Annotated in this window: 107 protein-coding genes and 2 pseudogenes (2 of these 109 cut by a window edge); 58 read left to right on the top strand and 51 right to left on the bottom strand. The window is 65.5% G+C overall.

The window, feature by feature from the left end; translation table 11 throughout:
* Together ABRP28_RS00530 and ABRP28_RS00535 are read left to right on the top strand one after the other, a co-directional pair.
* A protein-coding gene (locus ABRP28_RS00530) for an alpha/beta hydrolase (protein WP_350003897.1) crosses the window boundary here: on the top strand, positions 1-376 show its end. It extends 410 nt beyond the left edge of the window; 376 of the gene's 786 nt are visible here — the last part of the coding sequence; the start codon falls outside the window, past its left edge; the stop codon is at positions 374-376.
* Between the two features lie 675 nt (positions 377-1,051).
* Positions 1,052-1,918: an AraC family transcriptional regulator gene (locus ABRP28_RS00535; RefSeq protein ID WP_350003896.1), complete on the top strand. Its 867-nt coding sequence runs from the start codon at positions 1,052-1,054 to the stop codon at positions 1,916-1,918.
* A 56-nt stretch (positions 1,919-1,974) separates the two neighbouring features.
* On the opposite strand, the gene ABRP28_RS00540 is transcribed toward ABRP28_RS00535, so the two are convergent.
* Positions 1,975-3,093: a hypothetical protein gene (locus ABRP28_RS00540; RefSeq protein ID WP_350003895.1), complete on the bottom strand. Its 1,119-nt coding sequence runs from the start codon at positions 3,091-3,093 to the stop codon at positions 1,975-1,977.
* Between the two features lie 204 nt (positions 3,094-3,297).
* Here ABRP28_RS00540 and ABRP28_RS00545 point away from each other — a divergent pair, with 204 nt between their 5' ends.
* On the top strand, positions 3,298-3,861 hold the full coding sequence (locus tag ABRP28_RS00545; protein ID WP_350003894.1) for a dihydrofolate reductase family protein: 564 nt from the start codon (positions 3,298-3,300) through the stop codon (positions 3,859-3,861).
* Between the two features lie 118 nt (positions 3,862-3,979).
* Here the strand turns inward: ABRP28_RS00545 and ABRP28_RS00550 are convergent, their stop codons facing one another.
* The gene (locus ABRP28_RS00550; protein WP_350003893.1) at positions 3,980-6,346 is read right to left on the bottom strand and encodes a glycoside hydrolase family 3 N-terminal domain-containing protein; all 2,367 of its coding nucleotides are present in this window, start codon (positions 6,344-6,346) and stop codon (positions 3,980-3,982) included.
* Positions 6,347-6,561: 215 nt separating this feature from the next.
* On the opposite strand from ABRP28_RS00550, the gene ABRP28_RS00555 reads away from it, so the two are divergent.
* The 4 genes from ABRP28_RS00555 to ABRP28_RS00570 are packed head-to-tail and all read left to right on the top strand — an operon-like array spanning position 6,562 to position 10,450.
* Positions 6,562-7,680, top strand: a complete 1,119-nt coding sequence (locus tag ABRP28_RS00555) for a Gfo/Idh/MocA family oxidoreductase (RefSeq protein ID WP_350003892.1) — start codon at positions 6,562-6,564, stop codon at positions 7,678-7,680.
* A gap of 29 nt (positions 7,681-7,709) precedes the next feature.
* Entirely contained in the window at positions 7,710-8,660 is a 951-nt protein-coding gene (locus ABRP28_RS00560) for a PmoA family protein (RefSeq protein ID WP_350003891.1), read from the top strand.
* Positions 8,661-8,662: 2 nt separating this feature from the next.
* The gene (locus tag ABRP28_RS00565) at positions 8,663-9,394 is read left to right on the top strand and encodes a cupin domain-containing protein (RefSeq protein ID WP_350003890.1); all 732 of its coding nucleotides are present in this window, start codon (positions 8,663-8,665) and stop codon (positions 9,392-9,394) included.
* A 30-nt stretch (positions 9,395-9,424) separates the two neighbouring features.
* The gene (locus tag ABRP28_RS00570; RefSeq protein WP_350003889.1) at positions 9,425-10,450 is read left to right on the top strand and encodes a LacI family DNA-binding transcriptional regulator; all 1,026 of its coding nucleotides are present in this window, start codon (positions 9,425-9,427) and stop codon (positions 10,448-10,450) included.
* Here the strand turns inward: ABRP28_RS00570 and ABRP28_RS00575 are convergent.
* Genes ABRP28_RS00575 through ABRP28_RS00595 form a run of 5 tightly spaced genes read right to left on the bottom strand, consistent with a single transcriptional unit; the run spans position 10,447 to position 15,790 of the window.
* On the bottom strand, positions 10,447-11,394 hold the full coding sequence (locus tag ABRP28_RS00575; RefSeq protein ID WP_350003888.1) for a carbohydrate kinase: 948 nt from the start codon (positions 11,392-11,394) through the stop codon (positions 10,447-10,449). The genes ABRP28_RS00570 and ABRP28_RS00575 overlap by 4 nt on opposite strands.
* A 2-nt stretch (positions 11,395-11,396) precedes the next feature.
* Entirely contained in the window at positions 11,397-12,458 is a 1,062-nt protein-coding gene (locus ABRP28_RS00580; RefSeq protein ID WP_350003887.1) for an NAD(P)-dependent alcohol dehydrogenase, read from the bottom strand.
* Between the two features lie 58 nt (positions 12,459-12,516).
* Positions 12,517-13,452, bottom strand: a complete 936-nt coding sequence (locus tag ABRP28_RS00585) for a carbohydrate ABC transporter permease (protein ID WP_350003886.1) — start codon at positions 13,450-13,452, stop codon at positions 12,517-12,519.
* On the bottom strand, positions 13,449-14,417 hold the full coding sequence (locus ABRP28_RS00590; protein ID WP_350003885.1) for a sugar ABC transporter permease: 969 nt from the start codon (positions 14,415-14,417) through the stop codon (positions 13,449-13,451). The genes ABRP28_RS00585 and ABRP28_RS00590 overlap by 4 nt, the downstream gene beginning before the upstream one ends.
* A 20-nt stretch (positions 14,418-14,437) precedes the next feature.
* On the bottom strand, positions 14,438-15,790 hold the full coding sequence (locus ABRP28_RS00595) for a sugar ABC transporter substrate-binding protein (protein ID WP_350003884.1): 1,353 nt from the start codon (positions 15,788-15,790) through the stop codon (positions 14,438-14,440).
* A 276-nt stretch (positions 15,791-16,066) separates the two neighbouring features.
* Here ABRP28_RS00595 and ABRP28_RS00600 point away from each other — a divergent pair, with 276 nt between their 5' ends.
* The 7 genes from ABRP28_RS00600 (at position 16,067) to ABRP28_RS00630 (ending at position 21,480) form a co-directional block, all read left to right on the top strand.
* Complete coding sequence (locus ABRP28_RS00600) at positions 16,067-16,990, top strand: AraC family transcriptional regulator (protein ID WP_231455538.1); 924 nt, start codon at positions 16,067-16,069, stop codon at positions 16,988-16,990.
* A 58-nt stretch (positions 16,991-17,048) separates the two neighbouring features.
* The gene (locus ABRP28_RS00605; RefSeq protein WP_350003883.1) at positions 17,049-17,375 is read left to right on the top strand and encodes a hypothetical protein; all 327 of its coding nucleotides are present in this window, start codon (positions 17,049-17,051) and stop codon (positions 17,373-17,375) included.
* Positions 17,376-17,545: 170 nt separating this feature from the next.
* Complete coding sequence (locus tag ABRP28_RS00610; protein ID WP_350003882.1) at positions 17,546-17,890, top strand: DUF1801 domain-containing protein; 345 nt, start codon at positions 17,546-17,548, stop codon at positions 17,888-17,890.
* A 45-nt stretch (positions 17,891-17,935) separates the two neighbouring features.
* On the top strand, positions 17,936-18,448 hold the full coding sequence (locus ABRP28_RS00615; RefSeq protein WP_350003881.1) for a DinB family protein: 513 nt from the start codon (positions 17,936-17,938) through the stop codon (positions 18,446-18,448).
* Between the two features lie 220 nt (positions 18,449-18,668).
* Positions 18,669-19,046, top strand: a complete 378-nt coding sequence (locus ABRP28_RS00620; protein ID WP_188811287.1) for a VOC family protein — start codon at positions 18,669-18,671, stop codon at positions 19,044-19,046.
* A gap of 261 nt (positions 19,047-19,307) precedes the next feature.
* Positions 19,308-20,501, top strand: a complete 1,194-nt coding sequence (locus tag ABRP28_RS00625; RefSeq protein WP_350003880.1) for a DUF1524 domain-containing protein — start codon at positions 19,308-19,310, stop codon at positions 20,499-20,501.
* 64 nt (positions 20,502-20,565) lie between these two features.
* Entirely contained in the window at positions 20,566-21,480 is a 915-nt protein-coding gene (locus ABRP28_RS00630) for an excalibur calcium-binding domain-containing protein (RefSeq protein ID WP_350003879.1), read from the top strand.
* An 84-nt stretch (positions 21,481-21,564) separates the two neighbouring features.
* Here the strand turns inward: ABRP28_RS00630 and ABRP28_RS00635 are convergent, their stop codons facing one another.
* Complete coding sequence (locus tag ABRP28_RS00635) at positions 21,565-21,999, bottom strand: nuclear transport factor 2 family protein (RefSeq protein ID WP_350003878.1); 435 nt, start codon at positions 21,997-21,999, stop codon at positions 21,565-21,567.
* A 131-nt stretch (positions 22,000-22,130) separates the two neighbouring features.
* Positions 22,131-22,529 carry a DUF1304 family protein gene (locus ABRP28_RS00640; protein ID WP_350003877.1) on the bottom strand — a complete coding sequence of 133 codons (399 nt, stop codon included), beginning with the start codon at positions 22,527-22,529 and terminating at the stop codon, positions 22,131-22,133.
* Positions 22,530-22,649: 120 nt separating this feature from the next.
* Here ABRP28_RS00640 and ABRP28_RS00645 point away from each other — a divergent pair, with 120 nt between their 5' ends.
* The 4 genes from ABRP28_RS00645 (at position 22,650) to ABRP28_RS00660 (ending at position 27,705) form a co-directional block, all read left to right on the top strand.
* Complete coding sequence (locus ABRP28_RS00645; RefSeq protein WP_350003876.1) at positions 22,650-23,699, top strand: LuxR C-terminal-related transcriptional regulator; 1,050 nt, start codon at positions 22,650-22,652, stop codon at positions 23,697-23,699.
* 179 nt (positions 23,700-23,878) lie between these two features.
* Complete coding sequence (locus tag ABRP28_RS00650) at positions 23,879-24,853, top strand: ABC transporter ATP-binding protein (protein WP_350003875.1); 975 nt, start codon at positions 23,879-23,881, stop codon at positions 24,851-24,853.
* Entirely contained in the window at positions 24,853-26,472 is a 1,620-nt protein-coding gene (locus ABRP28_RS00655) for a polyketide antibiotic transporter (RefSeq protein WP_350003874.1), read from the top strand. The genes ABRP28_RS00650 and ABRP28_RS00655 overlap by 1 nt, the downstream gene beginning before the upstream one ends.
* Before the next feature lie 42 nt (positions 26,473-26,514).
* A complete protein-coding gene (locus tag ABRP28_RS00660; protein WP_350003873.1) occupies positions 26,515-27,705 on the top strand; it encodes a glycosyltransferase in 1,191 nt (396 codons plus the stop codon).
* 17 nt (positions 27,706-27,722) lie between these two features.
* Here ABRP28_RS00660 and ABRP28_RS00665 read toward each other — a convergent pair whose 3' ends face one another.
* Positions 27,723-28,460: a hypothetical protein gene (locus ABRP28_RS00665; RefSeq protein WP_350003872.1), complete on the bottom strand. Its 738-nt coding sequence runs from the start codon at positions 28,458-28,460 to the stop codon at positions 27,723-27,725.
* 30 nt (positions 28,461-28,490) lie between these two features.
* A complete protein-coding gene (locus ABRP28_RS00670) occupies positions 28,491-29,792 on the bottom strand; it encodes a hemolysin family protein (protein WP_350003871.1) in 1,302 nt (433 codons plus the stop codon).
* 70 nt (positions 29,793-29,862) lie between these two features.
* Here ABRP28_RS00670 and ABRP28_RS00675 point away from each other — a divergent pair, with 70 nt between their 5' ends.
* On the top strand, positions 29,863-30,438 hold the full coding sequence (locus tag ABRP28_RS00675; RefSeq protein WP_350003870.1) for a heme-binding protein: 576 nt from the start codon (positions 29,863-29,865) through the stop codon (positions 30,436-30,438).
* A 69-nt stretch (positions 30,439-30,507) separates the two neighbouring features.
* On the opposite strand, the gene ABRP28_RS00680 is transcribed toward ABRP28_RS00675, so the two are convergent.
* The 3 genes from ABRP28_RS00680 to ABRP28_RS00690 form a co-directional block, all read right to left on the bottom strand.
* Complete coding sequence (locus tag ABRP28_RS00680) at positions 30,508-30,939, bottom strand: DUF2177 family protein (protein ID WP_231455570.1); 432 nt, start codon at positions 30,937-30,939, stop codon at positions 30,508-30,510.
* Positions 30,936-32,528, bottom strand: coding sequence for an AMP-binding protein (locus ABRP28_RS00685; RefSeq protein ID WP_350003869.1), 1,593 nt, complete (start codon positions 32,526-32,528; stop codon positions 30,936-30,938). Before ABRP28_RS00685 ends, ABRP28_RS00680 begins: the two co-directional genes overlap by 4 nt.
* Before the next feature lie 276 nt (positions 32,529-32,804).
* A complete protein-coding gene (locus ABRP28_RS00690; protein ID WP_350003868.1) occupies positions 32,805-33,266 on the bottom strand; it encodes a MarR family transcriptional regulator in 462 nt (153 codons plus the stop codon).
* Positions 33,267-33,389: 123 nt separating this feature from the next.
* Here ABRP28_RS00690 and ABRP28_RS00695 point away from each other — a divergent pair, with 123 nt between their 5' ends.
* Together ABRP28_RS00695 and ABRP28_RS00700 are read left to right on the top strand one after the other, a co-directional pair.
* Positions 33,390-34,256 carry a DUF1295 domain-containing protein gene (locus tag ABRP28_RS00695; RefSeq protein WP_350003867.1) on the top strand — a complete coding sequence of 289 codons (867 nt, stop codon included), beginning with the start codon at positions 33,390-33,392 and terminating at the stop codon, positions 34,254-34,256.
* Between the two features lie 78 nt (positions 34,257-34,334).
* Positions 34,335-34,670 (top strand): cupin domain-containing protein, encoded by a 336-nt coding sequence (locus tag ABRP28_RS00700; protein WP_350003866.1) that lies wholly within the window; start codon positions 34,335-34,337, stop codon positions 34,668-34,670.
* A gap of 89 nt (positions 34,671-34,759) precedes the next feature.
* Here ABRP28_RS00700 and ABRP28_RS00705 read toward each other — a convergent pair whose 3' ends face one another.
* A complete protein-coding gene (locus tag ABRP28_RS00705) occupies positions 34,760-35,464 on the bottom strand; it encodes a TetR/AcrR family transcriptional regulator (protein ID WP_374152903.1) in 705 nt (234 codons plus the stop codon).
* Between the two features lie 50 nt (positions 35,465-35,514).
* Between ABRP28_RS00705 and ABRP28_RS00710 the strand changes: the two genes are divergently transcribed.
* The 4 genes from ABRP28_RS00710 to ABRP28_RS00725 are packed head-to-tail and all read left to right on the top strand — an operon-like array spanning position 35,515 to position 38,301.
* Positions 35,515-35,952 (top strand): nuclear transport factor 2 family protein, encoded by a 438-nt coding sequence (locus tag ABRP28_RS00710; RefSeq protein WP_350003864.1) that lies wholly within the window; start codon positions 35,515-35,517, stop codon positions 35,950-35,952.
* 8 nt (positions 35,953-35,960) lie between these two features.
* The gene (locus ABRP28_RS00715) at positions 35,961-36,854 is read left to right on the top strand and encodes an NAD(P)H-binding protein (protein ID WP_350003863.1); all 894 of its coding nucleotides are present in this window, start codon (positions 35,961-35,963) and stop codon (positions 36,852-36,854) included.
* Between the two features lie 23 nt (positions 36,855-36,877).
* Complete coding sequence (locus ABRP28_RS00720; protein WP_350003862.1) at positions 36,878-37,408, top strand: GNAT family N-acetyltransferase; 531 nt, start codon at positions 36,878-36,880, stop codon at positions 37,406-37,408.
* Positions 37,405-38,301 carry a class I SAM-dependent methyltransferase gene (locus tag ABRP28_RS00725; RefSeq protein WP_350003861.1) on the top strand — a complete coding sequence of 299 codons (897 nt, stop codon included), beginning with the start codon at positions 37,405-37,407 and terminating at the stop codon, positions 38,299-38,301. The genes ABRP28_RS00720 and ABRP28_RS00725 overlap by 4 nt, the downstream gene beginning before the upstream one ends.
* Here ABRP28_RS00725 and ABRP28_RS00730 read toward each other — a convergent pair.
* Positions 38,291-39,295, bottom strand: a complete 1,005-nt coding sequence (locus ABRP28_RS00730; RefSeq protein ID WP_350003860.1) for a bile acid:sodium symporter family protein — start codon at positions 39,293-39,295, stop codon at positions 38,291-38,293. The genes ABRP28_RS00725 and ABRP28_RS00730 overlap by 11 nt on opposite strands.
* Before the next feature lie 150 nt (positions 39,296-39,445).
* Positions 39,446-40,987 carry an alanine/glycine:cation symporter family protein gene (locus ABRP28_RS00735; protein ID WP_350003859.1) on the bottom strand — a complete coding sequence of 514 codons (1,542 nt, stop codon included), beginning with the start codon at positions 40,985-40,987 and terminating at the stop codon, positions 39,446-39,448.
* A gap of 235 nt (positions 40,988-41,222) precedes the next feature.
* On the opposite strand from ABRP28_RS00735, the gene ABRP28_RS00740 reads away from it, so the two are divergent.
* Together ABRP28_RS00740 and ABRP28_RS00745 are read left to right on the top strand one after the other, a co-directional pair.
* Entirely contained in the window at positions 41,223-41,492 is a 270-nt protein-coding gene (locus ABRP28_RS00740; RefSeq protein ID WP_350003858.1) for a hypothetical protein, read from the top strand.
* 626 nt (positions 41,493-42,118) lie between these two features.
* Complete coding sequence (locus ABRP28_RS00745; RefSeq protein ID WP_350003857.1) at positions 42,119-42,625, top strand: hypothetical protein; 507 nt, start codon at positions 42,119-42,121, stop codon at positions 42,623-42,625.
* 15 nt (positions 42,626-42,640) lie between these two features.
* On the opposite strand, the pseudogene ABRP28_RS00750 reads toward ABRP28_RS00745, so the two are convergent.
* Positions 42,641-44,025 (bottom strand): annotated as a pseudogene (locus ABRP28_RS00750) (MBL fold metallo-hydrolase RNA specificity domain-containing protein).
* Positions 44,022-46,670, bottom strand: coding sequence for a PEP/pyruvate-binding domain-containing protein (locus ABRP28_RS00755; RefSeq protein WP_350003856.1), 2,649 nt, complete (start codon positions 46,668-46,670; stop codon positions 44,022-44,024). The pseudogene ABRP28_RS00750 and the gene ABRP28_RS00755 overlap by 4 nt, the downstream one beginning before the upstream one ends.
* A 323-nt stretch (positions 46,671-46,993) precedes the next feature.
* Between ABRP28_RS00755 and ABRP28_RS00760 the strand changes: the two genes are divergently transcribed.
* Together ABRP28_RS00760 and ABRP28_RS00765 are read left to right on the top strand one after the other, a co-directional pair.
* Positions 46,994-48,388 carry an OFA family MFS transporter gene (locus ABRP28_RS00760; protein WP_350003855.1) on the top strand — a complete coding sequence of 465 codons (1,395 nt, stop codon included), beginning with the start codon at positions 46,994-46,996 and terminating at the stop codon, positions 48,386-48,388.
* Position 48,389: 1 nt separating this feature from the next.
* Positions 48,390-48,533, top strand: coding sequence for a hypothetical protein (locus ABRP28_RS00765; protein ID WP_350003854.1), 144 nt, complete (start codon positions 48,390-48,392; stop codon positions 48,531-48,533).
* 2 nt (positions 48,534-48,535) lie between these two features.
* On the opposite strand, the gene ABRP28_RS00770 is transcribed toward ABRP28_RS00765, so the two are convergent.
* The 9 genes and pseudogenes from ABRP28_RS00770 to ABRP28_RS00810 form a co-directional block, all read right to left on the bottom strand.
* Positions 48,536-48,745 carry a PEP-utilizing enzyme gene (locus ABRP28_RS00770; RefSeq protein WP_350003853.1) on the bottom strand — a complete coding sequence of 70 codons (210 nt, stop codon included), beginning with the start codon at positions 48,743-48,745 and terminating at the stop codon, positions 48,536-48,538.
* Positions 48,729-51,260 (bottom strand): PEP/pyruvate-binding domain-containing protein, encoded by a 2,532-nt coding sequence (locus ABRP28_RS00775; RefSeq protein WP_350003852.1) that lies wholly within the window; start codon positions 51,258-51,260, stop codon positions 48,729-48,731. Before ABRP28_RS00775 ends, ABRP28_RS00770 begins: the two co-directional genes overlap by 17 nt.
* 9 nt (positions 51,261-51,269) lie before the next feature.
* Positions 51,270-51,587: a hypothetical protein gene (locus ABRP28_RS00780; protein WP_350003851.1), complete on the bottom strand. Its 318-nt coding sequence runs from the start codon at positions 51,585-51,587 to the stop codon at positions 51,270-51,272.
* Positions 51,588-51,681: 94 nt separating this feature from the next.
* On the bottom strand, positions 51,682-52,236 hold the full coding sequence (locus ABRP28_RS00785; protein ID WP_350003850.1) for a DM13 domain-containing protein: 555 nt from the start codon (positions 52,234-52,236) through the stop codon (positions 51,682-51,684).
* 42 nt (positions 52,237-52,278) lie between these two features.
* A complete protein-coding gene (locus ABRP28_RS00790) occupies positions 52,279-52,983 on the bottom strand; it encodes a DUF998 domain-containing protein (RefSeq protein ID WP_350003849.1) in 705 nt (234 codons plus the stop codon).
* Positions 52,984-53,117: 134 nt separating this feature from the next.
* Positions 53,118-53,546, bottom strand: a complete 429-nt coding sequence (gene arr, locus ABRP28_RS00795; protein ID WP_350003974.1) for an NAD(+)--rifampin ADP-ribosyltransferase — start codon at positions 53,544-53,546, stop codon at positions 53,118-53,120.
* Positions 53,547-53,576: 30 nt separating this feature from the next.
* Positions 53,577-54,323 (bottom strand): annotated as a pseudogene (locus ABRP28_RS00800) (alpha/beta fold hydrolase); the annotation flags it as partial.
* 86 nt (positions 54,324-54,409) lie between these two features.
* On the bottom strand, positions 54,410-55,594 hold the full coding sequence (locus ABRP28_RS00805) for a metallophosphoesterase family protein (RefSeq protein WP_350003848.1): 1,185 nt from the start codon (positions 55,592-55,594) through the stop codon (positions 54,410-54,412).
* 160 nt (positions 55,595-55,754) lie between these two features.
* A complete protein-coding gene (locus ABRP28_RS00810) occupies positions 55,755-57,449 on the bottom strand; it encodes a SulP family inorganic anion transporter (protein ID WP_350003847.1) in 1,695 nt (564 codons plus the stop codon).
* A gap of 299 nt (positions 57,450-57,748) precedes the next feature.
* Between ABRP28_RS00810 and ABRP28_RS00815 the strand changes: the two genes are divergently transcribed.
* From ABRP28_RS00815 to ABRP28_RS00825, 3 genes are all read left to right on the top strand, one after another.
* Positions 57,749-58,069: a GYD domain-containing protein gene (locus ABRP28_RS00815; RefSeq protein WP_350003846.1), complete on the top strand. Its 321-nt coding sequence runs from the start codon at positions 57,749-57,751 to the stop codon at positions 58,067-58,069.
* Between the two features lie 117 nt (positions 58,070-58,186).
* Positions 58,187-58,423: a BBE domain-containing protein gene (locus ABRP28_RS00820; RefSeq protein WP_350003845.1), complete on the top strand. Its 237-nt coding sequence runs from the start codon at positions 58,187-58,189 to the stop codon at positions 58,421-58,423.
* Positions 58,424-58,619: 196 nt separating this feature from the next.
* Complete coding sequence (locus ABRP28_RS00825; protein WP_350003844.1) at positions 58,620-60,440, top strand: calcineurin-like phosphoesterase family protein; 1,821 nt, start codon at positions 58,620-58,622, stop codon at positions 60,438-60,440.
* 70 nt (positions 60,441-60,510) lie between these two features.
* Here the strand turns inward: ABRP28_RS00825 and ABRP28_RS00830 are convergent, their stop codons facing one another.
* From ABRP28_RS00830 to ABRP28_RS00850, 5 genes are all read right to left on the bottom strand, one after another.
* Entirely contained in the window at positions 60,511-61,407 is an 897-nt protein-coding gene (locus ABRP28_RS00830) for a 2-dehydropantoate 2-reductase (protein ID WP_350003843.1), read from the bottom strand.
* A gap of 150 nt (positions 61,408-61,557) precedes the next feature.
* Positions 61,558-62,301, bottom strand: a complete 744-nt coding sequence (locus ABRP28_RS00835) for an NAD(P)-binding domain-containing protein (RefSeq protein ID WP_350003842.1) — start codon at positions 62,299-62,301, stop codon at positions 61,558-61,560.
* Positions 62,298-62,816, bottom strand: a complete 519-nt coding sequence (locus ABRP28_RS00840) for a flavin reductase family protein (protein WP_350003841.1) — start codon at positions 62,814-62,816, stop codon at positions 62,298-62,300. Before ABRP28_RS00840 ends, ABRP28_RS00835 begins: the two co-directional genes overlap by 4 nt.
* A gap of 17 nt (positions 62,817-62,833) precedes the next feature.
* Entirely contained in the window at positions 62,834-64,339 is a 1,506-nt protein-coding gene (locus ABRP28_RS00845; RefSeq protein ID WP_350003840.1) for a DHA2 family efflux MFS transporter permease subunit, read from the bottom strand.
* 32 nt (positions 64,340-64,371) lie between these two features.
* Positions 64,372-65,706, bottom strand: a complete 1,335-nt coding sequence (locus ABRP28_RS00850) for an NtaA/DmoA family FMN-dependent monooxygenase (protein ID WP_350003839.1) — start codon at positions 65,704-65,706, stop codon at positions 64,372-64,374.
* Between the two features lie 149 nt (positions 65,707-65,855).
* On the opposite strand from ABRP28_RS00850, the gene ABRP28_RS00855 reads away from it, so the two are divergent.
* The 4 genes from ABRP28_RS00855 (at position 65,856) to ABRP28_RS00870 (ending at position 68,366) form a co-directional block, all read left to right on the top strand.
* A complete protein-coding gene (locus ABRP28_RS00855) occupies positions 65,856-66,467 on the top strand; it encodes a TetR family transcriptional regulator (RefSeq protein ID WP_350003838.1) in 612 nt (203 codons plus the stop codon).
* A 52-nt stretch (positions 66,468-66,519) separates the two neighbouring features.
* A complete protein-coding gene (locus ABRP28_RS00860) occupies positions 66,520-67,305 on the top strand; it encodes a hypothetical protein (RefSeq protein WP_350003837.1) in 786 nt (261 codons plus the stop codon).
* Positions 67,306-67,368: 63 nt separating this feature from the next.
* Positions 67,369-68,139: a type 1 glutamine amidotransferase domain-containing protein gene (locus tag ABRP28_RS00865; protein WP_350003836.1), complete on the top strand. Its 771-nt coding sequence runs from the start codon at positions 67,369-67,371 to the stop codon at positions 68,137-68,139.
* A 101-nt stretch (positions 68,140-68,240) separates the two neighbouring features.
* Complete coding sequence (locus ABRP28_RS00870) at positions 68,241-68,366, top strand: hypothetical protein (protein ID WP_350003835.1); 126 nt, start codon at positions 68,241-68,243, stop codon at positions 68,364-68,366.
* Positions 68,367-68,406: 40 nt separating this feature from the next.
* On the opposite strand, the gene ABRP28_RS00875 is transcribed toward ABRP28_RS00870, so the two are convergent.
* Entirely contained in the window at positions 68,407-68,625 is a 219-nt protein-coding gene (locus tag ABRP28_RS00875; RefSeq protein WP_350003834.1) for a hypothetical protein, read from the bottom strand.
* A 110-nt stretch (positions 68,626-68,735) separates the two neighbouring features.
* Between ABRP28_RS00875 and ABRP28_RS00880 the strand changes: the two genes are divergently transcribed.
* A complete protein-coding gene (locus tag ABRP28_RS00880; RefSeq protein WP_350003833.1) occupies positions 68,736-69,395 on the top strand; it encodes a dihydrofolate reductase family protein in 660 nt (219 codons plus the stop codon).
* Between the two features lie 31 nt (positions 69,396-69,426).
* On the opposite strand, the gene ABRP28_RS00885 is transcribed toward ABRP28_RS00880, so the two are convergent.
* Positions 69,427-71,085 carry a thiamine pyrophosphate-binding protein gene (locus ABRP28_RS00885; RefSeq protein ID WP_350003832.1) on the bottom strand — a complete coding sequence of 553 codons (1,659 nt, stop codon included), beginning with the start codon at positions 71,083-71,085 and terminating at the stop codon, positions 69,427-69,429.
* Positions 71,086-71,204: 119 nt separating this feature from the next.
* Positions 71,205-71,708 (bottom strand): Lrp/AsnC family transcriptional regulator, encoded by a 504-nt coding sequence (locus ABRP28_RS00890; RefSeq protein WP_350003831.1) that lies wholly within the window; start codon positions 71,706-71,708, stop codon positions 71,205-71,207.
* A 93-nt stretch (positions 71,709-71,801) separates the two neighbouring features.
* Here ABRP28_RS00890 and hisC point away from each other — a divergent pair, with 93 nt between their 5' ends.
* Positions 71,802-72,899 carry a histidinol-phosphate transaminase gene (gene hisC / locus ABRP28_RS00895; RefSeq protein ID WP_350003830.1) on the top strand — a complete coding sequence of 366 codons (1,098 nt, stop codon included), beginning with the start codon at positions 71,802-71,804 and terminating at the stop codon, positions 72,897-72,899.
* Between the two features lie 55 nt (positions 72,900-72,954).
* Positions 72,955-74,367: an amino acid permease gene (locus tag ABRP28_RS00900; protein WP_350003829.1), complete on the top strand. Its 1,413-nt coding sequence runs from the start codon at positions 72,955-72,957 to the stop codon at positions 74,365-74,367.
* A gap of 343 nt (positions 74,368-74,710) precedes the next feature.
* Here ABRP28_RS00900 and ABRP28_RS00905 read toward each other — a convergent pair whose 3' ends face one another.
* Positions 74,711-75,250, bottom strand: coding sequence for a hypothetical protein (locus ABRP28_RS00905; protein ID WP_350003828.1), 540 nt, complete (start codon positions 75,248-75,250; stop codon positions 74,711-74,713).
* Between the two features lie 204 nt (positions 75,251-75,454).
* Here ABRP28_RS00905 and ABRP28_RS00910 point away from each other — a divergent pair, with 204 nt between their 5' ends.
* A complete protein-coding gene (locus tag ABRP28_RS00910) occupies positions 75,455-76,282 on the top strand; it encodes a hypothetical protein (RefSeq protein ID WP_350003827.1) in 828 nt (275 codons plus the stop codon).
* Between the two features lie 756 nt (positions 76,283-77,038).
* Here the strand turns inward: ABRP28_RS00910 and ABRP28_RS00915 are convergent.
* Positions 77,039-77,809, bottom strand: a complete 771-nt coding sequence (locus ABRP28_RS00915) for an FCD domain-containing protein (RefSeq protein ID WP_350003826.1) — start codon at positions 77,807-77,809, stop codon at positions 77,039-77,041.
* A gap of 95 nt (positions 77,810-77,904) precedes the next feature.
* Between ABRP28_RS00915 and ABRP28_RS00920 the strand changes: the two genes are divergently transcribed.
* From ABRP28_RS00920 to ABRP28_RS00930, 3 genes are read left to right on the top strand one after another with little or no spacing between them, the layout of a single operon-like run.
* The gene (locus ABRP28_RS00920) at positions 77,905-78,783 is read left to right on the top strand and encodes a carbon-nitrogen hydrolase family protein (RefSeq protein WP_350003825.1); all 879 of its coding nucleotides are present in this window, start codon (positions 77,905-77,907) and stop codon (positions 78,781-78,783) included.
* Between the two features lie 9 nt (positions 78,784-78,792).
* Entirely contained in the window at positions 78,793-80,142 is a 1,350-nt protein-coding gene (locus tag ABRP28_RS00925) for an APC family permease (RefSeq protein WP_350003824.1), read from the top strand.
* Positions 80,143-80,184: 42 nt separating this feature from the next.
* The gene (locus ABRP28_RS00930) at positions 80,185-80,970 is read left to right on the top strand and encodes a carbon-nitrogen hydrolase family protein (protein ID WP_350003823.1); all 786 of its coding nucleotides are present in this window, start codon (positions 80,185-80,187) and stop codon (positions 80,968-80,970) included.
* Between the two features lie 355 nt (positions 80,971-81,325).
* Here ABRP28_RS00930 and ABRP28_RS00935 read toward each other — a convergent pair whose 3' ends face one another.
* The 3 genes from ABRP28_RS00935 to ABRP28_RS00945 all read right to left on the bottom strand — a co-directional run bounded on the left by ABRP28_RS00935 (position 81,326) and on the right by ABRP28_RS00945 (position 86,274).
* Positions 81,326-83,278 carry an ATP-binding protein gene (locus tag ABRP28_RS00935; protein ID WP_350003822.1) on the bottom strand — a complete coding sequence of 651 codons (1,953 nt, stop codon included), beginning with the start codon at positions 83,276-83,278 and terminating at the stop codon, positions 81,326-81,328.
* 938 nt (positions 83,279-84,216) lie between these two features.
* On the bottom strand, positions 84,217-85,329 hold the full coding sequence (locus tag ABRP28_RS00940; protein ID WP_350003821.1) for a NaeI family type II restriction endonuclease: 1,113 nt from the start codon (positions 85,327-85,329) through the stop codon (positions 84,217-84,219).
* Between the two features lie 408 nt (positions 85,330-85,737).
* On the bottom strand, positions 85,738-86,274 hold the full coding sequence (locus tag ABRP28_RS00945) for a DUF1998 domain-containing protein (RefSeq protein WP_350003820.1): 537 nt from the start codon (positions 86,272-86,274) through the stop codon (positions 85,738-85,740).
* Positions 86,275-86,416: 142 nt separating this feature from the next.
* Between ABRP28_RS00945 and ABRP28_RS00950 the strand changes: the two genes are divergently transcribed.
* Entirely contained in the window at positions 86,417-88,558 is a 2,142-nt protein-coding gene (locus ABRP28_RS00950; protein ID WP_374152904.1) for an AAA family ATPase, read from the top strand.
* 80 nt (positions 88,559-88,638) lie between these two features.
* Positions 88,639-88,836, top strand: coding sequence for a hypothetical protein (locus ABRP28_RS00955; RefSeq protein ID WP_350003818.1), 198 nt, complete (start codon positions 88,639-88,641; stop codon positions 88,834-88,836).
* A 323-nt stretch (positions 88,837-89,159) separates the two neighbouring features.
* Here ABRP28_RS00955 and istB read toward each other — a convergent pair whose 3' ends face one another.
* The 3 genes from istB to ABRP28_RS00970 all read right to left on the bottom strand — a co-directional run bounded on the left by istB (position 89,160) and on the right by ABRP28_RS00970 (position 91,915).
* On the bottom strand, positions 89,160-89,948 hold the full coding sequence (gene istB / locus ABRP28_RS00960) for an IS21-like element helper ATPase IstB (RefSeq protein WP_071416481.1): 789 nt from the start codon (positions 89,946-89,948) through the stop codon (positions 89,160-89,162).
* Positions 89,948-91,165, bottom strand: a complete 1,218-nt coding sequence (gene istA, locus ABRP28_RS00965) for an IS21 family transposase (protein WP_374152905.1) — start codon at positions 91,163-91,165, stop codon at positions 89,948-89,950. Before istA ends, istB begins: the two co-directional genes overlap by 1 nt.
* 93 nt (positions 91,166-91,258) lie before the next feature.
* Positions 91,259-91,915: a helicase associated domain-containing protein gene (locus tag ABRP28_RS00970; RefSeq protein WP_350006265.1), complete on the bottom strand. Its 657-nt coding sequence runs from the start codon at positions 91,913-91,915 to the stop codon at positions 91,259-91,261.
* 856 nt (positions 91,916-92,771) lie between these two features.
* Here ABRP28_RS00970 and ABRP28_RS00975 point away from each other — a divergent pair.
* Positions 92,772-94,022, top strand: a complete 1,251-nt coding sequence (locus ABRP28_RS00975; protein WP_374152985.1) for an IS256 family transposase — start codon at positions 92,772-92,774, stop codon at positions 94,020-94,022.
* A gap of 182 nt (positions 94,023-94,204) precedes the next feature.
* Complete coding sequence (locus ABRP28_RS00980; RefSeq protein ID WP_350004361.1) at positions 94,205-94,456, top strand: helix-turn-helix domain-containing protein; 252 nt, start codon at positions 94,205-94,207, stop codon at positions 94,454-94,456.
* Between the two features lie 763 nt (positions 94,457-95,219).
* On the opposite strand, the gene ABRP28_RS00985 is transcribed toward ABRP28_RS00980, so the two are convergent.
* From ABRP28_RS00985 to ABRP28_RS01000, 4 genes are all read right to left on the bottom strand, one after another.
* Entirely contained in the window at positions 95,220-96,668 is a 1,449-nt protein-coding gene (locus ABRP28_RS00985) for a hypothetical protein (protein WP_350004360.1), read from the bottom strand.
* A 248-nt stretch (positions 96,669-96,916) separates the two neighbouring features.
* A complete protein-coding gene (locus ABRP28_RS00990; RefSeq protein ID WP_350004359.1) occupies positions 96,917-97,690 on the bottom strand; it encodes a DeoR/GlpR family DNA-binding transcription regulator in 774 nt (257 codons plus the stop codon).
* A gap of 70 nt (positions 97,691-97,760) precedes the next feature.
* Positions 97,761-98,765: a 4-hydroxythreonine-4-phosphate dehydrogenase PdxA gene (gene pdxA, locus ABRP28_RS00995; RefSeq protein WP_350004358.1), complete on the bottom strand. Its 1,005-nt coding sequence runs from the start codon at positions 98,763-98,765 to the stop codon at positions 97,761-97,763.
* A complete protein-coding gene (locus ABRP28_RS01000; RefSeq protein ID WP_350004357.1) occupies positions 98,762-99,976 on the bottom strand; it encodes a four-carbon acid sugar kinase family protein in 1,215 nt (404 codons plus the stop codon). Before ABRP28_RS01000 ends, pdxA begins: the two co-directional genes overlap by 4 nt.
* 161 nt (positions 99,977-100,137) lie before the next feature.
* On the opposite strand from ABRP28_RS01000, the gene ABRP28_RS01005 reads away from it, so the two are divergent.
* The 6 genes from ABRP28_RS01005 to ABRP28_RS01030 all read left to right on the top strand — a co-directional run bounded on the left by ABRP28_RS01005 (position 100,138) and on the right by ABRP28_RS01030 (position 105,783).
* Positions 100,138-101,556: an Nramp family divalent metal transporter gene (locus ABRP28_RS01005; protein WP_202884266.1), complete on the top strand. Its 1,419-nt coding sequence runs from the start codon at positions 100,138-100,140 to the stop codon at positions 101,554-101,556.
* A gap of 33 nt (positions 101,557-101,589) precedes the next feature.
* Positions 101,590-102,540, top strand: coding sequence for a phosphoglycerate dehydrogenase (locus ABRP28_RS01010; protein ID WP_350004356.1), 951 nt, complete (start codon positions 101,590-101,592; stop codon positions 102,538-102,540).
* Positions 102,541-102,609: 69 nt separating this feature from the next.
* Positions 102,610-103,587, top strand: coding sequence for an aldo/keto reductase (locus ABRP28_RS01015; RefSeq protein WP_350004355.1), 978 nt, complete (start codon positions 102,610-102,612; stop codon positions 103,585-103,587).
* A gap of 71 nt (positions 103,588-103,658) precedes the next feature.
* Positions 103,659-104,420 carry an aldolase/citrate lyase family protein gene (locus tag ABRP28_RS01020; RefSeq protein ID WP_350004354.1) on the top strand — a complete coding sequence of 254 codons (762 nt, stop codon included), beginning with the start codon at positions 103,659-103,661 and terminating at the stop codon, positions 104,418-104,420.
* Between the two features lie 110 nt (positions 104,421-104,530).
* Complete coding sequence (locus tag ABRP28_RS01025; protein WP_350004353.1) at positions 104,531-105,262, top strand: DsbA family protein; 732 nt, start codon at positions 104,531-104,533, stop codon at positions 105,260-105,262.
* Positions 105,263-105,282: 20 nt separating this feature from the next.
* Positions 105,283-105,783 carry an SRPBCC family protein gene (locus ABRP28_RS01030; protein WP_350004352.1) on the top strand — a complete coding sequence of 167 codons (501 nt, stop codon included), beginning with the start codon at positions 105,283-105,285 and terminating at the stop codon, positions 105,781-105,783.
* 50 nt (positions 105,784-105,833) lie between these two features.
* Here the strand turns inward: ABRP28_RS01030 and ABRP28_RS01035 are convergent, their stop codons facing one another.
* Positions 105,834-107,105 (bottom strand): right-handed parallel beta-helix repeat-containing protein, encoded by a 1,272-nt coding sequence (locus ABRP28_RS01035; protein ID WP_374152906.1) that lies wholly within the window; start codon positions 107,103-107,105, stop codon positions 105,834-105,836.
* Positions 107,106-107,528: 423 nt separating this feature from the next.
* On the opposite strand from ABRP28_RS01035, the gene ABRP28_RS01040 reads away from it, so the two are divergent.
* The 4 genes from ABRP28_RS01040 (at position 107,529) to ABRP28_RS01055 (ending at position 110,167) form a co-directional block, all read left to right on the top strand.
* On the top strand, positions 107,529-107,906 hold the full coding sequence (locus ABRP28_RS01040) for a VOC family protein (RefSeq protein ID WP_350004350.1): 378 nt from the start codon (positions 107,529-107,531) through the stop codon (positions 107,904-107,906).
* Between the two features lie 214 nt (positions 107,907-108,120).
* Positions 108,121-109,206: a hypothetical protein gene (locus tag ABRP28_RS01045; protein ID WP_350004349.1), complete on the top strand. Its 1,086-nt coding sequence runs from the start codon at positions 108,121-108,123 to the stop codon at positions 109,204-109,206.
* 98 nt (positions 109,207-109,304) lie between these two features.
* Positions 109,305-109,535, top strand: coding sequence for a hypothetical protein (locus tag ABRP28_RS01050; RefSeq protein ID WP_350004348.1), 231 nt, complete (start codon positions 109,305-109,307; stop codon positions 109,533-109,535).
* A gap of 86 nt (positions 109,536-109,621) precedes the next feature.
* Positions 109,622-110,167 carry a flavodoxin domain-containing protein gene (locus ABRP28_RS01055; RefSeq protein ID WP_350004347.1) on the top strand — a complete coding sequence of 182 codons (546 nt, stop codon included), beginning with the start codon at positions 109,622-109,624 and terminating at the stop codon, positions 110,165-110,167.
* Positions 110,168-110,317: 150 nt separating this feature from the next.
* Here the strand turns inward: ABRP28_RS01055 and ABRP28_RS01060 are convergent, their stop codons facing one another.
* On the bottom strand, positions 110,318-111,094 hold the full coding sequence (locus ABRP28_RS01060; protein ID WP_350004346.1) for an SDR family NAD(P)-dependent oxidoreductase: 777 nt from the start codon (positions 111,092-111,094) through the stop codon (positions 110,318-110,320).
* On the bottom strand, positions 111,091-111,825 hold the full coding sequence (locus tag ABRP28_RS01065) for a FadR/GntR family transcriptional regulator (protein ID WP_350004345.1): 735 nt from the start codon (positions 111,823-111,825) through the stop codon (positions 111,091-111,093). The genes ABRP28_RS01060 and ABRP28_RS01065 overlap by 4 nt, the downstream gene beginning before the upstream one ends.
* A gap of 145 nt (positions 111,826-111,970) precedes the next feature.
* Between ABRP28_RS01065 and ABRP28_RS01070 the strand changes: the two genes are divergently transcribed.
* On the top strand, positions 111,971-112,030 hold the beginning of the coding sequence (locus ABRP28_RS01070; protein ID WP_350004344.1) for a GntP family permease. The gene runs 1,431 nt beyond the window's last position; 60 of the gene's 1,491 nt are visible here — the first part of the coding sequence; its start codon is at positions 111,971-111,973; its stop codon lies off the right edge, out of view.

The raw sequence follows: 112,030 nt of genomic DNA on the forward strand, positions 1-112,030 counted from the left end.
CCCGGTGCGCGAGGACTACGAGGAGATGACCGTCGTCCAGAGTGAGGACACTCTCGAGGCATTCACCCGGTATGTCCTTCCTGGTCTTCGCGGTGCGAACCAAACCATTCTCGAACGGGTGGCGGCGGAGTATGGGCTCTCTGTCGAACCCGAGGTGGCACACCCTGCTCCCTTTGAGGCGCCGTCGTTGCACCTTTTCGGGCGTCAGGACCATGTCACTGGCTACGAGGATGGGTGGAAACTGCGCAACCACTATGTCCGGGGCACCTATGCGGTGCTCGACGCCGCTGGCCATAACGCTCATCTCGAACGGCCGGACCTTACCGCGGCGCTGGTGAACGATTGGCTCGTACGGACCAGAGCCTCTGCCGTGTGAAGAGCCAACGTTCCGGTCCAAAGTGAGGTCATGTCTACGGCTGATGGTTTGAGAGAATCCTCTTCCGAACCTCAAACCAGTCACTCGGACCCATCTTGCCCGGGTACCGCAAAGGGATGACGCCCACTTGCCAATGATCTTCGTAAATAACTCGCCCGGGATCAGCCGACACTGAGCGCTCCCACGTGACTCCCTTCGAATTTAAGATCGACAGGAGCGGCTGCAGGCGGTCCATCATGTCCTTGGGTGCTGCGCGGAACCAAGTGACGGCACCCATGGAGTTTCCGTCAACGTAAAACGGGGGATTGGGAAGGTTCTGCTGAAACCATTGATCGGTGAGGGCATATAGAACTATCTCTTTTTCGCTAAGTCTCCCGGTCCGGCGAAGGTGATCCACCGCAACGAAAACCCCAACAGGTACACCTGTCCGCCCCACGTAGCTTGCATGAAATCGTTGGAATTCCCCCATAGGGTCATGCTGTCACGCCATACCTAAGGCAAGCGAAGGGCCCCGCCGGGGTGCCGGCCCGCTCCGCGAAAACCCTGTAAGCGACGAGATAACCCTGTGGGGACCTGGATGTGGGCGCTCCGCAAGGTGAGTGCGATCAAATCGAACCGCAATAGTAGGGTGCGGAATGAACCATACGGGCAGGCTTGTAGTCGAAGGGAGGAACCGTGATCTCAGCGCTGAACCAACTCGTGGATTTCATCGAAGAGCACCTCACCGAGGAGATCGACATCGAGGACCTGGCGGTCAGTCTCGGCACGACGGAGTACCACCTCCGCCGAATGTTCTCATCACTGGCCGGTATGCCGCTCTCTGAGTACGTCCGCAGGCGCCGCATGACGGTGGCGGCGACGGACGTTCTCGAAAGAGGCGAGCTGCTGGCAATCGCGGTGCGGTATGGCTACGGCTCGACCGAGGCTTTCAGCCGGGCATTCCGATCAGTGCACGGCGTCGGACCCAGCGACGTCCGCCGGGACGGCGGGCCCCTTCGTGCCCAACCCCAGCTCAGGTTCCGCCTGACCGTAGAAGGAAAAACCGCAATGAACACTCGCATCACAGACCGGCCGGCATTCCGGCTCATCGGCCACTCGGTCCGCGTGCCCCTTATTCACCACGGCCCAAACCCGCACATCCAAGCGCACATCGCCTCGCTACCGGCAGCAGAGCACGCCCGGCTCAAGGAACTGAGCAACACCGAACCCGAGGGCCTGCTCCAGGTGAGCGCCGACGTTGACCCTGACTACACGGAGGGGAGCGAGCTAACCTACCTCCATGGCGTCGCCGTCACCGAAAGGACGCCGGTGCACGGGGGCCTCGACGCGATCGAGGTCCCCGCAGGCACTTGGGCGGTATTCCGCGCCGAAGGGGCGTACCCGGAGGTTCTGCAGTCCACCTGGGCATCCACCGCCACCGATTGGTTCCCCTCGAATCCGTGGCGGCTGCGCCCGGGCCCGTCAATTGTGGCAGTCCTGGATCGCAGTGCCGACTTCAGCACAGCGAGCTGCGAATTGTGGCTCCCGGTAGAACGAGCCTGACAGGCCAGTCCGCGGAAGGGACAAGGTCACGCCAGCGGCGCCCCGACCAAGGATCTTTATCCGGCGATGAGCTCCTTTACCGGTCCTTCGTGCAGAGCCAGGTAGACATCGTCGCGGATCTGGTTGGCCTGTAAATCTGTCATCGTCCTGGTCAAAGGGCGAAGAACTAGCCGTATCAGCGCGTTGGCTTGTCCGTCACGAATCTGTAGCCGTTCCTGCGCTGACACCGGAAGTTCAGTACGGGGAGTGAGGGCCAGCAGTTCGACGCTTTCCAGGTCGTCTGCCTGCCCGTTCAGGGCCGTTCGGACTCGATCTCCCAGTACTTCCGCGTCCATGTCCGCGGGAACGACTATTGATATGTCGCGTCGGATTGGTGGCAGCTGGGAGACCGGCCGCCACGGTGCCAGATCAATCATCTGCTGTTCGATGCGCTTGTCCGTAGACCGGAGCAACCTGATGTCTGGGATGCCTTTACGCAGCATCAGGGCGCGGTCCAAGCCCATGCCAAGGGCTAGCCCGGACCACTTGGTGGGATCCAGGTCAGCTTGTGAGAACAGGTGCGCGGCCATGAGGCCGCATTCGGCGAGTTCGAGCCATTCCCCGTCCATGAGGACATCGATCTGCAGGCCATGCTCGGTGTAGGGGTGGACGGCAGGGACTGCGCGCCACTGGGCGCCGGGAAGCACGGCCTGGACCAGGGACGCGACCATGTCTTGAAGGTCACCGACGTCGAGGTTTGCCTGCGAGCTCACGCGCCACAGGTCTACCTGGTGCGGCGTTCCCACATGCGTGCGGTCAATGGAATCGCGTCGGTAGACAAGGCCCGGGACGGTCCACAGCTCGTCCGAGAATTCCCGGGGGTTTAGGGCTCGGAGCAGCGACGGGATAGACGCTGAGGTGTGACTGCGCAGCATGACCGTTGGGCTGATATAGCGGGAGTATCTTTGATCCCGCGTCACGTCTGATCCCTTGAATCCGAGGTGGTCGTAGTTGTCGACCACGCTGACCAGCGGGCTGTTGCGGATAATCCGTTCCGGCACATCCCATCGATTGCGGAGCGCATCAGTGACGCTTTGCAGGAGCTCCTGCATTGCATGGGGACCGCTGAGGGGATCCGAGAGGTCCCGGATGTTCAGGGCGTCATGGAGTTCATTGGGGCTGAGGTAATTGGGCATGGTGGTCCTTGGGTTTGGATATGAGTGGTGGTTTCCGCCCCCGGCTCAGATCCGGCGCCAGGACCTAGGCGCGCGCCAGTAAGCCCTCGCGACCGGAAACCGGTCGGGGGCAAGTAAATCGGCGCGTAGAAAGCATGAGGCCGAGTTTACCTCCGTCAACCGCTGGCCTGTACAACGGCTACCGGCTCACGGGAAACTGGCGCCATGCGCAAACTGGCCTTCGGCATGAACGTGAGCCTCGACGGCTACATCGCCGCGCCCGGCGACGACCTCGACTGGAGCGTCCCGAGCGACGAGCTGTTCCAGTGGTGGTCCGACAGGGTGGGGGCGACAGGCCTGGCCCTATACGGGCGCAAACTGTGGGAGGCGATGAGCTCCCACTGGCCCACCGCCGACCAGCAGCCTGGTGCCACACCGGCGCAGATCGAATACGCCCGCCGCTGGCGGGACATGCCGAAGGTCGTGTTCTCCTCGACGACCAGCACAGTTGACTGGAACACCCGCCTGTTCACGTGCGACGCGGTCACCGAGATCACCCGCCTCAAGGCCGGCGACGGCGGCTCCATGGACATCGCCGGTGCCACACTCGCCGCGGCGGCCATGCGGGCCGGGCTGATCGACGAGTACGCACTTGTCACCCATCCGGTCCTGGTGGGCGGCGGCACGCCGTTCTTCACAGCCCTGGACAACTGGGTGAACCTGAGCCTGGTGGAGACCCGGACGTTTCCCGGCGGTGCGGTCCTGACCCGGTATGAGACCAGGCGCTGAGTGCCCTACTCCGGATCAGCACGGTCTTCAGGCCACCCAAAAACCTCGTGGCGCCCTAGCAGCCTGGGCGGAACTGATTGGCTACGCAGAAGTTTCGATTCGGCGGTCCGGTCCCAGCTCAGCCCTGCCGGGTGATCCGCACCGGCGTCAGCATTTCGCGATCGAAACCCACCACGCGGCGCTCGCCGTGAAGGATGACCTCGTGGGTGTGGACGTCCTGAGTGCTGGAAGTGGCCACGTGCAGTTTCACCAGGCCGGGCGTGACCACGCGCTTCAGGTCCACACCGGTGAAGGACGTGCGGTCCGCGTGCACGGTGAACTCGACCGATGCCGAGGACCCGGCCGCCAGTTCCACCCGGGCAAAGCCGATCAGCTCCCGCACCGGCCGGACCACCTCGCCTACCGGGTCCTCCAGGTAAAGCTGCACTACCTCGGCCCCGTCAACGGCCCCGGTGTTGGTGACCGTGCAGCTCACGGTGACCGCTTCCGCCGTCGACATCGCAGGGGCGCTGGCCACGTGGTCCGAGAACCCGAAGCGCGTGTAGGAAAGCCCGTGGCCGAAGCTGAACAGCGGCGACGGGTCCAGGGCGCTGACACCGGACGGGCCGGCCAGCCGGCTGCGGAGGTAGGTGCCGGGCTGCCCGCCGGGGGTCCGCGGAACGGACACCGGCAGTTTGCCCGAAGGATTGACGACGCCGGTCAGCACGTCCCAGAGCGCCTCGCCGCCCTCCTCGCCGGGGAAGAAGCCCTGGATGATGGCCCCGGCGCGGTCCACGAAGTCACCGAGCGCGTACGGCCGGCCGCTGAGCACCACCACGATGGTGCGCGTCCCCGCAGCTTCGGCAGCAGCCAGCACCCGGTCAAGCATGCGGTGCTGGTCACCCGGGAGCCGGAGGTCGGCGGCATCGTTTCCCTCCCCGGACGTGCCGCGGCCGAAGAGGCCGGCGTTGTCGCCGACGGCGATCACGCACGTGTCCACCTCTGAGGCAATGGTGCACGCCTCCTCGATCTGTTCCACCGTGATGGCCTCGCACGTGCCGGTGGCGGCGCTGCGGACGGAGCCGAAGCGGGACGCGGCAGCGTCCGCGACGGTGGGGATCCGGATGCCCATCGGTACGTCAGGATGCGAAGCTCCCACGTGCGCGTCGAAGGAGTAGCAGCCCAGCATGGCGAAGGGGTCCTGTGCCAGCGGCCCCACCACGCCGAGTGCACCGCCCAAGGTGCCGGGCAGCGGCAGTGCGGGGCCGCCGTCGTGCGTCCTGTTGCTCAGCAGCACCAGCGACTGTGCTGCGATCTCGCGTGCCAGGGCGCGGTTCACCGCGGGGTCAAGGTTGATGGACCCGGCGGCAAGTACCGGGGGAGCGGGGTTGAAATTGGGGGACAGCAGCCCGGCCTCCTGCTTCTGGGTCAGCACGCGCCGCAGCGCGGTGTCCACCAGCTCCTCGGCAACTGCGCCCCCGCGGATCCGTTCCTCCAGGGGCTTGCCGTAGCAGTTCACCGTGGGCAGTTCCACGTCCACGCCGGCGGTGAGGGCAAGGGCAGCGGCTTCGCCCGAATCGGCGGCCACGCCGTGGGTGACGTTGAGGAAGGCAACACCGAAGTAGTCGGCCACCACCGTCCCCGCGAAGCCCCACTCATCCCGGAGCAGGGATGTGAGGAGTGCGCGGTTGGCGGCCGCCGGCACGCCGTCGGTGTCCGTGTAGGCGTGCATCAGGGACCGGGCTCCGCCGTGCTTGATGCCCAGTTCGAACGGCGGCAGCATCACATCAGCCAATTCCCGGGGGCCCATGGACACAGGGGCGTGGTTGCGGCCGGCGCGGGACGCGGAGTAGCCAACAAAGTGCTTGAGGGTTGCCACGATCCCCGCCCCCTCAAGCCCCTCAACGTAGGAGCTGGCCAGGACGCCCACCAGGTGCGGGTCCTCGCCTATGGTCTCTTCCACCCGGCCCCAGCGCAGGTCGCGCACCACGTCCAGCACAGGGGCCAGGCCCTGGTGGACGCCGAGCTGCCGCATCTGCTCCCCGATCAGCCCGGCCATCCGGCGGACTAGGGCGGGGTTGAAGGTGGCGCCCCAGGCCAGGGGCACCGGGAACGCAGTGGCTTTCCATGCAGCCAGGCCCGCGAGGCATTCCTCGTGGACCTGCGCGGGGATGCCGAAACGGGAGGCAGCCATGATCTGTTCCTGCGCGGCCGCCAGCCGGCGCGCACCCTCCAGCGGCTCCACGGGGACAGTGCCGTACATGCGGGTGATCTGGCCCAGGCCGTTGGAGATCACTTCATCCCAGGACCGGCCGTCGCCGGCCATCTCGTTCTGCAGGGGAGCCACAGAGTCGCCGTCTGTTGAGGCATTCACCCAGACGCCGGCCAGCTGTGCCAGCTTCTCTTCCAGCGTCATCTCACGGATGAGGCGTTCGACGGCGTTGCTGCCGCCAGCCGGAACGCTGTCCTGGCTTAGTGCTTGCTTCTCGGCGGCACCGCTCGTCACGGGCTTCTCCTAGGGATCGTGAACGTTTCTCTGAAACTATCAGAAACTTATTACAAGTTTCTAGGCTTCAAATCCTTGACGGCGGATCAAGATGCTCCATACGGTTGAGTGACGGCGCGGAACCAAGCTCAATCCTGTGTTCGAAACTTCGGCGATGTCCTGGAAAGTTTCGAACTGTTTACGCCAACAACATTTACTGCAACGACGGAGAGATCATGCAGACGTACAGAGTGGCCATCGTGGGAACCGGCGGGATCGCCGCGGTGCACGCGGACAACCTTGCCCGGACAGGCGGGCGGGCGGAGCTCGTGGCCGCATGCGATGTGGACCAGGGCCGGCTGGACGCCTTCGCCGGCCAGCACGGCATTGAGGGCAGATACCTCACCCTGGCCGACCTGTTGGCCGGCGCCAAACCGGACATTGTGCATCTCTGCACCCCGCCGATGTTCCACATCGACCAGGCCATCGAATGCCTGGAGGCGGGCGTCCACGTCTTGTCCGAGAAGCCGCCGGCGCTGAGCCTGGCCGACTTCGACCGCCTGGACAAAGCGCAGGCAAAGGGCGGCGCCCAGTTCTCCTGCGTCTTCCAGCACCGCTTTGGCGATGCTTCGGCGGCTGCCAGGGAACTGATCGGGGCCACAGACTTCGGCCGTCCCCTGGTGGCTCGCTGTGACACGCTCTGGTACAGGCCGGACAGCTACTGGGACCTGCCCTGGCGCGGCACCTGGAACGCCGAAGGTGGAGGACCCACCATGGGCCACGGCATCCACCAGTTCGATCTTCTCCTCCACCTGCTGGGCCCGTGGGAGGAAGTCACCGCCATCGCCGCCCGGCAGGACCGCGCGACGTCCACCGAGGACCTGTCCGCGGCGCTGGTCCGCTTCGGGAACGGCGCGGTGGCCACCATCGTCAACTCGCTGCTGTCGCCCCGCGAGACCTCGGACATCCGTATCGACTGCGAGTTCGCCACCGTGGAACTGAACCACCTCTACGGCTACAGCACCGACGACTGGACCATCACGGCCGCCCCCGGCCATGAAGAGCAGGTCAACAAGGCGTGGACCGGGCAGCCGCTGGAGCAGGGGAGCGGACACTCGGCGCAGTTCCTGGCCATGTATGACGCGCTCGACGACGGGCGCCCCCTTCCTGCCGGCGCCGACTCCGCACGGCAGACACTGGAACTCGCGGCCGCCATCTACGCCTCGGCTTTCACCGGCACCCCGGTCCGGCGCGGCGACATCGTCCCCGGCCACCCCTTCTACGCCGGCATGGACGGCGAGGGACTGGGGGCCGAAGTGCTGGATGCCACCGCCCTCCGCGCCGCCCGCGCCTGACCACCCGCAACATTCAAGGAGACTTTTCAATGACCACCCCCGCAGCCACCACAACCCGCAGGCTGAGCGTCCTGGACGACGGCGCCGCCCTCAGCTTCACCGCCAACGGCCGGACCATAGCCACCTACACCTACAGGCCCACCGACGCCCAGTACGAAAGCCCCCGGCCGTTCTTCCACCCGCTGACAACCCTGGACGGCGACGAGGTCACCATTTCGCGTCCGTGGGACCACGTCTGGCATAAGGGCCTGTCCTGGGCCTTGCCCAACGTGGGAAAGCACAACTTCTGGGGCGGCGCCACCTACACGCGCGCCACCGAGTACGCCAACCTGGAGAACAACGGCGCCATGACCCACCAGGCATTCGCTTCGGTGGAGGAAACCGAAGCCGGGATCACGGCGTCGGAATCCCTGACCTGGACGTCCCAGGAGGGGGAACCTGTCATCGCGGAGAACCGCCGTTTCAGCATCCAGCTCCTGGACGCCGAAGGTACGGAGGGCGCGTATGCCATCCTGTTCGAATCCGAAATGAGCAACATTTCCGGGGAAACCATCACCATCGGAAGCCCCACCACCGAGGGCCGGGACAATGCCGGCTACGGCGGACTGTTCTGGCGCGGCCCGCGGTCCTTCACCGGAGGGGAGTTCCGCAGCCCGGAGGGGGCCGGCGGTGACGAGTTCATGGGAACCCGTTCACCATGGATCGCCTTCACCGGGAAGCATGACGACACGTGCCGGTCCTCCAGCATCCTCTTCACGGAGGACGGTGCCAACCCCGGCGCTCCCACCCAGTGGTTCGCCAGGTCCTCGATGTTCGCGTGCCTGGGCTCGGCGCCTTTCTTCAGCCAGGAGGTGCCGCTGGAGGAAGGCTCACCGCTGACCTTCCGCTACGCCGTGGTGATTGCCGACGGCGCGGTGGACGGGACGCGCGCCGCCGCACTGGCCGGAGCGGCGCAGCAGGCACTGGAAAGCTGGGCATAGCCGTGGGATCCACTTTCCCCGGTGCCACCGGGCTTTCCGAGGTCACCATCTATGACTGGCCGGGCGCGGACGGCTGCGCCGGCGGGTCACCGCACATGCACACCGCCTCCACCGAGGCGTACGTGGTGCTGGAAGGGGCGGGCCGGCTGGAGACGCTGAACTCTGACGGCTTCACCTCATCGCCGCTGGAGCCGGGAGTGGTGCTGTGGTTCACCCCCGGAACGGTGCACCGTGCCATCAACGATTCCGGCACCCTCAAGGTCCTGGTGGTGATGCAGAATGCCGGGCTGCCGGAAAACGGGGACGCCGTCATGACGTTCCCGCCGGAGCACCTCGCGGACGCCGCAGCGTACGGCAGGGCCGCGGCCCTGGAGATTAAGGATGCCGACGCCGGCCTGGCCGAGGGGGAGGAAGCGGCCCGCCGTCGTCGTGACCTGGCGCTGGAAGGCTACCTTGCGCTGAAGGCTGCGGTGATTGAGTCCGGGTCCACGGCACTGGCGGACTTCCATGCCGCGGCCGCCCGGCTGGTGGCTCCCAGGACCGCAGCGTGGGCCGACGTCCTGGCCGGCGGCGCAGCGGAGCAGGCGGAGACTACGCGGCAGCAACTGGCTTCTCTGGACGCGGCGGAAAGTTTCTACCTGGGCAAGGCGCGGACTACCATGGGGCAACGGAAGAACCGCAGGTTTTACGGCATGTGCGGCCGGATCCAGACGTGGGAACTTTCCGATAGCTGACCCGGGCGCTGTCCCGGATGAAAGGACGGCTTGGTGAGCAAGCAGGAAACGGGACGTGCCACGATCAGTGAGATTGCGCGCGAGGCCGGGGTCTCCGTTCCGACTGTTTCGAAGGTGCTGAACGGGCACGCCCATGTGGCGGCGGAGACCCGGGCGCGGGTGGAGGAGATCATTGCTCGGCGGGACTACGCCCGCCGCCCGGCCAAGCGGCGCCAGAAGGCCGGGCTGGTGGACCTGGTGTTCCCGGGAATGGGCTCGGAATGGGCACTGGAAATCATCGAGGGCGTTGAGCGCGTGGCACAGCTTGCCGGCTACGGCACGGTGGTGAGCAGCCTCAGCCTGGACGGCTCGCGCATCCGGCCCTGGCTGGCGAACGTTGCGGAGCGGAAATCGGACGGCCTGCTGATGGCGGTCTACCAGCTGGACGCCAAACAGATCCAGCGGATCAAATCGCTGGGCATCCCGGTGGTGCTGATCGATCCCGTGGGCCAGCCCGGCCCGGACCTGATGACGGTGGGCGCGGCCAACTGGGACGGCGGATACTCGGCCACGCAGCACCTGCTGCAGCTGGGGCACAAGCGGATCGGCATGATCGGCGGCCGTGAGGACCTGCAGTGCAGCAGCGCGCGCGAGGATGGCTACAGCTCTGCCCTGCGCCGGGCGGGGATTGCGGTGGATCCTGCCCTGATGGTTCCCGGCGACTTCTCCATCGAGTCCGGGGAGGCCGCCACCCGCAAGCTGCTGCAGCTGGAGGACAGGCCCACCGCGATCTTCACGGGCAACGACGACCAGGCCCTGGGTGCCTACCGGGCGGCGCGCGCCGCCGGACTGAGCATCCCCGAAGACCTGGCCATTGTGGGTTTTGACGACATCCCCGCGGCCGAATGGGTGGAGCCGGGGCTGACCACGGTCCGCCAGCCCGTGGTGCAGATGGCCGAGACAGCCATGCGCGCCCTGCTCCGCCACCTGGACGGGGACGAGGAGCTGCCCCAGCGGATCGAGCTGGGGACCGAGCTGGTGGTGCGCGGCTCCACGGCTCCTCCGCGCAAGGGCTAGCCGGTCCCGGCGGGCATGCCGGCCAGGGAGCCGAGCTCGGCTGTTGTGGGCGGGTTGGCGCCCGGCCGGGAACACGTGATGGCGGCCGCCCTGTTCGCGTAGGCGGCCAGGGCCTGCAGTTCCCCGGGGGAGAGGCGGTGCAGGCGTGTCCTGCCGTCGCCGCCCAGCGCGCCCAGCTGCCCCAGGCCGGAGACCAGTGCCGCCATGAAGGAATCGCCGGCACCCACGGTGTCTGCCACGGTAACGGGTTCCGCCGGCATCTCAACACGCCCTTGCCGGGTCAGGATCACGGGCCCGTCCGCGCCGCGCGTCAGTGCAACCAGTGCCGGTCCCAGGTCCAGCCAGGCGGCCAGCGACTCATCCGGGGTCCTGTCCGGATACAGCCAGCGCAGGTCCTCGTCGCTGGCTTTGACGATGTCGCTCACGGACACGAAGCCTTCAATGTCCTGCCGGGCGGCGTCGGCGTCGCCGCTGATGGCCGGCCGGCAGTTGGGATCGAAGCTGACGGTGGCATGGGGCCGGGCAGCATCCACCAGCCGGCGAACCGTCTGGTTGCCCGGAGCCAGGACGGCGGCGATGGATCCGGTATGGACATGGAGTGAGCTTTCCACCGCCGCCAGGGCCGGGATGGAGGCGCCGCTGATGTCCCAGCCAATGGAGAACGTGTATTCCGCGGCGCCGTTCCCGTCCAGGGACGCCGCCGCGGACGACGTCGGCAGGGAACCTCCCACAATCGCCTCCACGTTGTTGCCGCCCAGATGGTCAGCGATCAGCAGGCCGTGGGGATCGTCGGCGTAGTGCGTCACGAGCGTGGTTGCCAGACCGAGACGGGCAACACCTATGGCGACATTGAGGGGACTGCCGCCGGGATGTCCCTGCGTGCGACCCACCTCGCGTGGATCGCTGATGATGTCGACCAGGGATTCGCCGATGACGGTGATCATGGTCAGCGGCCCGGGTAGACGACGGCCTTGAGCTGGCCGGGCTGCTTGCCTGCCTTGAGTGCCTCTTCGGACTCGGCGAGGGCGAACCGGCCCGTGACCAGGATGTCCAGGTCCACTTTCCCATCAGCGATCAGCTGGATGGCCAACGGCCAGGTGTTGGTATAGCGGAACACACCGGAGAGCCAGATCTCCCGGTTCTGGATGTACGAGACCGGCAGTTCGACGTCGTCTGCGCCGAGCCCCACCAGGATCACGCGGCCGGCCGGGGCCACCGCCTTGATCCCGGAACGGACCGCCTGCGGTGCGCCGGACGCGTCAATGAACGCATCGACGTCGAGCCCTTCCACGCTGTCCGTCCTGGCGTTGAGCGCGTGCGTGGCGCCGTGTTCCAGGGCGAAGGCCAGCCGGTCCTCGGCGATGTCGCTGATGTAGATCTCCGTGGCGCCGAAGGCCCGGGCGGCCTGGGCGGCGATGATGCCGATGGGCCCGGCGCCCGCGATCAGGACCCGGCTGCCTGGCTTGATCTCCGCGCGCTCGCAGGCCCAAAGCCCCACGGAGAGCGGCTCGATCAGGGCTGCCGCCTCGTCACTGACGCTGTCCGGGATGTCGTAGGCGAAGTCGCTCTGGATGCTCACGTATTCGGCGAACGCGCCGTCGATCGGCGGGGTGGCGTAGAACTCGATGTCCGGGCAGAGGTTATACCTGCCGGCCTTGCACTGTTTGCATGTGCGGCAGGGGCGCTGGGGTTCGACGGCGACCCGCCGGCCGACGCGCGCGGGGTCGACGGCGCTGCCGACGGCGGCGATCCGGCCGGAAAGTTCGTGGCCCAGGACCAGCGGGTGGTCCACGATGTAGGGGCCGATCCTGCCGTGTTCGTAGTAGTGCACGTCGCTGCCGCAGACGCCCACGGCGGCGACCTGCACCAGGACCTGGTCAGGGTCGAGCTGCGGGAGGGGCAGGGTTTCCATGGCCATGTCGCCCTGGCTTTTGAGGATGTTCGCGCGCATGGTGGCGGGCAGTTCCTGCTGCTGGGCGCGCACGGTCTGGGTGGTGGGTGTTGTCATCGCAGTAATCCTTGAACAGAGTTTGATGGAGTGTTGGCGCGGGCTATTTCACTGCTTGCTATTTCACGGCGCCGAGGGAGAGGCCCTGGACGAGTTTGTCCTGGGCGGCGAAGCCCGCGAACAGCACAGGGAGGGAGATCACGACGGCGGCGGCGCAGACCTGGGCGAGGAAGAGACCCTGGCCGGAGACGAAGCCGGTGAGGAACACCGGTGCTGTGCCGGCAACTACGCCGGTGAGGACGCGGGCCAGGAGCAGTTCGTTCCAGCTGAAGATGAAGCAGATCAGGGCGGTGGCGGCGATGCCGGGCATGGCTACCGGGGCGATGATTTTGCGGAGGATGAGCAGCAGGTTGGCGCCGTCGATCTGTGCCGCCTCGAGCATTTCTTCGGGCACCTCGGCGAGGAAGGAGCGCATCATCCAGACGGCGATGGGCAGGTTCATGGAGGTGTACATCAGGATCAGAAACCAGATGTTGTCCAAGGCCCCGACCGTCCGGGCGAAAAGGTACAGCGGCAGGATCGCTGCCACCACGGGCATCATCTTGGTGGAGAGGAAAAAGAACATCACGTCTGTCCACTTCTTCACCGGCCGGATGGAGAGCGCGTACGCGGCCGGGAATGCCAGGAGCAGCACCAGGACAGTGGACAGGACAGAGGCGGTGGCGGAGTTGATCAGTGACGGCCAGGGGCTGACGCCGGATGTTTCGCCGAAGAATTCCCGGTAGGCATCCAGGGTGAGGTTCGCGGCGATGGACGGCGGGTTGGTTGCGGCGTCCGTTTCGGAGTGGAACGAGGTGAGGATCATCCACAGGACCGGGACTGCGAAGAGCAGCGCGAGCAGCCAGGCTGCGATGCCGGCGGCGGTGTTGTTGCGGGTGGGGTCCATCCGTGCCTTGCCGCGGCGGCGTGGCGCGCGGCCGGTGTTCAGTGCGGTGGGCGATGTGGAACGGGCAGGGCCTGAGCTTTGTGGTGCAGCGGGGGTGAGGGTGCTCATCGTGCTGCCTCCTTCTTGAAGAGTGAAAAGACGGTGCGGAGGGCGAACGTGGCCACGATGATGGTGCCGATGACCACCACAACACCGGCGGCGGACGCCAGGCCGTATTCGTTGGCGAAGTAGAACGTCTGGTAGATCGCGTAGGGCAGGTTGGCTGTGCCCAGTCCGCCGGCGGTGAGGGTGAAGACGGCGTCGAAGTTCTGCACGATGTAGATCGCGCCCAGGAGTCCGCCGAGCTCCAGGTACTGGCGCAGGTGCGGCAGGGTCAGGTGCCGGAAGATCCCCCAGGGTGTGGCGCCGTCCATCTGGGCAGCCTCCACGGTGTCCATGGGGCGTGACTGCAGCCCGGCGAGCAGGATGAGCATCATGAACGGTGTCCATTGCCACACCAGGGAGAGGATCACGGCCATCATGGGTGCCTGGGAAAGCAGGTCCAGTTGCGGCGCCGCGGCGCTGCCGAAGAGTGACCAGACCCAGGTGAGGACGCCGTTGATCAGCCCGTAGGTGGGGTTGAGCAGGGCGTGCTTCCAGATCAGGGCCGCTGCCACGGGAACCACCAGGAACGGGGCGATCAGCAGGGTCCGTGCCAGGCCGCGGCCGATGAACTTCTTGTCCAGCAGCAGGGCCAGTCCCAGGCCGATGAGCAGGCTGATCAGCACCACGGAGACGGTGAGGAGGATGGTGGTGAAGATCGCCTGGCGCAGGTCAGGGTCGGTCAGGACCGTGGCGTAGTTTTCCAGGCCTGCGAAGGCTGTTTTGTCCGGGCTGAGGCTGTTCCAGTTCATGAACGAGATGATCAGGGTCGCCACGAACGGAAGTTGCGTGACCAGGATCAGGAAGACCAAGGCCGGCATCAGTGGTGCCCGCCGCGCCCATGCCAGGGCTCGTTCGCGCGACTTCGCTTCTCGTGATGGGGTGGCTGCATTGTGTCCCGGGCGGGAGATGCGCGCCGTTGCGGTAGTCATGATGTTCTCCTGCGTTTCGGTTAGGGCTGCTTGTACTTGTTGCCGACCTTTTGGGCGGCTTCCTGGCCCTTGGCCAGCGCGTCAGCCACGCTGCCTTGGCCGGCGATGGCGGAACTGACACCCTGGGACACGTTGGTGCCGAGGGCTGCGAATTCGGGGATACCGACGAACTGGATCCCGACGGCGGGGCGTTCCTGCGCGCCGGGGTTTTTGGGGTCGGCGTTCTCGATGGCGAAGCGCTCGGCTTCGAAGAACGGCGCTGCCTTCTGGAACTCGGCGTTCTCGTAGGTGGAAATACGCTTGCCGGACGGAACCTTTGCCCAGCCGAGCTCGGACGCCACGAGCTCCTCGTAGTCCTTGGAACTTGCCCAGGCAATGAACTTCTCGGCAGCGTCCTGCTTCCTGGACGCAGCCTGCATGGCCCAGGACCAGGTCCACAACCAGCCGGAAGATGCGGTTTCCTTCACCGGTGCCTGGGCGTAGCCGATCTTGCCCTTGACCGGGGAGTCCTCAGCTTCCAGGGCGCCTGCGGCGGAGGTTGCGTCGTACCACATAGCCACGTTGCTCTGGCTCATGTTGTTAAGACATTCGGTGAACCCGGCCTGCGCGGCTCCTGCTTCACCATGCTCGCGGACCAGCTTGGTGTAAAACTCCACAGCTTCGGTGAATTCCGGGGAGTTGACCTGGGCATTCCAGTCCTTGTCGAACCAGGTCCCGCCGAAGGTGTTCACCACGGTGGTCAGGGGTGCGAAGACCTGGCCCCAGCCCGGCTGGCCGCGCAGGCAGATGCCCTTCATGCCCGGTTCCGCGCCGTCCACCTTCGCGGCGATGTCCGCCACCTCGTCCCAGGTGGGCTTTGCCGGCATGGTCAGGCCCTCGGCGTCCAGGATGTCCTTGCGGTACATCAGGAACGAAGACTCACCGTAGAACGGTTCGCCGTAGAGCTTGCCGTCTTCACCGGTGAGCGACGCCGTATAGGCCGGCAGGATGTCTTCCTGGTCAAACCCGGGATCCGCAGCAACATCATCCAGCGGAGCAAGCCAGCCGTTCGCGGAATAGAAGGGAATCTCATAGTTGGACAGGGAGGCGACGTCGTACTGGCCGGCCTGGCTGGAGAATTCCTGGCTGATCTTGGCCCGCACGTCATTCTCCGGCAGGATCGTGTAGTTGACCCTGATCCCGGTTTCCTTGGTGAAGTTCTCCGCGGTAAGCCGCTGCAGATCCTCCATCTGCGGGTTGTTGACCATCAGGACACTGATGCTGTTCGGGTCTCCGGCGGAATTGCCACCGCCGGCACCTGCACAGGCCGAGGCGCTCAGCGCGACACACAAAGCGCCGGCGGCCAGGGTCGCAGCACGCATTTTTGGGCGCATTAAGGACTCCTTTGTTCTTCAGGGGTGCACAGTCACCGCACCCGACTGCCACGTCGGGGTACTGGACCTGGGCGAGGGCCATCCACCGGAGATCCCGGTGTTCCTCGCTGATGTAGTTCAAGGTTAGGCCTGGGGCGCAGGCCACAACTAGCGTCCTGCTTGCCAATTTCTGATACTTATTTTCCGGACAGCACGGCGGATCAGGCGCTACTCTGGGACCGGGACCGCCCACGCCTGTCCATACTTCATAAACCCACACACCTACGGAGCACCACGATGACCGCCGCGGATACTGCTGACGGAGCCACGGCAAGGCTGGCCGAACGCCTGCTGGGGATGCGGGCGAACCGGGAGGTCATCCCGCCGGACCCCAACCATTCAGTCCGGTGGCACCAGCACAGCTACCCCAGCCCGGTGGCACGGTGGAACTACCATCCCGAGTACGAGATCCACTTGATCCGCAAGGGCACGGGAAAGTTCATCGTCGGAGACCATATCGGCACGTTCGAGGCCGGCCATGTCGCTCTGGTGGGTTCCGGCCTGCCGCACGACTGGGTCAGCGACCTCGAGCCCGGCGAGGTGCTCGAGAACCGGGACGCCGTGATCCAGTTCGACGGTAAGTGGGTTGAGCAGGCGGCGGCCTTGGTTCCCGAACTCGCCGAGGTGAGGCCGCTGCTGGAGCAGTCCCAGCGGGGGATCGAATTCCTGGGCCGTTCAGCGGAGGAGGCGGCGGCGGCCATCGAGGCGATGGGGGAAACCTCCGGCCTGGCCCGGCTCCAGCACCTCTTTGAGCTGTTCGGGGTTCTGGTCCGGGCGCCGCAGGAAGACCGGCGCTACCTGGCGGAGGAGTGGTTCCGCCCGCAGCTGGACGGCCAGGCTGCCGCCGTCGTCGATCTTGTCCTGGAGTACGTTTTCAGCAACCACGCCGGCACCGTCAAGATGGCCGAGGCAGCGGCACTGGTGGGTATGCCCGAACCCACCTTTTCCAAGTACTTCAAACGCGCCACCGGCCAGAATTTCAGCGATCTTGTGCGCAAGCTCCGCCTGGCCCACGCCCGGCGCCTGCTGGAGCGGACGGACAAGGCAATTTCGGACATCTGCTACGAAGTGGGCTTCTCCAACCTGTCCAACTTCAACCGGCACTTCCTGAACGATGCCGGGGAAACGCCGCGGAACTACCGCCAGCGCGTTCAAAGCTGACGGCGGCGGCCCGGCAGCAGGTCTGTTGCCCGTGACCCAGCCCCCATAGGGTGGGGCCATGGCTGATACATTCGCGTCCCTGATTGAAGCATTCAAGAACATTGGCGTCTCTAAGGCGTACGGTGCCCCGGTCCAGGTCGGAGGGGAAGAGGTCATTCCAGTGGCGCTGGTGTCTTTCGGGTTTGGCGGAGGCGGCGAAGCCGGGCCGGACGGTGCCTCCGGCGGCGGGGGAGGCGGAATGGTGCTGCCGCTTGGTGTGTACCGGAACGTCGGCGGGCAGGTGTCCTTCCGGCCCAATACCGTGGTGGCACTGTTTTGCCTGGTGCCAGTCATTTCGGTCGTCGGGGCGGCGGTGCGTAAGGCGATCCGGGCCGCGAAAGCGTAGCGGGAAAACCCGGCGCACCGGGCTGCGCACCGAGGCCCTGGGTCGGTGCGCGGGGACCGCCCCTGCGCGCTGACGCCGGGCGTTACTGCGCCAGACTGCAGCGCAAGGGAACTGCCGTGGCGCTGGAACCGGCCGTCCCGCCGTCGTACGCCCGGGTCTAGACTGGCCGCATGGGTGACGTTGACGATTCCCTTGCCGCCTTGCCTGAACCTGAACGCGGCTGCCTGCAGCGCGTTATCGCGGCCGCGCGGCGCATTGTCCCCGAGGCCGAGGAGGGCCGCAGCTACGGGATGCCCGCCTTGAAGCTGGACGGCAAGCCGCTGATCGGGGTGGCGGCGGCAGCCAAGCACCTGTCCATCTTCCCGTTCTCGCCAGAGGTGGTGGACGCCGTCGCGCCCAGGCTTGAGGGCTTCTCCCTGTCCAAGGGCACCGTCCGGTTCACGCCTGGCCATCCCGTCCCCGATGACGTGGTGGAGGAGATGGTCCGGCTCCGCCTGGCCGAGATCCGAAAGTAACCCAGGGTCCCTGCGGCCCCAAGGAATAAGAGCAGGAAGGGAACCGTGAAAACCAACGAACTGTTGCTCGACGCCTTTGGCCGGGTCCGCGAGACCGTGGAGGCCACCCTTGAAGGGCTCGACGGCGCGGCGCTGGCCCTGCGGCCGGGCGGCACCGGCAATTCGATCGCCTGGCTCGTCTGGCACCTGGGCCGCGTGGAGGACGTGCAGGTGGCGGACGTCGCCGGCCGCGAACAGGTGTGGACGGCGCAGGATTTTGTGGGCCGCTTCGGCCTGCCGCTCACTGCCAACGACACCGGGTACGGCCATTCCAGCGAGCAAGTGGACGCCGTGCGCGCTGAGCCGGGACTGCTGCTGGAGTACTACGACGCCGTCCACCGGCAGAGCGTGGAGTTTCTAAAGACTCTAAGTGACGGTGACCTTGACCGGATCGTCGACACCCGCTGGGACCCGCCCGTCACCCTCGGTGTGCGGCTGGTCAGCACCCTCGCGGACTGCCTGCAGCACGTGGGGCAGGCGGCGTACGCCAAGGGACTGAAGACGCTGCAGGGCCGGTAAAAATCCCCTATTTCCGTGGGCGCATTTCGGTTCCATAATGGCTTCGTAGGCTTCGGGGACCCTGGCGCCATTGATGGCTGGCGGGGCACGCAGAGTTCCAGGTGGCCGCCCCGGCAGTGGCGCGAAGGGCGGCCAGGCGTTTCCCTGACCGCCAGGTCCGGGCAGCGCAACCGGGGGAGAGCAGCCGCCATTACGGCAGACAATGCACTAAGGAATCACCATGCTCAAAGATTCAGCAATTATGGCTGTCCTTCCCGCAAAGGACATCAACAGGGCCAAGGATTTCTACCGGGACAAGCTGGGGCTGGAACCCTCCGAAACCATCGAGGACAGCCTGATGTACCGCTGCGGCAACGGAACCAGCTTCCTCATTTACCAGACCGACAACGCCGGCTCTGCCAAGAACACCCAGATGGGCTGGGAGACGGACAACCTCGAACGCGAGATGGAGGAGCTGCGCGGCCGAGGCGTCACTTTTGAAGACTACGATTTCCCCGGCCTGAAGACGGAGAACGGCGTGTCCACCGACTCATTCGGCAAGGGCGCCTGGTTCCTGGACAGCGAGGGAAACATCCTCAACATCGCCCAGCGCGCGTAGTCCGGGGGGCGGTTCCCGAAGGAGGATTACGACGGCGGCACGCGCCGCCGTCGGCCGCCGCACCGTGGTGTGGAGGGCTTTTGTTCGCAGTGTTACACGAAATATCAAGGCGGGATCAAGACGGAATCAAAGTTGCCTCAGGCTTCCCGCAGTTTCCGCATTACCGGTTCTGCCGGGAAATAGGCTCCTCACCATAACCACTTGTGGCTAAGCAAAGGCCCGGCGTGCTGCCGGGCCTTTGCTTGTTGGGGGACAACATCAATGACGAACAATCGGTCCGGGCTCGAGCCTGTCCAGCCGGCTCCGGGTCCCGGACCGGGGCCAGCACGGCGGCCGCCGCGGAAGTCCGGCGCCATCGCCCTGGGGGTCTCCTTGGCATTCTTCGTTGCCGGTGCTGCTTCACTGCCGGCGGCTTTCTCCGGAGGCCTGGCGCCGGTCGCCGTGCGGACCCCGGCTGCGGCGGCCACCTCCACAGCCAACACTGCCCCCTCAGCCATGCAGGCGCCGTCGTCCGCTCCACCAGTCCTGGACACCGGCGTGCCGCTGGATCCCGAGACCGCTGCCGTGGTGCCGCCGGTCGCCGCGCAAGCTCCAAACCCGCAGCCTGCCTTCGCCGCCACAGCGTCGGAGCTGCTGGCCACCCTTCCCATCAAGGGCCGCGCCCCCAAGACCGGCTATGACCGTGCCCTGTTCGGGCAGGCCTGGGCGGACGTGGACCGGAAAGGCTGCGACACCCGGAATGACATTCTCCAGCGTGACCTGACGGGTATCACATTCACAAACAGTGTCCCCTGCAAGGTGAAGTCCGGGACGCTGGCGGACCCCTACACGGCGACGTTCATCAACTTCCTGCGGGGGAGCGGGACCAGCAGCAAGGTCCAGATTGACCACGTGGTTGCGCTCAGCGACGCCTGGCAAAAGGGTGCACAGCAGCTCACCGCCGAGAAGCGGACGGCGTTTGCCAACGATCCGCTGAACCTTCAGGCGACGGACGGGCCCACCAACCAGAAGAAGGGCGACGGCGACGCCGCCACCTGGCTGCCGCCGAACAAGGGGTTCCGGTGCGAGTACGTTGCCCGGCAGATTTCGGTGAAGGCGGCGTACGGTCTTTGGGTCACCCAGGCCGAGCATGACGCGATGTCGCGGATCCTCGCTGGCTGCGCCGGCCAACTGGCGCCGGCAAAGCAGGCTCCTGCCGCCCCGGCGCCGGCACCTGAAGTTGCTCCGGCCGAGCCTGCACCGGAGGCGGCACCCGCACCGGCGGTTGTGCCACCGGCTCCCGCGGCTCCTGCACCGGTGGTGCCCGCGCCTGCTCCTGCGGCCCCGGCACCTGCTGCGTACTACGCCAACTGTGCCGCTGCCCGGGCCGCCGGCGCCGCGCCGCTGTTCACCGGGCAGGCCGGCTACCGGGCAGGGCTGGACCGCGATTCGGACGGCGTTGCCTGCGAAAGCTGACCCATCGACTTGGGGTTTGAAAGCCCCATTGCATCACCATTTCAACCATTTCCTAGGGGGAAACATGACCAATTATTCGAACCACCCGTACCCTCCTGCGCAGCCGCAGCAGCGCTGGAAACCGACAGTGCTGTTCTGGATTGTGGCGGCAGTGCTGCTGCTCCTGCTCATTCCCTTCGCCTTGGTGGGTGGGCTGGGAATGGTGCTGTTCATTCTTGGTCTCGCTGCCTTGCTCACCGGGCTTTATGCATTCCTCTTCAAAAGGCGGTCCTGGGTGGGGCTGCCGCACCGCAAGTCCGGCGGGCTGGTAGCTGTTTCCGGATTTGTTGCACTTATCCTGGGCGCGGGCGTAGTTGGTGCTACCGCCGCCCCGCGGGTGGAGACTGACAAGGCAACTCTGGTCAGTCCTGTAAAGGAATCGGCAACTGCTACGCCAACGCCTACACCCAGTGCAACAAACCCCGCCAATTCCACTTGCAAGACTGCTGCCGCAACGCAGAAGTACAGCAGCCAGACGTTCATCTGCACCATGGGAGCCGACCAGCGCCTTGTATGGATGACTGAGGCTGATTCCAAGCGTGTCCTTGCCGAGAAGGCTGCCGCGGATAAGGCTGCCGCCGAGAAGGCGGCGGCAGAAAAGGCAGCCGCTGAGCAGGCTGCTGCCGCGCAGGCTGCGGCGGAAAAAGCTGCGGCGGAGAAGGCTGCAGCAGATCAGGCCGCTGCAGAGCAAGCTGCCGCAGCCCAGGTGGCCGCCGCCCAGGCAGCGGCTGAACAGGCTGCGGCTGAACAGGCTGCGCGGGACGCTGCTGCCCGCCAGGCTGTGCCAGTGCCGGCACCCGCAGCACCGGCGCAGTCGTCCGTTTACTACGCCAACTGTGCAGCTGCCAAGGCGGCAGGCGCGGCACCCCTGTACCGGGGCCAGCCGGGCTACCGTCCCGGGATGGATGGCGACTCGGACGGCGTGGCCTGCGAGCGCTGACCAGCCGCGCTCAGCAGAATAATGCCGTGGATACCCTTCGCAGGGTGTCCACGGCATATCGTTGCTGTCCCGGCAGTCCCACGATCAGTGCGATGTCAGTTCCCGCATCAGTCCGAGCTGTGACAGGAACTCCACCTGGTCGAAGTAGAAGTGGTGCGAGGTGATTTCGCCTCCTTCGACCCGGGCGATGTCGCAGCTCCGGACCCTGACCTGCTTGCCCGTCGCCGGCATTGATTCGCCGGTGGGCAGGCTCAGCGGCCCGGTGTTCGTCCCGACAACATAGCCCTCGTCGATGGCCACGTTTCCGGCCTCGTGGCTGTCACCGTGCTCGTACCGGACGTCGGGCATCGATTCCCAGAAGTGGAAAAGGTAGTTGGTGATGGCGTCGCGCCCGGTCAGTTCCCCCTCGTCGGGGGTGTAGGCAACAGCGTTGACGGCGTAGCACCGGGCCAGCGTCTCTTTGTCCTTGTTGTCCATGGCCGTGGTGAGACGGTCCATGACTTCGCGTGCCTGTCCCATTGTGGACCTCCAATTTTTGGGCGGCCTCACGGAAGCGGGGGCCGCTTCGTGGATTGGTTCCGGCTGCTGCCGGAACCTCTTTAATTGCACGTCCGCCGAAATTTGCTGTCAACGGACGCTGCTACCCTGCTTCAGAACGGCAGCGTCAGCAGTGCCAGCAGGGCCGGGACGGTGGCGCCCAGGGTGCCCGGAATGCTGCCGCCCTTCTTCGGATAGTGGCCCAGCATGTCTGCCAGGAACATGGCCGGAGCGGTCAGCACCATGTTCAGGCAGCAGTAGACCACCAGCGTGTAGCCCACCACCAGGTAGCCCGTGTTCACCGCGGCCACCCCCGCCAGGACCCCCAGGCCGATCACCAGGTTCCGGAACCCGGTGGGGATGGCCCACATCATCACAGCCGGAACGTTCCGCGGCGGGGTACTCAGGAACTTCTGCGCCCACGGCCGGTGCATCAGGAAGCTTTCCAGCGGGAACACCGCGATGTACACCACGGCGGCGAGGACCGCGAAGATCTGGGATACGGCGTTCATGAAGGCAGAGTACGACGCCGGTGCACACCTTCCCCATCCCCTGCAAGGGGGTTCCGGGGTGCTTGGGAAATCCCCGCTTTGGGGGATTGCGGTGCGGCCCCCCGGGCGGATACTGGAGCTATGTGGGAGGAACGCGCTGAGCGTGCCCGGCGGGACATTGCCGCCCTGGCCACCAGCGGGATGAACCTGGCGGACCTCTACCCCGCCGCGCTCGCCGTGGTGCAGCGGACGGTGCCGTTCGATCAGGGGTGCTGGGCCGGCGTCGACCCCCACACCCTGGTGATGACGTCCGTTACCAACTGGAAGCCATGGCCGGTGCGGGAAGACGAGTACGTGGAGTACTCGGCGCGCTTCGCGGAGACCGAATACGCGGGCAACGAACCAAACACCTTCGCCCAGCTGCTGCAGCGCCCCCGGCCCATCGCACGCATGTCCGACGCCCCGCACCGGGAGGTGGTCCGCAGCGTACGGATCAACGACCTGCTGAAGCCGCAGGGCCTGGAGCACGAGCTGCGGGCGGCCTTCCGGGTGGACGATGCCTGCTGGGGTGTCGGCAGCATCTTCCGCGATGCCGGCCGGGATTTCACGGACCGTGAGGTGGAGTTCCTGGCTGCGGTGACAGCCACCCTCGCGGCAGCCACCAGGATCGCCGTAAGGGCGGGGCACCCAACCGGGGCAGCCGCCGCCGGACCTGTGATTGTCATCGCCGGCCCGCGCGGGGAACTGAGGGCGGCAACCCCGGCCGCCGTTTCCTGGCTGGCCGGGGTGGAGGATGCCTTGCCGGGCCGTTTCAGCATGGTGATGTACTCGCTGGTGGCGCAGGCCTCAGCCGCAGTGTCCGGCACGGCCCGGGCCAGGATGCGCGACGCCGGGAATAATTGGATGGTACTGCAGGCCAGCCGCCTGATCACCGGCGACGATCCAGGGCAGATGGTGGTCACCGTGGAACCCGCCACCACCTATGACCTGGCCACCCTGCTGCTCGCAGCCTATGGAGTTACGGCACGCGAGCAGGAGGTCTGCCTGGAGGTGCTGTCCGGGAACGCAACGGCGGATATCGCCCGGCACCTGTACATCTCGCCGCACACTGTGCATGACCACCTCAAATCGCTCTTCGAGAAGGTGGGTGTGGGCAGCCGCGGCGAACTGGTGGCCAGGCTGGTGGCCTGACAGCAGGCCTGGGGGTGCCGCCCCTGTGCCAGTGCTGTAAAGCCCTTCCTCGCTGGTGCGGGCGCTTGTATGCTGTGGATCGGAGAGCCGGGAAGCCTGGTCGGCCCGCAGCCAGCGGCTGCGGAACGCCTTGGCGCCGCCACAGGCGTTCGCGTGACGAGCCAAGGAGCGGACTGTCCATGGATGCAGCAGCACAACCCGTGATCGAAGCCCGCGGCCTGGTTAAGCACTTCGGCAAAACCAGGGCCCTGGACGGGCTTAACCTGAGCGTGGCGCCGGGGGAGGTGCACGGCTTTCTGGGCCCCAACGGTGCCGGCAAATCCACCACCCTGCGGATCCTGCTGGGCCTGATCCGGCCCACCTCGGGCACCTCCCGGGTCTTCGGGCTGGACCCGTGGGCCGAGCCGGTAGCCGTGCACCGGGACGTCGCATACGTTCCCGGTGACGTGAGCCTGTGGCCGAACCTTTCCGGCGGCGAAGTGATCGATCTGCTCACAGGCCTCCGCGGCGGTGCTGACGAAAAGCTGCGCCGCGGCCTCATCGAGGAGTTCGAGTTTGATCCCCGCAAGAAAGCCAGGACCTATTCGAAGGGCAACCGGCAGAAGGTTGCCCTGATTGCCGCGTTTGCCCGCCCGGCGCGGCTGTACCTGCTGGATGAGCCGAGCGCCGGCCTGGACCCTGTGATGGACGCCGTGTTCCGGCGCCAGGTGGAGCGGGTCAGCAGGGACGGGGCTACGATCCTGCTGTCCAGCCACATCCTCAGCGAAGTGGAACAGCTCTGCCACCGGGTGACCATCATCCGTGCCGGGACTGCCGTGGAAACTGGCACCCTGGGCGAACTGCGGCACCTGCAGCGCACGCATTTCCGGGTTACCGGGCTGGCCGATCCTGCACGGGTGGCCGCTTTGCCGGGCACCCACGGGGTGAGCGTTGCCGGCGGCGCGGCAGAGTTCGACGCCGATCCAGGTGACCTCGGGTCTGTCCTGGCCGGCATCGCGGAACCGGGAATCAGCGGGCTGTCCGTGGCGCCGCCATCCCTGGAGTCCCTGTTCCTGCGCCACTACAGCGACGGCAACGGCAAGCGGACCGGCAAAGGCAAGCGGACCGGCCACGCCACAGCGGGCAGTGAGTGCACGGACAGCGGGGTGCTGTGATGTCCGGGGTGCTGCGGCTGCTCCTGTTCCAGGCCCGCCGGGACAAGGTGGCGCTGCCCGTTTGGATCCTGGGCATCACCCTTCTCAGCTTCGCCACGTCCGCCGCGGTGGCCACCCAGTTCGGGGACGAGGCCGGGCAGGCCGCCATCCTCCGCCTTGCCGCAGCCAACCCGGCGTTCCTGTTCCTGCGGGGTCTGCCTGACGGGACCGGCACCGGCGCGGTGGTGTTCTTCCAGGGGTTTGCGTTCACGGCTGTCCTGGGAGGGCTGATGAGCACGTTCCTGGTGGTGCGGCACACCCGCACGGATGAGGAGCTTGGCCGGGCCGAGCTCCTCGGTGCGGTGCCCATTCCGCGGGCCGCGTCCCTGGCGGCGACGCTGCTGCTGGGCACCGCCGCCAACCTGGTGCTGGCTGTTTCTGTGGCCGCCGCCTTCATGGCCGCGGGACTGCCCGCGGCCGACTCGGTTGCGGCGGGGGCCGCCGTCGGCAGTATTGGCATTTTCTTTGTGGCCCTTGCCGCCGGCGCCGCCCAGGCGCTGCCTTCGGGCAGGAGCGCCAACGGCGCCGCCGCGGGACTGGTGGGCGCGGCCTACCTGGTGCGCGGCATCGGGGACGCGCTGGGGACGCCCACGCCGGACCTGCTGCACGTGACGAGTGCCTGGCCCTCGCTCCTCTCACCGATCGGCTGGGGCCAGCGCATACGGCCGTTCAGCAGTCCGGACCCGGCATGGCTGCTGGTGCCGCTCGCTGCCGCGGCCATCCTGGGCATGGCGGCAGTGATGGTCCGACGACGGCGGGACGTGGGTGCCAGCCTGCTGCCCGAGCGTGTGGGCAAAGAGCGCGCAGGGATGGGCGGGACCTCCTTTGTGGGCCTGGCCTGGCGGCTGCAGCGTTCCACCCTGGCCGGATGGTGCGTGGGTGCCGCGGCCCTGGGCGCCGTGGCGGGTGCCCTGGGCCCGGCGGTCACCGAGACGGTGTCCAGCCTGGGGCCGGTGAAGGAGATGATCGAGCGGCTGGTGCCCGGCGGAGAGGCGGGACTAATCGACGTGTTCGTCACGGCGCTGCTGGGCATGGCCGGGGTGTTCGCCGCGGCCGCCGGGATCCAGGCAGTTCTCCGGATGCGCGCCGAGGAAGCGGAGGGCAGGGCCGAGCTGCTGCTGTCCGCGCCGAAGTCCCGCGTCCGGTGGCTCGGCGCCAACCTGGCCGTGGCTGCCTTTTCCGCCGCCGCTGTTTCCTCGACGGCGGGAGCCGCTGCCGCCGTCGGCCTGGCTGCCTCGGGGACCTCCGACGGGCCCGCCTGGCAACTGGTGCCGGCCGCGCTGGCCCATGTCCCCGCAGCCCTGGTTTTCCTTACGGCGGCAGCTGTTGCCTTCGCCGTGGCACCGCGGCTCAGTGTCCTGGCCGGCTGGGGGATCCTTGCCGCGGGAATCATCCTGGGTGAATTCGGGGAGCTGTTTGGCTTGCCGGCGTGGCTTCAGGACGCGAGCCCGTTCCGGCATTCTTCGGCCATGCCGGTGGAATCCTTCGACCAGGCCGGGGCGGCGGGCCTGCTGCTCGCGGCGGCGGCCGGGGCTGCGCTGGCCGCCTACGCCCTGCGCAGGCGGGACCTGGCCGCATGATGCCGGCCCTCCACACGATGAAACGGACCTGAAGCGATGAAAATGATGCTGCTGACCGCCGGAACGCGCGGCGACGTGGAACCCTTTCTTGCCCTGGCGCGGGCCGCCGTGGCCCGCGGACATGAGGTCCGGATCGCCATCCCGGAGAACTCCGGTGCGGACACCGCCGGCCTGGACACCGTCAGCCTGCGGATGGATTTCGCCCAGCTGGTCAGCGACCAGGGTGTTTCTCCCCGGGCCGCTGCCCGGACCTTCAAGACGGTGATCCGGCCGGCGGTGGGCAGGCTTCTTTCCGCGGCTGTGGAGCACATCGTTGCCTTTTCCCCGGATGTGGTGGCCTACCACCCGAAGGTCCTCAGTGCTCCGGCCGCGGCGCAGAGGCTGGGAATCCCATCAGTGCTGGTGGAAACCGTGCCCGCGCTGACCCCCACCAGGGAGTTCCCGTCGCCCATCATCCCCGCGGCCAGCCTGGGCCCGCTGAACCGGTTCAGCTACGCACCGGCGAGGGCCGCCACACTGATGTTCAGGCGGGAACTGCAAGCTGCGCTGGACCTGATGCCGCCAGGACGTACGCCGGCAGCGGGGACCCGCGCCACACTGATCCCCGTCAGTCCCCACCTGCTTCCCCGCCCGGCTGACTGGCCGGCCTCGGTGCACCTCACGGGCCACTGGGCCGCTAAACCCGTGGCTACGGAGATCGATGACGAGCTGGAGGCCTTCCTGGGCGGCGGTGATTTTGTGTACGCGGGATTCGGCTCCATGAAGGCCGGTGACGCCCGGGGCCGGGGCGCGGCGGTCATTGAGGCAGCCCGGAGGAACGGGCTGCGGACGCTGGTGGCAAAGGGGTGGGGCGGCATCGAGGTCCCGCCGGCTGTGGTGGGCGGCGACGTGCTGGTCAGGGAATCGGTGGCCCACCACATGGTCCTTCCGTGCGCCGCGGCAGCCATCCACCACGGCGGCGCGGGCACGGTCCATGCCGTGGCGCGGGCCGGGATCCCGTCCGTGGTGGTGCCGTTCATCGCTGACCAGCCGTTCTGGGGTGCTGTCCTGCACCGTCGGGGCCTGGGCCCACAACCGGTACCGTACCGGAAAGTCACCGCGGACAGCCTGGCCCGGGCCCTCGGCGAGGCCCGAAGCTGCCGGATCCAGGCAGCCCGGACAGGTGGGCTGGTGCGCGCCGAGGACGGGACCGCCGTCGCGGTTGGTGTCCTGGAAGGGTTGGCGGGTCCTTAAATTTCCGCGGCCAGCTGTCAGGCAGGACCGTGAATACTTGCGGGACGGTGCCGGGCGGGGTCGAAGTTGTCAAAAGACGAGGCTCCAATCAGGAAGATGCCCCGCTGTGGGATCCAGAAGCCGCCCAGCCGGGTCTGCACCCGCAGGGGCTGCAGGCTACCGAGGTCCTGGCCATTGAGCGAGGCGGAGCTTCGGGAAACGAACCACATGCGGCGGGGTTTCGCCCGGAAGCCCTGCCCGTTGGGAACGGCGCCCGTCAGTCCCAGCCGGCCCGCGCGGAGCACCGGACCGGAGGCGGCGCCCATGGCCTTCAGCACGGTCTTGTTCTCCAGGGCTGAAGCAGGGAGGGCTGTCAGTGCTGCCGTCATGACGCGGGTGACGGGGGTTGACGCTAGCTCCAGGTCCCATGCCAGGTCAACGTCCCCGCCAATGCGGACGCTGAGCGCCGCGTCCCCCGTCCAGGTGACCGTGATGGGGCATTGGACTGTAGCCTCCAGGGCGGAGCCGAAGTAGCGGGCGCAGGACACCGCGGGCGGCGCGTCGGCGTAGATGGTCCAGGAGCCGGAGGGCCGGCGCAGCCAGACGGACCTGTATCCGGGGCCGATACTGGTGACGGGAAAGCGCCGCATGGCAAGGACATAGCCGGTATTGAAGGACAGGCCCATCACCCCGTACCCGGAAAACCGTTCGTCGTCCCCGGGCCCCAGGGCAGCACTCTGTTCAACTTCGAGGACCTGCGCCCGGATGCTCTTCATGGCTTCCTGCCTCCACCGTCAGCGGTGGCGTCAGTCTACGCCCGGCTGCCCGCCCGCGGGAGTCACCCGGATCCGGGAAATGCGCAGCCGGTCCATGGCCGTCACCGTCAGCACATGGCCGGCCACCTCCACGCTGTCGCCCACCCGGGGGAGCCGGCCCAGCCGGTCGATGACGTACCCGGCCACTGTCTCGTAGTGGCCCTCCGGCAGTTCGATGCCGGACGCGGTTTCGAACTCCTGCAGGATCAGGGCACCGTCCACGTCCACTGTCCCGTTGGCCCTGGTAACGCGGTCCTCCGGGTCGGTGCCGGTGTCGTACTCGTCGTAGATCTCACCCACCAGCTCCTCCACCAGGTCCTCCAGGGTGACGATGCCGTCCGTGCCGCCGTACTCGTCCACCACCAGCGCAATGTGCTGTCCCAGCCGGCGCATCCGGGACAGCGACGGCAGCACCTTGTTGGTGCCCGGCAGCGGAAGGATTTCCCGCACAATATCCCGCACGGGACCGTCGTCGTACTCTCCTTCGCGGGGCATAAGGTCCCGGATGTGGACGAAGCCCAGGACGTCGTCGGGCGATTTGGCCATGACGGGATAGCGCGAGAACGGGCCGTCGCGCACCATGCTGCGCGCCTCGCCGATGCTCATGCTGCCGTTGATGAAGGTGACGTCCGTGCGGGGGCGCATCACCTCCTGCAGCGAACGCTCGCCGGCGCCAAACACATCGCTGAGGATGCTGCGGCTGTGCTCTTCCAGCATCTCGCTCTCGGCCACCATGTCCCACAGTTCCTCGGAGCTGATGCTTTCCTGCTTGGCGTTGGGGTCGCCGCCGAACAGCCGCACCACCGCGTCCGTGGAGACGGACAGCAGCCAGACGGCGGGCCGCATGATTTCGGAGAGGACGCCCAGCGGAGGGGCAAGGACCCTGGTGAAGCCGACGGCGCTCTGCATGGCAAGGCGCTTGGGCACCAGCTCGCCGAGCACCAGGGAAAGGTAGGCCACCAGTAGCGTCATGCCGATGAAGGCAACGGGTTCGGCAGCGGAGCCGAAGCCTATGCCTTCCAGGAGGGGTTCGACGTCGGGCGCGATGGTGGAGGCGCCGTACGCGGCGGAGAAGAAGCCTGACAGGGTGACGCCGATCTGGACCGTGGACAGGAACCGGTTGGGGTTGCCGGCGAGTGCCGCGATCCGTGCCCCGTGCTTCCCGGACCTCTCCATCTGGCGCACCTGGCTCTCGCGGAGGGACACCAGTGCCATTTCCGTGCCGGCGAACACCCCGCCCAGCAGCACAAAGAAGAGGACCAACAGGAAATTGAGCAGGGTGTCGCTGTCCATGATCAGACACTACCCAATGGCGCTGCGCGGGTTACGCTCGGGGCCTTTGCGGCGTAGGGTCTGAGGGACCATGACCGAACAGCAACCCTATGAGCTCGTGAGGCGCTACCCGCACTTCGAGCTGCGCCGCTATCCCGCCTATGTTGTGGCGGAAGTCCACGTCAATGCGACCTTTGACCGTGCCGGAAACGCCGCTTTCCGGCATCTCTTCAACTACATCAGCGGCAGCAACACCGCACGGCAGAAGCTTGCCATGACGGCGCCCGTCATCCAGGAACCGGGGCCCCCGCAGAAGCTGGCGATGACCGCGCCCGTGCTGCAGAGCGGCCCGCTACAGGGCGGTGCACCCACTGATTTTGCGGTGGCGTTTGTGCTCCCGGCGGGCGTGACTGCGGAGACGGCGCCGGCGCCGCAGAATCCCGACGTGAAAATCCGCCCGGTCCCCGGCTCCCTGACCGCAGTTGTGCGGTTCTCGGGCAGCGGGTCGGAGGCTGCGTTTGCCCGGCACAACGAGGGGCTGCAGGCGGCGCTGAACCTGGTGGGGCTGGCTCCGGTGGGGCCGCCCCGGTTTGCCCGCTTCGATCCGCCGTTCAAGCCGTGGTTCCTCCGCCACAACGAGGTGCTGCAGGACGTCGCGGACGCCTGACCGGAACTGGGACTCAACTGAAGGACGACGGCGGACGCCGGGTGCCGTCGTCGACCCCGGGGACGCCGGTCAGGACGCGCGGTCCTTCGCCAGGAACCGGCGCAGGACGGTGGCCGTCAGCCAGGTGACCAGGCTGCAGGCAGCGGCGCCCCAGAGGATGTCCGTCACCGCGACGACGGCGGTGAAGTCCTTGAGCACGGCGAACGCCGTCAGCGCCCAGGTGGCGTAGGTGAAGAAGCCGAACAGTGCCGCGCCCGTGACCCGCTGTCGCAGGGTGGCGTGCGTGTCGTTGGGCCGCACACCGTAGTGCACCATCCCGGCCACGAAGATGAGGTAGAAGGCAACGGCCCCGGCAGCGTTGGGCCGGGGTGCGATCAGGTGGCCGATCTGGCTTTGGTAAAGGTTGCTCGCCACGAAGCTGATCCAGACCAGGTCCAGCACGGCGAAGATCACGGCGGTGACCGCGTAGGAAATCAGCCATCTCTTGGTGCGGGTGTTCATGCTTGGCTCCTTGACTCGGCGTAGAGGTTCTCCACGATGTGGCGGGCGCGTTCGGTGAACGCGGTGCGTTTGAGCTTCATGGTGGGCGTGACCATTCCGTTGGCCTCGCTGAGGTCGGCCAGGAGCAGCACGAATTTGCGCACCTGCTCGGAGCGGGCCAGCTTCGCGTTGGCGGCACTGACCGCTTTGCCGATGGTGCTGAGGAGGCGGGCGTCCTCGATCTGCACGGCGCCGCCGTCGTCCGGGATCCGCAGGCCGGCGAGATCGGCGATGCCCTGGCGCTCGGCCCACGCCATGACGGACTCGGGGTCCAGCAGCACCAGCCCGCCCAGGTACGGTTTGCCCTCGCCCACCATGACGGCGTGCGCCACCAGGGGATCGCCCTCCACATAGCCTTCCCAGATGGCCGGGGTGACGGTCTTGCCGCCGGCGGTGACGATCACGTCCTTGATCCGGCCCTTGAGCGTGAGCCTTCCCAGCTCATCGAGCTCGCCGAGGTCCCCCGTGCGGAAGTACCCGTCCGTGAATGCGTCCTGGTTGTCCGCCGGCCTGCGGTAGCCGGCAAACACACCAACGCCGCGGGCCAGCACCTCGCCCCGGTCCGAGATGAGCACGGTGGTTCCGGGCATCGGGACGCCCACCGTTCCGGCGCTGATGGCACCGGGCATGTTCCCGGTCAGCGGCGCAGTGGTTTCCGTCAGGCCGTAGCCCTCGATCACGGGCAGGCCCAGGCCGCGGAAGAACAGGGACAGCTCGGCGTCCAGTGCGGCGGCGCCGGAGAGCAGGTAGTCCAGGCGGCCGCCCACCAGCGCGCGGAGGCGGGCGTAGAAGAGGCGGTCGAACAGCGCGTGCCGCGCACGCAGGCCGAGCGGGGCGCGGACGGACGGGTCGGCGTCGTGCGCTTCCGCGAACCTGCCGTACTCGACGGCGGTGCGCTGCGCCGATGCCCACACCCGGCCCAGGTGCTTCCGTGCCGCGGCGGCGGCAGCGGACGCCTGGATCTTCTGCAGCACTCGCGGGACCACCACCAGGAACGTGGGCTTCAGGACTCCGAGGGCGGGCACCACGTCCTTGGGATCGGACAGGTGGGCGATGCGCATGCCGTTAGCCAGGCAGATCAGCTGCAGGCCGCGGGCCAGCACGTGGGCCATGGGCAGGAAGATCACGGTGTTGCCGCCTTCGCGGACCACGCCCGTGTAGGCGGCGCCCACGTTCAGCACCTGGCCCACGAAGTTCCCGTGGGTGATCAGGGCGCCCTTGGGGGCGGCGGTGGTGCCGGAGGTGTAGACGATGGTGGCCACCGAGTCGAGGTCCGGCAGCAGGCGCCGCTCCTCAACGGCGCTGTCCGGGACGGCGGCGCCGCGCTTAGCCAGCTCGGCGAGGTCCGCACCGGGACGTGCGTCCATGGTCCAGACGCCCAGGCTTGTCCGCCCGGTCTCTTCAAAGCCCTGTTCCAGCAGGAGGGCATGCCCGGCGGTGCCGGCGATGGCCAGGCGGACGGCGGCGTCGTCCAGGACCGCTGCCACCTGGGGCAGGGCGGAGGTTTCGTAGACGGGGACCACGACGGCGGCGGCGAACCATGCCGCCATGTCCGCCACTGCCCATTCGTACCGGGTGGGGGAGGGACATGATGGCGAGGGAGTCGCCGGGCTGCAGGCCGGCGGCGATGAGGCCTTTGGCGAGGGCGCGCACCTCCTCCACGAACTGCCGGGTGGTCACCTGGCGCCAGGGATCCGTGATGGCGCCTCCCGGGGCCCGCACCTCGAAGGCGACGTGGTCCGGGGCCGTCCGGAACCGCTGCATCAGCAGTTCCGTAGCGTTGGTGTGGCTGGACGGCTCAACCAGCAGCGGGGTGGAGAACTCTTTCAAGCGGTGTCCTTTGCGGAAAGGGTGTGCAGGTGGTCCTTCATCAGGTCTTGGGCGGCCCGGAGGAAATCGGCCACCGCGTCCTGCTGGGCGGCGGGCAGGGATTCGATGTGCTGGTTGGTGGCGTCCATGAGGGGGCGCATCAGGCGCATGATGTCGCGGGAAGCGGCAGCGGTGGCGCTGACGTGGACATGCCGGCGGTCCCCTTCGCCGCGGAGGCGTTCGGCGTAGCCGCGGGTTTCCAGCCGGCTGACGACCGCGGTGGTGGTAGCGGCGGTGGCGCCCAGCTTCACGCCGAGATTACCTACCGTCATGGGTCCGGACTGGGACAGCGCGGACAGGGCGCGGTAATCGGTGAGGTTCAGCCCGAGCTTGCCTGCCACTTCACGTTCAGTTTCGTTGGCCAGGGCCAGCACAGCCTGAAGGGCTCCGGCGGCCGGATGGTACGGCGGTCTGCTCATGGTTCCTCCTCTCCTTCGCTAGTCTATATAGTAATTAGATAGGCTTGTAATCAAATCAGTTTGAATAGGCGGTTGCCGGTGCCCTGTGCGGTTCCCGGCCCGGCGTGGGAAAGGAACGTCCTGATGAAGGATTCGGACCGTAAGGCGCTCATCATTTTTGTAGTTTCGGTGCTGGTGGGCGCGCTCGTCGCCGTTGCCGGTAGCCAGGGGGGCGCCGCCGTGGGCGGTTTCCCGCTGTTTGCGCTGGGTGTGGCGGCGGCGTTCGTCATCCAGTGGCTGGCCTTTATCCCCGCGTTCAAGGCGCAGACCGAAAAGTACTACGACCTCACCGGCGCCCTGACCTACATCGGCATCACAGTTCTCCTGGTCCTGCTGACTCCGGGCGTTGATGCGCGGGGGCTGTTGCTGGCTGCCATGGTGGTGGTGTGGGCCGGGCGGCTGGGAAGCTTCCTGTTCCGCCGCGTCAGCAAACATGGCAAGGATGACCGCTTTGACGAAATCAAGCCGTCCTTCTTCCGCTTCCTGAACACCTGGACCGTGCAGGGCCTCTGGGTTGTCCTCACCGCGGCCGCTGCCTGGATCGCGATTACTTCCGCCACCCGGGTGGGCCTGGACTGGTGGGCGCTGGCGGGCTTCCTGGTGTGGGCCGTAGGCTTCGGCATCGAGGCGGTGGCGGACAGCCAGAAGGGCCGCTTCAAGGCGGACCCGGCCAATGAGGGCAGGTTTATCTCCACCGGACTGTGGTCCAAGTCCCGCCACCCCAACTACTTCGGCGAGATTGTGCTCTGGATCGGGGTACTGCTGATCGCGGTGCCGGTGCTGGAGGGCTGGCAGTGGGTGGCCCTGCTGTCCCCGGTGTTCGTGGCGTTGCTGCTGATCAAGGGCAGCGGCGTGCCGCTTTTGGAAGCCAAAGCCGACAAGAAGTGGGGCGGCCAGCCCGACTATGAGGCGTACAAGAAGAACACGCCGGTCCTGATCCCGAAGCTGTAGCTAACTTCTCGGGGGCCCGGCTGCTGATAGGGGCGCTGGGCCCTAGCTCTCGCTGTCCCTGGTGGGTACGGTTTCCGCATGCAGAAGATATCGATTGATGCCCTGGCCCGCCAGCAGCTCGAGGCCGCGGTGGCGGCTTCCAGCGGGCGGGCGGCGGACACGGCCTTCGGCGGCCATGAGAAGAAGCTGCGCCAGACTGTCATGGCCTTCCGTGCCGGCACCGAGCTGAGTGAACACCAGAATCCCGGCGAGGCCACGGTCTACGTGATCAGGGGATCGGTCTGGCTGAAGTCCGGCGGCGAGGCGTGGCAGGGCAAGGCCGGGGACCTCCTGATCGTCCCGGACGGGCTGCACAGCCTGGAGGCCGAGGAGGACTCGGCGGTGCTGTTCACGGTGGTCAAGACCGACCGCTAGTCTCGGTGCGGCGCAGCCGCGCGGGCAACCACACCCTTCGGAGGACGGACCAGACAGGCCAGTTCGGGCGCCCTGACCGGGCTTTCTCCCTAGGTGGTTTCTTCGGGCTGGGCAGGCCTTCCGCCGGGCTTGTCCTGCACCGTCACCGGGAGCAGTGAGGCTGCCATGTAGCTGGTGATATACCGGGCGAAGCGTGGCAGGGACCAGCCCCGCTTCAGCACGAGGAGCTCGTAAAGCTCGGCCGAGCTGCAGACCCAGAGAATGTCGGCCGCCTCGGCCGCTGAGATGCCGTCGCGGAGGTAGCCGCGGTCCTTGAGGTACCGGGCGTGGTGCCGCATCCGTTTGAGACGGTCACTTTCGATGTCCTTGAGAAGGGCAGCCATTTCCTGGTCGTTGACGGCGGCCGCGCGCATCAGCAGCCGGATCGGGGTGACCATCGAACCTACCTCGGCGGTGAGGAGGCCCCACTCCCGCAGGACCGCTGCCGGCTCGGATTCGCGTTCCCGCATGGCGTCGGAGCGCTCATACGCGGAAACAGTGCCGGCGCCGGCCAGGTTCCGCTCGTAGAGGGCACGGACCAGGCCCGCCTTGCCGCCGAAGGCCTTGTATACCGTTTCCACCGAAACGCCGGCCTCGCCGGCGACGGCTGCAACTGTAGTGCCGGCGTAACCGCACTCGTTGAGCTGCCGCTCCGCTGCCTGCAGGATGGCATCCCTGTTCCGCCGGGCCTGCTCCTGCCGCCCGCTGGAGTTGTACCGGCGCTTACCCTTGACGTCTGCCACTATTCGTTCCATGCTTGAGTATCAGATACAGGCGACTGTATCAAATCATTCGAGGAGTGGGAATGATGGGAACGGCAGCTCCCGCCGAAGTGGTTTTGCGGCAATTGCTCACCGCCGTGAATGCCCACCGGCCGGACGATCTTGCGGCCTGCTTTTCCCGCGACTACGTCAACGAGACCCCTGCCCACCCGCAGCGGGGCTTCCGCGGACGGGACCAGGTCCGCAAGAACTGGCTGGAGATCTTTTCCCAGGTTCCGGATCTTCGCGCGCGCGTCCAGAGGACCGCCGCACAGGATGACACGCTGTGGACCGAATGGGAGATGGCCGGGGCACGGCGCGACGGCGCTCCCTTCCTGATGCGCGGCGTGGTCATCTTCACCGTCACCGACGGGCTCTTTTCTTCCGCCCGGTTCTTCCTCGAACCGGTGGAGGATGCCAGCGGCGACGTCAACGCAGCAGTCAGCCGGGTACTCGGCCGCAACCCGGACTCCAGGGAGTAGGCAGCATCATGATTCTTGTCGCAGGGGCCACCGGCCAGCTGGGCGGCCTTCTTGCCCAAACATTGCTCACCAAAGGGTTCCCGGTGCGGATCCTGGTCCGGGAAGGCTCGGCGCATGATGCACTGCTGACGGCCGGCGCCGAGGCCGTCACCGGTGACCTGAAGGACCCGGGCTCACTTGCGGCCGCCTGTGACGGGGTGGACACCGTGGTGACCACAGCCAATTCCTCCGCCCGCGGCGGCGCGGACACCGTGGACTCCGTGGACCGCCTCGGCAACCGGAACCTTATTGAGGCAGCCGGCAGTGCCGGCGTCGGCCGTTTTATCTTTGTGTCCAACCTCGGCGCAAGCCCCGCCAGTCCGAACCCCTTCATGGCCGCCAAAGGTGAGACCGAGCAGCTGCTGCGCGGCAGCACGATGTCCTGGACCATCATCCAGCCCAACCTTTTCATGGATAAGCTGCCGGTCCTCGTGGTGGGTATTCCGGCTCTTTCCGGCCAGCCGGTCACCCTCGTAGGGGAGGGCAGGCGTGAGCATTCCCTGGTGGCCATGCGGGATGTGGCACAGTACGTGCTGGCCGCGGTGGAACACCCGGAATGGGACGGCCGGGTACTGGTCCTCGGCGGGCCGGAGGCGGTGTCCTGGCGTGATGTGGTGGCGGCTTTTGAGCAGGAGCTCGGGCGCAGTATTCCGGTGCGGACGGTTCCCCCGGGGCAGCCCGTAACCGGCATGCCGGACCTGCTGGCCGGGTTCCTCGCAATGCTGGAGACCTATGATTCACGGCTGGAGATGGCGGACCTGGCCGCACAGTACGGAGTGGTGCCCACAAGCCTCACATCCTGGGTGCACCGCTTCGTGCTGGAGTCTTCGGGCGCTCCGGCCGAGGGTGTTCATAAGGCGTGACCGCCACTGGCTAGGCTGGCGCCATGGACTTTCAGCTTCGCCAGGCCACACCCGAGGACGCCGAGGCGGTGGTGCTCATGCAGACACTGGCGCATGAGGAGTGCTACCCCCACCTGCTCTCACCCGGGTTCTTCCGCGGCCGCAGGGCCAGCATCCCGGAACGGGTGGAGCGGCGCCGGCCGCACCTGGCTGTTACGGATCCGCGGATTATCGCCGTGGACGCGGACAACGAACTGGTGGGGTTCGCGGACGCCGGGCCCGGCCGCGACGACGACGGCCCCGAAGCGCTGGAGCTGTACTCGATCTACACCCTCCGCCGGACGTACGGAACGGGGCTCGGCGCCGCGCTCATGCGGGCCGCGATCGGCGGCGGCCCGGCCTACCTCTGGGTGGTGGAGGACAATCCGCGGGCGCTGGCCTTCTACGTGAAGCAGGGCTTCCGTCCCGACGGCAAGCGCAACACGCTACCGCCGGAGTGGGAGGAACTGCCTGAATTCCGGATGGTCCGGGGCGGCACCCGTCCCTCAGGCCACGCCATAGACTCGCCGGCATGACTGAAGGCCACAGTGACATCGACTGGGATTCCGCACGCGCCAGCAACCTGGCCAACTGGGAGGACCGCGTCCCCCTGCACGAGGAGGCGTACGGCCTCGGTGCTTTGGATGATCCCGGGCACTTGACCAGTGTTGTCCGGACGGACCTGGCCGCCCTGGCACCTTTCCTCCCGGACGGCACGGTCTCCGGGCTGGATGTCTGCCACCTTCAGTGCCACATCGGAACGGACACGCTGTCCCTAGCCAGGGCAGGGGCGCGGGTCACCGGCGTCGACTTCTCCCCGTCCGCCCTGGCGTCTGCGGCCGCCCTGGCCGCGCGTCTTGGCCTGGACGCCACGTGGGTGGAGACGGACGTCCTCGAAGCCCGCGCCGCCGTCGCCGGCTCCTTCGACCTGGTGTACACAAGCATCGGCACCATCACCTGGCTGCCGGACCTGGACCGCTGGGCAGCCCAAGTGGCAGGGCTCCTCCGGCCGGGAGGCACGTTTTACATCAGGGACGGGCACCCTGCCCTGTACGCCATTGACGAGCACGCGGACGGACTGCAGCTCCGCTACCCGTACTTCGGCACCGGCCAGGCACAGGTGTGGGACGACGCCACCACCTACGCGGGGGACGGCACGGTGGCGCACTCCCGGACCTATGAATGGGCGCACCCCTTGTCCGCAATCATCAACTCGCTCATAGGGGCCGGACTGCAGATTCTCCGCCTGGACGAAGGCAGGTCCCTCCCGTGGAAGTTCGCACCACGCATGGTGGAGGTGCCGGACGGTTTTGCGTGGCCCGAGGCCGAGCGTGACCGTGTGCCCTGCACCTACACGGTCATCGCCCGGAAGCCGGGGGAGTTGGCGGAACCTGCCCAGCCCCCTGGCGGAAGCCCGCTTACTCCGTGACTGCGGTGGGCACAGGCTCGCCGCGGCGGGAAACAGAGGTGCTGCGGCGGCGCCAGTAGGCGGCCAGGACGGCACCGGACACGTTGTGCCAGACGGAGAAGATGGCCCCGGGGAGGGCCGACTCGGGGGTCAGGTACTGCCGGGCCAGGCCCGCCGCAAGGCCGGAGTTCTGCATGCCTACCTCGATAGCAGTGGTGCGCCGGGCAGGAACAGGCAGCTTGAACAGGCGGGCGGCGCCGTAGCCCAGGGCGTAGCCCAGGCCGTTGTGCAGGATCACGGCCACAAGGACCAGCAGTCCGGCGGCGAAGATGGCCTTTGCACTGGCGGAAACCACAGCAACCACCACGGCCGTGATGGCCAGGACCGAAATCCAGGGAAGGGCCGGCAGGGCCTTGGTGACCAGGCGCGGCAGGAAGAGCCGGATGACAAGCCCCAGCAGCACGGGAAGCAGCACGATCTGGACGATGGACCACGCCATGGACCCCGCGTCCACCGGCATGTACTGGCCGGCGAGCCACAGCGCTAGGACGGGCGTCAGCAGGGGAGCGAGCAGCGTGGAGACGGTGGTCATCGCCACGGACAGCGCCACGTCGCCCCGGGCCAGGTAGGAGACCACGTTGGAGGCTGTTCCGCCGGGGCAGCAGCCCACCAGGATGACGCCGGCGGCCAGCGCGGGCGGCAGGCCCAGTGCCGCTGCGATCAGCCAGCCCAGCAGCGGCATGATGGCGTACTGCGCCACCACGCCGATCACCACGGGGATGGGTCGTTTGGCGATGACGGCGAAGTCAGGGGGAGTGAGGGTCAGCCCCATGCCGAACATGATGACCCCTAGCAGGGGGTTGATCCAGGGGCCGAGCCCGGTGAAGGCGGTGGGGGTGGCAAGCGCCACGGCACCTCCGGCCAGGATCAGCAGGGGAAAGAGGGTGACGGCGATGCGGGCGCTGCGTTCTTCGGCGGCAGAGGCCGTCGTCGAAGATTCGGGTAAGGAAGACATACCTACCGGATTATCACAGCGGAGGCCGGGTTTTAGAATCAGGGGGCCTTGATGACACTGCCCACCCGCCGGGGGCCGGGTGGGCAGTGTGGCCGTGCGCCGCGCAAACTGCGCGGCGCACGGCCGGGTGTGTACTGGGTGCGGTGCGTACTAGACGCGCGCGGATTCCTTCTCGCGCTCGGCCGGCTTGTAGGACTCCCAGAACGTGGCCCCGGTGATGCCGAGGGGCCGGGGGTCGAAGACCGGGTCAAGGCCGAGCTTCTGCTGCCGCTCAAAGTCCTTGAGCGCCTTGAAGGCCGGCTTCTGCAGGACCAGGATGCCCACGATGTTCAGCCAGGCCATGAGGCCCACGCCGATGTCCCCCATCACCCAGGCGTCAGCGGCCGTGTTCACACAGCCGTAGGCGGCGGCGACGAGGATCGCCACCTGCAGGGCGATGGTGCTCGCGCGGCCAAGGCTGGTCCGCAGTCCGGGAATCATCTTGGCCGACGAGTTGCCCAGGAGGAAGCGGAGGTTGGTTTCCGCCATGTAGTAGTAGGCGATGACGGTGGTCAGGCAGAAGAAGACCAGCGTGATGGCGATGAACGCGGCCCCGACGCCGGGGAAGACGGAGTCGAATCCGGCCTGCACGTATTGTGGCCCGACGACTGCCGATGCCGACAGCAGGCCGCCCTCGGCAAGGACTTCACCGTCTTCGCTGCCGCCCGAGAAGACCCGGTAGGCGCCGGTGGAGAGGATCAGGAAACCGGTGGCAGAGCAGACGAACAGCGTGTCGATGTACACAGCGAAGGCCTGGACCAGGCCCTGCTTGGCCGGGTGGGATACCTCGGCGGCGGCAGCGGCGTGCGGGCCGGTGCCCTGGCCTGCCTCGTTGGAGTAGACGCCGCGCTTGACGCCCCACATCACGGCCAGGCCGATGATCGCGCCGAGGGCCGAATCCATGCCGAAGGCGCTGCGGAACACCAGCGAGAGGATCTCCGGGAGCTGGGCGGCGTTGATGACCACGACGATCAGGGCGAGGATGATGTAGCCGGCGGCCATGAACGGCACCACGAACGCCGCAACGCTGGCGATGCGCTTGACGCCGCCCATGACCACGAGGGCCAGGAGGATGACGGAGCCGACGGCCACGGCCCAGGACGGGATGGTCCAGGCGCCGCTGATGGCGGTGGCCATGGAGTTGGTCTGGACACCGGGCATCAGAACGCCGCAGGCAAGGACGGTCACGGCGGCGAAGACGTAGCCGTAGACCTTGAAGAAGCCGGAGCCCTTGGTGTGGGCAAACGCGCGGGAGAAGTAGTAGGCCGGGCCGCCGCGGTACTCGCCGGTCAGCGGGTCGCGAGTCTTGTACATCTGGCCGAGGGTGGATTCGACGAAGGACGTGGACGCGCCCAAGAAGGCCACCGCCCACATCCAGAACAGGGCGCCGGGGCCGCCGAAGGCGATCGCGGTGGCGACGCCGGCGACGTTGCCGGTGCCGACGCGGCCGGACAGGGACATGGCCAGGGCCTGGAACGAGGAGACGCCGGAGGCCGACTTTTCGCCGTGAAGCAGCTGCTCGATCATTCCCTTGACGTGCCGGACCTGCAGGAAGCGTGTCCGGACCGAGAAGTAGACGCCGGTGGCGAGGCAGAGATAAACGAGCCAGTCGCTCCAGATCACGCTATTAATTGCTGACAAAACACCGCTCATAAGTGTGGGTTCCCTCCATGGAAGAGCGCGGGTGATGCGGTTCGGGGGTGCGCGCTGTCGGGTGGACGAAAGTGGCGCACGCCACACCAAAACCTGTGAAGTGTTGCACAAAGGAGCGTCGTCCGTCCATTTGACTAATTCCCAGGCTGCCGAACACGTCATATTGGCGAATTTGTGGTGGATGCTGCAATGTGCGCGAGACTTGGAGTCCGGCCCCGACGAAAGCAGTTGTTCCTTGATCACTCTCCAGCAGGACGCAGAAGGCTTCATCCGGATGAACCGGCACTACCCCGCCAGCGTCCGCATCCGGATCAATTTCCAGGACGGCAGCACCGGCGAGTACTCAGGCCAGGCCCTCAACAACGCCTACGATGCGGCCCTTGCGGAGTTCCGGGCGAAGAACAACCTCGACGCGCGCGGATACTCCAGGACGACTGCGGGCCGCTCGAACTCCGGCAACAGGATCGACTTTGTTCCGGTGCACCCCGGGATGGGCGCGGAGTAGGCGCTCCCGCGCTCAAGGCATGGCCCGCCCGCAGTGATTTTCCTAAAGATAAGACCGTGAGAGGCTATTTTGGTCATGACTTGTTTGGGGGAATCTTGATTTCAATAGTTGCGTCCATAGTTGCCATTGTCTTACCCGCGCTTCTCGTTGCAGTCGTCCTGTACTGGATTATTCGCTTGGGTGTAAAGCACGGCATGAGGTCCTATTACTCAGAGAAAATTCGCGAGTCTGAGACGATTTAGGAGGCTTTGCGGGTCATTGACACCCGACCCTGAATCTTCAGTTCGTTGTTCCAGCCGACCGGGTTGGAACAACGTTGCTTTCGCTGCCGTAGGCTGAGGCAACCGACATCTGCGGCACATATTTGGGGGTATTCAGAGTGCTATTCGAGGACCAGCTGGGGAACTTCCTGTTCATCGTATTTTGGTCAGTGATCCTGCTGGTGGCCGTCTATTGGGTCGTGAGGCGTGCAATAAGAGATGAATCTAGTCAACGCACTAAGAACGACTAGCTTTCCCTCAAAGCCGCCGCTTCGACCCCTCCGTCGTTGGGTCGGCTTAGCCGCCGGCGGTCGTCGGAGGCGCTCCTGGGAGCCAACTCTTGTACCAATTCCGTTGCAGCGGGAGATGAATAATCACTCCGTTCTTTCCCTGACGGTTCTTGGTAGGTTCGAGAACAGTCATTTTTGGGGGGACATAATGAAAAATCGGGTTTCTAAGACGGTGGCCATCGCTGCTGCACTACTGTTATTGCCTGCCTGCTCTGGCTACCAGGGAATTACGGCTGTCCACCGGGAAGTGGACGCGCGGGATAATCTGCTGGCCGACGTTCGGAACGCTAGCCCCGACCAGCCTTCCGATTTCAGGCTTCTGGTCGAGGACACGGGAGTGAAGTACTTCGCGGCCGAAAGCGAAGACTTCACCAAGGCATGCATAGCCGTTTATCCCGTCGATGAGCCCGACCAGTGGAGCATCGGATGCAGCGACGGGATCACGAATGACCGGGAGATTGTGACGGTAGGCCACGTCGGCCAGCCGACAGCGAAACTGGTGACGACGGGTTTCGATACGCGCGCTCTTGAAGACAGTGGTTGGAAGAAGATCCACGACAATGTCCTCATCGGCGGAATGTAAAGGCTGCTCAGTCCGTCAGCGCGGGTTCTCCAGCGAGATGCTCTCCAGGTGCTCCGGGACGCGGACTTTCCAGCCGAGTTGGTGCTTGATGCGTGCCCGGAGGGCGTCAGAGGCGTCCGGTTCCCCGTGGGTGATGTACGTCATGGACGGCGCCTGGGGTGCAGCCTTCATCCATTCGATGATGCCCTTGGAGTCTGCGTGCGCGGACAGTCCTTCCATCTGGATGACCTCGGCCTCGATCCTGACCTCCTGCCCGTAAATGCGCAGGTACTTCCCGCCCGCTGCCAGTGAGGCGCCCCTGGTTCCGCCCGCCTGGTAGCCGCTGAGGATGATGGCGTTCCGCCGATCGGGCCCGTAGCTTGCCAGGTGGTGGAGGATCCTGCCGCCGGTGAGCATGCCGCTGGCCGAGATGATGATCATGGGTCCGCCGCGGAGGTTGAGCAGCTTGGACTCGTCCGGGCTGCGGACGGGGACAGCCACTTTGTACATGGCCTCGAATTCGCGGTCTTTGAGCCGGTGTTCCTCGCGGTGCCGCTGGTACATGCCGGACGCGTCGATGGCCATGGGGCTGTTCAGGTAGACGGGGATGGGCGGGATGGCATCCTTGGCCAGGAGGCGGGAGAGGTGCAGCAGCACCGTTTCGGCCCGGCCCACCGCGAACGCTGCGATCATGATGACCCCTGCCTCTTGGCCACCCGCGTGATGATCGCGCCCAGTTCCGCTTCCGGGTTTCCTGCCGGGTGTTCCCGGTTGCCGTAGGTGGATTCGGTGACCAGCACGTTGACCGGTTCCAGCGCCCGGGGCGGGTACATCAGGGGGTCGTTGGCGCGGCCAAGATCGCCGGTGAAGTGGACGGTGCGGCCGCCGAGCTTGAGATGCACCTGTGCCGCGCCGAGGATGTGGCCGGCGGGCAGGAAGGTTGCCTCGATGCCCCCGGGCAGCGGGAACGGTGCATCGAAGTCGCGGCTGATGAAACTGTCCAGCGACCGGACGGCGTCCGCTGCCGTGTAGAGGGGCACGGGAGGGTGGTGCGAGGTGGATCCCGCGTGGTCTGCGTAGCGGGCCTCCTCTTCCTGGAGGTAACCGCTGTCAGGCAGCAGCAGCTTGCACAGCTCCGTTGTGCCGGCGGTTGCGTAGACGGGGCCGCGGAAACCGTCGCGGACCAGCGCGGGAACGTAGCCGGTGTGGTCCAGGTGCGCGTGGGTCAGGACAACGGCGTCGATGTTCGCTGGATTGACCGGGAAAGGCACACGGTTGCGGTCGCGGAGGCGTTTGTATCCCTGGAAGAGCCCGCAGTCCACCAGGACCTGCCGGCCCTGCGAGCGGACCAGGTAGCGGGAGCCCGTCACCGTGTCCGTAGCCCCCAGGAAACGCAGCGTCGGGGGATGCTGTTCCCTCATGCCCGCTCCTGGTGCTCGATGGTGACCGTACCGGCGTCGCCATCCACGGTGACCTGCTGCCCGGTGGCCAGCCGCTGCGTGGCCACGCCGGTGCCCAGTACGGCGGGGATGCCGTACTCGCGGGCCACGATGGAGCTGTGGCTGAGCGGGCCGCCCACGTCCGTCACTATCGCGGAGGCCATAGCGAACAGCGGCGTCCACGCGGGAGTGGTGATGCGGGCAACCAGGACATCTCCGGGCTCCATCCGGCCGAAGTCCCGTGGCCCGGCCAGGATGCGGGCCGGAGCGGTGACCCTCCCTGAACTGGCGCCCGCGCCCTTGATGACGTCGCCGCGCTGGCGTTGCGACGCGGCCGGCATCATGGACCCGAGGGCTTTCTCCATCCACCGGCGCTCCGGGAGCATCTGCGGGGCGGCGGCCCTCGCCTGGCCCCGCCACAGCATCCGGCGTTCCTCGACGGCGGCGTCCCGGACCGGGCGGTCCGCTCCGGTAATGGCGGCCCGCGCTCCGGGAGCGGCGAGGCCGAACTCGACGGCGGTCCGCAGCTCCCGGAAGCGCAGCCAGAACACGTCGGCGGGTTGGGCGATGACGCCGGAGGCCACCAGCCGGCGCCCGAGTTCCAGCAGCATCTGACGCAGCAGCGGCCAGGCCAGTCCGACGTCGGCCAGCGCGTCTTCGCGGATGGGCGCGGTGTCCTGGGCCCACCGGAGCAGCCGGAGGAAGGCGGCGCGCCGGCGCGGCCCCAGCCGGGCCGCCATCCGGGCAGTCAGTTCTTCCCGGCGCTCGGTCAACAGCCGTTGCCGCTCATGGGGGTCGGTGCCCTGCCCCCGCAGGTAGAACTTCACCGTTGCCAGGAGGGTGGAGGGATCATCCGCGGCCACCGGGGTGGCGAAATCAAGGTTGTAGACCGCGTGGCCGTAGCGGTCCAGGTGCTCCCGGAAGGTGAAACGCCATTCCTGCCACAGGGCATCGTCCACGCCTGCGGGCGGCGAGCCGGTGCGCTGGCACTCGGCGAGCACCGCCGTCGGCTGTTCCAACAGCACTGCTGTCAGCCCGGGGTCACTGCGGGCCCAGGCGGCCAGGTCCCACAGCGACTTCTCCGCCTGGATGGGTTGGCTGTCGTACCCCAGGAGGAACGTCTGGGCCGGGGGATCCCCGGCGCGCCGGACCAGCTTGTCGTAAAAGGTGCGGAACGCGAGCTCGCTGCTGGTGGCGAGCGGGATGATTGACTGAACGGCCGTGTAGTAGACGGTGCCGGCGTCCAGCAGCGCCTGCGCGCCCGCCAGCAACTCGTCGCCGGTGAGCTCCGCCGGGGGCCTGGCCTGCCGGTCCTTGATCACCCGTTCGTAGCGGGGGTGCGAGAACTCCCGCCACCCGGCGATCCCCATGTGCGCCTTGCCGCGGGCCAGCGCGCCCAGCGCCGTCGGCAGCTTGACCATCATCCGCCACATGCCTGAGCTGCGGTAATAGTAGTAGGCGTAGCCGTTGACGGTGGGCAGTCCAACGTCGCCGTCACGGATGACGCTCTTGCCCAGGGCCTCCACCATCAGGGCCTGCAGCGACTTTGCCACCGAGCTGTCCACCAGGTCGGCGAACAGCGGCGTGAGCGGATCGGGCAGCTGTTCCACGATGCTGGCGCGGAAGTAGAGCCCGTTCGGGTACGGTACGGGCCAGGCCTCCGGGGTGTCGGCCGTTGGCTCGGGCAGCGCGGTGATGGGGCGGGACTGGAGGATGAAGAACCTGCCGCCGGCCCGCGCCCACTCAATGTCCTGCGGGGCACCGAAGTGGGCGGCTGCCCGCTGCCCGTGGCCGGCAAGTTCCGCCGCTTCCCGGTCCTCAAGCACGGGTTCACGACGGCGGGCTGCCGCCACTGGCTGCTCCCGGGTGCCGTTCTCCGCGTAGACGGTCATGACGTCCTTGCTGGCCGTCCGCCGTGACACCACGGCGCCGGTTCCGGCGTCCACCACCAGGTCATCGGTGGTGACCTTTCCGCTGACCACCGCTTCGCCCAGGCCCCACGCGGCGCTGATCACCGTCTGGTCCCGCCGGCCGTTGGCGGGGTTGGCGGTGAACATGACCCCGGCGGCCTCGGCTTCCACCATCTGCTGGATGACGACGGCGAGGCGCACCTGGCCGGGGTCCACGCCTTCGCGGGCGCGGTAGGACATGGCGCGCGCCGTCCAGAGCGACGCCCAGCTATCAATCACCGCAGTGGAGAGTTCCACCATGCCGCGGATGTTCAGGAAGGTTTCCTGCTGCCCGGCGAAACTGGCGGTGGCGAGGTCCTCGGCCGTGGCGGAGGAGCGGACGGCCACGGGCGTTCCGCTGCCGAGGCGCCCGTAGGCGGCCCCGAGTTCGGCGGCGATCCTGGCGGGCATGGTGCCGGTCCTGAACAGCTCGCTGATCCGCCGGGAGGCATCCACGTAGGCCTGCGGCTCCGCCTGCGGTGGCAGCGCCGCGAGCTCCTGAATGCCCGCTCCTAGGCTGTTTTTCTCAACGAACTGCGAGTACGCGGCGGTGGTCAGCACGAACCCGGGAGGCACCGGCAGTCCGGCCCGGATGAGGCCGCCCAGTCCCACGGCCTTGCCGCCTGCTGCGGCAAGATCGCCGGGTCCCACATCGCTGAGGTCCTTGATGTAGCTCATGGCCGCGCGTCCTTGCTGCCCGGGTGGGGGCGCTTGGGGTGAACCTGATGCTCACATACTGGCACCGCCGGGGGCGGCTTGCCATGGGTCCAAAGTCAGGTGCCGTCGTCGCAAATTAGGACGGCGCCGCGTGGACGGGCGGGCAGGCCCCGCACCGTTCACCGCGCGTTTCCTACCGCTCACCGCATAAAAGGTTCGTTTGCTTAGTATCTGCACCATGATTGCCGGAGGCCACGGCGGCATAGGGGGGACTTTCGCCTCTGGAGGGGTGTGCGCTGTGGCAGCTGGAGGACACTGACGTCTTTGACGAGCAAGGGAGCACCATGGGCTGGCTGGACCGAGAACGAACCGTTGCCCCGCCGGGATTCAACCGCTGGCTGGTGCCGCCCGCGGCGCTCGCCGTCCATCTCTGCATCGGCCAGGCCTATGCCACGAGTGTGTACAAGACGGCCCTGGTCAAGCATTTCGGCGCCAGCCTGACCGAGATCGGCGTGATCTTCTCCATCGCCATCGTGATGCTGGGACTGTCCGCCGCCATCATGGGCACCTGGGTGGACCGGAACGGCCCGCGCAAGGCCATGTTCACCTCCGCCATGTTCTGGGCGGGCGGCTTCCTGATCGGATCGCTCGGCATCTTCACGAGCCAGCTGTGGCTCGTGTACCTCGGCTACGGCGTGGTGGGCGGGATCGGGCTGGGCATCGGCTACATCTCGCCGGTATCCACCCTGATCAAGTGGTTCCCGGACCGGCCGGGCCTGGCCACCGGCATGGCCATCATGGGATTCGGGGGCGGTGCGCTGATCGCCAGCCCCGTCTCCACGGCGCTGCTCAAAATGTACGATCCCAACTCCGGCGCCAAGGACTGGGTGGCCAGCGGCGATGCCGTGGGCAGGCTCTTCCTGACCCTCGCCGTCGTCTACCTCGCCTACATGCTGTTCGGCGCCTTCACCATCAAGGTCCCCGCGGACGGCTGGAAGCCGGCGGGTTTCGACCCCAGTAAGGTCAAGGCCGCCAAGCTGGTCACCACAGAGAACGTGTCGGCAAAGAACGCCGTGAAGACCCGGCAGTTCTGGCTGGTGTGGATCGCACTGTTCTGCAACGTGACCGCGGGCATTGGCATCCTGGAGCAGGCCGCGCCGATGATCCAGGACTTCTTCCGCCAGTCCGACGGCGTCTCCCTGGTGAGTGCCGCCGTCGCCGCGGGCTTCGTGGGGCTTCTCTCCATCGGCAACATGGCCGGACGCTTCGCCTGGTCCGCCACCTCGGATGTCACCGGCCGCAAGCGCATCTACATGGTGTACCTGGGCGTCGGCGCCGTGCTCTATACGGTGCTGGCGCTGGCCGGCTCCACCACCACCGTCCTCTACGTGGCACTGGCGTTCGTCATCATCTCCTTCTACGGCGGCGGTTTCGCCACCGTCCCGGCCTACCTGCGGGACCTCTTCGGAACGTACCAGGTGGGTGCCATTCACGGCCGGCTGCTCACCGCGTGGTCCGCCGCCGGCGTGGCCGGGCCGCTGATCGTCAACGCGTTCCTGGACGCCCAGGGCAAGCCCGGGCAGCTGAACGCCGTGTCCTACCAGCCGGCGCTGCTGACCATGGTGGTGCTGCTGGTGATCGGTTTCCTGGCCAACCTGATGGTCAAACCGGTGGATGCACGATTCCACGAACCCCGCCCGGACCGCGGACGGGCACACGAACCTGCCATGGAGGCCTGAGATGAGCACCGCACACAACACCGGCGCGCAGGTGCCCGCCAAAGTATCCACCGGCAAGCTCGCCGTCGCCTGGGCGCTGGTCGGAGTCCCTCTGGCGTACGGGATCTACCAGACCCTGACCCGGGTGGCGGCGCTGTTCGGGTAGCCTCACCAGGTCACGGTTCCGGCGGCACCGTCCACCGTAATGCTCTGGCCGTCACGCAGCCGCGTGGTGGCATCGGCAACGCCCACTACCGCCGGGATGCCGTATTCGCGGGCCACTACGGCCCCGTGCGAGACGACGCCGCCCATCTCCATCACCAACGCCCCCGCGGTCATGAAGAGCGGCGTCCAGCCGGGGTCAGTGGAGGGTGCCACCAGGATTTCCCCGGGTTCCAGGCGGGCACCCACGGGGTCCATGATCACCCTGGCTTTTCCTGTGGCGGTGCCTGCCGACGCGGGTGTCCCCGTCAGCCGGTCGTCCGCAGCCTGTTGGGGCAGGCCGGCGGCCGCCGCCATCATGGCAGCCTCCACGTCTGTGCCGTCGGAAAGCAGGAGGCGCGGAATGCGCCGGCGCCGCAGTTCGACGTCGTACAGCCTCCGGCGGCGGGCGACAATTCCCTTCAGGTCCCCCCCCGCGAAGGCCCACCCGCAGTTCGTCGAAGTCCAGGAAGAACACGTCACCGGCGTCGCCGATGGTTCCGTTCCCTGCCAGTTCGGCGCCCACCTCCGTCAGCTGCCGGTGCATCTCCGCCATCACCAGCACGATGCAGAATTTCGGCAGCTCCCGCAGGCCGGAAAGCTGCCGCGTCCGGCGCAGGCACAGCGCCACGAGGCGTCCCCGCAACCGGCTCTTTGCCCCGGCGCGCTGCACCAGTTCGCTGATCCGGGTCTCGGCGTGCTCGGCCGCCCGGGCGAACTGGCGGTCGGGAGCTTGTTCGGGATCCTCCACTCGGAGATAGTTGGAAATCATCCCCAGGATGTGCTCGGGCTTTTCGGACCATCTGGGCATTCCCAGGTCAATCTCCGCCACGGCACGGTGGCCGTACTGTGAGAGGAACTGCCGCAGCCCGGACTGTGCCGGGGCGGGCAGCGTGCCTGCCCTGTAGCGGCCGGTCAGCTCGCCGGGCGTCAGCTCACTGAACGCCCGGCGTGACTCCGGATTACCGCCAAGGGACACCGCCAGGTGCCACAGCTCCAGGTCCATGTTGGTAGTCACGTTGTGGGGAAGCCCGCGCAGCACGGCCTCAAGCTCACGCGGCTCGGCAATTCCGCGCAGCAGCCCCCGTGCCAGGGCCAGCATCAGGTAGCCCAGGGACGGGCCCGGCAGCGTGGCCTGGATCAGACTGTTGATGGAGGTGGCCAGGATGTCCTCGGTGTGCTGGAGTCGCCTGGTGGCGGTGGCCGGCAGGGGGAGGGCGAACCGTGCTGCCAGGCGGTCCTGGTACCGCCGTGCCCGCCGCAGTTCGCGGTCCGGCCACAGCAGGGCGCGGACCATGCCGGGAATGATCCCCAAGAAAACACCCAGGCCCTGGGTGCCCTGCGCGCCTTTGGCCTGTGCCCGGGCGGGGGCGGTGTTGGCTTTCGATGTCCGGCGCGGAGGCCGGGCAGCACTGAACCTCGGATCGTCCAGGAGCGCAGGGAGGATGACGGCGGACCGTCCGTCTGCGAGCGGCAGCATCCTGGCCATCAGGTCGCGGCCGGATTTGTTGCGGAGGATAGGCGTCAGGTCCACGTACATCCGCAGGCCCGGGTTCACGGTTTTCCACGGCCCGTTGTTGTTGCCGCGCATGAGGGCCAGCACATGGAGGCCCATCGGCGTGATGGGGCGGGTGAGTCCTTGCATCAGGGTTCCGCACAGGTACACCCGGGTATCGGTGCCGTCCGCGCCGGAGGCTGCGCTGCCCGCGCCGCCCACGCTGTCCGTGCCGGATTGCCCAGTGAACGGGTCGTCCTCCGGCAGCGGGTACAGCGTGGTGATGGGGCGGGACTGGGTCAGCCAGGCCTTGCCGCCGCCGTCGATGACCCATTCCACGTCCTGGGGCGCGCCGAACAGCCGCTGGGCATCGTCACCCAGGGAGGTGAGTTCGTGAAGTTGCGTGTCCGTCAGGCTGGGTGCATTCGTTGGCTGCTGCAGGATCCGGCCCGAGGCCGTCTCCACCACGAAGTGGTCCGGATTCACGGCGCCGGAGACCACCTGCTGTCCCGGCCCGGCGCTGGCGTCGATGACCGTCTGCGTCCGGGTTCCGGTCACGGGGTTGGCCGTGAACAGCACGCCTGCCGTGGCGGCGTCCACCATGCGTTGAATCACGACGGCGAGTCCCACCTCGCGGTGGCTGATTCCGTTCGTGGTGCGGTAGGCCACGGCGCGGTCCGTCCAGAGGGAGGCCCAGCAGCGCCGGACGGCCTGGACGACGGCGTCGGCCCCGTCCACGTCCATGAAGGAGTCCTGCTGCCCGGCGAAGCTGGCGAAGGGCAGGTCCTCGGCGGTCGCGGACGAGCGTACCGCCACCGGTCCGCCGCCCATCGCGGCGTAGGCCTCGCGGATGGCGGCTTCGACGTCGGGCGGGACGGGTGCTGCCAGCACGGCCTCGCGGGCCTGCCGCGCGAGGCCGTCCCGGTGGTCGTCCGGAAGTCCGCTGCCGCCGTCGGACGTTTCCGCCCCCGCACTTCCGGCGCCGTCAAGGCGGGCGGCGATGGCGTCCAGGCCGGCGGGCGCGGCTATCCGGTAGGCCGCCGTCGTCAGGCAGAACCCCGGCGGAACCGGGAAGTCCGCGGCCACAAGCCGGCCCAGGTTGAGGGCCTTGCCGCCCACAGTGGCCAGCGACGCTGATCCCAGCCGGCTGAGGTCAGCCACCAGGTCCGCGCCGGCGCCGGCACTTCCTGAAGCCATGGCCTGCTCCTAGCCGTTGCCCGGACCGTCCCCGGTGTCCTCCCACATGACGTCAAGGTTGTGGAAGATCACGGGACCGTCGCACAGCTTCGCCATTGTGGCCGCGAACTCGGACGTCTCCGGCCGGCCGGAATTCTCCATGGCCGAGTCAAAGGAATCAAACTCGACGATGGTGAAATAGGTCCCCGGGCGGTCCCTGTCCGCTGTGGCAATGATGCTGCGGAACGTGGCCGGACTGCTTCCCCCGGTCCGCGAGGGGCGGCCCAGCTCCTCGATTTCCTTGATGCGGGAGGTCCTGAATTCGATGATCTGCACAAACCCGGGCATGACGGCTCCTCGACGGCGGTGGACGCTGATGCGGATCAGGCTAGTCCCGGGAGCGGACCGTGCACAGGGGAGAAGTGCCCTACTTTGGGGGGGACTACGCGTTCAGCTCTGCGGCTGCGAAGGACACGGCGAAGCGGGCGCACCAGATGCTGACCGAGGTGTAGTCACCCAGGACGGCTGCCGCCGGAATCTCGTAGTTCTGGTCGCCCTTGTTGGCCTTGAGGGCGCCCAGGTCCAGGTAGGCGCCGTCGTCGAAGACGTGCCAGCCTGCCACTCCCTCAATGACGGGGGCGTCGCTCAGCCACACCTTCAGGTCCGGCCCGTCAGAGGTGTCAAGGCCTTCGAGCCGGAGGATCCGGCTGCCGTCCGCGAGCTCAAGGATCCGTACCGTTCCCGAGCTGGCATGTTCGTGGCTGATGAGCTGGCCCGTTGCGAGTTCCCGGGGAGCCGCGGGCGCGGCTGGCTCACTGGGTGTGGTTGGCTCGCTGGGTGTGGCGGACGCCGGGGGCGCGCTGGGTTCCGCCGTTGATTCCTGGGACGGGATTGCGAGTGGGGCAGCGGCCGGGATGTCCTCGGTCACGGTGGAGCTGGTGAAGATCCGCCAGGGCTGGAAAAGGTACAGCCCCACGCCCAAAGCAATTGCAGCCACGAACAATCCTGCCGAGATGGCAGCGCGCTTTCCCATATCCCCTCAACGAGCGGATGGATCTTTGCGTTCCTCGGCCGGCCCACGCCTCCACAGCCCACTCCTCCACAGCGCCACGGCAAGGACTGCCACCCACAACAGGAACGCCCCGATGCTGATGCGCTCGCCGATGCCCAGCACCAGGTTTGGCCCGGGAGCCGCTGCGAACGCCACCATGCCCATGAGCGCCGAGGCGGCGAGCGAGAGGATCGAATACCACCGCATCCGGCCGCGGAACCCCGCCGCCACGAAGGACATCGCGGCCACCATCAGTGCCAGCTGGATGTTCGTGGCGAAGATATGCATGGGAATGGACGCATCGTCTCCCAGCGTCAGCGGGTACAGCGCGCCCATGATGTTCCAGAGCCCGTAGGCGATGAGCAGGCCGCCGGCGATGCGCAGGGCGCGGCTCCCGTGCACGGAGTTCCATACGCCCACACCGAAAGCGGTGAAGAGGGCAGTGTAGAGCCACGGGAACGGTCCCAGGACGTCCCGGCCGGGGGAGCCGACGGCGAACAGTTCACTCACCATCTGCTCGGTGCGGCGGTACCCCTCCCACTGGGATGCCGCCAGCCCGTCCGTGGCAACCACGTAGAGCAGCGAAGACAGCGGCCCGGCGGCCAGGAGGATCTTCCGGACGGCGTCCCGCCGCGGGCTGCCGGTTTGTGCGGCCCGGGTGCGCTGGGGGTGGCGCCCTTTGGCGATCGGCATTGTGAAACGTTCCTCAAAGCCCGCGGCCAAAAAGGGGGCGCAGGACCCGCGGGCATGGGGCCCTGATGCCTGCTCCTTCCAGCGTGTGCCCGCTTGCCATATACAGGTAGGGCCGAACGGCCTTGCCCGCCCGGTTAGTCGATGGCCTCGATGCCCTGCCGCTTCAGTTCCTCCAGGTGGCTGCGCATGTGCTGCAGCGCCTCGGGGGAGTGCGGCTGCCACTCCGAAACCTCGCCGAGCACGCGGAGGGGTTCGCGGGTGCGGTAGGACCGGGTGGGGTTGCCGGGGAACTTCCTGTCGGTCAGGTTGGGGTCGTCCTGGAACGGCCCGGTGGGCTCCACCCGGTAGATCCTGCCGGGCCCCTCGCCCGCGCTGAGTTCTGCGCCCCAGGTGGCGGCGTCCAGGGTGGCGGTGAAGTAGATGTGGTTCGCGGCGTTCCGTCCCCCGTAGTTGGAGGCGTACCCGGGAAGCAGCAGGTCCCCGGGCTGCATGTGGGCTTTGGTGCCGTGATAGAAGGGCCCGGAGTCGTTTGGGCTGGCCGGGGTGTTCTCCAGCGGGTGCAGGAACGCCGCGGCATCCGAGGCCACCCGGTCCGGGCACTCCCACAGGACCAGGTGCCCGGCGTCGGGATAGACCTTCAGCACGGCGCCCGGAATCCGCGAGGCCAGGACCTCCTCGTCCTGCAGCGGCAGCAGGTCATCCTGGCCGCCGTAGAGGATCAGCGTGGGCGTCCGGATGGTGCCGGCTTCGGTGGGCGGGACGGCTGCAGCCAGCCCGTCGAGAATCTTCTGCCAGGCGTGGGCAGGCATCCGGACGCCGTCGCGCACCCGGTCCTCCAGGTACCAGTCCGGAACAGGCTGGTGCAGGGTGAACCAGGAGAGCGACGCCCGGACCCAGGCCTCATCGATGGGATCGGCCAGCCGCTCCACCTCCTCGGCGAAGGCCGGCCGCCCCCGCAGGCTCAGCGGCGACCCCACCAGGACCAGCGCCGCCACCCGCCCGGGCTGCACCACAGCGAGCTGCTGGGCCACATAACCGCCGCTGGAGGAACCGAGGACAAACGCCGTCTCCACACCAACGGCGTCCAGAACGGCCGCCGCGTCCTCGGCCTGTTCGCCCAGGGAGTAGCCGGCCTCCGGTTTGTCCGCCCCGCCCTGGCCGCGGAGGTCCGGGGCATAGACCCGGAAGCCGGCGAGCCCAGGCAGCAGGCGGTCGAAGCAGCGGCGCGATTCGCCCCACGCATGCAGCAGGAGCAACGGTGCCGCGTCCGCGTCGCCCTGGACCAGGCACGGCACCGAGATGCCGGTGCGGAGGGCCAGGTTCCGGACCTCGGATTCCATGGCATCAGCGTACGCCGGGTGCTTGAAGGGAAGAACGACGGCGGCACACCGCTTGGGCACGCAGGTCCCGGGACCCCTGAACCAGGCTAAAGCTGCGCCGGGCCCAGGGGATCGGGAGTGACCGGCTGGTCGTTGGCCGCCAGGTCGATGCCGAAGTCCCTGGCGAAGACCAGCCGGGTGGACTTGTAGATCCCGGCGTGGTTTTCGTCGAGCTCAAAGACGCGTGCGCCACGGAGCCTGTTCCGGTCGGCACCGGGCAGCCCGTACGCACCAAATCCGGTACCCGGGCCGTAGCCGAGCTCCACGCCGTAGTAGTTGCCCACGTAGGTGTTCACGTGGTCATGGCCCACAAAGTAGCCGCGCACGTCCCCGCGCTCCAGGAAGGCGTTGAACAAGCCTGAGTTGAAGGGGCCCGGGCACTCGTCCTCGTTCCGTTCACCCACAATGCCGTGCTTCTTCACGGCACGCTGGTGGTCCGCGTCCGTCCGCGAGTCGATGCTCGCGAACCACATGGCGCGGTGCTCGTGGAGTGCGATGTGGCCCCACATCAGGGACGGGATCTTCCGGCCGTACTTCTGCTCGGTGGCGATGGAGAGGTTGCGGTACCAGGCCACCTGGTCCATCCGTACCCAGTCCCAGTCCGGGTAGCCCTCGAAGTCCTGGCCGTTGATGGCATCCGGCGCGTAGCGGCCGGTGTCGATGAGCCACAGGCCGAAGGCAGGGTCCTTGGACTTGGAGGACTGCACCAGCAGCAGCGAGTTGGAGGTCCCGGTGACTCCATCCGTGGTGTCGCCGTTGACGTTGTATTCATAGCTCTGCAGGAACTGCAGCATCCTGGCTTCTGTCATGCCGGTCTTCGCCGCAGAGTCTTCGTCGTGGTTGCCGAACGTGACGGCCCAGGGGATTTTCCGGCTTTCCATCGGCTTGACCACCTGGTTGAGCGCCTGCTTGACGTCCAGCTCCGTGTCGCAGCCGCCGTTGATGACGTCCCCGTTGATCACCACGAAGTCCGGCTTTTCCGCGTCAAGTGTGCGCTCCATGAGCTCGATGGTGCGGCGGTCGGTCTGCTCGTCGTCCTGGGTGTCATTGAACTGGACCACCTTGAAGCGGCCGTCGGGCCGGAACGCCAGGGTGGGCTTGGGTGCCTTGGCGCCCGGGGCTGCGGTGGCTCCGGTTGCCGCAGCCACCGCAGCCCCGAGGGCACCGAGGGCGCCGGCGGTTGCCAGGGCTGTCCTCCGGCTGAAGGTGTGCTGGTCGATCTTGGTGGTCATCGCTGCCTCTCCGCGTTGTGCGCGGCGGGTTTCCCGCCGCCGTCCCAGCGACTCTAGGAAGCCGCGGGAACCGGTTCCCAAACGCAGGGTGAACAGCTGCGGACGCAAGCCAAGTGCCGCCGTCGTAATGGGCGACGGCGGCGCGCGGCTGCTGCGGCGGCTACGCCTCCCGCTCCTCCCGCTGGAACGCGCGCACGGCCTCGCTCACGGTGGGATAGAAGTGTTCGGGGGAGAAGCGCGCGGCCATGCCGTACCGCAGCAGCCTGTCCTTGACCGGACCTTTCATCTCCGCGAACACCAGGTCCACGCCGTGCCGTTCCAGCCATTCGTCCAGCTGGATCAGCTCATCCAGGGCGGTGGTGTCGATTCCCGTTACGGGCTCGGCCGCCAGCACCACGCGTTCGGTGCCGGGCGGGGCCTCGTCCAGCGCGTTGCGCACAAAGGACCCCAGCAGCGCGCCGTTGCCGAAGAACAGCGGCGCGTCGAAGCGCAGGATCAGCAGGCCCGGGACGCGCTCGCCGTCCGGGTGGCGGCTCACGTCGTGGTAGCCGGGCACGCCGGGCACGTCCACCAGTTCGGCACGGTAGGGGTCCCAGGCCCGCCGCAGGAAGTCCAGGATGGCAAGGCCTACGGCCACGACGATCCCGGGGAGGACGCCCAGGATGGTCACCCCGAGGAACGCCGCGAGCATCACCAGCGATTCGCTGCGGCTCATGCCCAGGAGCCGGCGCACCCCTGCAGGGTCGGCGATCCCTGCCGCTGCGGCGATCACGATGGCGGCCAGGGTGGTGGACGGCAGGAACTCGGTCACCCCGGGCGCTGCAAGCATGAAGCCGAGCACCAGGACTGCGCCCACCACGCCCGTCAGCTGGGATTTCGAGCCCGACTCCACTGCCACCGGCGTGCGGGAGGTGCTTGCAGAAATGGGGAAGCCGCCCAGCAGGCCGCTGGCTGCGTTCGCCGTGCCCAGGGCCGCCATTTCGTGGTTGCCGGAGACCTTGCCGTTGCGGGCGGCGGCAAGGGACTGGGACAGGGTTCCGGTGTCCACAAAGACAATCAGGGCGATGCCCGCGGCGGCGGGCAGCAGCGCCAGGACGTCGGCCCAGCCGATCCCGCCGAGGGCCGGCGCAGGGAGCCCCTGCGGGAGGGCGCCGGTAACGTCCACCCGGTCGCGGAGCCCCAGCAGTGCCACTGCGGTGCAGGACACGACGACGGCGATCAGCACGCCGGGCACCTTCCACTTCAGCCAACGCGGCACGAAAATGAGCGCCAGTGATGCCAGCCCCAGCAGCAGTGCCGCCATATTGGTTTCACCGGCGAGTATCTTGGGCACCGCGGCGAAGAGCTTGTCCCAGGGCGTTTCACCGTCCACGGAGATCCCCAGGAGGACGGGAACCTGGGAGGCCACCACCAGCAGGGCAATGCCGTTGAGGTAGCCCAGCCGGATGGGCTTGGACAGCAGTCCCGTCACGATGCCCAGCCGCAGCGCCGAACCCACCAGCATGATGGCGCCGATCAGGATGGCCAGGAGGCCAGCCAGGGCCACGGACCTCTGCTCGTCGGCCGCAGCCAGGGGCAGCAGGGCGGCCACAATCATGGGGGCGAGTGCTGAATCCGGGCCCAGCACCAGCACACGCGAGGGCCCTACAGCCGCGTAGGCAAGCAAGGGCACCACTGTCGCGTAGAGGCCGGTGACCGGCGGGAGGCCGGCGGCCTGCGCGTAGGCCATGCCCGCGGGCACCAGGACTGCGAAGAGCGCGGCCCCTGCCACCAGGTCGTGCCGCAGCCACTCCATCCTGTAGCCGCGAAGCGACGGCGGGATCCACCAGGATCGGGGCTTTCCGGAGCGGCGCATGCTCCGATCATGGCCCATCCTGCGGTTGCCCGCCATTATGCAGCGCTGTGAAGGCGGCGGCATGGGGTGTACGCGTATTGACTGCCCGTGGCCGGAGGAATAGCGTCTGCGGTTAACGGGGCCGGTTGCCCCGTTTCCACGGGATTAGGGGCCGGATCTGGGCCGCTCCTGCATGGCGATGGAGCCAGGTGAGGAGGATTCTGCGCGGATGCCATCCTGCGCCAAACGTGCCCGGGCTCCGCGGGTACCTTCCGGATGGCCACAGAAACCGGGTTAGGGATCCAGGGAAGGAAAGAACCGTGCCGAAGTATCTGTTTGAGGCCACATACGTGGGCCAGGGCATCAAGGGGCTTATGCAGGAGGGCGGCACCAAGCGGCGTGACGCGCTGGTGGAGGCGTTGCAGTCCGTGGGCGGAACGCTGGAGTGCTTCTACTACGCCTTTGGCTACTACGACGTCCTGGGCGTTTTCGAGGCGCCGGACGATGCAAGTGCGGCAGCACTGTCGCTGCTGATCAACTCAACCGGGAACGTCAACGTCCGCCTGAAGCCGCTCCTGACGGTGGAGGACATTGACGAGGCCGCCAAGAAGACGCCTTCATACCGCGCGCCGGGGAAGTAAAACCTCCGGGACCGTAAAGGAGGCTGGCAGACATGCCAGCGGGCCGCCGTCGTGCATTGACGACGGCGGCCGCCTGGCTCAGACCAGCTGCAGCGCGTCCGCCACCACGCGGCCGCGGTGGATGACGGTGCGGCCGGGGAGGCGGTCCATCACGGCGGCCGTGACGGTGTCGCCCTCCAGGCACTGCATCCATACGGAGCCGGCGGGGGTTACGTCAACTTCCTGGACGCCGACGACCAGTCCGGCATCGAGGACAACTACGGCGGCAACTACGCCAGGTTGGCCAGCATCAAGGCGAAGTACGATCCCGGCAACCTGTTCCATATCAACCAGAACATCAAACCTGCGGGCTGACAGGGAAGGGTCTTCCGTCACCCCAGAGCGGGTCCGACGGCGGCAGGCACCTTGGACGGGTCCTGCCGCTCGGTGAGTGGTTACGTGCACGTCCACTTCCCGTGGCTTACCCGTGGGTAACCGTTTACCTGGTGCTGTGAGGGTGGATGCGCCGGCTGGAACGGCCGGCAGCATTCACTCGACCCGGAGGACCTTCGTGTACCTGATTGCCAGACCGTCCAAGTTCCATCCCGCCCGGCCTGTGGCCCTGACTGCCAGCACCCTGGCCGTCCTCGCCGCCGCGTCCCTGTTGAACCCGTCCAGCGGCAACGCCGCCGAGCCTGCCGACTGGGACGCCACCGCCTACCGCGGCAGCGTGAACGTCGTCGAAGGGCCTGACGAGAACCAGCAGGTGATCGACGGCATCGCTTTCGTGGACGAGGACCAGGACTCGGTGCAGGACGGAAACGAGCGCGGCCTGGCCGGGGTGACTGTGTCCAACGGGCGTGACGTCACGAAGACGGACAGCCAGGGCCGCTACGAGCTGCCGGCGTTCGACAACATGACCGTCTTCGTAACCCAGCCCCGCGGCTACCAGGTTCCGGTGGACGGGGACAACGTGGCCCAGTTCTTCTATCACCACTTGCCTGCCGGCTCGCCGGAGCTGAAGTTCGGCGGCATCGAGCCGACCGGAGAGCTGCCGGACCAGGTGAACTTCCCGCTGGCCAAGAGCGGCCTGACCCAGTCCCCTGAACAGCATTGCGTCATCGGTGGCGACGTCCAGACCTACAGCCAGGACGAGGTGGAATACGCCCGCACCGGCGCCTTCGCCGACCTGGCCGCAAGAACGGACTATGCAGGCTGCGGCGCCCTGTTCATCGGCGACGTGGTGGGTGATGATCTCTCGCTGTACCCGCAGACCCGCGAACTGGCCGGCATGCTGAACGGCCCGGCCCGTTTCCTCCCCGGCAACCATGACCTTGATTTCGATGCCACCAGCAGCGAGCATACGTTCGACACGTTCAAGGCCAAGCTCGGCCCGGAGTACTACTCCTACGACGCCGGCAAGGCGCACGTCGTCGCGCTGAACACCGTGGAGTTCCCCACCAAGCTCCCGGCTGCGAAGGGCGACTACACCGGTTCGCTGGATGAGCAGCAGCTTGAATGGCTGCGCAATGACATCGCCCAGGTGCCGCAGAACCAGCTGATCGTCCTGGCCGAGCACATCCCGCTGCTCGATTACGCCGACCAGGGCAGCAGCAAGCACCAGGTGGAGCAGGTCAAGGAGATCTACAAGATCCTCGAAGGCCGCGAAGTGGTTGCCCTGGGCGGGCACACCCACAGCATCGAGAACCTCCGCGAAGGCGACTCGCTGGCAGGCTGGTCCGAGCTGTTCGGCATCGATGCCCTGCCGTTCACGCACATCACCGCCGGCGCCATCTCCGGTGACTGGTACTCCGGACGCCAGACCGCCGAGGGCTACCCGCTCGCTTACCAGCGCGACGGCGGCCTGCCGGGCGTGCTGACGCTGGACATCAAGAACACCGAGTTCCAGGAGCGCTTCACGGTCCGCGGCGAGGACGAGTCACTGCAGATGTCCCTGGGCCTGAACACGCCGCGCTACCGCGAGTGGTACGCCCAGAACCTGGCTAACAAGGGCAGCGCCCCCGCATTCGCTGACCCGCTGACGGTTTCCCGCGACGATCTGGCCAACACCACCTGGCTGACCAGCAACTTCTGGATGGGCAGCACCGGATCCACGGTGAAGGTACAGCTCGACGGCGGCGAGACGGTTGAGGCGGTCCGCACCCAGCAGATGCAGGGCGAAGGCCAGCTGGTGGGCGCCGAGTACTCCGACCCGGTCGCGGTTCAGGAGCAGCTGGTCAACGGCGGAAGCCTGGCCGACCGCATGATGCACCTGTGGCGGCTGCAGCTGCCTGCCGACCTGGCAGCCGGCGAGCACACCGCCACTGTCACCGCCACCGACGTGTACGGCCGGACGTTCACGGAGACCCTGACCTTCCAGGTCGCCGGATAACGATCGAGTTCCGCTGCATAGCGGATACGGACAGCCCTGGCACGAGGCATGTGCCAGGGCTTTTCCGCACTCAGCGCGGGAGGCCGGCCCTGATCTGGATGAGCGTGAGGTCCAGCAGCGGCGTGGGGACGTTCAGGTCGCGGGCCCGGCGCGCGAGGTCACCGAGGATGTGCTCCGCTTCGGAGGGCAGCCCTGCGGTGAGGTCCCGGTACAGCGAGGAGGTGAAGGCCGAGCCCGGCTCGGTGAGTATCCCGACCGCCTGTGTATGAGCGGCGTCGGACACGGGATGTCCCGCCGCTGCGGCCACCGCTTCGGTTTCAGTGATGGCCTCCAGGATCCTGGCCCGCCCGCCGGCGTCGAGGATCCGTCCCACCGGGGCCCGGAACAGGCAGTTGACGATTCCCGCGGCAGCGATGAAGGCCCATTTCTCCCACAGGGCGGCCGTTACGTTGTCGGCTGTGGAGAAGTCGACGCCGGCCACGTCCAGGGTGTCGGAAACCTCCGCGGGGACGGTGTTTCCGTTGAGGCCGCCGATCATGAGGGACGTGAGCGGCACCTGCTGGCGGACCACATCGCCGTCGAGGGTGGCGACGATCCGGGCCAGGCCGCCGAGGACCTGGCCCGGGAACTGCTGCTCCAGCCGGTCCACGTGGGCCATGCCGTTGAGGATCGGGATGATGGCGGTTTGGGGCCCCACGAACGCGCCAATCTCGCCGAGCACGCCGTCCAGCGCGGTGGCTTTGACGGTAACCAGGATCAGATCAAAAGGCCCAGGCCTGTCCGCCGCAGTGATGGTCTGCACCTGGTGTGTCCGGTCATCAGTGGGGGAGATGAAGCGCAACCCATCGCGGCGGAGAACCTCCTGCTTGCGCGGCCGCACCAGGTACGTGACGTCCCGTCCCGCTTCCTGCAGGAGCGTGCCGAACGCCCCGCCTGTTGCTCCGGCTCCGACGACGAGAATCCGCATGGGTGCGTACCTTCCGGGTGGTGTTCGAGGATGGACCGGGCACAGCAGCCTGGGAACAGTTGAGGCTTTGCATCCGCTGTCCCAAGGCTAGGACGTTTCAGCGGGACATCCCACCTGTGGCGCCTGAACCCCAGGGGAAGGCCGCTTCGGCTAGTTGTAGATGCTGCGATTGATCTCCACGAGGTCGTCGGTTGTGAGGACTGCGCCGTTTTCGATTTTCTCGGTGATGGTGGTTATGGCGAGGTCCCTGCGCGGGGATATGAGGTCTTTCCTGGCAGCCTGCAGTGCTGCCGGGAGGTGTTGGCGGGTGAGCTCCGTGCAGTAGGCGGGGGCTCCGGGCTGCTGGCGCCATGATTCGGCCAGGCTGCCGGCGTCGACGCCATCGAACCCGGTGGCTTCGACCAGCGCCATTGCTGCACGCTTATCCACGTCACGGTCACCGGCTACTGCGACCGCGAGGCGGCCGGGAGCTCCTGCTGCTTTCCCCTTGGCCTCGAGGGATCCGGCCAGGACGGCATTCCAGGCTTTTGCCACGGGCCGGCCGAGTTGTTCGGCAACCCAGACGCTTTCAACCTGGCCTTCGTCGAGGGCCTGGATATGCCCGTCGCGCAAGGGGTAGTAGTTCGAGGTGTCGATGACGGCCACCTCGTTGGGCAGGTCAGCGATGAGGGCCTTGACCGCGGACACGCTGCTGAGGGGCACAGAGATGATGAGGACCTCGATGTCGTTGATGACGTCGGTGGCGTCGACTGCCCGGGCGCCGGCCGCCACGATGCTTGGGTCGATGGTGTGGGGTCCGCGGGAGTTGGCGATTTTGACGTTGTGTCCAGCAGTGCTGAGCTTGCGGGCGAGGATTGATCCGATCGATCCGGCGCCAAGGATGCCGATGTTCATGTCATGCCTTTCATCGAAGATGGTCCCGTTGTTGGGGCCTTTGCTGTGGTCTCTGATAGCTGGTGGTACGTGCCGTCAAGATAGAGGAGTGGACCGGCGGCGGGTTGGGGGTAGCTGTGGCCGAGGGCAAGCAACGTGAGGATGTAGCTGCTTCCGGCCGGGACACGGTCAAGGATCCGGGCGCGAACACGGGCCCGGGTGTCCTCCAGTGCTGGTTCTCCGGTGGGGAGAAGGAACCAGTCGCCGGCAGCGAACCGGTCAATCCCGGAAGTCGCGAACCTCGCGGCCAGGCCAGCCTGATTGCCGGCAAGGAAATTCACCACGACAGTGTCCGTGCTGGCCAGTGCCGGCCATGAGGACGACGCGGCGCTGACCGAGAAGGCCAGTACCGGCGGCTCTGCAGAAACGGATGTGATCGACGTCGCCGTGAATCCCACTGGACCGCCCGGGCCAGTCAACGTCACCACGGCTACGGCTGCAGCATGGTGCCGGAAGAGGCTTTTGAACTCCCTCAAGTCCAGTCCAGCCTGCATTACGAGATCACCGATATGGGCTGTTGGTCCACGGCGGCCGGGGTGCGGTCTTCGGACGAATTCCGGTGGTTGGTGACGAACAGCGCGCCGAGCAACGCGCCGAACGCGATGAACCCGGCTGTGGTGAAGGCGGCTTGTCCTGCGGAGACCGTCTCGGTGACGCTTAGCGCCCCGGCGTGTATTGAGTTGGCTCCGATGGTGTAGGCCGAGACGAGTACAGCGCCCCCGGCCGCACCTGCCAACTGCTGGGCAGTGGTGAATGCGGCGCTGCCATGAGGGTAAAGGTCTGTGCGCAGGGAAGACAGTGCCAGGGTGGTGAGTGGAGCCCACATCATCGCCTGGGCTCCGGACATGACTAGGTAGGCCGCCAGGTAGACGAAGACGCCGTTGGTCTCGTTGAGTGTGCTGAGGAACCAGATACTCGCCGTCCAAATAAGTGCACCCGGGATTACCAGCGGACGTGGTCCGAACCGATCGTAGGCCCTTCCACCAAGGGCGGAGACAATCGAAATCATGGCTCCGCCGGGCACCAGGAAGAGCCCGATTGCCATGGTCCCCAATCCCAGGGCTCCGGTAAGGACCAGGGGAAGGATGATGAGGATGCCGAATCCGTTAATGGCGATAAAGAGCATTACGACCAGGGGTATGACGAAGGACCTGGTGCGGAAGATGCGCATATCCAGCAGCGCGTCGCCGCGGCGTCGCAGTGCGATCTGACGAAAGACGAAGGCAGCCACGCCGGCAGCGCCTACCGCGATGGGAAGGTAGGGCGGGACCTGTGCGTGTCCTGATACGGATTCCCCGATCGATGCCAGTCCGTAGACCAAAGCACCGAATCCGGCAGCGGACAGCACGAGGGACGCAACATCGAGTGTGACCGGTTCCGGGGTTGTGATGTTTTTGAGTTTGGCGGCACCGAGAACCAGGGCGGCTACGGCGATCGGCAGGATGAGGATGAAGAGCCAGCGCCAGGGCAGGTAGGACAGCACGAACCCGGAGATGGCCGGGCCCAGGGCCGGTGCTATTGCTGGGACAGCGGTGACGATCGCCATGATGGAACCGCGACGTGATTCGGGGACAAGGCGCATCGCGGTGGTCATGAGCAGCGGCACGAACACGGCCGTTCCAACGGCCTGGATGATGCGGCCGGTGAGTAGGACCCCGAATCCCGGGGCTGCGGCCGCAATTGCTGTTCCGATGATGAAGAGTGCCATCGCGCTGAGATATATCGTCCGCAGGTGGAAACGGCGCATCACGAATCCGGTCGCCGGGATCAGTACTGCCAAGGTCAGGAGGTAGCCCGTGGTCAGCCATTGCCCGGCCGAAGGGGTGATTTCCAGGCTGGATATCAGCGTCGGCAGCGCTACGCCCAGCAGCATTTCGTTGAGGAGGACGAGGAAGGTTGAGACCATCAGCAGGCCGATAACGAGCGCATTGCCCGGTGCGAGCCGTTCGTGGGAGCCAGGATTCCGTGGGTGGTCTGTAGCGGATGAGTTTAAAGCCATGTTCGTGTTCTCCAAGGAGGGGTAGAAAAGGATCAGGAAAGGCGCGGGTCCGGGCCGTACTGCGCCGGGGCGCCGAGATGGTCGCGGAGAGTGGTTCCCGCGTAGTCGTGGTGGAACAGGCCCCGTTCCTGCAGCAGCGGAACAACCTGGTCCACGAAAGCGTCGATCCCGTCGGCGTAAACATCGATGGCCAGGGAAAACCCGTCGCAGGCGCCTGCTTCAAACCATTCCTGCATGTGATCGGCGACGTCAGCGGCGGTACCTGTCACAACCGGGTGGTAGTCAATGACGCCGTGCGCCAGCACGTCCCGCAGGGTCCAGCCCTCGCGCGCTACCTCAAGCGCACGGCGGGACCGCGGGTCACCCGGGCTCGGATGGGCAGCGGCAAGCTGCTGCCCATTGAGAGGCTCATCGAGCTGGTCCGGGGAGAGGGGCAGGCCGATCAGCGCACCAAGGTAACGGACGCGCTGGTTGAGATCCACCGACTCATCAAGCTTCCGTCGCCGGTCAAGAGCAGTGCGTCGGGACGAGGCGATGCTGGGCATGAACCCGGCGAAAAGCTTCACCTCGTCAGGGTTCCGGCCAACCCGTTCAGCGGCTGCCCGCAGGGCATCCCGGTGCGCCCGGCCTTCTTCAATAGTGAACGGATTTGCGTATACACCGCTGGCGTAGCGGGCGGCGACCTCCAGCCCGTGGACTCCGCCGCCGGCCTGGAAAATCACCGGCTGTCCTTGCTCCGACGGGGGAATGGGCAGCGGCCCGGCGGAGGACACATGGCGGCCGCGAAGGTTTACCGGCTGGATCCGGGACATGTCGGCGAACCGCTTGCCGTCGACATCACGCACCCAGGCGTCAATGCCCCAGCTGCCCCATAACGCCTGGACAACCTGGACCACCTCGTGGACGCGCTCGTACTTCTGCTCCCGCGGCGGCAGAGTAATTCCGTAATTGGCCGCCGCGTCAGGATGCGAGGTGGGAACGGCATTCCAGCCGGCACGGCCGCGGCTGGCCACATCCAGTGCCTTGAACTGCCGGGCAATCGTGAACGGCTCATTCAGCGTCGTCGATGCCGTCGCGACAAGACCGATCCGCTCCGTCCCGCGCGCCATCGACGTGAGCACCACAAGGGGATCAATGGCGTGATGGGGTGCCTCGCGCTCCAGGTCCACATCGAGAACAGGGGTATCCGCCAGGAAAATCAGCTGGATCTTCCCGCGCTCGGCCGCCTGGGCATAACGCGTCATGACATCCATGTCCACGTAGCTTGAGGGGTCCACCCCGGGCATCCGCCAGGCGCCGGGCTGGGCCCCGTAACCATTGGCCACCTGCAATGCCAGCAGCATTTGAGAGTCAGGGGAAGGGGACATGACGAGATCCTTTGGCTGCAAATCAAGGGGGAAGGGGGTTCCGGGCACAGCCGCAAGCACATGACACGGAAGATAAAAAGGAGATAGTCTCCTCTTAGGAAGAAACGATACGGAGAGTGTCTCCGATTTGTCAATGCAAGGGGTGAACCATGGCCAGAACGGCATCCGGCAGCCGCAGTCCCCGGGCTGACGCCCAGCGCAACAGGGACCACATCCTCGATACCGCCGCACAATACTTTTCCGAGCACGGGGTATCAGGGTCGCTGGACGCGATCGCCAAAAAGGCCGGGGTCGGTGCGGGGACTTTGTACCGCCACTTCCCCAACAGGGAGGCACTGCTCGCAGCCCTGCTGACCGCGCGCGACGAGGAACTCGTCTCGCGGCGTGACGCCATCCGCGCGGAAGGGGCAGGTGCGGCCAGCTGTCTTGAACTGTGGCTTGATGCCCTGATCGAGTGGGCGGGCGCCTTTGATGGGTTGCCTGAACCGCTCCGGACGGCCACCACCACGGAAAAGTCCCCGCTGGGCATCACCTGCCAGGGGTTCATCACCACCACCGACGAGTTCCTGACGGCGGCCCAGGAAGAGGGCACTGCGCGGCCCGAAGTCCGGGGGCGGGACCTTTTCCTCGCCGCGCTGGCTACCAGTTGGGTGCGCGATGCGGCCATGGCTGACGAGCTTTCCACCCAAGCCCTGACATCCCTCGTCAAGAACGGATGGGCTGTGTCCGCTACGGATACCGCGCGCCAGGGGAGACCGTAGACTCGGGTCCATGTCTCTTGGGGGGATGCCGGTTCGGCGCGTAGGAATATTCATGGTTTCGGCTGTTGTGGCCATATCAATGGCGGGGTGTGAGTACAGCGGCCCGGACGAGCCGCCGGTACCTTCATCCCCGCCGCCCGCTACGCCGTCGGCCGCGTCCTTCGAGGAGAACGTCAGCGAAGTGGCGCGTTTGCTTCAGGCTTCCCCTGCCGACCCCGGCCTGCCGTCCGAGGCAGAACCCGCCGGGAAACTGTCCCTTGACCTGGCGCCCGGCGACTATCTGGTCACCGGCGCCTGCGCAGGGGTTTACGGGGCGAAGCTCACCGTTGTGAAAGCCGACGGCGTCCCGGAGGCGTCCAGCTTTGAGTGCACTTCCACGCTGGACCGTTTTGTCAGGCACGACGGCGGTCCCCTCACCATCAGCGCGGTGCCGCCAAGCGGCCGGCCGGCCGCGACGGGCGTCAAGGTGCAGGCCAACCCTGACCGCAGGCTTTCGGAGCTCGAAGACCTTTCAGACTGGGCAGCACAGCAGCTGCAACCGCCTGTGCCCGGCGAGCTGCGGGGCACCGGCAGCGGGAACACAACCACCACCGCCGGCCTGCAGGCCCAGCCGGGCGAGTACGAACTGCAGCTCGTCTGTGCCGGACTGCCGGTAGCCGAGCTGTCCGTGGCCACCTGGAAGGGCGTGGAAGTCCTCGCGCCCGTGCAGGTCCCGTGCAGCGGGAGCGTGTTCAAGGCGCCCGTGGTGCTGCCCACCGAGGGGGCCGACCTCACGATGGGACCCGGCGGCCTGGACAGCCGGTTCGCGTACCGGCTGGTCCCCACAGGCCAGCCCTGATGAAGCCGGGAAGGTTCGCAGTGGCCCGGGCGTAGGGTGGGAGGCGGACGAAAGGAGCATTTCATGAAGAAAATCCTCATGGTACTGACCAGCGTTTCCGAGATCGGCGACACCGGAGAGAAGACCGGCTACAACGTGGCCGAGGCTGCACATCCCTGGAAAGTGTTCAAGGATTCAGGGCATTTCGTCGACTTTGCGTCCATCCAGGGCGGCCAGCCCCCGCGCGACGAGGTGGACACGAAAGATCCCATCCAGGTCGCCTTCACGGAGGATGAGACCACGCGCGCGGGCCTTTACAACACGGCCCGCGTCGACGTCGTTGATCCGGAGCAGTACGACGCCGTCTATCTCGTGGGTGGCCACGGCACCATGTGGGACTTCCCGGACAGTGAGGGCCTGCAGAACCTGGTGGCCAGCGTCTACAACAACGGTGGCCTGGTGGGCGCGGTCTGCCACGGACCGGCCGGCCTGCTGAACGTGGAGCTGGAAAACGGGCTTCGCCTCGTCGAGGGCCGCAAGGTGGCCGCGTTTACGAACGACGAGGAGGTCGCGGCAGGCAAGGACAAGGTCATCCCGTTCTTCCTGGCAGACCGGCTGGAGGAGCAGGGGGCCACACATGTGTCCGCTGACGTCTTTGAAGAGAAGGTTGTGGTTGACGACCGCCTGGTGACCGGCCAGAACCCGGCGTCCGCTGCCGGCGTGGCCAAGGAGATGGAGAAGCTCTTCGCAGCGGTCATCCACCAGGAAAAGGCCGTGGAACAGCACGACGCGGAGGCCCTGCGCGCCGAGAAGGACGCCATCAAGGCAGCTGCCGCCGCGGAAGCGGAGCAGTAACCCCAACGCGCTAGTAAACCTGACGGCCACCCGGATGATTGGGTGGCTGTCAGTTTTTGCGTGCGGGCGGCAGCTACCGCGGTGCCGCTTAGGCTTGGCCTATGTCTACTGATGATGAGAAGGACCCTCCCGTTCCCGCTGACGTTGAGGGCAAGATCCCGAAAAAGGTTCACGACAAGCCAGGCACGAATGATCGTGAGGCAGAAGCCGACGAACCCAACGACTGACTGGTCCTCATGCAGGGCGGCAGTTGCGTACGTTTGTCCGCTACGAAGGGTCGGTGAACTCCAACCCACGCTCTTTCAGCGCGGCTTCGAGGAGACGGATGGCTTTGGGTCCCACGCCATGCAGGGCGAGCAGCTCACCAGGTCCGTGTGACGCCACCTGCACCAGCGTCGTGATGCCCGCCTGCAGCAGGGCGCTGTTGGCCGGCCGGCCCAGAGGAGGCAGGTCCCCGATCTGTGCAGGGGTGTCTCGGGTGCTCATGGGAACAGGGTACCGGGCACCGGTAAGCACTAAGGAGGCCCGCATCAGCCCTTGAGTGGTTGGGCCGACCGCCATACAGTGGCTGCCAACGACACTTCAGGAGAGACGCCATGTCCCTTGTCCGCGTGCACAACTTCTCGGTCTCCCTCGACGGCTTCGGCACCGGCGAAGGCCAACAGTTGGACGCTCCATTCGGCCATGCAGGCACGCGGCTGATGGAGTGGGCCTTCGAGACGCGGACCTTCCGCGCGATGGGCATCCATGGGGAAACGGAAGGATCCTTCGGTGTCGACGAGGCTTTCGCCAGCCAGTGGGGACCCGGGGTCGGCGTCGAAATCATGGGGCGCAACAAGTTCGGTCCCCAGCGCGGTCCCTGGGAGAACGAGGACTGGAAGGGGTGGTGGGGCGATAACCCCGTGTTCCACACTCCCGTGGTTGTCCTGACACACCATCCCCGGCCGGTACTCGAGATGGAAGGTGGAACAACCTTCCATTTCGTTGATGCGGACCCTGCCGCCGCGCTTGAACAGGCCCGAGCCCTTGCGCCCGGCATGGACGTCAGGATCGGCGGCGGCGCCAGTACGGTGCGTCAGTTCCTCGAGGCCGGCCTCATAGACCACATGCATTGTGTCCTCGTGCCGGTCCTCCTGGGCCGGGGTGAACGGCTCTGGGACGGACTCGAGGGCCTCGAAGAACGCTTTGACATTGAAGCGACCCCCTCCCCGCAGGGGGTTGTCCATCTGGTTTTCACCCGACGCGCGGTGGCGTAGGCGGGGGAAAGCCCGACGGCGGCACCAGGGTTCAGCCCGCCACCGCCGCCTTCGCTGCCTGCGAGGCTGCCATCCATTCGCTCAGCCACGGCGCCCGGACGCTGGACGTGATCCGGCAGTCGGCCACGAAGGTCCCCTTGGCGCCGGCGTCGATCCAGTCCTGCAGCGCGGATAGGTCACCAAGCGAGCGGATGACCGCCGACTCAGCACCCAACGCCCGGGCAACCCCGCTGAAGTCTACTTCGGGGATCATCATGGGCTTTTCCGTCAGGCCCTGGGAGCCGTACTGGTGGATCTCGGCCCCGTAGGCGGCGTCGTTGTAGATCACCACAATCGCGCTGCGAGCCGCACCGATCAGCGATTCGAGGTCGGCCAGGCCCATCAGGAAACCGCCGTCGCCGGAGGCTAGCACCAGGGTGCGGCCGTCCTCCACCGCGCGGGCTGCGCCGACGGCGCTGGCCAGGCCAAGACCGATGGACTGGAAGGCGGTCCCCACCATCACTAGGTCCTGCGGCCGCGGGATGTTCCAGTACATCGGCGCCCAGCCGATGAAGTGCCCGCCGTCCTGGACCACCGTACGGCGCTCCGGCAGCACGGCATCCAGTGCGGTGGCAAGGGCGCGCGGGTCCAGTCTGCCGTCGGGGGTCTCGTCCGAGCCTGGGTGGTGGCCGGGGCCTTCAGTCAGACGCCGGGACGCTTCCGTGCGCCAGCCTTCCGCCGCAGCCTCGCCATCCAGCAGCTGGAGCAGACGCGAAGCAGCAGTCTTCGCGTCCGCGCTGACGAACAGGTCCACCCGGGGGTGGGTCGGCTGCAGGCCGGCGTCGATCTGGATGACGGTGCTGTCCGGGCCGAGCAGGTGCCCGAAGCGCATGGTGAAGGGGCTTAGGCTCGCGCCGGCCACCAGGACCACGTCCGCCTCGCCCATGAGGCCGGCCGCGGTGTTCGTGCCGAAACCGCCGGCGACGCCCAGGTACCCCTCGCCGTTGAGGAGGTTGAGCGCCAGGGCGGTTCCGGCGGTCAGGGCGCCCAAGCGGTCGGCGAGATCGCGGAGTTCCGGCCCGGCGCCGGCGAGGTGCGCACCGCGGCCGGCCAGGATCAGCGGCCGCTTGGCACCGGCGAGCAGGCGGGCAACCTGCCCAAGGCCGCCGTCGACGTCGTCCGTCACCTTTGGCGCGTGCGGCGCCGGAAGGATCTCGTCCGCAGCCTCAAGGGGCGCGAGGTCGTAGGGGATGGCAAGCACGACGGCGGTGCGCTTGGTGAGTGCGTACTCCACCGCCTGCCGGGTGATGGGTCCGGCGGCGTCGCGGGTGACGGTGAAGGTGGCCGCGCCGAGGCCCGCGGCGATGGCCGTCTGGTCCACGTCCTGCGGTCGGGCGCCGCTGGTGGGGGCGTCCCCGGTGACCAGCACCACGGGTATCTGCGCCTGGACTGCCTCGGCCAGGGCGGTGAGCGCGTTGGTGTAGCCGGGGCCGTAGGTGGTGGTGCCGGCGGCGAGGCGTCCCGAGGACCGGTAGTAGGCGTCGGCCGCGGCGATCGCGGCGCCTTCATGCCGGACCGGGGTGAAGCGGAGACCGTGCGTCTCCGCGGCGTCCAGGAAGTAGACATTGCCGTTGCCCATGACGCCAAATACATCGCTGACGTAGCTGCTGAGAACCTGTGCCACGCGGCCTGAGACGGTAAGAGTAGTCATGCAGGCATCGTGTGGCCTGCATCTCACATTTGCAATACCCGTGGATGAAGTTGGGACTTTTGGCAGCAGGTGCTGGGAGAAGTGACAAAACGCCCAAGCACGGGTGCCTGCACCGGCTCCTAGTCCGAGGTGCCGGATTCCTGCTCGGACAGGCGGCTGATGAGGCCGTCGTAGCGGGGCGGCATGAGTTCCATGACGGAGATGGCGGTGCTGGTCCGCTGGATCCCGTCGATTTCCAGGATCTGGTTGGTGATGCGGTAGAGGTCGGCGGTGCCGCGGGCCACTACCTTGGCCATGAGGTCTGCGTCCCCGGTGGTGGCATGCACCTCGATGACCTCCGGGATGGCGGCGAGCCCGCTTTCCACTGAGCCGAACCGCGTCTGGCTGATTTCCAGCGAGAGGAAGGCCATCAGTTCGTAGCCGAGTGCGGCGGGGTCCAGCCTGCGGCTGAAGGAGCGGAGCGCGCCGCTGCGCTCCAGCCGTGCCAGCCGGGCGTGGACGGTGTTGCGTGCGACGCCGAGTGTCCGGGAGAGTGCCAGGGCGCTGGCTTCGGGGTCCTTGTCCAGGGCAAGGATGATGCGGCCGTCGAGCGAATCAAGGGTGCGAGTGTTCGCGATGGTCATATTTTCACCACAGATACTAGAAGTTGAGCAGAAGTCCCAATGGCTAGAGCGTATCTTGCAATGTGGGCCGGGTCACTTCCATAGTCAGTCCTCATGACCCCCGATCAACTCCTGACTGCACCGGACACTGCGTTGCCCACCCTTCGTGGCGCCGTCACCGGCCTTCCCTCCTACGTCCCCGGCCGGCGCAGCGCCGGCGCGGACATCGCAGCCCTCGCCAGCAACGAAAGCCACTACGAGCCGCTGCCCGCAGCCATCACCGCGGTGGCCGAAGCGGCGGGCAGGATGAACCGCTACCCGGACATGGCCGCCGTCGAACTCCGCGAACGGATCGCCCGGCACCTGGGTGTCACCGCCGCAGAGGTTGCGGTGGGTCCCGGCAGCGTGGGCGTCCTCCAGCAGATCATCACCGGACTGTGCGACGCCGGGGATGAAGTGATTTTTGCGTGGCGCTCCTTCGAGGCCTACCCCATCCTGGTGGAGCTGGCAGGCGCCCGGCCGGTCCGCATCCCGCTGGACCACCTTGAGGGCCACAACCTCGATGCCATGGCCGCGGCTGTCACCGAGCGCACCAAGGTCATCCTGCTGTGCACGCCCAACAATCCCACCGGCGTGCCGATCAGCCACGAGCGCATCGAGGCGTTCCTAGGCTCTGTCCGCTCCGACATCCTGGTGGTGATCGACGAAGCTTACGTGGAATACGCCGAAGCCGGCAGCGGCCCCGATTCCCTGGCGCTTTACCGCTACAACCCGAACGTCTGCATCCTGCGGACTTTCTCCAAGGCCTACGGGCTCGCCGGCCTGCGCGTGGGATATGCCGTGGCCACACCCGCCATTGCCGAAGGGCTGCGCCGGACCGCCCTGCCTTTCTCCGTGAGCGCGCTGGCCCAGAAGGCGGCCATCGCTTCGCTGGACGCGGGGGAGGAGATGGAAGCGCGGGTGGCCGCAGTGAAGCAGGAGCGCGTGCGGATGGCAGCGCAGCTGGAAGCCCAGGGCTGGAAGCTGCAGCCGAGCCAGGGCAACTTCCTGTGGATCCGTGCCGACGACGATCTTCTGGCGACGCTGGTGGACGCATTCAATGCCGCCGGCATCATGGTCCGCGCGTACCAGGGCGACGGCGTGCGGATCACCGTTGCCGACCCCACCTCCAACGACCGCGTGTTCCGGATTCTGGAAGCCCACGCGGCCTGAAACTTAACTGATCCTCAACCCCAACCTGTTCCACCAACACATCAGAGGAATCCTCATGGAACTCCAGACAAAGACGTCTGCCCGCGCCCTCGGCGCGGCCCTCAAACCGCGCCAGCTCACGATGATGGGCCTTGGCAGCGCTATTGGCGCGGGCCTGTTCATCGGATCTGGCGCCGGCATCCAGGCTGCCGGCCCGGCCGTGCTGGTCTCCTACCTCGTGGCCGGCACCCTCATCATCCTGGTGATGTGGGCCCTCGGCGAGATGGCCGCGGCCAACCCGGACAGCGGTGCGTTTTCCGTCTACACAGCCAAGGCCTACGGGCCGGTGGCCGGCGCCACCGTGGGCTGGCTCTGGTGGATCCAGCTCGTGGTGGTCATCGCGGCCGAAGCGCTTGGTGCGGCAGGCCTGCTGGCGACCATCTTCCCGGCGCTGCCGGTGTGGCTGATGGCCTTCGTGTTTATTGTTGTGCTCACCGCCGTGAACCTGACCAGCGTGAAGAACTTTGGCGAGTTCGAGTTCTGGTTTGCTCTGTTGAAGGTGGCGGCAATCGTGGTGTTCCTGGCTGTGGGCGCTGCCCTGCTCTTCGGCTGGCTGCCTGGCGTGCAGTCGCCGGGCCTGTCCAACTTCATGGGCGATGGCTTTGCCCCCAGCGGTTTCGCCGGGATTGCCACGGCGCTGTTTGTGGTGGCATTCGCGTTCGGCGGCACCGAGATTGTGTCCGTGGCCGCAGCTGAGACCGCCGAACCCGCCCGCAGCGTCAAGAAGGCAGTGCGCACTGTGCTCTGGCGCATCCTGGTGTTCTACATCGGTGCCATCTTCATCATCGCGGCTGTGGTTCCCGTCGGTTCTGAGGGGCTGAAGAGCCCGTTCGCCGCGGTGCTGGAAGCCGCTGGAATGCCCGGAGCGGCTACCGCCATCACTTTGGTAGCCGTCGCCGCACTGCTGTCGGCCCTCAACGCCAACCTCTACGGTGCCTCCCGGATGGCGTACTCCCTCGCGGAGCGGGGCGAGGCGCCCCGCGTGCTTGCCGCCGTGTCCAAGGCGCGGGTTCCTGTGGTCGCAGTCCTGGCGAGCGTCGCCTTTGGCGTTGTCACGGTGGTGCTGGAGCTGGCGTTCCCCGAGATGGTTCTTGGCGTACTGCTGAACATTGTGGGTTCGACGTGCCTGCTGGTGTGGACGTCGGCGCTCCTCGCCCAGTTGGCGCTGCGCCTCCGTGCCGACCGCGAGGGAACCGAGCTTCCGCTGCGCATGCCCGGCTTCCCGTGGCTCACGGTGTTTGGCCTGCTCATCCTCGCGGCAATCTTCACGGTGGGCTTCATCGGCGAGGATTCACGTCCCCAGCTCCTGAGCACCTTCGGACTCGTGGCGGTTCTTGCTGTGGGGTGCTGGGTGAATCACCGCAGGCGGGACACTCGGCCGCGTGTCGGTTCTCCTGAGGGTGACAAGCAGCCGGTGCTCATCGACTGAAATCGGCGGCCGGACTCACGGCGCTGGCTCAAGGCACACAAAGGGCGCGTCCGGCTTTAGCGGGGCGCGCCTTTCGTCGAAACGACCGGTGGCGGTGCCCCGAAGAAGCGGGCGTATCCGTCAGGGGGTCCGCGGCAGCCTGCTGGGTCATGGCGGAGGCCGCCGCCATCATGGCAGCCTTCACGTAGCCAATTCGAGAGCAGAAGGCGCGGCAGGCGGCTGCTGTACGAAGCGGCCGTTGAGCGCGGGTTTGGCGTGCGTCTGGCGTTGGCGAGGTAAGGGCCGGCCATCCATCCGGGGACGGCGAATTCGTGCCAGCACCGGTTCTGCCGTGGCATGAGTCCTATCCGGGAAGCCTTGATCGGGCCAAGTTGAACTGCGCGACGAATTGGGCGCGGGTATTGCCGAGGGGAAACGGAATCGGCTGGTCCTGCAGGAGTGGAAGGCTTGCGTCACGCAATGGCACGGCGAGTAGTGCGTAGAGGTCCGCTTTCACAACAACGACACCTGCGGGATGAAGCGCGACAGCCCGTTCAATGCATCCAGGAATGGCTTCCTGTAGGATTCGCCGCCGCTCGGCTGTGACCAAACCATTTACCGGGTATGACGCGAGATCAATGAGGAAAAAGCCGTCATCGCGGAGGCGTTCCAGCCAGGGACGCTTTCCGCTTCGCTGCAGGTCCGCGTTCGAGGTTCCGTACATAGCTTCAACCACGCCACGGAACAGGTTATCCGGACCAAGCCGGTCTGCAGCGTAGAAAAAATTCCGGGCCGAGTCGTCCCCACCGTCGGCCGGGGCGCTTTCGGCGATCATTAGCAACTTCACGCGGTCAGGCTTCCACTGGCTGCGCAGCTGGGCATACCACGGCACTTCATCCGTCACGCACTCTATATTCGGACGGGCATGAGGCAAATTCAAGGGTTTGCAGTCAACCCGAGAAAGCAGTCAGGGCCATTCATCCACCGCTATCCGTTGTCGAGAGCGATTCGTCATTTAGGGCATGGATAGGGACTCCTGCTCATTTGGCTTTTCGAAGACTGAAAATGTGCTTCTATATCCAAGTTACATTTCTAGCATTGGGGAACTTTGGACACCGAGTTAGTCTCACTAGTCATAAATCTGGTAACTGCACTTTCGGCCGTGGCAGGTGTCGTTCTTGCCACTGTGCTTGGCACGCGGGCGATAGCGATAGCGTCTGAAACCGTAGAACGGGCCTCCTTGGACTACGCGGCCGGGCGGGCAGACCTAATAACGCAATCCAGAGTCGCCTTGTTTGAGGCGATGGCCGAGCTAAAAGCAGCTATGCACGTATTTTGGAAGGAGGATCCGCGGAAGCTCCTGGCTGCAGATCCAGGATCTAGTCGGGCCAAGGAGTTGATTCAGCAACGAAATGCGGCCGAAGTTGAGACGCATCGGGCAATGTACAGGCTGCAGGGCGCTGCCGAAAGGCTCAGGGAGGTGTTGCCGTCGGCGGAAATCATCGAGCGCGAGCGTAGCTGGAAACCCGGCGCAGGTCACGGCACAATTCAAGGAGTGCGTGCACCGATCGGTGTTGATATGCCGGCCACATTGGAGCTCGTAAGACTTTACGAGCGCGGCGCTATGGCACTCTACTTGGCACTAGTCGTAGACAGCCGATACGCAGACCCAAAGCAGGATCCAGACGTTTTTGTAAAGGACTTCCTTACTGAACTGCACCTGTACGATGCAGATGAGGGACGGACTTCATGGTTACCCCGGGTACAGGCTTGGCTTGCGATGCAGCTGTCCGTCATTTCAGATCAAAGCACTCCTGGGATCATTGCTATCAACTTCGTTGAGTCATTCCTCGATAGAGAACTGGCTGAAGCAGTTCACGCTGTTACAGATTCAGTACTTTCAGAAAGTCGTGCCGGAGTAGTCGTGCGCTCATAGGGAACAGAGATCGCGAGGCTGGGGCTATCTGAGGGTGGTCAATCCTCTTGTCCGCCGCGATGACCCAGCCCTGCGAGGGGTAGCTGACGACCGACGACGCTAGTCGCTGGTGGACCCTTCGGTTCGGCGGGGGATGCGCTCGTTTCTTCGTATGCCTGTTTTGTCCATGGCACTACCTGGCTCGAGGAACGTTAGGCACCGGACCTTCGAACAGATTTCCTCGACTCCATAGGTAAGAGACGTCCGGAGCTCGATGAGGTGTTCTTGATACCAATCAGGCTCGCGGGCGGACTCGCGCAAATGCTGGTTGCATGCCACGAGCATCTTCGAGAGTAGAGGACTCGCTTTGGAACGCGGAGGAAGGCTGTTTCGCGTGGTGCGGATCTGCTCACGCACCTCGAGCACGCTGGAGCTTGTGCGTTTAAGGTCGTCCGAGTCTGACGCGCCTTCCACATATTCAGGAGCGAAGGCCCGAAGAGCCCGCCTGTGATGTAAGTCGTGAATTAGGTTAGTCAGGACCTGCTTCTCTGTTCGCCTTTGCTGCAGCAGGAAGGTGCCGTAAGCGATGGCGACAGTTAAGACTGCCCCGATGACAGTTACTAGGACGTCAGGCCAGAAGGTATCCCACATGTGTTGGATTATGCAGTGCAGCAGCCGCTTTCCCAGTTACGACAGGCCGCGATGGTCTAGCATATGGCAGCCAGGGCTCCGTCCATCCATACGATGAATCCTGACGACCCATGACCCAAGGTTTCGTTATGCCCGGGGTCCAGATATTTTGGTCCCGCCCTGCGCAAGCCCCATAAACATCGTCCGGTGCAGGATGTCCACGTGCTTTCGCGAGACCTCCACGGCCTCCTCAACCCGGCCGGCCCGGAGGGCTGCGACGAGTGCGATGTGGTCGTGGTTGGACTTGTGCAGCTTCTCGATGGGGTAGGGGATGAAATAGTCGTAGAGCTCGGCGAGCGTCTCGTGATAGACCTCGACGGCGGTGCCCATTCCTGACGCCGCCCCCACCAGCTGATGAAACCGCTCGTCGGCCTGGTGGTAGACCGACCAGTCGGTGGCCTCGGCCATGTCCCGTGTCAGCCCTTCCAGCTCATCCAGCTGGGCAGCAGTGGCATTGACTGCCGCATAGTGGGTCACCGCGCATTCGAACAGCAGCCTCCGGTCAACCAGCTGGTTCACCGCCTGTGACTCCGCCGGCGAAGCAGAAAGCTCCGACAAAACATCCGTAGGCGGCGAATCCGCCACAAACGTTCCGCCGGCCCGGCCACGCCGGCGCACCACCACACCCTGCTCCGCCAGGCTCGCCAATGCACGCCGCGCCGTGATCGGGCTGACCGACAGGCCCAGAGCCACATCTTCCTGGTCCGGCAGCCGCTCGCCCGGTTTCAAGAGCCCAAGCGAAATCGCCATTCCGATCCGCATTCGCACCGCATCCATCGCACTGCGGCGGTCCATCCCGGGCATCCTGCCGGCGCCAAGGCGCGAGGGCTCGGCGGTGTCCTCCAGCTGACGGGTCATATCCGCTACCTTACGGCCCACGCCGCCCCCTTTCCTTTATTTGTTCATTCTGATCTAATATAACCCGGATCACACCCCAACGCGGAGACAAACCCATGCAACGCATCCTTCCCCTCATCGCTGCCCAGGCCCGGCCGCGGCTCATCGGGGAACCCGTCTCGGCCTTCGCGGACGAGGTCAAAGAAGCCCTAGAAGCCCAGCCGCACAGCAAGCTGGTCGTCTTCCCCGAGCTCCACCTCTTCGGCGACGAAGACCCGGACCTGCAGCGCACCGAAATGCTGCAGGCAAGTGCCGAGCCCCTGGTCGGCCCACGGGTCAAAGAGCTCAAACAACTGGCAAAAGACCTCAATATCTGGCTGGTCCCCGGCAGCGTCTGCGAACGCGGCCCGGAAGGCCAGCTGTTCAACACCCAGCTGGTCCTGTCCCCGGACGGGGAGCTCGCCGGCTACTACCGGAAGATCTTCCCCTGGCGCCCGTTCGAGCCCTACGATCCCGGCGACCGGTTCACCACCGTGGACCTGCCCGGCATCGGCAGGGTGGGCCTGAACATCTGCTACGACGCCTGGTATCCGGAGGTGTCCCGCCAACTCGCCTGGATGGGCGCCGACGTGATCCTCAACGTCGTCAAAACCACCACCCCGGACCGCAAACAGGAACTGATCCTGGCCAAGGCCAACGCCATCGTCAACCAGGTCTTTATGGTCAGCGTCAACTGCGCCGGCCCCACGGGCCAAGGCAAGAGCATCATAGTGGACCCGGAGGGCAACACCCTCGCCGAAGCAGCCGACGATCAGCCGCAGCTGCTCACCGCGGAACTGGACCTTGCCGCCGTCGACCGCGTCCGTACCCACGGCACGGAGAACCTCAACCGCCCCTGGTCGCAGTTCCGCGAGGGGGAGCCCGCCATCGAACTTTCCGTCTACCAAGGCCGGATCAATCCGGCCACTTGGACACCGCCGTCCTACAAGTCCTAAGGAAACACCGTGACAACAACCCTCACCCGTACGCTGAAGCTTCCTTCGCTGGTCCTGTTCGGGCTGGCGTACCTGACCCCGATCATCGTCCTGGGGATCTTCGGCATCATTGCCGAAACCACCGGCGGCGCCGCGCCCGCCGCGTACCTCGTGGCGCTGGTGGCCATGCTGTTCACCGCGCACAGCTACGGCCGGATGGCAATCGCCTTCCCCGTGGCCGGCTCCGCCTACACCTACGTCCGCCGCTCCATCGATTCCCGGGTGGGGTTCCTGGTGGGCTGGGCCGTGCTGCTCGATTACCTCTTCCTGCCCATGGTCATCTGGCTCATCGGCGGCTCCTACCTCAGCGCCCAGTTCTCCGGCATCCCCATCGGCGTCTGGATCGTGGGCTTCATCGTGATCACCACGCTGCTGAACATCCTGGGCATCAAGGTGGCGGACAAGGCCAACTACGTGCTGATGGCGTTCCAGCTGCTGGTCCTGGTGTTCTTCGTGGCGCTGGCCATCGGCAGCGTGGTGTCCGCCAACGGCGCCGGGGGACTGGCCAGCGCGCAGCCGTTCTTCAACGGCACCGCCAGCTTCGCCACCATCTCCGCCGGTGCGGCCATTGCCGCGTACTCGTTCCTGGGGTTCGACGCCGTCACCACCCTCACCGAGGAAACCATCAACCCGCGCCGGACCGTGCCGCGCGCCATCATGCTCGTGGCCCTGATCGGTGGCGGCATCTTCGTGGCCGTGTCCTACGTGACCCAGCTGGTCCACCCCGGCGGCGTGTTCGAGGACTCGGCGTCCGCGGCCAGCTCCATCGCCCTGCAGATCGGCGGGCAGCTGTTCGGCGCCGTGTTCCTGGCCGGCCTGGTGGTGGCGCAGTTCGCCTCCGGCCTCGCCGCGCAGGCCAGCGCCTCCCGCCTGCTGTACGCGATGGGCCGCGACTCCGTCCTGCCCAAGGCGGTCTTCGGCAAGCTCAGCGAGAAGTTCCACACCCCGGTGGCGAATCTGGTGGTCACCGGCATCGTGGGCCTGATCGCGATCTTCCTGGACGTGGCCACGTCGACGTCGTTCATCAACTTCGGTGCCTTCACCGCCTTCACGCTGGTGAACGCCTCGGTGGTGTTCCACTACGTGCGCCAGCGCCGGGCCGGGCAGCAGCTGAACCCGGTGTCCTATGTGGTGGTCCCGGTGATCGGCGCGATCATCTGCGCCTACCTGCTCTCCCGGCTGGACAGCAACGCCATTACGCTGGGTGTGTCCTGGCTGGTGCTGGGCGTGGTGGTCCTGGCCCTGATCACGCGCGGCTTCAAGGCCTCGCCGCCGGAGATGACCGCCACGGAGAAGGCGACGGTCGAGGCCGCCGCCTGACCCTGACAGTTCTGTAGTGTGGCGGCCGGGCCAAGGGAAGGAATGCTTGTGAGGATTGCCTTGGGGCAGCTGGAGTCGGGCGCCGACATCCGCGCCAACCTCGCCGCGATCGACCGGTTTGCCGCGGAGGCAGCGCTCGACGGTGCCGCGCTGGTCGCCTTCCCTGAGTACGCCACCTACGAGAAGAAGAAGGTGGACGCGACGTTCCCCGCGGTGGCCGAGCCGCTGGACGGACCCGTCTGCCGGGAACTCGCCTCTATTGCCCGCCGCCACCGCATCGCGCTGGTGGCGGGCGTGGTGGAAACCTCGGATGAACCGGGCCGGGCGTACAACACGCTGGTGGCTTACGGGCCCGACGGCGGCCGGCTGGCTTCCTACCGGAAGATCCACCTTTTCGACGCGCAGGGGTTCGGGGAATCGGAGTTCATCAGGCCGGGACCGTCCACCGCTCCGGTGGTGTTCGAGCACGGGGGAGTGCGGTTCGGGCTGATGACCTGCTACGACCTGCGGTTCCCAGAGCTGGCCAGGTCCCTGGCCGACGCCGGCTCGCAGGTCCTGCTGGTCTGCTCGTCCTGGGTCCCGGGCGAGCACAAGACGGAACAGTGGCTGGCGCTGAACGCTGCCCGGGCCATCGAAAACAGCGTGTACGTGGCGGGGGTGTGCCAGGCGCCGCCGGTGTCGGTGGGGCGGAGCGTATTGGTGGATCCGATGGGTGTTGTTGAGGCCGACCTTGGGCTGGAGCCCGGGGTGCGGGCGGTGGAGGTTTCGCTGGACACGGTGGACCGGGTGCAGGAGTCGTTCCCGATGTTCCGGCAAAGGAGGTTGTAGGGGGCGAGATCGGTTTCAATGCCCGAAGCTCGAGGACCTTGGCCGGAAGCTTGCCCGAATTGCGGCTATCGCTTCTAATGTGGCTACCCACGATGATAGTTTCGCGAGCGTGGCCCGGTGACACTGGAGGGAGCCGATGCCAGGGGAAAAGGGTATGGAGAGATTTTTCCTGTATATGCTCGTCGCTTGGTAGCTTCTCCTGCCCATAGGCCGTGTAAAGAGTTACCCAAGTTCTTTGTTCTCCGGCGCTATTGGGATTTATGAGGGTTAGAGGGGGTTACATGCGGCAGTATGGCTGGCATGGAGCCAGCCGAGGAGGCTTTTGACAATAGGACGTACTGGACTAAGTGTTAATTCACACATGCTTCTCACTGTCACGGTTGACCAAGATATCGAGCAGTGGCTTTCCTACGTTCACGCCTCGTTCGACAAGCAACTCGGTAATAACGTTACGCAGAGCTATCACAGGAAACTGGATGGCCCCGGAGTCGTCGCTCCAGTTATATGATGCAGCTCGCAGACGTCGCTCATGGGACCACTTTGCATAAGTCGGCACCAAACCTCCCACGCGCATATTCAGGTCGCCGCAGTCCCAACACACGACTAAGTCGATCTCCTGTGGGAGCTTGACCTTTTGCTCGAAATCTGTGATTAGGCTGTCGAAGGACCACTTGAACTCGAGAACGGCGTTCTTTTTGGGATGAAAGTCCGCCGCAATTGCGGCCAGGGCCCCATCATTCTTCATCGCATCGGACTCAATATCCACGAGGGCGTCATACCGGTTAAACCCGGAAATCGCACGCATCGAATAACCTGGGAGAGTCCCTGTCGTTACCAACGCTGTCCAAAGTGCAATAACTTCCTGCTCATTGTCAGGGTCGACGCGGGCAGGAGGCACGCAGCCCAGGTTCTTAAACAACTCAGGGATGATTGAGTTTCCGGCCCGCGCGTTGATGTCCGAGACCCACTTGGTGAGGTCGGAAGCAACCGGCGCCTTGTCTTTCACTTTGAGAGCCCAACGGTAGTCCTTCAACTTGGTCACGACACGCTGCGTCACTCTGTTGATTGCCCTGGTGATGCGCTCGTCCGAGACGATTTTCCTGCCTGTGTCGAGCCCCAGTTCTGAGAACCCGAGGACGATGTGAGTCTGCCTGTCGAGGCCCTGGTCGGAGGTTAACGCCAGCTCAACCGGACGTCCCTGCGGTGCCCCATCCACGGCCAACTTAGCTCCGTACCTCACAACTGCGGCCCGCGTCCCCATCTCCTCGCGCACCTTCTTCAACACGTCGGTGCTGTAGCAGAGGTAGCCCCGTACCCAGACGAGGTGTGAGGCCAAGAGTGCGCGATCGTCGTCGTCCAACAACTCGATCTCGTCCACCAGCTCCTGCGCCGACCATTCATGGAAGATGGCCTGGTGCTTGCGCTCGTGCCGGAAGATCATCTGCGCTATTGGCGTCTTGTCGATCTCCGCCGTGTTGATGCCCACGCGGAACACGGTTTCGGGGAATGGGTAGCCGACCGTTCCTTCCGAAAGGTTGTATCTGGACCGTTCGAACGTGGCCTCATCGGTTACGTCGCCCCGGTCCAGAACGATACGTACATCCATGGGCGTGGCTGGCTCGGCACCCTCCGCCAAGGCGAGACCCACTGGAGTCCTAGCGCACAGGAATGCAGCCCAGGAACGGAGCTCCTTCTTGGCGCTGTCGACATATACGAGGTTATCGAGCGTCCGGGGATCTGACCCAGGATGGAAGGCAAAGTAAACGCCCGTACCGGTTTTGCTGATGGATTCTGCGACCTTGGCAACTACTTCGGGCACATCGAATTCAGCCGTAACTGCCGGCTGAGGCTTTTCGGAGTCAGTCACCCAGCCGTTGGTGTATCGAATCGTGCGCTCCGTCGTGGCGCTGTCACTCCGGGTCCTGATGGCGAGATGGTCGGATACGGCTACGACGTAAGAAAGCCCAACGCCCTTGTAACCAATGGACTTTCCCTGGCTCTTGCCATATGAGAAGCTCGGGATAAAGACCTTTTCGACGATGTCCGGGTCCATGCCGACCCCGTTGTCCTGCACGTAGAAGTAGTGAGCGTTGTTTTTCCGTCGCCCGATTACGATGGTGAGCTTGCCCTTATCATCTTGAGCGGCCACTGGTCGCATCGTGATTGCGTCGACGGCGTTCTGCACCAACTCTGCAAAAATATCAGCTTCGTCTGAGTACGACGTAGTAAGGTTCAGAAGTTCTTTACGGATAAGGTCTCGGCGCGCAGCCTCGTCAAGACTGGTAGTACCAAAAATATCGAGACTCATCAGGCGACCTTTTCTCCGGCGGACATAGCTGTTTGTGATTCTAGCGCAGCCGTCGTCACCTTTTGGCGCGGTTAGGGGAGCAACGAGCTGATCGTTGGATAGGCCTGCCCAGCATGATTAAATTCCCGAGTCCTTGATGATGTCGTGGCCTTGACACCAGGATTCGATAGATGCCAATGGAATTCCAATAAGGAACCGGACCAGCGGAGAGAAATTACAAGTATGTCAACCCGAGTCGAGTAAGAACGGATGTGGCTTACCATGAAATGGAGGTCAGAATGTATTCGGCGATGACCGACTTAGGCTCTCGAGAATGCTGTGCCTGTGGATTGTTGGGGCACGCCGAGAAATACTAAAAGCTCCGTGTCAGCGATGGTCGAAAAGTGAGCCATTTTGTGGACTGGGCGTCTAGTGGTCGTTGCAACACCTGACCATTTAGGAGTTGCAACTGGCAGACATGAAACGACCGCGGAAGTCACGGGGTGCTCCTCCAAGGAACGCTGCACGGGCTCACTATGATCAGCTGATGAAACAGGGAATGCGCAATTCCGAAGCGTGCCGGATCGTCGGAGTCAGCCGTAGTTCCGGCACTCGATGGCGGCGCGGTCACAAAGTTGTTCTGAAGTCCGGCGACGTCAAAAAGATCGCTCCCATCTCCCGTCTAAGACCAGCCGCGATTTCTGCCCGATTTCTCTCCGAGTCCGAACGGATCACGATCGCGGAACTCCTGCATGCGGGGCGAAGCATTCGCGCCTCCACATTGTGTCCAGCCCCATTCCGCGACTGAGGGCGATTCCATAGACCGGACGACCCGGCCTCGATACAGAAGTCGGGAAAGCTTACGAAGTCTACGAGGAACCGGAAATTGAGTCCGCTCACACCGCCCTCAACAAGAGGTTTCCAATCACCGGGCCCGTGGCTGCTTCAGCTTGTCAGAGTCATATTCTTTCTTTGCCTTGGACAGGGAGCGCCGGTGCCATGGTTACCGGATCGCCTGGGACGGCAAGACGCCACCGGCCGCCGTCGATTTCCACGCCGGTTCCGAGTTCTCCGGCTTCCATAGGGGCTAAACGGTGACTCACGAACGTTCCCGCTCGCGGGGACGGCAGGCTGAGTGCGGCAGCAATTTCGGGCTGAGGATGATAGTGCCCAAAAATGACGATGCCCTCGTTCCTCAGCTGTTCCCGAGCCTCACGCACCCGCTTCGAGGAATCGATTTGCTGGGCAACCGTCTCCACGGCGGAATGTTGCACAAGCTCGCCTTGTAAATGACGGAACAACATGTTGACGGCTTTCTGGCCCGAAGATTGACTTACGGCCAGCATGGCCGTTTCGGGATGTTTAACGAGTACGTTGGCCGGCAGAGCACAACCGTCGAAGACCCACAGAATCTGGTCGATCGCCACCTGGGATAAACGAGGGCGTCCGCGGTCCATCGATGCCACTCCTCGCGAGTCAGGGCCCGGGCGAAGGATCCCAAGGCTGAACCGTGAGGTTTCCTCGTTGGCCCACATCACCAAGTAGGGCACTTCACGTTGTTCGGGAACGGGGCGCTCGAGTGTCCAGCCGTCGAGCCTCTCACTCCATGTACACGCGACGTCGGACCCAGCGACCTGGAGCGAAGTAGTGATGCCGTCGTCGAGATTGAGTACCCGTTGGAGCCAAACCTCGATGAGTGGTCCAATATGAGCTGATTCTGCTTTCGTCAGCTGACTCAAATCCCAGCGCCCCGTCCGCCGACCGTCGTAGGCCTGGTCGAGAGCGTTTCGGATGGCACTCCCGCACCGAGCCCCCTCTGGGTCGGCTGCTTGAATCAACCCCTTTATGAGGTGGATTTCCGGGTCCTGGGCTGGAGTAGGCGGAACACCCGTAGTCCTGCGGGGACGCGACTTCAGCGCGGGTTCGGGGCGTTTGTCCGGGGCCGGGGAAGTGGGACGAGCCCGGCGTGCCCTCCGGAATCCAGCAATGTCTTTCGCACTCCCTTGTTCTTCTGCAGCCCATTGTGGGTCGTTGAAAAGAGCGAATGGGTCATCAAAGACGTTAGCAGTCATCGTCCATCACCTTACATGGATAGGGAGATGCTCATTGTCGAACGGGAAAGATGTCTTCCAGAGGTCGGGGGACCGATGGCGGTGCCCCTTTCTGGACCCCTTTATCAGCGTCCTTGGATATACTCGCCTCCAATACGAAGCCCTCAGCGGTGCCAATCCGGCACGAATGGTCAGTTGGTCCTACTGGCTCTGATTCGATCTTGGGTGCTGCGGCCGGAATATATGGCATCAACGTGAACTTCCCACTGGCTTGAGGGCAACCAAACGTAAGCCCTCCGGCAGCTGTGCAAAAGGTCACGCACCCTTGATCAAGAGCGGCCCCAGTGTCCCCGAGACCCCCCACCTACCGGAGCCTTAGGGGACGAGGCGGGTAGAACCACCAGCGCTCTCCAATTTTCCCTCCGCAGTTCACCCCTGGATGCTCGCCCGAGCATCCATCAGGACTGTGCGGAAGAAACCTGGCACGGACTCATCGCCCACAAGGAGCCTACGATCCAAGTAGATGTTGTTGCGCTCGCAGGAGGTTTCGGAGATGAGGGTGCATGCGTGGCAGGCGGCCAGGTTGAGGCTGTTCATACCTTGCCCCCGGCTCTCGGCGCACACCGGGTTGTTGGAGCACCGGTCTGCGTCCTCGACCGCTCCCAGGAGCAGCCGGGAGAAGTACCGTGCCTCGCCCAGACGGACAAGACCCCCGAGTGTGCCCTGGGCATCCCCGCTGCTGGTGTAGATCAACAAACCGCCTTGGGGGTCAGGGCCGTCGTTCGAGGCGTATATACGTTCGGACAGGGACGACGCGGAGTACCCGCTCTGGAACTCCAATCGCCGCATTAACAGGTGTGCAAGGGTGTGCAGGAGCAGGTAGGCTGTGAAGGAGTGAGGTGGGTTTCGACGGGCAACCTGAACCGCTGGTGTGCACTCGACTGGACAAAAGTCAGTGCTGACCATAAATCGGTGGTACTCACCCTTGCGCCCAGCGCCGCGCACACCGACGCGCTCAAATCGCTTTTGCAGACGCTCATCTCACATGGCGTGGACGAGGAGCTTGCGCAGCGAGCTGTAACTGCTTTCGAACAGGGGGCAACCCTAGATGACGTACTTTAAGCCCACCATCGATCGAGTGCGCATTGAAGCCTTCCGCGGTTTTCGCGATGCCCGTGAATTCGATCTGTCGGCGTCAGCAGTTATTGTCACTGGCCCGAACGGCACAGGAAAGACAAGCTTCTTCGATGCCTTGCAGTGGGTACTGCTCGGCAGAATCGAACGGCTTGAAGCTTTGCGCTCTCGGCGCAACGTGGAACATGTGGTGAATCAATACCGAATAGGGCGCAAGGCCTCGGTCGAGATGGATCTTAATTTACCGGCAGGGCAGGTGAGACTGCGACGAACGGGCGACCAAGGAGGAAGCACTCTTGAGCTCAGTCGATGGGGTGAACCGCCATTGTTTGGTGAGGAAGCAGAAGCAGAGCTCCGGCGCATTCTCTTGCCCAACAGCGAATTGTCCCTCAAATCGGCGTTGACGACTTCTGGGCTGATGCAGCAAGACGTACTCCGAAGCGTTTTGGAAGCCAAACCAAGTGAGCGGTATCGGCAGCTGAGCACAGTGCTCGGGCTCGGCGCGCTAGAGGATTTTGAAGAGGCCACAAGAATTGTCGCGAAGCAAGCGTCAGAGCGTGAGGGACAGGTTCGGAGCGAACAGATAAAATTATCTGTCGCATTGAAGCAAGCTCAGGACCGCCTGGAATCAGCACAAGCACGGTTGGCGAGCCGGCCCCAGATTGAAGCCGTACGCAATGAGGTGCTTGACAAGCTACGAGCCACGCCCCCTGGGATGGTTTTCAGCGACGCTAGCCTCAGCTTGGAATTGCCAGAACATGTTCGTGTCGCGGCGACGGCGTTCGGCCGTGCTATCGACTTAGTAGAGGCCGCTCATGAGCGCGTTGGCCATGCATTTCAATTGCGCGAAGGCTTGGAGGAGGCGCCAGACGCTGGGAGGATTAATGCTCTCCGCGAAGAGGTCGGGCGGGCCAAAGCAGCGAAAGATGCGGCCGAAGCGTTACGAAGCGCGGCGCAGTCTCAGCTGAACACAGCGCGTCTCACGGCTGCCGATGTAGCTAAGTTAGCTGCGCTTGCTATTCCGATGCTGTCGGAGAACTGCCCAGTCTGTCGTCAGCGCATCGACCGAGAGCACGTGGAGCGTGAGTTGATCCAGCGGGCGGGGGCAACTGGAATACTCCTCGAACTGGAAAATGAATTTGTGGAGCGCGCGAACGGCTTTAGTCAGGCTTCGACTGTAGTTTCCGAGGCTTCGGGTGCTCTTGCTGCAGCCGAGCAGCAAGAGGAGCGCTGGCGTTCGTCAAGCGCTGCAGACCGGGCAGCTGCCGCCGCCGTCGAGGCTCTGAACGCGGAAGTTTCTGTTGTGAAATTTGATCAATACACCCCCGACTTTTTTGGCTCGGTCGCCGGTGAAGCAGTGGAGTATTTTCGCGGGTCCCGACGGGTCCTGCATGACCTTTTAGAGACTCTTGACCGGCAAAGCGACCAAAGTGCGATAGAGCGCGCCGCTGCGGAGCGCTCCAGCTTGGATGCAGCTTTTTCCGCGGTCCTTAAGCGAGTCGCTTCGGAAGCTGCCCGCTCGCAAAAGTTGAGGCAACTATCCGACAAGACGCTTGAGGCCCGAGTTGAAGTAACCGAGGACCGCCTGCGGTCCATTCAACCGCTGGTGGCGGACATATTCCGCCGACTCGACCCGCATCCAGCCTTCAAAACTGTCGAATTTGAGCTGAACACGTACTACCGGAGGGGGACAACCAGCCCCCTAGTCATTGACCAGCTGGAAAACATTTCTGCAGAGCCGCTTCTGATCTTTTCTACCTCGCAGGCCAACATTGTCGCCCTGTCCTACTTCATAGCGATGAGCCTGTCGATGGAGGGCACCGGACTGCCATTCTTGATGCTTGATGACCCGGTTCAGTCGATGGATGATGTGAATGTGCTCGGTTTCGCTGACTTGTGTAGGCACCTTCGGGTACGTCGACAGCTTATTGTGTCTACTCATGAGCGGCGGCTCTCCGGCCTGCTCGAGCGGAAGCTTGCGCCGCGAGTCGAAGGATCACGAACGAAAATTATCAAGTTCACAGGATGGGATCGCAGCGGTCCTACGGTTGATGAGCGCGACGTGGATGGACAAATGCTTGAGAACCCAATTCGAGTGCTCGGCCGAGCCAGCTAAGCAGCCAGCTCACGAACCTGGGTTTGGCACCTGTTGACGAACCAATGGCGTCTCGAGCGACGCGTTACTTGTGAGATCCGATGCTTAGCGTACGAAGTACCAACTCCCGGTACACCAACGTGCGTGACGACATCTACCAGCATCAGGTGTGTAACTACGACTGGGGTGATGGATGGATCTTCACCGATCCGCGCATCAATCTGCTCCATGTCGACGACGCCGAGTTCCTGGAGTTGCTCGCCGGAATGTTTCTTTCAACTTCCGGGAGTCCACGGTAGGAGTGAAAGGGTGTATGGCTGCAGTATGGCGTGTCATGTAGCGGGTCGGCAGGGAAGTTAAGGTTCTTCCGAGCATACGCTGTCGAACTGGGAACGTTGTCCTGGATGTCCCTGCACCCACCGGTATTCTGGTCCTGAAGGCTCCGGGGTCTTCCACCAGCTGCTGGGAATACAAGTTCTGAGGAGCTTTTCTGAATCCCGCGTCGTCCTGCTAATCATCATGATGACGCGGGCTTCTTTGGGGCTATCTCGATTCCGCTTGTCAGCGATGGTCGAAAAGTGAGCCATTTCGCGGGCTGAAAAGTGAGCCACTTTGACGCTGGTTATTCTGCCGTATTTTCCGGTCTTGTCGAGGGCAGCGAATCGACCTGGGTGTGTTTGAGGCGGTAGCTGGAGCCTTTGAGGGTGATGACTTCGGCGTGGTGGACGATGCGGTCGATCATGGCCGAGGCGACGACCTGATCGCCGAAGACGTCTCCCCAGCGGGCGAAGGGCAGGTTCGAGGTCAGGATCAGCGAGGCGTGCTCGTAGCGTGATGAGACCAGTTGGAAGAACAGGTTCGCGGCGTCTTGTTCGAAAGGGATGTAGCCGACTTCGTCCACGATGATCAGTCCGTAGCGGCGCAGCTTGACCAGTTCCTGGGGCAGCCGTCCGTTCTGGTGGGCTGCTTGGAGCCGTGCGACCCAGTCGATGGCGGTGGCGAACAGGACCCGGTGACCGAGCTGGGTGGCCCGCAAGCCGAGCCCGGTGGCGAGGTGGGTTTTGCCGGTGCCGGGCGGCCCGAGCAGGACGATGTTGGACGCTTCGGTGAGGAACGCCCCGGTGGCCAGGTGCGCGATGGTGTCGCGTTTGAGGCCGGGCTGGTGATCGAAGTTGAAGTCTTCAAGTGATTTCCGGGCCGGGAACCCTGCGGCCCGGGCCCTGATCTCGGCGCCGGACGCTTCCCTGGCTGCGACTTCCCGGGACAGGACAGCGGCGAGGTACTCCTCATGGGTCCAGCCTCCTTCACGGGCCTGGTCCGCGAGCCGGGTTGCTGCTTCACGGATCCGTGGTGCTTTCATCGCCCGGGAGTAGTATTCGATCTGGCCGATGGTTTCCTTAGCGGCCGGCATCAGGCGACCTGCCCGTCATCGAGGACAACACCGAACGCCCGGTCGTAGTCCGCCAGGTCCCTCAGCCCGGTTGTTTCGCCCACCGGGTGCGGGGTTTGGAAGGCCTTCCGCAGTGCCCGTGCCGCCTCAACGTGGTCCGGGTCGGTGATCGTCAGGCCGGTGCTCCAGGACCGGGGGTGGGTCCCGACCGGTCTGCCGTCCAGGCTGATCGTGACAGTTTCGAGGTCGGCGGTGACATCGACGAACCGGCCGATGGCCTGCGGGTGGACGGAGTAGTCGTTAGATCCCATCCGGACGTAGTAGTCCCTCGGCAGCCGAACCCTTGAGGTGAAGCCGGTAACCGGTGGAACCGGTGGCAGCGCCAGCATGGCCGCTTTGTCCGCAGCGAGCAGGTCCGTCGGGCGTGAGCCAGTCCGCCTGACGAACCGGGCGTTGGCCTTCGGCAGCCACTGGTTGAGCTGGGTGTTGAAGTCCTCCGGTGAGGTGAAGACCCGGCCCGGCAGGAACGACGTTTCCAGGAACTGGTTGGCCCGCTCCACCACGCCCTTGCTCTCCGGATCGTAGGGCTTGACCTGCACGACCCTGGTCGCCAAGACCCCGGCGAATGCCGCGACTCCGGCGGCGTAGCTGTTCCGCCGGCCGATGCCGGTTTCGTTGTCCCAGATCAACCGCCGCGGAACCGCGCCCAGGGACCCGAGTAGCTCCCACATTCCGGCCAGCAGGTCCCCGGTCATGCGGGACGGGATCATCCTGGCCATGATGAACCGTGAATGCGAAGACACCATCACCAGGACCGGCAACACCCTGGCCTTGCCGGCACCGACAGGTATCCGGACCTCCGGGAACCACAGATCACACTGCGCCTGATCCCCGGGATCGTAAGAGATCCGGTCAGCAGGATCAGCCGGGGCATACTCGGGCCGGATCCTGGCAACGTTCTCCCGGAACCAGGCCGGGGACCCCGACCAGCCCACCCGTTCAGCCAACACCGTCGCCGGCATCCGCGGGTTCTCCAGCAGCAGCGCACGAATTGCCGGTTCCACAGCCTTGATCCCGGAGACCTGCGGCAACCGGACGTAAGTTGGCGGACTGTCAGCACTGACTGCCTTCGCAACCGTGTTCCTGGAGATCCCCAACCGCGCCGCTATCGACCTCATCGACTCACCCTCGGCCAGATGCAACCGCCGAATAAGCGCCCAATCCTCCACTGTGATCACCCACCCAATCGTTTGGAACGGGTGGCTCAGTTTTCAACCGTCACAATGGCTCACTTTTCGACCGTCACCGACACCGCTGGGGTGCCGCTGGCCTTAGGGCAGCGAGGCGCGTTGCCTGCGTCGTTTAGTGCGTCCTTGGCGCCAGCCAGGCATAGCCTTATCAAGTCGCTCTGCCTTGTCAGAGTCGAGTTGGCTGGCAGCTAGTTTGGTCCGTTGGTATTGGAGCCAGACGCCGAGGAGTCGTTCTTCTTCGGTGTCGGGGGATTTGTGCCGGGGCCAGTCGTTTCCGGCGGCCCAGTATTCTGTGAGGCTACGCATGCGAGCTTCCCACCGCGCCTCGTCCTTGGTTTGGCGAGTACGTTCCCATCCGGGTACCGCTTGCAAGCCTTCCCGATACTCGGCGGCAAGGGTGCCAGCGTTGTTGTCCTGTCGGCGCTGTCGGAGCCATGCCGCGAGTGCGCGCTCAGTAGGAGCGGCTGATTTCCGTGAAGGAAGTCTCTGCTCTGCTTCGTAAAGAGCGACTACAGCGGCGAGATTAGCCCGTCCGGCTTGGCCAACCCTTCGGGCGGGCTTTTGCGCCGCTTCGTGTTCTTCGAGCAGCCCCGGTTCGGCCACGCGGGCCAACCTTAGGTGGTAGCGAATGGTGGTAACGGGTGTGCGAACCACTTCAGCGATTTTGGTAGACGTTATGCCTCGCCTGTACATCTCTACCCATTCGGCGTAGGGGGCATGGCGGTGAGGTTGGCTCATTTTTATGATCGTGCCATACCCGCGGCTTCCGTCCTGTCTTTTGTCTCCACGGCAGCGGCAGTCAGGCCTTCGGTAGAATGGTTACGGGCTTGTCCACGACCAGCTCCTGCCCCCATCTGGTTGCGGCGTGAAAGCGAAGGACGTAGTTGCCTTCGGAGAGTCCCTCATAGATACTGGCCCAACCCGGTCCGCACACGCCTTGCACTTCCCGTTCTAGGACCCCTTTTTTGATCAAACCAATGGTGATCCAACAGTCGCTTCTGCCCGAGATCTCACCGAATTTGTCGGAAAGTCGCGTTCCGATGGCGAATTTGCAACAAGTGAGCTTCCAAATCGATGGGCCGACTTGACCCACATCATCGAAGTCCAAGTCGAGAACGAGCGGCGTGCTCGCGGACCTAACTTCGGGTACGCGTGGCGCAACAGCAGGACCCTGCTGAGTCTCGTGCTGTATCGGCGCTGTAGGTGTTATCGGGCTGGGTGAGTACGACGAGGTTGGTTCGGCGCTTCCGGTTGTCTCTGACGGGGTCTGACCAGGAGTTTCAAACGAATTAGTCGTACTTATCTTTGGCGCAGGCGCAGCTTCATGGCGTCCAGAAGGCAACTGTGTAAAGGCAACCGCAACTACTATGCCGAGCAAGGCCACCAGCACGCTAACTGCTGCCCAATGGACTGCTGCTCGACTCCAGTTCCTGTTGGGGCTGTTCGACCACTCTTTGTAACGCCGCCACCGGTCCATCCACTAATGTTCATTCACGTCTTTTGCCCGGGACTGTCTGAATAACGGTGTGTGGGATCCGGCCTGATCCGAAAGGAGACGGCCGTGTCAGAGCCCACGACCGAGATGACAGGGGTGATGATCGATCCTGTGACCGGAGAGATCATCGATCAGAAGGAGCTCGCGGAGCGGTTGCTCGCGCAGGCAAAGGAACAGGGCGTGAGCTTGGTAGGCCCCGGTGGGCTGCTGAACCAGCTCACGAGGAATGTGCTGGAGACCGCGCTGGAAGCGGAGCTGACCGAGCACCTCGGCCACGAGCATGGCCAGACACCGATCGCAGCCAACATGCGCAACGGCACCAGGACAAAAACCGTGCTGACCGAGATCGGTCCGGTCGAAATTGAGGTGCCCCGGGATCGGGACGGCTCGTTCGAGCCGGTGATCGTGCCCAAGCGGAAACGGCGGCTGGACGGGATCGATCAGATCGTGCTCTCGCTGTCTGCCCGGGGGCTGACCACCGGGGAAATCGCCGCGCACTTCGAGGAGGTCTACGGGGCCAAGGTCTCTAAAGACACCATCAGCCGCATCACGGAGAAAGTCACCGGGGAACTGGCCGAATGGTCGGCCCGTCCTTTGGATCCGGTCTATCCGGTGCTGTTCGTTGACGCGGTCGTGGTCAAGGTCCGTGACGGGCAGGTGCGCAACACCCCGTTCTACGTCGTCATGGGAGTCACCACAAGCGGGGAGCGGGAGATTCTGGGCATCTGGGTCGGCGACGGTGGCGAGGGTGCACGTTTCTGGCTGCAAGTATTCTCCGAGCTGAAGAACCGGGGCGTAGAGGATGTGCTGATCGCCGTCTGCGACGGGCTCAAGGGCCTGCCCGAGGCAATCACCACCACGTGGGAGCGAACAGTCGTGCAGCAGTGCATCGTGCACCTGATTCGCAACAGCTTCCGCTACGCCGGACGCCAGCACCGCGACGGCATCGTCAAGGCGCTCAAGCCTGTCTACACGGCCCCGTCCGAGCATGCGGCGAAGGACCGGTTCGCCGAGTTCACGGCCGAATGGGGCCAGCGATATCCGGCCATCGTGCGGCTTTGGGAATCCTCCTGGGCCGAGTTCGTGCCGTTCCTGGAGTACGACGTGGAGATCCGCCGGGTGATCTGCACGACGAACGCGATCGAGTCGATCAACGCGCGCTACCGAAGGGCAGTAAGGGCCCGCGGGCACTTTCCAAACGAGACCGCGGCCCTGAAATGCCTATACCTCGTCACCAGATCTCTTGATCCCACCGGCGGCGGTCGGGCACGCTGGGTGATGAGGTGGAAGCCTGCACTGAACGCGTTCGCGATCACCTTCGCTGGCCGGTTCGAAAGAACCACTCAATAATGAAAACCAGCCGGACTCCACACACCGTTTATCGGACAGTCCCTTTTGCCCTGGCAACAGGGCTGCGGCGTTTCGTTATTGTGTCATGTGCGCTCGACCTGCTCGACTTACCTTTGGCGCGTTCGAGCGCCACCTCTTATCAGTTGAACGTCCCGCGTTGGATGTCCGGTTAGGGTGGTGCGGTGACTGTTGATGATCGTGCGCCTAAGCGCCCGAGGTTCTTAACGATTGAGCAGGTAGCTGAGGAGCTGGCCGTTGGTGCGCCGACCGTCCGCCAGTTGTTAAAGACGGGGGAGTTGCGGGGGTTGCAGATCGGTGGCCGGGGGCTGTGGCGTGTAGCTGCCAAGGATCTTGAGGACTACATCGACCAGGCCTATCGGGTTACTGCTGAACGGATAGCAGCCGGCGAAGTGGCTGATGAGGAATCTGCGTAGCTAGGTAGTCTGCTTTCCACTAATGCCTCCGATTCGGGTAATGCCTACTCGGGCGCGGCAGTGCGCGGCGATCTTGACTGGTACTGCCGGCGAGGCGAGGACCTCTAGGAGACCGGGGCGCTCATCCCCAGCCTCCGCCGGCAAACAAAACTTGCAGCGCGTCCAAGGATGGATGCGATGAAGGATTGGGTTCATCCGGCAGTGAGACGGGGCACCGTTCTATTCACCACGCAAGCCATCGGATTTACGGCTGGTGTTGCCTACATCATTTTTCTTGCCCTACAAAAGCCTACGGTGGAGTGTTGGTGGTGGGCGGGCCTATGGGGTCCCCACACCTTGGCACAGTTGATACCCCCGGCTTTGACCTTGGGTCCCCACTTGGCTCGTTCGCGTTGGTGGGCTGAGCCGTAGCCTCGTGCTGTTGTGGAGTCCATCATTGGCCACCCTGCGATGAATGGGTAGAGCCCGCCACGTGGTACGTGGCGGGCTCTACTTGTAAGGTCTCGGAGCTTGATGCTCGAAGGGGTCACCTATCTACGGTGATGGTGACTACGCCTTAGAGCTTCGATGTCTTGACGTAGGTCCTCAATGACACTGTTGCGAATTTCCTCGAACTCCAGGTGAACATCGTCGTCCAATATGGATCCGGCACCCGACTGGATTTCGATGTCCGAGGCCGACGCGATGTCTTCACGTCGGGTCTCACCAATAACGAACTCTCTTCGACCATGAGAACGTGTTCCTGAGTGTTTGTGAGTCATGCTCATTCAGATCCTCCTTCCGTCTTGTTCACAGTAATGGTATCCCCTGACCTTTTCCTGTAGCCACGGAAAATCTTGATGGAGTATATAGCCATCCATGCCGTGGCGAGGTAGACGAGACTCCACGCAATGTTCCAAACGACGGGTGCAACAGGCACGGCAGCAAGCACCGCCATCGTGACTAGAATTCCGGCGCAGGAAAGCACGATGCGGCGAAGCGGCGCCAGTAGCCGCGTGACCAGTGTGTGCTCGGGTTTGCGGCTCATCCAAGACAAAAGGAGAGCTGGGGCGATCAGGATGATAGAGGCCGCAGGAGACGGAATGATCGCTTCCGGGCGGAGCAACTGCTTGTCGAAGCAACGCGCAGCTACAGTGGCAACGACAAGGCTGGCTGTGATGATGGCTGCCCACTTCGCAAATCTGTATATTCCTTCCCGTGATGGGACGGTGTACGCCCAGACCTCACCGTCATAGTCTGACCGCTTGGGGTTTAGTACTGCATGGGCGACTCGGCTGGCGGCCGGGAGGTCTATGCTTTTTTCCTGTTGCAGGACCATCTTGGTGTCGAATGCCATGAAGCTAAAAGACTCAATACAGAGGCCGCTTGGGACTTCAAGTTCCATGTGTTGGCTTTCAGCAAAACCAAAGTCAGGGAGCTTGTAATTGAACCGGATTTGAGTCTCTCTCTCCCTCGTATCAATCTCAGGCATGTCCTGGTCCAAGGAGTATTTCAACGTCGTGCGTGTACCGACGAAGTTGCTGTCGATCTCGACAAGAAATATGTAGTGGCGAACGAGCCGTCTTGCGAGGGCATCCACGATGATAAGGCGACGTATGTCACGTTCTGAAAAATTCTTGGTATCAAGAGCCTCGTACTTCCACGCTGTGTAAGCCGCATGGGCTGCGTGGGCGTCGGACGGTTCAGTTTCCACGATGTTTTCAAGTACCCGAATCTCGTCATCAGCACTGGCCGATTCTTTTCGAGGGAGGCTCTTTACCGCAGTCCGAAGCATGTTCAAGGCCAGGGTGGAGTTTTGGCGCCTTCCCAATACTGCCAGCCCCTTGGAATCCTGCTTGGCATCTAACCTCTGTATGGCACCCTTGCGCATCATCCCCAGCGGGACGACGATCCTGTTTTCTGAAGCGGCCTCAATTTTGTACGCTTCCGGCATCGTGATGTCAACGGAAACGAAGCGCCGGGTGCTTCCTTCCAAATCGAGCCGCAGGGCGTCCACGCGACGATGCACCCATGTACGGGAATTTATTAAAAGGAGCAGTAAGTTAAGGGCGGCCAACTCGTCGAGCTCAGAAGACTTTCCCCAGCGTCCTAAACGCTGATTGACACGTGACATACGCACGTTGCCAGCGCCATGAGATTGTCCGCCCTTAACCCGCAGCGCCCGGCTAAATGGAACAAGAAGATCGCGATACCCCATGGAATAGGGTTCCATACGAAATGGTTGATTGGGAATGACATATGCGTGTCGCGTAGAAACCAAAAGCCCCGGAGTGGGGGTGTACTGGCCCCCACTTTTGAAAGCGGTAGCGGCACCATTCCTCCGATGGCCTCAGCACCTCCGAGTTTTATTACCAGTGACGTCGCGGTTGTTATTGCTTCGAATAAAAACCCTGTACGCAGTGCAGTCGTGCGAGAATCCCTCGCCTCCAGGGTGCGTGAGCATCGAGACTTTCCCGTGGCTTAACCACCGAGCGCGGCCACCTCAACCTGGACCCCCGCGTCCCGGAACTTTTGCACCTGCTCCGGCTCGGCGCCGTCGTCCGTCACTAAAGTCCAGGGAAGAGCGAGCCGCGCCCACGCGTGGAACGGCCGGAGCCCGAGCTTAGAGGAATCAGCCAGGACATAGACCTCCCGGCCACGCCGGGCCATGAGCTCCTTGAGCCGGGTCTGGGCGTGGTCGGCTTCGCAGATGCCGTCCTCGGCGGTGACGGCGTCGGCACCTAGGAACACCCGGTCAAAGCTCATCCGCTCCAGCGCGGCCTCGGCCAGCGGTCCCACAAAACTCTGCGACAGGCTCCGCAGTCGGCCGCCCAGGCAGTCCACCTCGATGCCCTCGGAGTCGGCCAGTTCCTGCATGGTGTTGATGCCCGGCGTGGTCACGGACAGCTTCTCGAAGCCGCGCAGTTCGTGGGCCAGGGCACCCACAGTGGAGCCGGCGTCGAGCAGGATGTTCTCCCCGGGCCGGATCACGGACGCCGCCCAGCGGGCGATGGCGTGCTTCTGCTCGAACGCCTCGCCGGTGCGCTGGCGCAGCGACGCCTCCGGGTGCGCGCCCAGAGCCATGGCCCCGCCGTACGTGCGGGCCAGCCGGCCCTGCCCGTTCAGCAGCGCCAGGTCGCGGCGGATGGTGGAGGCCGTCACCTCGAACCGGGCGGAGAGTTCCTCCACGGAGGCGAGGCCGGTGGTCACGGCAAGGTGGTAGATCTCCTCGCGCCGCGCGTTTGCGCTGAGCATTCCCGGTCTCCTTCCCGTGGCAGTGGTAACCATGCTAGTTCCGGCCCCCGCCCAGTCCCCGCAGCAACGCCTACACGGCCACGGCCGGCCGGGTGGCCATCTCCGCCGCCTGGTGCAGCGCCTCCACCATGGACCGCGAATCGGCGATCGCCTTGCCGGCGATGTCGAACGCGGTGCCGTGGTCCACGGACGTGCGGATCACCGGCAGGCCCACCGTGATGTTCACGCCGGCCTCGATGCCCAGCACCTTCACCGGCCCGTGCCCCTGGTCGTGGTACATGGCCACCACCAGATCGTAATCGCCCCGGCCGGCCAGGAAAAACAGCGTGTCCGCCGGCAGCGGGCCCACCGCGTTGATCCCGGCAGCCTGCGCGGCCTTCACGCCGGGTTCGATCTTCTCCGCTTCCTCGCCCTGGCCGAACAGGCCGTTCTCGCCGGCATGCGGGTTGATAGCGCAGACACCGATCTTCGGGTTCGGGATGCCCGCCCGGACCAGCGCCTCGTGGCCGCGGCGGATGGTGCGCTCCACCAGGTCCGGGTTGATCTTGCGGATGGCATCCATCAGCCCGATGTGCGTGGTCACGTGGATCACCCGGATCTTGGGCGTGGAAAGCATCATGGACACTTCCTCCGTGCCCGTCAGGTGTGCCAGCAGCTCGGTGTGCCCGGGAAAGATGTGCCCGGCGGCATGCAGCGCCTCCTTGTTTAGTGGCGCGGTGCAGATGGCCTGCACCTTTCCGGCCATCGCCAGCTCACTGGCCACCCGGATGTACTCGTACGCGGCATGCCCGGCCACGGGGGAGAGCTGGCCCCACGGCAGGTCCTCCGGCAGCAGCGCCAGGTCGATCACGTTCACCCGGCCCGGCGTGAACACCGCATCCTCCACGTCTTCGATGCTCTGGATGTCCGCGTGGATGCCCAGGACGTCCGCGGCCTGGCGCAGGCGCAGCGCGTCGCCGATCACCACGGGCCGGCACTCGGCCAGGATGCCCTGGTCCAGGACTGCAGGCACAATGACTTCCGGTCCAATGCCGGCGCCGTCACCCATAGTGACGGCGATGTAAGAAGTGCTCATAGTGAGACCTTTCCAGAGTTGGCGGCTTCTAGGGCCTGCATGGTTGAAAGAATTTTCGTAAGGCTGTGACGGTCACCGAAACTGCCAGGGCGCGTGGCCACCAAGCGTCCACCGTCGGTAACGCTGACGACGGCGCCGGGATGGGCCTGGGACATGGGGTGCAGTGTGCGGATTCCCAGGGCGTCCAAAACTGCCCGAGCTGTTTCCCCGCCGCTGAGCACAAGGTGCCGGCCTGCCTGGGTCCGCCGGGCCAGCTCAGCCAGTGATCGAACGATCTCTCCGGAGCGCGATGGGTCGACGTGACCTTCCACCACAACGGCGGTGGTCCCGTCAGCCCCCGGGTCAAAGGCCGGGATGTTTTCGGGATGGACGCGGTGGACCGTCACTCCCATCAGCTCCAGCTCAGCCAGCTGGGCCTTCGCCGACGGGCTGGCGGTCCCCAGGATGAACATCACAGGGGACTGCTTGATCTGCGCAGGTGCTGTTTGGGGAACGTCCGACGGCGTGGGGCGGCTTCGTCGCATTGCTGCGGCCAGTCCCGAGGCACCTGCGAGGACGATGCCCTGGCCAAGCGCCGCCGTCGCAATGAGGTCCAGGTCATCTTGTGTTGCGGCGTCGCACACGGCGAGGCGGCCCTCGGCGGCGAGGCCGGCAAGGACATCCGCCAGATCTCTTCCACGCACCGTGGGCAGGGGTACGACGGCGGGTGACGCGTTGGCCAGGTGGCCGGCCATTGAGCGGCCCGGGCCCGTGGGCTCCGCCTGCCACAGGGCAGTCTGATGCAGCGGGGTGCCGTCAATTTCCAGGACGCCGTTGCGGACGGTGCGGCCAAGGTGGGGGAGCGCGGGGCAGAAAGCCACCGGGCCAGCTTCCATTGCTGCCGCGAGCTCGGCCTCCACGTTCCCCCGCAGGAGGGAATCGAACTTGAGGAACACGTCGCGTCCGGCAGGCCGTTCAGCCAGCAGCACACGCATCCGGGCTGCAGCCTCAGGTGCAGTGAGATGCCGGTTTCCGGAATCCACCACGAAGATATCGGCCGGGCCCGGAAGGGCAGTCAACGCTCCACCGTGCAGGGAACCAGCGGAGAGCAGCTCCAGCAATACCGGAGCGCCGGCCTGCGCGTTCTGCGCAACATCATCGCCCAACACTGCCAGGACGGCAGCTGCTTCCGCCGCTCCGGACAGATCGTCGGCGATGACATACGTGGACAAAAGGGACTCCTAGGACTTCGGTTGCATAAATCACGCTATAGAACTTGCGCGAATCGCGCAAGTGTGGAAATGTGAGCGGCGCTACAGGTCTACTGGCTCACCGCAGTCGTTCAGATTTGGGCTTCCAAGCTGTTCCACATCCATAGTCGAAGGAGACTGCTGTGACCACGCAACTGACAACAGCGGAACAAGACCCCGCCAAGCTGGCGGACCCCTACAAGCTCCGTCCCGAGGACGCGGTGGCCGCACCCACAACGTTCCGCGGACGCTTCCGCTACCTTGGCCCTGGCCTGATCCTGTCCGCCGCTGTTGTCGGTTCCGGCGAGCTCATCACCACCACCGCGCTGGGAGCCCAGGCAGGGTTCGTCCTTCTCTGGCTGGTCATCGTCTCAACGGCGGTTAAGGTGTGGGTTCAGATGGAACTCGCGCAGTGGTCGATCCTCACCGGCAAGACCGCCCTTGAAGGCTACAGCCAGGTAGGCCCCAAGACCCGTCGGGGCAGCTGGATAAACTTCCTCTGGATCCTGATGGACTTCGCCAAGATCCTGCAGCGTGGCGGCATCATCGGCGGCGCCGTGGCCTGTATTTCCATCATGTTCCCCGTGATGAGCGGTCCGCTGGAGACGCCGTCCCTGACTTTCTGGACCGTCATCGTCATGGCCTCCGTTATCGCCATGATGGTCAGCGGCAAGTACTCCGTGGTTGAACGTGCAGCCTTCGTCTCCGTCGTCGTCTTCACCATCGTCACGGTGGCGCTGGCGCTTGGCCTGCCGCTCACCGACTTCGGCTACGACGGCGGCGACCTCGCCACCGGCCTGAGCTTTGCCCTGCCCGCCGGAGCCATCGGGTTCGCCATCGCCATGTTCGGCCTGACCGGCGTCGGCTCCGACGAGATGACCACCTACACCTACTGGTGCCTCGAAAAGGGCTACGCCCGCTGGACCGGGCCCCAGGACGGCACCGCCGAACGCGCGGAACGCGCAGAGGGCTGGATCAAGGTCATGCGCCTCGATGCCCTGGTCTCCTGGGTCATCTGCACCCTCTGCACGCTGTCCTTCTACATCATCGGCGCCGCCGTCCTGCACCCCCAGAACCTCGTCCCCAAGGGCAACGAAATGATCGTCACCCTTTCCCGCATGTATACGGACACCATGGGCGGCTGGGCCCACTGGGTGTTCCTGATTGGCGCCTTCGCCGTCCTCTACTCCACGCTGGTTGCCTCGACCGCGTCGGTGCCGCGCCTCTGGACCAACACCCTGGGCATCCTGGGCGTCTTCGATTGGAAGGACGTAGCCAAGCGCAAGCGCATCATCTCCGTCCTCACCGTGGTCATGCCCATCATCTGGGCCGCCAGTTTCCTGGCCATCAAGTCCCCGGTCATCATGGTGCAGATCGGCGGTGTTGCCTCCGGCATCTTCCTGGTGGCCGTGGTCATCGCGGTCTGGCACCTGCGCCGGCAGGTGGACCGCCGCTTCCGGGCCAGCAACTTCTGGACTGTAGCGTTGGTTTTCAGCAGCCTCTCGGTCCTCTTCATCGGCGTCTACTCCATCCTCACCGTCTTCGGCGTGGAAATCGGATAGTCACCACCCACCAGAGTTTGGAGTTCGTCTTCCGTGGAAATCCTCATCACCACCCCCAGCTTCGGCCAGCAGTCCAGGGCACCTTGGCAGGCCCTGGAGGATCACGGCTTCTCCGTGCGCCGTCCGGTTAAGCCGCACCCGCTCTCCGCAGCCGACCTCGCGGAGGAGATCGGGAACGCTGATGCCCTCATCGTGGGCCTAGACGCCGTGGACGCGTCCGTCTTCGCGGCGGCACCCAACCTGAGGGTTGTTGCCAAGCATGGTGTGGGGGTGGACAACATCGACTGTGCCGCTGCTGCCGCGGCCGGCGTCCGGGTGGTGAACGCGCCGGGCTCCAACTCCGGTGCCGTCGCCGACCTGACGTTTGGCCTGATGCTCGCCCTGGCCCGCCAGATCATCCCGGCCCACCTCTCCACCCAGGCCGGGGGCTGGAACCGTTTCACCGGCGTCGAACTGACCGGCCGCACCCTTGGCCTGGTGGGCTTTGGCCGGATCGGTCAGGCGGTGGCCCGCAGGGCACGCGCCTTTGATATGAAGGTGGTGGCCTACGATCCCTACCTGCCCGCTGAGGTCTTTCCCTCGCTGGATACAGTCCAGACGAGCCTGGAGAACTGCATCGCCTCAGCAGATTTCCTCAGCCTGCACATGCCCGGAACCCCAGGTGATCCGCCGCTGCTGGACGCCGCCGCGCTCTCCACCATGAAGCAGGGCGCCTTCCTCATCAATGCGGCCCGCGGGGGACTGGTCGACGAGGATGCGCTCGCCGAACGCCTTCACGCAGGCCAACTCGGCGGCGCGGCACTGGACGCCTTCAGCGTGGAGCCGCTCTTGCAGGGCAGCGCCATCCGGACCGCACCGAACGTCATCCTCACCCCCCACATCGGCGCCTTCACGGACCAGGCAAACGCCACCATGGGCGTCATGGTGGTGGAGGACGTGGCGCGGGTGCTCCGCAACGAAGAACCCGCTAATTCCGTTGCCTGACCGGCGCGGCCACAACCTATTGAGCAAGGGCCGAGCAACGGCGCCCATACTGATGGAGGAATAACACTGATGCAGGGAACAAACGTGACGGGCCTGGATCTTCCCGTTTCACAACTAGCGCTGGGAACCATGACGTTCGGCGATACCGCCTCCGAAGAGGTGGCTGCGGACATGCTGGCAGCAGCGCTCGACGCCGGCATCACCGTGGTGGATACTGCCAACGGATACGCCGGGGGAGCCAGCGAGGAAATCCTTGCCAAGCTCCTGCCGGGACACCGCGGCAACGTCATTCTCGCCTCCAAAGCCGGGATGCCGCACCCCGACGCCGGCGACAACTCACCGCTGTCCGCCGACGGGCTCCGCCGCTCGGTTGAAGGCAGCCTGCGCCGCCTGGCGACAGACCGGCTGGACCTCTTCTACCTCCACCAGCCGGACCGGAAGGCGCCGCTCACGGAGACGCTCGACGCCGTCGGGCAGCTCATCAGCGACGGCAAGGTCCGCGCCTGGGGCGTGTCCAACTACGCCGCGTGGCAGATCAGTGAGCTGAACGCGGCGGCAGACGCCGCCGTCGTACCCCGCCCGGTGGTGGCCCAGCAGCTGTACAACCTGCTGGCCACACGGATCGAGGACGAGTACATGGAATTCGCCCAGCACACCGGGCTGCTGACCATGGTCTACAACCCCCTGGGCGGTGGCCTGCTGACCGGGAAGCACTCCTTTACCGAGTCGCCCACGGAAGGCCGGTTCGGCAACTCCCGGCTCGCCGAGATGTACAAGCAGCGCTATTGGGACCCCCGGCTTTTCGAGGCCGTCCGGCAGCTCGCCGAGATCGCAAGCGGTGCCGAACTGCCGCTGCCGGAACTGTCCTTCCGCTGGCTGCTGAGCAAGCCGGGCGTCGGGTCCATCCTGCTGGGCGGTTCCAAAGTCGAGCAGCTGCAGGCCAACATCGCCGCCGCTGCCAAGGGCCCGCTGCCCGAGGACGTCGTGGCGGCGTGCGACGCGGTGGCTGCCGTAACCCGAGGCCCGATGCCCAACTACAACCGCTAGCCTCACCGAATAAGACCAACTGATCAGCGGGATTGTCCTCCCGCCTTGCCTGAACTGAAGAGGAATATTCCATGAGTGCCGCATCGTTTGCCGCAAAAGCCCGAGCCAATGAGCCCGTCGTCGGATACTGGGTGGTCCTTGACTCGCCGGTGTCCACCGAGCGCGTGGCGCGGCTGGGCTATGACTACGTGGCGCTGGATGCGCAGCACGGCCTCATGGGGTATTCCGGCTGGCTGCACGGACTGATGGCGATCGACGCCGCAGGGGCTGCTGGCATTGTCCGCGTCCCGTCAAACAATGCTGCGTTCATCGGGCAGGCGCTGGATGCGGGCGCGGCGGGGGTCATTGTGCCGCTGGTCAACAACGCCGAGGAGGCAGCCGCCGCTGTCCAGGCTGTTCGGTACCCTCCCCACGGCATGCGGTCCTACGGTCCCATGCGATCCGCACTTCGCATTGGCCCTAAGCCTGCCGAAGCGGACGCCACCGTGCTGTGCCTTGCCATGATCGAGACGCCCGAAGGTTTGGCCAACGTCAAGGAGATCTGTGCCGTGCCCGGGATCGACGGCGTATACATCGGGCCGTCCGATCTGTGCCTGGCCGTGGGCGGCAAGTTCCCGAATGACCCCGACGTGGCCGAGGAGTTCAACGCCGCGCTGGTCACTATCCGGGAGGCTGCCCAGGACGCGGGAGTCATTGCTGCGATCCATACGGCGAGCGGTGAGATTGCGGCCCAGCGCATCGCCGAGGGGTTCACGTTTGTCACGGTGGCCTCCGACCTCACGCACCTGGAAATCGCTGCCGCGAACCACCTGTCCACCGCCCGCGGCGAGTAACCCCCGACGCTCTATCATTCGCTGCGGCTTTTCCCGTGACGCTCTCGCAGCCTCTCTGGGCCGTACTTGTTGATTAGGCGCAGGTCACTAACAGGTGCAAGGGTGGACGCGTGAATGCCGACATCAACTTCTATTTCGACCCGGTCTGCCCTTTCGCCTGGATGACAAGCAAGTGGGTGCGGCAGGTGCAGGCCCAGCGCGAGTACACCGTGGACTGGCGGTTCATTTCGTTGCGTCTGATCAACGCCGAGGTTGACTATGACGCGCATTTTCCGCCTGAGTACGAGGCCGGACACACGGCCGGGCTCCGGCTTCTGCGGGTGGCGGCCCGGGCACGTGCGGAGCATGGCCGCGAGTCGATCGCCCGGCTGTACGAGGCGTTCGGGACCCACATCTTCGAAGCTGCCCCGGACACGGCCAGCAGCGAGGGCGAAGTGCGTGAGCGGCGGGGAACGCGGGGGTTTGTGGAGCCGATCCTCACCCAGGCCGGCTTGCCCCTGGCGCTCGCGGACGCACTCGACGACGACTCCTGGGACCGCGAGATCCGGCAGGAAACGGATGAGGCGCTGGGGCTAACAGGCAAGGATGTGGGCACGCCCATCATCCACTTTGAGCCGCCCGCCGGAGTTGCCTTCTTCGGGCCGGTCATCAGCCGGCTGCCGGACGACCAGTCGGCCGCCGAGCTGTGGGACCACGTGGTGGGGCTGGCACGGTTCCCCGGTTTCGCGGAGCTCAAGCGAAGCCTACGGGAGCAGCCGCAGCTTCCTGCCTTCGGCGTCGACGCAGACACCGTCGGCCAGCAGGAGGACTGGCACGGCGGCAGCCGGCGTCAGAAGAAATGAGCCTCAGTAAGGATGGATACATGAACCAGAGCAGCGTCCGCCAATACCAGGAGTCCATCACGGTCCAGGCATCAGCCGAGACGCTCTACGACTTGGTCTCCGACATCACCCGCACCGGTGAGTGGAGCCCGATCTGCACGCGGTGCTGGTGGGACGACGAGGACAGCGCCGGCCAACCCGGTGCCTGGTTCACCGGGCGCAATGAGCTGCCCCAGCGGACCTGGGAGACCCGGTCCCAGGTGGTGGCTGCCGAGCGCGGCCGCGAGTTCGCCTGGGTGGTGGGCGGCAAATTTGTCCGCTGGGGCTTCACCCTGGCCCCGGCAGACGGCGGGACCACGCTCACCGAGTCGTGGGAATTCCTGCCGGACGGAATAGCCATGTTCGAGGAGAAGTTCGGCGAAGGGGCAACAACCCAGATCGCCGACCGCACCCAGCAGGCGCTTGACGGCATTCCGAAAACGCTCGCCGCGATCAAACGAATCGCCGAATCCATCGATGCACATGAGCAGGCCCCGTCCTAAGACGGGAACCGCTGCATCATCGAGAGACGCCCGGCAGGGGCCCGATGGCCTTACCCCTGTCCATTGCCGGTACGGGAACGCCATGCGTCGAGCTGCTCGATGGTTTCGGGATGCTGATAGGCAATCTTCTGCCCGCCGTCCAGCAAGATGGTGTTGCTGTGGGTCCTGATGCCCTCCGGGATCTGCCGCCCGGCGCCGCTGGAGCGCACGAAGTTGTCCTTGGCGCCCACAAAACTGTTCCGGGCGATCTCAATGTCGCAGGGCAGCTCCACGTCATAGGTCAGCAGGTGCGTGCCCATGCCGGCCTGGTCCGGCCGGATATTGGCAGCCCAGGAGAAGCCGGCATCGCGGCAGTTGTTGTCCGTAAACGAGCACCGGATGTGTCCCGTACCTGCAGCCGGTGTTCCCCGGGACCAGACCTCCAGGCTCTGGTTGCAGTTCTCAATGGTGTTGCCCACGAACCTGCAGTCCGTCCACGCAACGTTGGATCCCTCGGCACTGCCCTGCATGGTGGTGCCCGTGTCATACGTCTGCCGGATCGTGTTGCCCTGGACCAGCACGTTCGCGCAGCCAATCCAGATTTCCACGCCGTTCCCGTACCGGGTGGTCTTTGATACCCGCGAACCGCCGATTTCCTCGATCAGGCAGTCCGTGATCTGCGCATTCTGGGTCCCGTAAATTCCTACGCCGTGGGCACCGTGGCCAAGGATGTGCAGGTCCGAGGCGTTGGTGTTGGAGGCGGGACGGAAACCCTGCTGCTTCACGGCTATCTCCACCCCGGCACCCGGGGATGCGCCCAGCCTCACGTACACGTGGGTATCGTCGCTGTAAAAATCCCAGTCCTGCGCCAGGTCAGCCAGGTTCCACCGCTTCCAGCCGTGCATGGTGCCGCCGGCCTTCAGGAATCCGACGTCGGTTGAGGTTCCGGCCGTGTTGCCGGTGAACTCCCCGGATCCGGCCGTCAGGTCCAGCTTCCAGACGTTGGGGCTGTGCAGCGCCCAGGCGTCCGTGCTCACCTTGTAGCCGTTGATCTGCGGCAGCGCTCCACTGCCGTAGGAGCCGAGGGTAAAAGCACCCGTTGTCCCTTTCAGTACGGGAACCTTAAGGGAGCCCCAAAACACGTCGCCGCGCCGCAACAAGACTGCGTCGCCGCGCCCCACTTCGCCGGTGTCAAGCGCCGCCCGGACCCTTCCAAGCGTCTGCCAAGGTGCTGCCTTGGTGCCCGGGTTGGCATCGTCCCCGCCGCTGCTGATGAAGCGGGTGTTCGCGTAGGCAGGGGAGGGAACAACCGCCGCGGCCGGGGGAGTAAGCGCGCTGGGCACCCCGGCCGTTACTGCCGCAGCCCCAATCCACTCCAAGAACCGCCGGCGCCCCAGCATCATGATGTCTCACCGGCCAGGGACTCGGCACGGCGGCAGCTGAAAGGGCGGGGGAGGGGTTTTGAAAAAGGCACCAAAAGATTTTACAGGTCCTGGACTGCATTGGCTGAATGGCCGCTACCCGCGCGTTAACGGAGGGTAATGCCACCCTGGTATTTGGCACACGTACATGTGACTGCGTTCGAGGCGCACTCATCCCTAAAAGTAGGCGTGACCCGTTGACAGGCAAAGTTGCGCAGGACTGGCAGGTGATACCGATCCGGGGGAGTGTCCACTGCGAAACGCCCGACGCCTCGCCTCGGCGCATGTCTTGGACAAGCAATAAATACCGGACAGTCCGGTCATGGTCTTCGTACACTGGGGTTCATGGTCTCCCGTATCAGCGAACTGGTCATCAACTGTGCCGATCCGGAACTCCTGGCAGGGTTCTGGAGCCAGGTGCTCGGATATGTCGAGCTCGACCGGGAGGACGGTGCCATCGAGATCGGCCCGCCGGACGCCGGGTTCGGCGGCCTGCAGCCCACCATCATCCTGAGCCCGAGCAGCAACCCGCGGACCGGACGCCTCCCCCTGCACATTGACGTCAACCCGGTGGACCGGGACCAGGACGCCGAGCTGGAACGCCTGCTTGCCCTGGGGGCCCGCCCCGCCGACGTCGGGCAGACCGGCAGCGAGCAGTGGCACGTCCTGGCCGACCCTGAGGGCAACGAGTTCTGCCTCCTGCGCAAGCGGCTTGACCCCTGACAGGCTACGGAAGCGGCTGCCTCTCGCCGGCGGCAACCGCACCATCAACGGGGACGTAGCTCCGCCGTCGCCGCTCCAGCCGCAGCTGTTGGGCCGGTCAAGGGATCACGCTCCCTTGACAGCCCATCCAGGCCTAAGGAACATCAGAGGTGCCGGTGCGCCTGGTTGTCCCTCGCGGGATGACCTGCGGGCCGGCTTCCTGGAGGGTTATCGGATGCAGCCAGCACTCCCGCGGCACAGATCCCTCCGGAGCGTGGCCGCAGCCGCTGCAACCCTCCTGGCCGTCTCTGTTGCGGGTTGCACTTTCACCCCGCAACCTACTCCGCAGCCGCCGGACCAGCCGTCCCCAACTGTTTCGTCCCCGGCAGCCACCCCTACGGCAGCCCTGCCACCGCCGCATGGCAAGCCTGTCTTTCCCCTCCGTGATGTCCAGATCGCTGCAGTGGGCGACATGAACGGCGTGCGGACCTATGCTCCTGAGAGCCCGTCCGGCCGGAACGCTGCGGCGATCACGCGGCTGGTGCAAAACAACGAGATCGACGCGTTCCTGGGGATCGGAGATTTCCAGTACGACGCCGCGTACTGCGAGGACTATGTGAAGTACTGGACGAGGCTCTGGGCCGGCACTTTGCCCAAGCTGTACTGGATATCGGCCCCCAACCATGACTGGAAGCCCGGCCGCAATGAGGACCTCGACGATTTCATGAACGGCCAGTGCCCGGGGTCCTCCGCCAAGGCTGCAATCAACCATGAACGCGGGTTCATCGAAAACGGGCAGCCCTACTCGAGGGACTTTGGGAACTGGCATTTCGCGTTCCTGTCCTCCGCGCACTGGCGGTACAACCCGGCGCGGGCCCAGGCGCTGACCACCTGGCTGGACCGGGACCTTGCTGCCGCCAAGGCTGCTGGCAAGCACCTGGCGGTGGTGCATCACGAGCCCTACTTCACGTCCAGCACGGAAACGCATGAGCGGAACATGGACCACAAACCGTGGATCGACGTGATGTGGAAGCACGGTGTCCGCCTGACCCTGTCCGGGTCGCAGCACAACTACGAACGTTCCTGCCCGGTGAACAACGCTGACCAGTGCGTCAGCGACGGGATGACGTCGTTCCAGGTTTCCACGGGAGGCGTCGGCCTCCGCCCCTTCACCAGCAGCCCGCCGTACATCGTCAAGCGCTTCAGCGACACCCACGGGTTCCTCCGACTGACTCTGCGGGTGGACGGGTCCTTCGACTGGAACTTCGTGCCGACGTCGGGAGCCAGCACGGACGCGGGAACGCGCTCCGCAGCGCAGTAATACAGAGAGTACGACGGCGGTGCTGCCGCCGGCTTCGTGCGGGCGGTGACTTTGTGCGGGCGGTGACGCCAGTCCTGCCGGCATGGGACACTTCGGCCATGGGCATCGAACAGTGGTGGACGAAACTGCAGCCATCGACGCGGCAGTGGCTGATCAACAACAACGGCGATCAGGTTCCGGCGGCAATAGTGGCCGAGATTGCGGAGGCAGGCGGACCGGCCAGCGACGACTCCTGGTGGGCCGGCCAGGATGAAACCCCGGGGCACTACTTCCCGGACGACGCCATCGACTGGGTCGAGGACACCGCGAACGACGAGGAGTCCGGCTAGGGTCAGGGCCCATTTCCGGGACCAATGGCACGTCCCGGCCGGCACAGTGTCCCTCAAACTGAAGAAGCCAAGATTGGAGGACACCCATGACTGTTTTAGTTGCCTATGCCAGCGCGATGGGTTCGACGCAGGAGATTGCCCAACATATGGCTGACCGGATGGCGTCTGCGCTGGACGGCGTCGAGTGCCGGTCCGTGGACGAGGTTGAGAGCCTTTCCGGTTACGACGCTGTTGTGGTTGGCAGCGCCGTCCACAATCAGTCGTGGTTGCCCGCGGCCGGTCAGTTCTTCGCCCGGCATGCTCCCGAGCTGGCCAAGCGGCCCGTCTGGGCCTTCAACGTGGGGATGGCCGACGCGCTGCCAAAGCCGTTCCGCAAAAAAGGCGCGGCATTGCAACAGGCACGCCTGGCAGGAGCCCTGCCCCAGGACGTTGCCCTTCGCGGCCACAGAATGTTCTCCGGCGTCTACAAGGCAGACCAGATGTCGTCGGCGCTGCGCGTCCTGTTCCGGATCACCGGCGGCCGCTTTGGGGACTTTCGGGACTGGACCGCCATCGACGCCTGGACTGACGAGATCGCGGCCCAGCTCGCCACACCAGCGTCGCCAACCTCCCCGGGCAGCGCCACTGCTTGACGACGGCGGCCTGCGCGCCTGCGGTCCTGTCGCCTTAAGCCAGCCACGGCTCAGTCCATAACAACCGGCGGCGCGGCCGGCAGGAATGCCAGCCGCGCCGCCGTCGTACTTTTGCAGGAGAGGCTACGCAGGCACCCGCCTGAAACCGCCCTAGGAAACCTGCAGTCCGCCGTTGATGTCGTAGGTGGCCGCGGTGATGAAACCGGCGTCCTCGCCCATGAGGAAGGCCATCAAAGCGGCCATGTCAGTCACGGTTCCCACGCGGCCCACCAGGATGTCCTTGGACATCTCCTTCTTCCGCTCATCGGTCAGGGTGCCGCCCATGATGTCCGTGTCCACGGGCCCCGGGGCGATGCAGTTGACGGTGATCCCGTGCTCGCCCATCTCGCGTGCCAGCGCCCGGGTGAAACCGATGATGCCGGCCTTGGCGGAGCTGTAGGCGACCTTGGAGTAGGTGCCGCCGCCGCGCTGGGCGGAGATGGACGAGATGCTCACCACCCGGCCAAGCTTCCGGTCGATCATGCCGCCCAGCACGCGCTGGGTCACCAGGAACGTCCCGGTCATGTTGATCGCGAAGACCCGCTCCCAGCCTTCCTTGGTTTCCTCCATGAAGGGCCGCGGCGAGCTGATGCCGGCGATGTTGGCCAGCGCCACGATGGGAGGCAGTTCCGCCTCCACCTTGCTGATGGCGGCATCGATGGACGCCTCGTCCGAGACATCCGTCTGCAGCCCCAGCGCCTGCACGCCGTGCTTGTCCCCGATCTCCTTGGCGGCCAGGGCGGCAGCCTCGCCGTCGATGTCCAGGATGGCAATGTTCCAGCCCTCGCGGGCCAGCCTGTCTGCAGTGGCGCGGCCAATGCCGCGCTCCGAGGCGGCGCCGGTCAGGACGGCCGTGCGGGCAGCGGGAAAAGCGGTGGTGTCGGTCATTCTGGTTCAGCTCCTGTGTTGGATTCCTGGGCTTTGATGAAGCGTGCGTAGTCGTCGTAGGTCTGGTTGATGTGCTCGTCCATGGCCTTGCGGGCTGTTTCCGGTTCTCCCGTGGCAATCGCCGCCAGGACCAGCCGGTGGTGCTCCAGGGCATGGCGCTGGACTTCCGGGAAGGCCGAAGTTTCCCGCCGCGTGGTGTACAGCAGGTGGCCCAGCTGGCCCAGCAGCGCCGGTAGGAACGGGTTCGCCGACGCCTTGAACACGACGTTGTGGAAGGCAAGGTCCGCCAGGGTCACGGCGTCCAGGTCTGCGGCCTCGTGCGCTGTTTCCAGGTCCGCAATCGCCTTCTCCATGGCGGCAAAATGCTCGGCCGTGGCGTGCCGGGCGGCCAGTTCGGCTGCCCCGGTTTCCATAATGCGGCGGACCTCGAGGAGCTTCAGGGCTGCCTCGTCAATCCCGGTGCCGCGGGCCGCGGCCCGGAGGATAGCCTCCAGGCCGGTCCATTCCTCGGGATGGTTCACGAAGGTCCCCAGGCCGCGCCGCACCGTGACGATGTTCCGGGCCTGCAGGGTCTTCAGTGCCTCGCGGACCGTCAGCCTGCTGACATCGGCCACCCTGGCGATCTCCGCCTCGGCCGGCAGCGAGGACTGGGGCGGGAGCTCGCCGGAGAGGATGCGTTCCAGGAGGTCGGCGAACACAGAGTCCGCCAGCGTTATGCGGCTCACCGGCATCCCTCCTCCGTTGGCTTGTCAGATGTCTTATGTCCCGATAGTGTGGCACCCGTCACTCGACGGAGTCAATTCCAAAAGGCACTGGCGTCCTTCGAGGAGAGCCGGGCAGCGCGCCCGGGCTCTTGTCCCCAAGGAGTACATCAACGTGGATATACAACTGCTACTTGCGCTGGTACTGGGCATCGCGACCATCGTCGTGCTCGTA

The sequence above is a fragment of the Pseudarthrobacter sp. WHRI 8279 genome (assembly GCF_040224115.2).
Classification (GTDB): Bacteria; Actinomycetota; Actinomycetes; order Actinomycetales; family Micrococcaceae; genus Arthrobacter.

What these genes read in the sequence shown, in the direction of transcription:
- ABRP28_RS00540 (WP_350003895.1), bottom strand. Translation starts at nt 3,093, where the DNA reads ATGCCCAATTACCTCAGCCCCAATGAACTCCATGACGCCCTGAACATC.
- ABRP28_RS00545 (WP_350003894.1), top strand. Translation starts at nt 3,298, where the DNA reads ATGCGCAAACTGGCCTTCGGCATGAACGTGAGCCTCGACGGCTACATC.
- ABRP28_RS00555 (WP_350003892.1), top strand. Translation starts at nt 6,562, where the DNA reads ATGCAGACGTACAGAGTGGCCATCGTGGGAACCGGCGGGATCGCCGCG.
- ABRP28_RS00560 (WP_350003891.1), top strand. Translation starts at nt 7,710, where the DNA reads ATGACCACCCCCGCAGCCACCACAACCCGCAGGCTGAGCGTCCTGGAC.
- ABRP28_RS00575 (WP_350003888.1), bottom strand. Translation starts at nt 11,394, where the DNA reads ATGATCACCGTCATCGGCGAATCCCTGGTCGACATCATCAGCGATCCA.
- ABRP28_RS00580 (WP_350003887.1), bottom strand. Translation starts at nt 12,458, where the DNA reads ATGACAACACCCACCACCCAGACCGTGCGCGCCCAGCAGCAGGAACTG.
- ABRP28_RS00585 (WP_350003886.1), bottom strand. Translation starts at nt 13,452, where the DNA reads ATGAGCACCCTCACCCCCGCTGCACCACAAAGCTCAGGCCCTGCCCGT.
- ABRP28_RS00590 (WP_350003885.1), bottom strand. Translation starts at nt 14,417, where the DNA reads ATGACTACCGCAACGGCGCGCATCTCCCGCCCGGGACACAATGCAGCC.
- ABRP28_RS00595 (WP_350003884.1), bottom strand. Translation starts at nt 15,790, where the DNA reads ATGCGCCCAAAAATGCGTGCTGCGACCCTGGCCGCCGGCGCTTTGTGT.
- ABRP28_RS00600 (WP_231455538.1), top strand. Translation starts at nt 16,067, where the DNA reads ATGACCGCCGCGGATACTGCTGACGGAGCCACGGCAAGGCTGGCCGAA.
- ABRP28_RS00605 (WP_350003883.1), top strand. Translation starts at nt 17,049, where the DNA reads ATGGCTGATACATTCGCGTCCCTGATTGAAGCATTCAAGAACATTGGC.
- ABRP28_RS00610 (WP_350003882.1), top strand. Translation starts at nt 17,546, where the DNA reads ATGGGTGACGTTGACGATTCCCTTGCCGCCTTGCCTGAACCTGAACGC.
- ABRP28_RS00620 (WP_188811287.1), top strand. Translation starts at nt 18,669, where the DNA reads ATGCTCAAAGATTCAGCAATTATGGCTGTCCTTCCCGCAAAGGACATC.
- ABRP28_RS00625 (WP_350003880.1), top strand. Translation starts at nt 19,308, where the DNA reads ATGACGAACAATCGGTCCGGGCTCGAGCCTGTCCAGCCGGCTCCGGGT.
- ABRP28_RS00630 (WP_350003879.1), top strand. Translation starts at nt 20,566, where the DNA reads ATGACCAATTATTCGAACCACCCGTACCCTCCTGCGCAGCCGCAGCAG.
- ABRP28_RS00635 (WP_350003878.1), bottom strand. Translation starts at nt 21,999, where the DNA reads ATGGGACAGGCACGCGAAGTCATGGACCGTCTCACCACGGCCATGGAC.
- ABRP28_RS00640 (WP_350003877.1), bottom strand. Translation starts at nt 22,529, where the DNA reads ATGAACGCCGTATCCCAGATCTTCGCGGTCCTCGCCGCCGTGGTGTAC.
- ABRP28_RS00645 (WP_350003876.1), top strand. Translation starts at nt 22,650, where the DNA reads ATGTGGGAGGAACGCGCTGAGCGTGCCCGGCGGGACATTGCCGCCCTG.
- ABRP28_RS00650 (WP_350003875.1), top strand. Translation starts at nt 23,879, where the DNA reads ATGGATGCAGCAGCACAACCCGTGATCGAAGCCCGCGGCCTGGTTAAG.
- ABRP28_RS00655 (WP_350003874.1), top strand. Translation starts at nt 24,853, where the DNA reads ATGTCCGGGGTGCTGCGGCTGCTCCTGTTCCAGGCCCGCCGGGACAAG.
- ABRP28_RS00660 (WP_350003873.1), top strand. Translation starts at nt 26,515, where the DNA reads ATGATGCTGCTGACCGCCGGAACGCGCGGCGACGTGGAACCCTTTCTT.
- ABRP28_RS00665 (WP_350003872.1), bottom strand. Translation starts at nt 28,460, where the DNA reads ATGAAGAGCATCCGGGCGCAGGTCCTCGAAGTTGAACAGAGTGCTGCC.
- ABRP28_RS00670 (WP_350003871.1), bottom strand. Translation starts at nt 29,792, where the DNA reads ATGGACAGCGACACCCTGCTCAATTTCCTGTTGGTCCTCTTCTTTGTG.
- ABRP28_RS00675 (WP_350003870.1), top strand. Translation starts at nt 29,863, where the DNA reads ATGACCGAACAGCAACCCTATGAGCTCGTGAGGCGCTACCCGCACTTC.
- ABRP28_RS00680 (WP_231455570.1), bottom strand. Translation starts at nt 30,939, where the DNA reads ATGAACACCCGCACCAAGAGATGGCTGATTTCCTACGCGGTCACCGCC.
- ABRP28_RS00685 (WP_350003869.1), bottom strand. Translation starts at nt 32,528, where the DNA reads ATGGCGGCATGGTTCGCCGCCGCCGTCGTGGTCCCCGTCTACGAAACC.
- ABRP28_RS00690 (WP_350003868.1), bottom strand. Translation starts at nt 33,266, where the DNA reads ATGAGCAGACCGCCGTACCATCCGGCCGCCGGAGCCCTTCAGGCTGTG.
- ABRP28_RS00695 (WP_350003867.1), top strand. Translation starts at nt 33,390, where the DNA reads ATGAAGGATTCGGACCGTAAGGCGCTCATCATTTTTGTAGTTTCGGTG.
- ABRP28_RS00700 (WP_350003866.1), top strand. Translation starts at nt 34,335, where the DNA reads ATGCAGAAGATATCGATTGATGCCCTGGCCCGCCAGCAGCTCGAGGCC.
- ABRP28_RS00705 (WP_374152903.1), bottom strand. Translation starts at nt 35,464, where the DNA reads ATGGAACGAATAGTGGCAGACGTCAAGGGTAAGCGCCGGTACAACTCC.
- ABRP28_RS00710 (WP_350003864.1), top strand. Translation starts at nt 35,515, where the DNA reads ATGATGGGAACGGCAGCTCCCGCCGAAGTGGTTTTGCGGCAATTGCTC.
- ABRP28_RS00715 (WP_350003863.1), top strand. Translation starts at nt 35,961, where the DNA reads ATGATTCTTGTCGCAGGGGCCACCGGCCAGCTGGGCGGCCTTCTTGCC.
- ABRP28_RS00720 (WP_350003862.1), top strand. Translation starts at nt 36,878, where the DNA reads ATGGACTTTCAGCTTCGCCAGGCCACACCCGAGGACGCCGAGGCGGTG.
- ABRP28_RS00725 (WP_350003861.1), top strand. Translation starts at nt 37,405, where the DNA reads ATGACTGAAGGCCACAGTGACATCGACTGGGATTCCGCACGCGCCAGC.
- ABRP28_RS00730 (WP_350003860.1), bottom strand. Translation starts at nt 39,295, where the DNA reads ATGTCTTCCTTACCCGAATCTTCGACGACGGCCTCTGCCGCCGAAGAA.
- ABRP28_RS00735 (WP_350003859.1), bottom strand. Translation starts at nt 40,987, where the DNA reads ATGAGCGGTGTTTTGTCAGCAATTAATAGCGTGATCTGGAGCGACTGG.
- ABRP28_RS00745 (WP_350003857.1), top strand. Translation starts at nt 42,119, where the DNA reads ATGAATAATCACTCCGTTCTTTCCCTGACGGTTCTTGGTAGGTTCGAG.
- ABRP28_RS00755 (WP_350003856.1), bottom strand. Translation starts at nt 46,670, where the DNA reads ATGAGCTACATCAAGGACCTCAGCGATGTGGGACCCGGCGATCTTGCC.
- ABRP28_RS00760 (WP_350003855.1), top strand. Translation starts at nt 46,994, where the DNA reads ATGGGCTGGCTGGACCGAGAACGAACCGTTGCCCCGCCGGGATTCAAC.
- ABRP28_RS00765 (WP_350003854.1), top strand. Translation starts at nt 48,390, where the DNA reads ATGAGCACCGCACACAACACCGGCGCGCAGGTGCCCGCCAAAGTATCC.
- ABRP28_RS00775 (WP_350003852.1), bottom strand. Translation starts at nt 51,260, where the DNA reads ATGGCTTCAGGAAGTGCCGGCGCCGGCGCGGACCTGGTGGCTGACCTC.
- ABRP28_RS00780 (WP_350003851.1), bottom strand. Translation starts at nt 51,587, where the DNA reads ATGCCCGGGTTTGTGCAGATCATCGAATTCAGGACCTCCCGCATCAAG.
- ABRP28_RS00790 (WP_350003849.1), bottom strand. Translation starts at nt 52,983, where the DNA reads ATGCCGATCGCCAAAGGGCGCCACCCCCAGCGCACCCGGGCCGCACAA.
- ABRP28_RS00805 (WP_350003848.1), bottom strand. Translation starts at nt 55,594, where the DNA reads ATGACCACCAAGATCGACCAGCACACCTTCAGCCGGAGGACAGCCCTG.
- ABRP28_RS00810 (WP_350003847.1), bottom strand. Translation starts at nt 57,449, where the DNA reads ATGCGCCGCTCCGGAAAGCCCCGATCCTGGTGGATCCCGCCGTCGCTT.
- ABRP28_RS00830 (WP_350003843.1), bottom strand. Translation starts at nt 61,407, where the DNA reads ATGCGGATTCTCGTCGTCGGAGCCGGAGCAACAGGCGGGGCGTTCGGC.
- ABRP28_RS00835 (WP_350003842.1), bottom strand. Translation starts at nt 62,301, where the DNA reads ATGAACATCGGCATCCTTGGCGCCGGATCGATCGGATCAATCCTCGCC.
- ABRP28_RS00845 (WP_350003840.1), bottom strand. Translation starts at nt 64,339, where the DNA reads ATGGCTTTAAACTCATCCGCTACAGACCACCCACGGAATCCTGGCTCC.
- ABRP28_RS00850 (WP_350003839.1), bottom strand. Translation starts at nt 65,706, where the DNA reads ATGTCCCCTTCCCCTGACTCTCAAATGCTGCTGGCATTGCAGGTGGCC.
- ABRP28_RS00855 (WP_350003838.1), top strand. Translation starts at nt 65,856, where the DNA reads ATGGCCAGAACGGCATCCGGCAGCCGCAGTCCCCGGGCTGACGCCCAG.
- ABRP28_RS00860 (WP_350003837.1), top strand. Translation starts at nt 66,520, where the DNA reads ATGGTTTCGGCTGTTGTGGCCATATCAATGGCGGGGTGTGAGTACAGC.
- ABRP28_RS00865 (WP_350003836.1), top strand. Translation starts at nt 67,369, where the DNA reads ATGAAGAAAATCCTCATGGTACTGACCAGCGTTTCCGAGATCGGCGAC.
- ABRP28_RS00870 (WP_350003835.1), top strand. Translation starts at nt 68,241, where the DNA reads ATGTCTACTGATGATGAGAAGGACCCTCCCGTTCCCGCTGACGTTGAG.
- ABRP28_RS00875 (WP_350003834.1), bottom strand. Translation starts at nt 68,625, where the DNA reads ATGAGCACCCGAGACACCCCTGCACAGATCGGGGACCTGCCTCCTCTG.
- ABRP28_RS00880 (WP_350003833.1), top strand. Translation starts at nt 68,736, where the DNA reads ATGTCCCTTGTCCGCGTGCACAACTTCTCGGTCTCCCTCGACGGCTTC.
- ABRP28_RS00885 (WP_350003832.1), bottom strand. Translation starts at nt 71,085, where the DNA reads ATGACTACTCTTACCGTCTCAGGCCGCGTGGCACAGGTTCTCAGCAGC.
- ABRP28_RS00890 (WP_350003831.1), bottom strand. Translation starts at nt 71,708, where the DNA reads ATGACCATCGCGAACACTCGCACCCTTGATTCGCTCGACGGCCGCATC.
- hisC (WP_350003830.1), top strand. Translation starts at nt 71,802, where the DNA reads ATGACCCCCGATCAACTCCTGACTGCACCGGACACTGCGTTGCCCACC.
- ABRP28_RS00900 (WP_350003829.1), top strand. Translation starts at nt 72,955, where the DNA reads ATGGAACTCCAGACAAAGACGTCTGCCCGCGCCCTCGGCGCGGCCCTC.
- ABRP28_RS00915 (WP_350003826.1), bottom strand. Translation starts at nt 77,809, where the DNA reads ATGACCCGTCAGCTGGAGGACACCGCCGAGCCCTCGCGCCTTGGCGCC.
- ABRP28_RS00920 (WP_350003825.1), top strand. Translation starts at nt 77,905, where the DNA reads ATGCAACGCATCCTTCCCCTCATCGCTGCCCAGGCCCGGCCGCGGCTC.
- ABRP28_RS00930 (WP_350003823.1), top strand. Translation starts at nt 80,185, where the DNA reads ATGCTTGTGAGGATTGCCTTGGGGCAGCTGGAGTCGGGCGCCGACATC.
- ABRP28_RS00935 (WP_350003822.1), bottom strand. Translation starts at nt 83,278, where the DNA reads ATGAGTCTCGATATTTTTGGTACTACCAGTCTTGACGAGGCTGCGCGC.
- ABRP28_RS00940 (WP_350003821.1), bottom strand. Translation starts at nt 85,329, where the DNA reads ATGACTGCTAACGTCTTTGATGACCCATTCGCTCTTTTCAACGACCCA.
- ABRP28_RS00945 (WP_350003820.1), bottom strand. Translation starts at nt 86,274, where the DNA reads ATGGTCAGCACTGACTTTTGTCCAGTCGAGTGCACACCAGCGGTTCAG.
- ABRP28_RS00950 (WP_374152904.1), top strand. Translation starts at nt 86,417, where the DNA reads ATGACGTACTTTAAGCCCACCATCGATCGAGTGCGCATTGAAGCCTTC.
- ABRP28_RS00955 (WP_350003818.1), top strand. Translation starts at nt 88,639, where the DNA reads ATGCTTAGCGTACGAAGTACCAACTCCCGGTACACCAACGTGCGTGAC.
- istB (WP_071416481.1), bottom strand. Translation starts at nt 89,948, where the DNA reads ATGCCGGCCGCTAAGGAAACCATCGGCCAGATCGAATACTACTCCCGG.
- ABRP28_RS00970 (WP_350006265.1), bottom strand. Translation starts at nt 91,915, where the DNA reads ATGAGCCAACCTCACCGCCATGCCCCCTACGCCGAATGGGTAGAGATG.
- ABRP28_RS00975 (WP_374152985.1), top strand. Translation starts at nt 92,772, where the DNA reads ATGATCGATCCTGTGACCGGAGAGATCATCGATCAGAAGGAGCTCGCG.
- ABRP28_RS00985 (WP_350004360.1), bottom strand. Translation starts at nt 96,668, where the DNA reads ATGGAACCCTATTCCATGGGGTATCGCGATCTTCTTGTTCCATTTAGC.
- ABRP28_RS00990 (WP_350004359.1), bottom strand. Translation starts at nt 97,690, where the DNA reads ATGCTCAGCGCAAACGCGCGGCGCGAGGAGATCTACCACCTTGCCGTG.
- pdxA (WP_350004358.1), bottom strand. Translation starts at nt 98,765, where the DNA reads ATGAGCACTTCTTACATCGCCGTCACTATGGGTGACGGCGCCGGCATT.
- ABRP28_RS01015 (WP_350004355.1), top strand. Translation starts at nt 102,610, where the DNA reads ATGCAGGGAACAAACGTGACGGGCCTGGATCTTCCCGTTTCACAACTA.
- ABRP28_RS01020 (WP_350004354.1), top strand. Translation starts at nt 103,659, where the DNA reads ATGAGTGCCGCATCGTTTGCCGCAAAAGCCCGAGCCAATGAGCCCGTC.
- ABRP28_RS01030 (WP_350004352.1), top strand. Translation starts at nt 105,283, where the DNA reads ATGAACCAGAGCAGCGTCCGCCAATACCAGGAGTCCATCACGGTCCAG.
- ABRP28_RS01040 (WP_350004350.1), top strand. Translation starts at nt 107,529, where the DNA reads ATGGTCTCCCGTATCAGCGAACTGGTCATCAACTGTGCCGATCCGGAA.
- ABRP28_RS01045 (WP_350004349.1), top strand. Translation starts at nt 108,121, where the DNA reads ATGCAGCCAGCACTCCCGCGGCACAGATCCCTCCGGAGCGTGGCCGCA.
- ABRP28_RS01050 (WP_350004348.1), top strand. Translation starts at nt 109,305, where the DNA reads ATGGGCATCGAACAGTGGTGGACGAAACTGCAGCCATCGACGCGGCAG.
- ABRP28_RS01055 (WP_350004347.1), top strand. Translation starts at nt 109,622, where the DNA reads ATGACTGTTTTAGTTGCCTATGCCAGCGCGATGGGTTCGACGCAGGAG.
- ABRP28_RS01060 (WP_350004346.1), bottom strand. Translation starts at nt 111,094, where the DNA reads ATGACCGACACCACCGCTTTTCCCGCTGCCCGCACGGCCGTCCTGACC.
- ABRP28_RS01065 (WP_350004345.1), bottom strand. Translation starts at nt 111,825, where the DNA reads ATGCCGGTGAGCCGCATAACGCTGGCGGACTCTGTGTTCGCCGACCTC.